We start from the raw sequence: 115343 nt of genomic DNA on the forward strand, positions 1-115343 counted from the left end.
CATCTTCGTTTAAGATGCTGCTATGACTTATATGAAGTGAGTCACTGTTATTTGAAAAGGTGCTTACATCTGAATTTTTTTTATAGAGAATGTTATAGAACAATATCGCTATATTTACAAAGAAATTTTGATCTTTGACTGACAATGAAAAATAATGGTCTCTTGTTCTTTTATAATTTGGAATAAAATTAAGGTTACTATCCGCTTTACTTGTAGAAAAATTTACATGTGTCAAGGGCCCAATAATAACAGTACCGTTCACCATATAATCGCTCTTTATGTGAATTAAAATAAAGTGCCCTAGATATTCGTGAGTTCTGAAGATGGGGGAATTATATGTATCATTTCTCTGAAAAAGCATATGTAACTGTTCTATTTTTGATGTATATAACGAATGTGAATCATTTTTGGATTTAAATTCTAAAAGAATATTTTTGTTACAATCTAAAAAACAAACTGGAATTTCGAAAGATTGAAAAAACATATTGCAAATGTACTCTATCTCAACTAGACTGAGTTTTTTAGTCATATTCTTCCTCCTTACAGTTATGCGTAATAGTTAAATAAACATATATTCCTTTTTCATAAGTAGATACGGAAAACCTTTATCAATAAAAAATATAAATAAAAGTTATAAACTTCTAAGAATAATACCATAATTTAACATGAATAGCACATATTATTTGAATATACAGGTAATAGTTTTGGACAGTAACGTAAAATATGAATCGTCACACTTATTTGTTGGTTATTACTTATATGTATCAAAAAATGATTAAGATTGGATTTTAAATAGGGATAGGAAGTGAGATATGAATAGATTGACAGTAAGTGACTAGTCGAAATTAGCAGTGAAAGCTATTATGTAACAAATGTAATGATTCTTGAAATAGGGATATACGTGTAATTTAGGGGAGAAAATTACATATATCATGCGGAGAGACAACGTAATAATAGAAGATAAGAAAAGTGAATAAGTGATTGTAAACAATGGATTGTTGGACGACTATGTTTTATGTTATTCGTTTAAATCTGATACTTGGCACACTATTGCTTTTAAGAAGGTAATAGTAATAAAGAAATTTTTAAAATGATAGAAGTAGTAAAGGGGATAAGAGAAATGAAAAAAATATTTAGTGTGCTTTTAGTGTTATTCTTAACATTTTCTACATGGTCTAGTGTATTAGTAAAGGCAGATTCACCATCTAAAGGTACTTTAACGATTCATAAGTATGAACAAGAAAAAGATGGAGCGCAGGGACTAGAAGGTGACGGTTCTGCAAATCAAGAGGTGCCAAAAGATGTGAAACCATTAAAAGGTGTAACGTTTGAAGTGAAAAGGGTTGCTTCTTTTGAAAAAATTTCAAACGATGGGAAAATCGTAAAAGAAGACGTGAAACCTGTAATGGGAGCCACTCCAAATCAAGTAGTAACAGATGATAACGGACAAGCTGTATTAAAAGATCTTCCGCTAGGACGTTATGAGGTGAAAGAAGTGGCAGGACCTCCACATGTTAATCTAAATCCCAATACGTATACAGTGGATATCCCATTAACGAATAAAGAGGGTAAGGTGCTAAACTATGATGTTCACATGTATCCCAAAAATGAGATTAAACGTGGTGCAGTGGATTTAATAAAAACTGGTGTAAATGAAAAAGCATTAGCAGGTGCAGTATTCTCTTTATTTAAAAAAGATGGTACAGAAGTGAAAAAAGAGTTAGTAACAGATGCTAATGGTCATATTCGCGTGCAAGGATTGGAGTATGGTGAATACTATTTCCAAGAAACAAAAGCTCCGAAAGGCTACGTAATAGATCCAACTAAACGTGAGTTTTTTGTTAAGAACTCCGGAACAATTAATGAAGATGGAACTATTACTTCTGGTACAGTAGTTAAAATAGAAGTGAAAAACAATGAAGAACCAACAATTGATAAAAAAATTAACGGAAAATTGGAAGCGTTACCAATAAATCCTTTAACTAATTATAATTATGATATTAAAACATTAATTCCAGAAGACATTAAGGAATACAAAAAATATGTGGTAACAGATACTTTGGATAATCGTTTAGTGATTCAAGGAAAGCCAATCGTGAAAATTGATGGAGCAGAAGTAAATGCAAACGTTGTTGAGGTAGCTATAGAAGGTCAAAAAGTAACAGCTACAGTAAAAGATTTCACAAAATTAGATGGTAAAAAAGAATTTCATTTGCAAATTAAATCCCAAGTAAAAGAAGGAGTACCATCTGGTTCGGAAATTTTAAATACAGCAAAAATACATTTTACAAATAAAAATGATGTAATTGGAGAAAAGGAATCTAAACCTGTAGTTGTTATTCCGACAACTGGAATAATTGAGTTAACAAAAATTGATAGTGCTAATAAGAATAAATTAAAAGGTGCAGAGTTTGTACTTAAAGATAATAATGGAAAAATAGTTGTCGTAGCAGGAAAAGAAGTAACAGGTGTATCAGATGAAAATGGTGTTATTAAATGGTCTAACATTCCATATGGAGACTATCAAATTTTTGAAACGAAAGCACCAACATATACAAAAGAAGATGGTACAAAAGCATCTTATCAATTATTAAAAGACCCCATTGATGTAAAGATTAGTGAAAATAATCAAACGGTTAAATTGACGATTGAAAATAATAAAAGTGGATGGATTCTTCCGGTAACGGGTGGCATAGGAACGACTCTTTTTACTGTAATAGGCCTTACGTTAATGCTTACAGCGGCATTTGTTTTCTTTAGAAAAAAGTTTGCTAGAAATTAAGATTTTAGGAACATGTAACTATGGGAAAAGGGGAGAAGCAAAATGCTTCCCTCTTTTCGATATTTAAGCATATACAGAGGTGGAAATATGAAACGAAATCTTGTTTTGGGAGGTATTTTTTTATTTGGATTAGGTATTTTTTTATATCCTACTATTAGTAATTGGTTGGCGACTCGTGCACATTATTCTGAGATTAGCTCTTACGATAAGAAGATTAAAGCATTACAAAAGAAAGAAGTCGAACGTAGGGAAAAAGAAGCAGCCGAATATAATAAACAAGTTCAAATTTCTGCGAAAACATTTACAGATCCATTTTCTGAAAAAAAAAGTAATCATCAAGCGTATGCTGATGTGTTAAATTTAGGAGATGTAATGGGGTATATTGAAATATCGAAAATTAATATAAAACTGCCAATCTATCAAGGGACCTCTGAGGAAGTATTGGGTCGCGGGATAGGTCATTTAGATTTTTCTTCGCTCCCGGTAGGTGGAGAAAGTACGCATACTATTTTAACAGGGCATCGTGGTTTACCATCAGCAAAATTATTTACAGATTTAGATAAGTTGAGTGAAGGAGATCTTTTTTATATTCATTCTTTAGACAAAGTTCTTGCTTATAAAGTAGATCAAATTAAAGTAGTGTTACCACACGAAACGGACGATCTACAAATTGTAGAAAATAAAGATTATACAACTTTAATTACGTGTACGCCTTATGGAATAAACACCAATAGATTGCTAGTTCGAGGTGAGCGCGTGGAGTTAAACGAGAAAGAAAAACAAAAAGTGAGTACAGAGATATTTATATTTAATAAGTGGACTGTAATAGTTCTAATCCTATTGTTATGTGTGTTTCTAGTCGTAATTTATAAGAAAAGGTTAACTAGATAGAATGTATTTATTTATTTATCCTGCATTAATGGACAGTGGGACCGGAAATTCAGAGATAAGTAAAGAAGGTATGTAGGGAATGAAGTAAATCCTCATTGATAAATATGTCATTTTATTCGACTATAGAAAAAATACGGTAAAGGTGGGAACAAAGGAATTGAGGCTACGATTCAAGCTGGTAAGTATTCATTTTATTGTTTTGTTAATGTTAAGTGTAAGTTTTGTCGTATATGTACCAAAAGAAGTATATGGATCCACGACAAACTTAGAAGGTCTAGGTGATATATCGCGTTATAATGCAGTTGTCTTTGGTAACCATAAAGCAATAGGTGGCGACATTGAAGGAGCAATTGCAGTTCAAGGTGATATGGATGCATCGGGGTATACGATTGTAGGTGCTGCAGCGGGAACATCTAATATAGTAGGTGAAAAATGGGTTGATGAGGGATATCCGTCCTTGTTATTGTCTGGAAAACTAAAAAAATCAAGAGAAGAATCTTTTATCATTCAAAACGGAATAGTCGTAATGACAAAAGAGAGTGATCCAGATCGCATCATACAATCCTCTTATGATCGTATCGTTTATAAAGAAAAACTAGAAATTGACGCGAAATTTAATGAATTTCGCAATATAGTGAACCAAGTCAGTAAAAATGCAGGTCAATATAAAACGAATACCCCAATTCCAAATATGAGTCATGGAATCGGAAAAGATATAAACAATCCTAATATTTATGTTTCATCAGAATTGACAGGGAAAATTAATTTAGATATAAGAGATGTATTTTTGCCCAATGCTAAGGACAAAGATTTTATTGTAATGTATTCAGATGCAATAGAGGTTACATTTAAAAATGGGTCTATTCTATATGACACGAACAATATTGGAAAGGCTACAGATATAGTTCCTACATCACAACCATATTCGCCTAATTCCCCGTTTACTGAGCTATATGGGAAAATGATTTGGGTTTTTCCAAATGCGAAAAAAATTACAACAGAGGGATATGGTGTAGTTGGGAGTGTGTTTGCTCCCAATGCTGTATTAGAAACAAAAGGCGGTTCGATTAATGGACAAGCATTTGTTGGTGCGGTACAACAAACTGGTGGATTTGAGTTTCACAATTTCAAATTTAACTGGAAACATTGGAACAAGCCTAGTACAGGAAAAGTAAAAATAAAAAAGGTTGATAGTAATAATGATAATAAAAAATTGGTGGGAGCAAAGTTTAAAATTGAAGATTTAAATGGGAAAATAGTTGGAGAACTAGTAACAAATGAAGAAGGAGAAGCGATATCAAAAGACTTACCAATAGGAAACTATACTTTAGTGGAAAAAGAAGCACCTAAAGGTTACGAATTATCAAAAGATAAAATAGCTGTAAAAGTAGAGAAAGATGTAGAAGTAGAAATTAAAATAGGAAATAAGAAATTGCCCGATCCAATGGGAAAAATGAAGCTTGTGAAAGTAGACATAAGTGATAAAAATAAAAAGCTAGCAGGAGCAAAGTTTAAAATTGAAGATTTAAATGGGAAAATAGTTGGAGAACTAGTAACAAATGAAAAAGGAGAAGTAATATCAAAAGACTTACCAATAGGAAACTATACCTTAGTGGAAATAGAGGCACCAAAAGGCTATGAATTATTAAAAGATAAAATAACTGTAAAAATAGAAAAAGATGCAGAAGTAGAAATTAAAATAGGAAATAAGAAATTGCCCGATCCAATGGGGAAAATGAAGCTTGTGAAAGTAGACATAAGTGATAAAAATAAAAAACTAGCAGGGGCAAAGTTTCATATAGAAGATGCAAAAGGAAAAGTAGTTGGAGAGTTAATAACAGATGAAAAAGGAGAAATGATATCAAAAGACTTACCAATAGGAAACTATACCCTAGTGGAAATAGAGGCACCTAAAGGCTATGAATTATTAAAAGATAAAATAGCTGTAAAAATAGAAAAAGATACAGTAGTAGAAATTAAAATAGAAAATAAGAAATTGCCAGATCCGACTGGGCAATTTGAAATTGAAAAAGTTGATGATAAGGATAGTGAATTAAAGCTAAAAGGCGCTGTATTTCAAGTGTTAGATAAAGAAGGGAAAGAAGTTAGTAGATTAATAACGAATGAAAAAGGAAAGGTAATTTCCAACCAATTAGCAATTGGAAAGTATACGATTAAAGAAATAAAAGCACCGAACGGATACATGTTACTTAGAGATCCAATAGAAATAGAAATTACAGAAGCAGTAAAGACACAAAAAATAACAGTGAAAAATGCGAAGAATAATTGGGTAATTCCTAATACTGGTGGGAGCGGAACAACAATTTTTTACGTAATTGGTATTATGCTAATGTTTGCTGTGCTATATTTCTGTAAGAAAAATCGTATATTATGAACTAATTTTATAGAGTTAGACAGATTGTTGCGTTAGAGAGTTTTTAGGGCATGAGTTCGGTATTGTACTGGACTCATGGTACTACATTTGTTGAAGGAGGAAGGATAATAGTAAACATAGAATATATTAATGAATTAAAATGTTTAAGAGGTGAACATGGTGGCAATAAAACAAGACGAAATTAAAGTAGTTGTCGGAGCTGGAGCGTTTAATAATAATTCAGGCTGGATTCAAACACAAGAAGATGAACTTAACTTACTAGATAAAGCTACGTGGGAAGAAAGATTTGAATACAACTCTATTTCAGCTATTTTAGCTGAGCATGTATGGGAACACCTTACTTTTGAAGAAGGTGTAAGAGCAGCTGAAATTTGTTATGAATTTTTAAAAGCATCTGGTCATATTCGATGCGGAGTCCCTGATGCATTCTTTCAGGATGAGGCATATCAAAATATAGTTCAAATAGGGGGACCCGGTCCGAAAGATCATCCAGCAGCAAGTCATAAAATCGTTCATAATTATAAAACATTAACGAAAATGTTTGAAACTGCTGGATTCGAGGTAGTTTTACTTGAATATTGTGATGAAAATGGTCAGTTTTATTACAACGAATGGGATGCAAACGACGGTGTTATTTTCCGTTCGAAAAGGTATGATTCTAGAAATAAAGGCGATAAACTTGGTTTTCCATCGCTAATTATCGATGCGATTAAGCGCTAATCATTTAACCAAAAAAGGAGTTAATCCCATGATTTCATAAGTCGCAAATGTGGCTTTTTTATTTGTACGTAAATCTATATTTAATTTTCAATACTATATAACTCGATTTAGAAAATATTTAAGTTTTTCTCAGCGTCATTCACTTTAAATTAACACTTCGTTGACATAAATATTTATTTTATATTTATATTCTTGTAAAATAAAATGAGAACATATATTCTATATGAGGAGGCAATCAAAATGATAGCTGAAATTGGGAAACTAACTGGTGGATATATAGTAAAATTTGAGCGCGAATTTCCATATACGGTAGAGGAAGTTTGGTCTGTATTAACAGAAAACAGTAAGCTGAAAAAATGGATGTCCAATTTACAGATTGAAAGCCTTAAAACTGGTGGAATAATAAAGTTCGACATGATGGACGGTTCATTCATAAACATTGATATTTTAGAGTGTCAACTAAACTCAGTACTTGAATTTACTTGGGATAAAGACCGTGTCCGATTTGAAATACATAAAGAGGAAAATAGTACTCTTTTATTCCTTAAAGAGTACATTCATGAATTAACAGATCATACACCGAGAGATATAGCTGGTTGGCATATTTGTTTAAATCTTTTTTCTTACGTTTTAGAAGGAGAAGAGAAAGAATTTTCTAAAGATGAATGGCAACAGTGGTTTGAAATATACAAGGATAAGATTCATGAAGTGAGAGGATAATTGCATAATAGGTAATATTCATTATGTAATTATTATATTGCAAATATGTTTTTAATGAGAAATAAGAATAGAGGTTCATATGAAGGTAAATCAATTGATTGCTAGTCGCGATCGAATCAATTAGTGAATTTTTATAACCTAAAGAAGGCAGAGGATATAAAAGTAAATAAAGAAATATAATTCAAACGTTATAAACAGTTGACTCTCACACAATGTCATTGTTTAAGATAAAGTTGAGCTTCAAAGTAGATGTAACTTATAGGAGGAAATCATGTTTAAAATAGGGGATTTTTCAAAACTATCTTCCATTAGTATACGAATGTTGAGACACTACGATAAAGTGGAATTACTACAACCAGTAAAAGTCGATGAGCAGAGTGGATATCGATTTTATTCAGCAGACCAATTAAAAAAAGTAAATCAAATTCAAACGTTAAAAGCTATGGGGTTTAATATTGCTACCATCAAAGAAATAATAGAATGCGATAATATAGATACCATAAAAGAGCAATTTTTAAATCGTAGTGCTCAAATTAAAGAAGACATGAATAACCTCCAAAAACAATTACGTCTCCTCGAAGACTCAATGAAAACGATGAGAGAGGATGTTGTTGAGATGAATTATCATGTTTCAATAAAAGAAATTCCAGAAAGAACTGTAGCTAGTGTTAGAAAGATTATTCCATCGTATAATTGCGAAGGTGATTTATGGAGTGTATTAATGCAAGAAATTCAAATGAAAAATATTAGTATTGCCCAACCGAATTATAGTATTGCGGTTTTCCATGATCGTGAATACAAAGAAAATGATGTGGATATAGAAATACAGCTAAGTATTCTTGGTAAGCACGAAAATACAAAAGACGTTACATTTAAAAATATGGAATCGACTAATGTAGCTTCTATAACAGTTAATGGAAGTTATGAACAGATGACAGCTGTAAATGAGGCTGCGGCAAAATGGATTGAGACAGAGGGTTACAAATTAGCAGGCCCGATGTTTAATATTTATCATGTGAGCCCAGCGATGGAATCCGATCCTAATAAGTGGGTTACAGAAGTTTGTTATCCAATAAACAAATAAGTAATAAAAAAAGGCATGTTTTATGCCTTTTTTATTTTATTAATATCTCAAAATATATAAATCTTCATCTTTGCAGTTTTCGTATCGGACTATATAAGGCAATAAAGACTTCAATTATTTTAGTAAAAGCAGCTAAAGCTAAATACAGGATTGTAGGCTGAAATAATTCCACCTACTAATGCCCCCAATGGCATAGATAATCGTGTAAGTACACGAGAAAAACCTAAAACACGTCCTTGCAAATTGGATGGAACAGTTTCCTGCCGAATTGATGTAACAATCGTATTCCATGTGATATTACATGTCATCGCGATTCCGAAAGCAATTCCGGGAGCAAGCCAATATGTACTCCACAAAGCAAATGTTAACCCAAGCGCTCCTAAAAATAGGAGTAAAGGAATAAGTACACCACGTCGAAATTTCTTTTCTAAAGGAACGGCAATTAAGCTTCCTAAAAGCCCACCTATTCCTATTAAAGTATAATTATAGCCACTTTGTGCGGAGGTAAGATTTAATGTCGATAATAAATAATACATAAGTACACCTAAAACAGCACTTGCTCCAAAGTTACCTACCATAGCTTGAAGTGACAAAGCTATATTTAACCGATCATTTTTGAGCCATTTAAAACCATCAAACAAATCATTTAGTACATTTTGCAATGTTTTTTTATTAGTATTCTTTTTATTTAAGTTTTTCATAGAAGGTAATATAATCACAGCAATTAATGTAGCAATAAATGAAAGAACATTAATCCAAAGTACTTGAAAGCCGCCAATAAAAGATATGAAAAGCCCAGCTATGATTGGACCAAACAAACTAGCCAATTGATTAACCATTTGATATAAAGAATTAGCCTTCGTTAATGATGCACCTGCGATGTGTGGAATGACTGTAACTGTTGTTACATCAAAAAGCATGGACATAACTGCTAAGATAAAAGTAATTACGTATAAATGCCAGACTTCTAATAGATGTAATGCATGTAAAATTGGTACGAGACTTACTAAAATAATATTGGTAATATCTGATATCAAAAGTAACTTTTTTCGATCATATCGATCAACTAGTACACCAACTAAAGGGCCAAATAAAACGATTGGCAATACGTTAACAGCAAATAAAGAACTCATAATTACAGCTGAACCAGTTAATTGATAGGCAATCCAAGGCAGTGCAAAAGTATATAGTGAATCCCCGATTCGTGAAATGAGTAAACCCAAAATAAAAATCTTGTATTCTTTTGAAAAAGTTGTCTTGACAGTTAATCTTTGTTCTTGTACAAATTTCACAATTGTATGACCTCCCTTTTTTATAGAGGAACTTGAAAATAATCCGTCCAATACGTATTAAATATAGAATTCTGTAAGAAGTTGTTGAATCCTACTTTATAATATTGATTTTATATAAAAGTGTAGGGAATAGAAATTAGGGCGGCTTTTATTGGATGAGGCGGAATAATTCGAGAACAAAAGGGGTTGCTGGATAAAGAGTTAATCTTATGACCTTTTCCGCAATTAGTGTTGTTAGCAGAACTAATAAAAGAGAATCCTATATTACTTCAGCGATGTTTAAATTAGCAACAAAAGCCACTGTAATAAGGGGCTTTTGTTGCTAATAATTTAATGATATGTGTACCCTCCATCTGGAAATAATACATTACCCGTAGTAAAACTATTTTGCATTAAATATAGAACAGTATGTGCAATTTCATTATTATGGCCAGGCCTTTTTACAAGATAAAGAGATTTATAAGATTCATAAGTATTATCAAGAAATACCACCTAAAGTAGAATATAGCTTAACTGAACATGGAAAAACAGTCAGTACTGTTTTGGATAGTATGTGTAGTTGGGGAAGAGGACATTTAGAACATATAGATAAAGGTGAACTATAAAATTGTTATGTAAACTTAGCGTCGTACGAAGTGAAATGGTGTTTTAATAATTTGTATTTTATAATATATAATTAAATAGTGTTGTAGGTTATTATACATATTTAATTCGTTTTTACAAAGGGGAGTTATAAGGTGAATGAATTAGAGTACAAAAGCTTTTATGATAAAGTAGGAAGATTAAATGGATGGGATTTTAGCAAAATAAAATGTGAAACTGTAGGAGATACATGGGACTTTTATAGTGAGGTAAAAGAAAGGTGTAAACCATCACATATTTTACTTGATGTTGGTACAGGTGGAGGAGAAAATGTACTTAACATAGCATCATCAGCTAAATTGTTAATTGGAATTGATAATTCTAACGGCATGATTGAAACGGCACATTCTAACTTGAAAAAATCAGGTGTACAAAATGTTGAGTTTCTTCAAATGGGTTCTGAAGCTTTAACATTTCCGAATGCCCATTTTGATATTGCTTCAAGTTGTCATGCTCCGTTTCTAGCATCTGAGTTAGCAAAAGTAATGAAAAAGGGTGCCTTTTTCTTAACACAACAAGTAAGTGAGAATGATAAATTAAAACTGAAAGAAGCATTTGGCAGAGGACAATGCTTAGGTGAACGAGATGGCACATTAAAAGAAAAGTATATGGATGAACTTATTAGTGCAGGATTTGATCTCGTGCAAGTACGTGAATATGATGTTACTGATTATTACAGTACGCCTGAAGATCTCATTTTCGTATTAAAACATACGCCTATTATTCCTAGATTTGGAGAAGAGGAAGAGGATTTTACTATTTTACAAAAGTTCATTGAAACGAATAGTTCTGAAAAAGGGATTCGTACGAATTCAAAAAGATTTATGATTATCGCTGTTAAATTATAATATATTTTAGTGTAAAAGCTGCTTTTCATTTAAAGAAAAGCAGCTTTTTGTGTGGAAAAGAATGCAGGAAATACTTGAAAATAATAGAAATAAATAAAGTGTAAATTGAAAAATCGAAATATAGAGGATGAGTGTTTTGAAACGTTACTATATTAACAATGAAAAATTAAACGTACATATTACTGAATGGGGGAATAAGGATAAACCTGTTATTTTTTGTTTACATGGATTAGGAAGTACGAGTTTAAGTTTTATAGAAATTGCTGAGGAATTAAAAGAAGAGTATAGATTTATCTCCGTTGATGCACCTGGACATGGTAAAACACCGCCCTTTGAAAGAACGGAAGATTATGAGATGCACAATTTAGCAAATTGGTTAAATGAATTAATAAATGGATTGAGAATCGAACACTTTTATTTTCTATCACATTCATGGGGAAGTTTTGTAGCGTTATTTTATTTGTTAAATCATCCAGAAAAAGTACAAGGAAGTATTCTTATTGATGGTGGATATCAAACAAAAAGGCTTCAAGAAGAAACATTGGAAGAAGAAATTGCTTATTATAAAAAGGACTTTGATGAATACGTTTTTAATAATTGGGACGAATTTTTCAAAAGTGAAAAAGAAGCTTATACTAGGTGGTCTTCATTGTTAGAAGTTGCTGTAAAGGACCTAGGGGTCGAAATGGATAATAAAGTATGGTGGCATGCCAGGGGGAATACAGCTAGTAATATAATAAGAGGTATGCACAAAGATGAAACGATAGATATATATGAGAAGCTGCCGGCTAATATTGTATTACTTCGAGCTACAGTTCCACAAGTTTGGGCGGATTATAGAGATAAGACAGTAAATGTTTTCAAAGAGAAAACTGACAGTATAGTAAAAGTAATTCCTGATACTACCCACATGTTGCACTGGGATAAACCAGAAATTGTTATAGCAGAAATAAAAAATAATTGGGGCTAACATATTCATACTAAAGTTGTAGTTTCTATATGAAAAATCCATCCTTCCGTTTGATTTTATCTATTTATAAGTGTAATACAATACAAATAGATAGTATGAAATAGGGGGATGTAAAATGATTACACATATTTCTGATATAAAACTACAAACGGTTTCCATAGAAGGGGTAAAACAAGTTTATAAGGACATATTATCTTTTCCAATAAAAATAGAAACAGCATCATTTATTCAATTTGAAGTAACACCTTATACAACAATTAGTTTTCAAGAAGTGTATGAACCAATTGCACCTGCACATTTTGCTTTTGAAATCTCATATTCAAAATTTCATGAAACAGCAAGATGGCTTGAGGAGTCTGGATTACTCATTGCGAAATGGAAAGATGGTCATATAATTGATGAAGAGGATGGTCGATTCAATTTATACTTTAAAGACGGAGATGGAAATCTACTCGAAATTATCGCACATAGATATGTTAAAGAAGATGTATTAGTACCGCAGTCACCTTTAAATATTTTATATGTAAGGGAAATTGGTCTTCCTGTTAAAAGTGTACCTATTTTTAGGGAATGGCTGAAATCAAATCTAAATATGAAAACGATGGAAGATGGGGATATTTTTAGCTTTGTAATAGGCTGCACTGCATACATTGTTGCAACGTGGTGGCAGCGACCATGGATTCCGATTGCGATGAAAGCTTTGCCACCGAAAGTACACGTTTCTTTCGGAACACCAGACGGCGCATTTTTACAGCGAATCCAAAATAACTTTAAGAAAAATAGTGTATCATTTGAATGTAAACGTAATGAAGTATCATTTATTGAGCAAGGATATACATTTTCAATTGTGCATACACCACATTTTCCTTCCGATATTCCTAGTAAATTAAACTTACCACTTTCTATTTAAGGATAGAAAGTGGTAAGTTTTTATATTTTCGTAGAGAAGGGTTTCCGCATAATTACACTGAATTTATATAGGAGTATAAGGTGTCAGCTTAATTTATAGTAAGGAGGGAAATGAATTGAATTTAGGAAATCCGATAGCTAATGGGAATACAGCAGAAATCTATCTCTATGATAGTAAGGTTGTAAAATTATTTAAAGAATATCTTCCAGATACAGAGTCTATAAATGAAGCAAAAAAACAAAAATATGCTTATTCATGCGGGGTACCAGTTCCAAACGTATTTGAAGTGACAAAGATAAAAAATAGACAGGCAATTATTATGGAATACGTAAAAGGAGATAGTATTGGTAATCTCCTGCTAAATAATTTAAATGAGGCAGAGCATTACATAAATATTTGTGTGAATGAACAAAAGAAGATTCATTCTATTCGTGTGAACACAGATGAAATAGAATCAATGAGAGAAAGGTTAGAGCGACAAATTAAATCTGTTTATAAATTGGATGAAAAACAAAAGAGAAATATATTGAATAAGTTACATTCAATCAAATTTGGACCTAGATTATGTCATGGGGATTTCCATCCGTTTAATCTAATTTTGAGTAATAAGAGCGTAAATATTATAGATTGGGTTGATGCTAGTTCAGGTGACATTCGCACAGATGTGTTTCGAACATACTTGTTGTACTCACAATCTTCGGTAGAATTAGCTGAAATGTATTTACATATTTATTGCAGAAATACTGGATTAACGAGAGATGAAATTTTTCAATGGGCACCTATTATTATTACGGCTAGAATATCTGAAAATGTAACGGCTACAAACATTGAATATTTAAATGATTTGGTAGCGCGGCATTGTAAGTAAAGAAAAGCTCTTCCTAAATTCATTTTTTATTATATCCGTTCTAACAATGCAATTGGATGAGTAAGGTTATTGAGATTTGTAATCGGATATTACATTTGTAAAGAAGGAGTCCATTTTATGAAAACTGATGAAGCAATTTCAATGCATACTGAATTTGAGCAAGTTGCTCCGGCACTACAGCTTTCGAAACTACATAAGCGTTTCGGAGAATTTATTGCAGTTAATCATATTGATTTAATTGTGCCAAGAGGATCTTTTTACGGAGTTGTTGGGCCTAATGGAGCAGGGAAAACTACATCTTTATCAATGACCGTTGGTTTGTTACGACCAGATAGTGGGAGCGCAAAAGTTTTTGGAATTGATGTTTGGAGTAATCCAAAACAAGCTAAAACGCTGATTGGAGTATTACCAGATGGGTTAGCTTTACCGGAAAGACTTACTGGTCGCGAATTATTAACATATATGGGATTGTTAAGAGGAATGAATGCCAAGGAAGTTGCTCAGCGAACAGAAGAATTACTTACAATTTTAGAGTTAAATAATACTGAAGGGACTCTAGTTATTAATTACTCTACTGGTATGCGTAAGAAAATCGGTCTTGCACTTGCACTTCTTCATGCGCCGAAATTACTTGTTCTCGATGAACCGTTTGAGGCGGTTGACCCTATTTCTGCAGCTACTATCAAAAAGATTTTACAGAAATTTGTTAGTTCGGGTGGTTCAGTAGTATTTTCAAGTCACGTCATGGCGTTAGTTGAAAAACTTTGTGATCACGTTGCAATTATATCAAAAGGAAGAGTGGTTTCTTCAGGAACAATGGGAGATGTTTGCGGTGAAGAAACTCTCGAAGACATTTTCGTTCAGTTAATAGGGATTCCTGCAGTTAAAGGAGAGGAACTGTCTTGGTTAGTGTTTTGATTCGAATGAAGTTATCTATCCTTAAAAATTCAATGAATAGTGGTAAAGCAGTTCTTTTCATTATTACAGGAATAGTTGGTTTATTGATTGCAATTGGAACCATGCTACTTTTTTCTTTTTATCCTACGGAACATAACGTTTCACATAGTATTCTTTACATTGCATTTGCTCTGTGGACAGTAGGGTGGGTTTTGGGTCCAATTATCGCTGGGGGAGATGGAATATTACGTCCTGAATATTTCGTGTTGCTTCCATTTACTCCTTATAAATTTGCTAGGGCGTTACTTGTTGTAGCTTTTATAGGATTAGGACCAATCGTTAGTTTAATAGCCTTCATAGGACTATTCATTTACGCAGCTAGGGTTAGCATATATGCAACTATAGTTGCAGTTCCAGCAATTATTTTACAATTAATATTTGTAGTATTGTTATCAAAAGTAGTAGTTAGTATTATTGGTGAGACGTTGAAATCAAGGATTGGCATGGAAGTGGGAGCAATGCTCTTTGGTTTCATTATAGCGTTTCTAAATGTGGGATGGTATGTACTTCCTGCTATTAATAAGATGACACTTAGTGATTCAACTTTACATTACATGTTTCCGTCTAGTTGGGCGATACTCGCTGTAGAGTATGCGATTCAATCCAATTGGCTATTAGCTTTTGTTTTTTTAATGCTTTTAACAATATTATGTGGATTTCTCTTTTTTATATGGACAACATTATTGATGAAAAGTACAGTGACTAAGAAAATCAAAGGAAGGATTATTACTAATAAACATAGAAAATCTTTACGTTTCTTTTCAGAAACGAAAATGGGAGCAACAATTACGAAAGAATTAAAAAGTTGGGGAAGAGATCCACAACGAGGCCGTTTCCTCCGGATGGGTATTTGGATAGGGGTATTTTATGGTATTTTAGTTACAAGCGCTAATATATCGTACTTAATGCCTTGGGCAGGGATAATTATGATTGTATTCACAAGTATGTTTTCCTGTAATATATATGGTTTCGAGGGGAGTGCATTATGGTTAACTTTGACGACACCTGACGCAGAACGAATTGATGTGCGTGGCCGTCAATTTGCATGGTTGCTAGCAGTTGGTCCAATTACAATTTTAACAACAATTATTTTCACGATTTCTAGCGGACTTACTTTCATTTATCCTTGGGTATTTACAGTAATACCAGCATTACTTGGTGGAGCTGCAGGTCTTATTATGTTATTTTCTGTATTTAACTTAGTACCAATAACTGATCCTCATCGCCGCGGGAGAGGGAGTGTTATCTCAGGTGATGATATGAATGCGAGTAAAATGTTTATAACAACGTGGTTAATGATGGTGATGGTACTAGCAACAACTATACCCGCTTTGTTAGTTGTATGGCTTGGGACATTACTACATGTACAGCTCTTACAATGGCTAGGTGTGTTGACTGGCATTTGTACAGGAATGTTTTTTGCTTGGTGGTTTGGGCGAATTGCTTACTTAAAACTTGAAAAAAGTGGATCTGAATTGCTATTTGAAATGAAGAATGGCATGAAAATATTGCGTGATGATAACAAAAAGAAAGATAACGGAAAAGCAGTTGAATTACCTAAGAAAAAACTAGCTATTGTTGTTCTTTTAGTATTTATGGGTATCTTTTTTTTGATTCATCAAAGTGTAGTCCCGTTAATTTTTGAGATATTTAGTGTAGATGATAAAGTTCGTCTTTTCTTTCTACCGCGCTATGTTCCACATATTGTTCGTATTCCTATAATCATCTTATTTGCTATATTAGGTATAGTATCTTTGTATAAAGCAATTGTAATTAAGAAAAAACATAGGAAGGAACATCAATTTATAAAAGATGAAATGTAGAATACCATTTAAAATAAATTAGTAATTATAGGATGTTGTTCAACTATCATTACCATGTAGTTGAACAACACTTATGTTAAATATTAATGAGAGAACGATTATTTTCAATCTTCATCCTATAAAGGTTCATTATCCGTATTTGTTCCTCAGTTAATTCCTCTTTATCCCAATACATATGCATTAAACTATATTCAAAAATCTCCTTTAATTTTATAAACAAAGGAAGTTTTTTTATCATTTCTGTAGATAGTTCATTTTCTTCTTGATATCCATCAAGTATCGCTTTTGTAATAGAATTTTTATAGTCAACAATATTCCCATTTCCAACAAATGAGTATTCTATCGCGCTATAGATTGGAACTGCTAAATCGAATATGTAAAAATGTTTTTCACAGTCTTGAAAATCAATCATTGTTAAGTTTGTATTGTTTTCAACTAAAATGTTTTCTAACCATAGATCCCCGTGAATTAATCCATAATTTGAAGTGGATTTTTGTAGCTCTTTTATAGAATTTAAAACGTCAGATGCAATATCCCTAATAATAGTTTCTTCTTTAGGGATATACTTAAGAAAATTATATTCTTCATTTTCATACCAATCGTTTATATGTTTAACCTGTGTAGTCTTTTCAAAGCTTTTAGAAATACGGTGTAATTTTCCGATTTGTTGACCAAGCTTTTTAAATATAGTAGAATTCCATTCGCACCTTGGTAAATGTATACCAGGAGCAGATTTATATAATACTGTAAAAAGCTCCTTGTCTAATGTTAATTTTTCTACAAGATTCCCTTGTAAAGAAGGGAGTATTGGTGGAACATCTAAGCCGTTTTGGTATAAAAAATTCGTATATGTAACTTCTTCTAATTGTTTTTCATATGTTTTATAGTTTGTAATTCTAATGAAGTAAGTACCTTGTTCTGTAAGACATTGATACATTTCATTTGTTATGGGTTTAATGGTAATAAAATGTAACGGATATTGTTCATTTATAAAGTGAAGTATTTCTGTTTCTAGCTTGTTCATTGTAACGTCCTTTCCAAATTTGAATTTTTTAACGAGAGGATTAAAGAATCATAATTTACAAAATTCTTGTTTAACTTTTGAAATCCTTTAAAATGAAATATCATGTAATTTATTTGTTAATAATTAGTAAGGTTTTGCCCAAATATTAGTTTACGGAAATTGAAAATTTAATAGAAGGATGACAAAATAAGATAGCTGAAAAAATATAAAATTAACACTTACATATAGAGTCTAAAGGTTTTAGTGAATGGCTCACGTTATAATACACAAGAAATATCAAAAGAAGGAAACGAATTTCTCCTATACTTTTAAATAGGGAGTGAAGGAAATGAATGAACATATACAGCAGATGATCGATTGGATTGAGGGCAATTTGAAAAAGGGATTTTCATTAGATAATTTATCCCGTTATATGGGGTATTCTCCGTATTACTGTTCTTTTAAATTTCACCAAGTAACAGGCATTAGTATTAGACGCTATATTCTTTTGAGCAGATTGTATTTATCTACGGAGGATTTGACGAATGATAGAAAGATTATAGATATTGCATTGGATTACGATTATTCTTCGCAAGAGGCTTACAGTAGAGCTTTTAAGAATGTTTTTGGAATGAATCCAAGAGAATTCCAGCTTAACAAAATGCCTATTCAATCATTTATTAAACTAAAAATAGAAGGAGAGTTTAAAATGAATATTTCTAGAAAAATAGAAGTTGAACAGTTACGAAATGAAAATAGTGAGTTGTTTGATAAAGATGTACTTAACATATTGAATGGCCAAATGATGTATGAAGAATTTAAAACTGAGAAGCTAATGGGTGAGTCTTATTATGCTCCATTTAACGAAGCGATGTGTGTGAATCCCGCTACTAAACATGTTTTTAATGAAGAGTTTATTAAAACAAGAGCAGAAGGTCATAACAGTTCAGTAGAAAGTTATAAAAAAAAGGTTATAGATCCGTTAGAAAAACTTTTTGCGAAAAAGTATAAATGTATTGTTTTATGGTTTGGTGAAGATATGTTTTGCCAAATGAATCTACTTGCTTTACTTTCATACCTTGAACAGTCTTGTTATGAAGGGAAAGTATACTTAAATAGTTTCAGGGAGGATGAATTTAAAGTAAATCAAATTGAACTTGAATTGGGTAATTATTCTACTATATACAATGAAGTATTAGTAAACCATAAAAAGACTTCTCATAAGGTACCACCTGTAATGTATCAGGCTATAGACTTATTTTTAGAAATGCTAAAAGAAGATAATATCGTAATGAAATTTATCTCTAAAAATCAAGGTTTATCAAATCAAGAATTATTAATAAAGTTGTTTCAACTTTTTCCAAAAATCGGATATGGTGATTCTCAGTACATAGAATTAATAAATAAAATAAAGAAGAAAGCTGAACCTAAAATATAGGAACAGCTACCTTCTTACAATTGTTCAAGTAACGCTAATTCGCCCTCTACAAATAACATTAGTTCTTTAATTGTTTCGCCAGAAAAATCAAAACGAATTCCAGCTGCTTCATATACTTCCGGTAAAGATTTAGAGCTACCTAATGATAAGGCTTTTTTATAATTTTCTAGTGCTTGTTTAGGATTTTCTTTATATTGCTTATACATTTGTAGCGCACCAAGTTGTGCAATTGCATATTCAATGTAATAGAATGGTATCTCGAATATGTGTAGTACAGGTAACCAGCCAGTTGCGATCCAATTTTCATAACCCTCAATATTTACGATGTTCGATTGGTAAGCGTTATGTAATTCTAAATATTTTTCATTTCTTTCTTTAGCGGTATGATTAGGGTTTTCATACATCCAATGCTGAAATTGATCAACGATAAGCATTTGTGGTAAATACTTAACAATATCTTTAAAGAAATCTAATTTTGCTTCTATAAATTCTGCTTTATTTTCATAAAAAATATCCCAATACTCCATCGAAAACAATTCCATTGTCATGCTAGCAAGTTCTGCTGATTCTGAAGGGATTTCTAAATATTTATGAAGCTCTAACTGCTTCATACAATCATTATGAATACTATGACCCATTTCATGGAGGAAAGTAGTAACATCATCATGTGTATGATTGAGATTCATAAAAATAAAAGATAATTGAGAAGCAGGCAAATATTCGCAAAATCCTCCTGGTCCTTTTCCTTTACGACTTTCTAAATCTAAGCAATTATTTTTATGCATACGGTCCAGTAATGTAGAAAATTCAGGATCTACTTTGTGTAAAATAAGAGAACTTTTTTCGAGTAAATCACTCGCGTCTTCGATAGGTTTTAATGCTTTTTGATTTGGTGCGGTTGCTTTTAAATCCCATGGACGAAGGGTATCTACTTGAAGTTCACATTTTTTCTCATTAAATATTTTATCAATAAGTGGTACTACGTATTTACGAATAGATTCAGCAAGCTCATAGCAGTCATCAGGCGTATAATCAAAACGTTCATGTTTTTTAAACATATAATCACGATAATTATCTAACTGAATGTTTTTTGCTTTTTGGTGACGAATTACGATTAATTCATTTAATATATGTTGTAATTTATCTTCAACAGATAAGAACTTTTCGGAAATAAGCGTTTTTGCTTTTTTTCGTATATCACGATCTGAATCTTGTAAGTAAGACTGTAGTTCAGTAATTGTTTTTTCTTCACCGTCCCATAGTGCAGTTAAACCACCTGTAATTTCGAAGTACTCTGTTACTAGTTTGTCTTCAGTTATCTCTAAATCAATGTTCTTTTCACAAAATAATGTTTGCGCATTCTTTATTTTTTTATTTAGTAAGCTATTCGTATTTAGATCAAGTTCCATTCGAAAAGGTGACTCTAAATATTTATTATCAAATGAATTTTGATAACGTTTCAAAAGAGGTCGTACATATTGTTGATCATATTCGTAAGTATCTTTAATTTTTTTATTATCTGTATTACATTGGAAAGCGATATAGTGCGATTTTAATTGTTCTTCAATTTCCCAAATGAAAGTAGATTGTTTTTTTAACCAGTTTTCAAGTTCTAGCTTGGAAGAAATCACTTCATTTAATAAAGTAGAAAGAGTATTTTCTAATTCTAGTACATTACTAATATCAATCGTATTTACACGTTGCAATATATATCCCTCACTTTTTATTTACTTAAGGAAGTATTCTTCTTCTTTACTACAATCCCTTTTTTTCCTAAGAAGTTTGTGCCCACTACTCCAAGAACAATCAAGATTGTTCCGATGATGTGATAGTATGCGATTTGTTCATGTAAGAATACAACACCCGCGATAATTGTAATAAGTGTAGATAAGTTGCTGAAAACACTTATTTTAGCTGCTTCAATATAAGATAACGAATAGTTTAATAACAATGCGGTTAGTAAAGAAGATAGCAAACCTAAATATAAAATGGAAATAAGAAATGTTCCGTTCATAAATGGTTTAAAGTATATAGTTAATGTCCCTTTGTTTATATGGCTGACGATAGCAATTAAATTAAAACTAATAAAGCCAATCGCTGTCATTGTGTAGGTTAAATCCATTAGCTTGAAATTATTCGCCATTTTTCGTGCTAATACATTATAGAAAGCAGATGATAATGCCGATAACAAAATAAGAATAACGCCGATGACGCTAGTTTCATAAGCCCCTAGACCATTCATTATAAATATATAAATGACACCGATGACGGAGATGAGTACAGAGATTTTTTGTGATGTATTCGTATACTCTTTCAAAAAATAGGAAGCTAACATCATCGTAAATATAGGGATCGCCGCTTGTATAATTCCCGCCTCAGATGAACTTGTATACACTAAGCCAAAAGCTTGAAAAGCAAAAAAAAGTGCTGGATAAAATATCGCAATTGGTAAAAGGGAAAGTATGTTTTTTAATGATATATTTAACTTTACGAATCCAAAAATAACCGGAATATTTGCTGCTATGAAAGCAACTGTAAAACGATGAGCCAGAGTATCAAGAGGGCTTGTAATGGTTAGTGTTAGTTTCACGAATAAAAAGGAAAATCCAATAATAAATGAATAGAGTAATGCTGATATATATGCTTTTGTTGTATTTTTCATAATTTCACCTCATAGTAGTTAATTTCTTACTGGCCAGTATACGTACATAGTAATCTTTTTGATCTAGTGCTACAATGTGAACAAATACAAACTGTACCGGTACAAAATAAACGTAAGAGGTGTCATAGTGTATAAGTATTTACATGTTTTAAATGATATAGAAAACATGATTCAACATGGAGTGATAAAAGAAGGAAAGAAATTACCGTCTATACGGTCACTCGTTACACAATATGAATGTAATAAAGCAACAGTTATACGAGCACTTCACGAATTAGAAAAGCGTCATATTATTTATTCCGTGCCTCAAAGTGGGTACTACGTTGTTAAAAAATCTGGAAATACCATAGAAAATAACGTGATAATTGATTTCGCTTCTTCAGCACCAGATCCAGATGTTTTCCCATATTTAGATTTTCAACATTGTATTAATAAGGCTATTGATACGTATAAAAATGATTTGTTTGTATATGGAACGCCGAAAGGGTTACCATCTTTAATACCAGTTATTCAAAAACAACTAGCAAATTATCAAGTCTTTACAAAAGAAGAAAATATTTTTATAACGTCAGGTGTTCAGCAGGCACTTGCTATATTAACTTCTATACCATTTCCGAATGGAAATGAAACTGTATTAATTGAACAACCAACATATCATCTATATATTGATTATCTAGAAATAAATAAAGTTCCTGTAATCGGTATTAAACGTACGAATGAAGGTATCGATTTGAATGAATTGGAGCAAATATTTCAAACCGGAAAAATAAAATTCTTCTATACGATACCGAGATATCATCATCCGCTTGGAACGTCTTATTCTAAAGATGAGAAAGAAAAAATCACACTATTGGCTAAGAAATACAATGTATTTATAGTGGAAGATGATTATTTAGCAGATTTAGAAACTGATTCAAAAGCAGATCCGTTATATAGCTTGGATAATTGTAGTCATGTCATATATTTGAAAAGTTATTCGAAGATTATTTTTCCAGGATTACGGGTTGGAGTTGCGGTCATCCCACGATCCATTGCAAATGCTTTCTATACATACAAAAAAATACTAGATATTGATAGTCCGATGATTTCTCAAGCGGCTTTAGAAATTTATATAAAGAGTGGTATGTTTGAACGTCATAAAAGTAAAATTAATTCTTCCTACTACAATAGATCAATAAAACTAGCAGAAACATTAGAAAAAGTGCAAAATGAAAATTCATCATTATTTACATATAATAGACAAAACACACTTGGAATACACACTTGTTTAGAAATGCAGAAAAACATAGTTACAGAAACACTTATACAAAAATTAGGTGACATTCAAATAAGTGTCGATACTATTGATAAGAATTATATGAGGGATTTTCCTAAAGAAAAACTATTAAAATTAAATGTTTCGAATGTAAAAGAAGATAAGATTGAAGAAGGTATTCGTAAAGTAATTGAGGAAATCAAGCAATCAAGACAGTTGGATTTTCAGTTTAGAAAGGAATAATTTGAATTAGGAGGTTTGTTGTGAGATTGTTTTACAATTAGTTACTCCAGATGGAGAAGCCTATATGAGGAAATATGATAGGAAGCATATACCAGAGGTTATAAAGCTGAATAAAATGAAACGATTACGGAGAAAAGTAGCAGTTGTGGCCGGAGCAACTATATATGTAACTGAATAACTATATGTTTTTTAAGAGCACTCTTAGCAAAAAGTGCTCTTTTTCATTAATGTAAATATTTACTTAGCATCTTTTTAAAATGATTTTTATCATAATTTACATATTGCGTAGCTGTATTTCGTATTGAATCTCCCGCGTAAAATCTTTCGTATAATTCGTGTCTTGATCCTAATGGGCTTCCAATAATATCCCAGGCTAACTTAAATAATTTTGTGCGTTGTTCGGCATCTATATTTGTTCCTTTAAAGTGCTTTTTCAATAAATCATCTATTGGACTCTGGAAGTCATTCGAGCTCGAAGGAAGTTGAATGAAACCACCTGCTCCAATTAATTGTAAAATTTCTATTGCACGGGGATAATATTTGGAACCAAGATTCCTTGCAGTTTCGATATATTTAAATTTCGGCAAATAAGTTTTTGTTTCATTTGTAGTACCTTCAACTTCTGCAGCAATTAAAAGTGCGCGAATTGTTTCGATTTGCATAATTAATTCTCCAAGCTTCTCTTGAACATGCAAATAAGTAGTAGCACCAATCGCTTCAGCAATTTCACAAGCAATTGCAGTTATAAATTCTAGCTTTACTACTAATCGTACAATTGCTTGGTGATAAGCTAAACTACTAGAAGCTATATCTGACTTTATTGCCCATAACGCTTCAGGGTTGTTATATAGTAAGACACGTTCCCATGGTACAAATACATTATCAAAGATTAATAGTGCATCCATTTCATCGTACTGTGAGCTAAGAGGGGAATCAACTGTAATTGAATGTGTATTCGCAAATGGTTCTCTACAAACCATATGTAATCCAGGAGAATTGGCTGCCACAATGAGAAAGTGAGCTAAATCTTTTTGAGTATCAGTCAGTTTTGCTAATGGATAGATTAATAAATCATTTGAATAAGGAGAAGCAGTACCGATCATTTTAGCACCACTTAAATAAATTCCGTCAGAAGTTTTCTTCGTAACTCTTAGTAATCCTAAGTCATTTGTATTCAACATTGATTCTGTAGATCGATTTATTTGTGGATCACGTTGAACTACGCTTAAGAACAAGTGATTATCTCTCGCTTCTTCATAATAAGATGTAATTTTATCTGGAAACTGTACATCGAATTTTTTATAAAAATATTTTGATACGTACCAGCCGGTAAGTCTCGATCTTGCGTAATCAGATAGTCTACTCATTACACCGTCTGTAGCATAACTCCACGTTTCAAAAGCGGTTCTCCTCATTAATAATTCGTTATAGGAATTCGGAATTAAAAAGGCTGTATGGACAAATTCTTTCGTTTTTGGGCTAACATATCCAATAGAATCTCTTCGTATTGGATCATCAAACAATGAAAATAAATTAGAAATGGTACTTAATGTTCCTGCAAAATGTTTGTCTGTAGTTACATCTACTTTTTGTCCATATAGCCAAACGTTACGACCATCTTGTAAGCTCTTTATATAGTAATCTTTCAAATTTTGCATATTTCCTCCTTCTAAAGACTATTCATATATTTGGACATCTTTTAATGGGGGGGAATATACGTGGAAAGTTATTACTGCCGAATCTGTAGCATTATACATTTTATGCACAGTATCTTTTTTTACTGTGAAAATATTTCCCTCTGTAAACTCTTCAATCCGCTCGCTATTATTTTCGTACGTTATATTTTGTAGCGTACCATTGACTATTAGTATACATCCTACAGATATTCCGTGATCGTGCACAAAAGTCTTTGCTTTGCTGGGGAAATTTAATACTAAAATCTCTACAAATTCAGACTGATAGATAACGTTCCGTCCGTATTCAAGATTAACTGGTGAAGTAATAAAAGGAGATATTTTATGAAGTGAAATATTTAATGATTGAATAGCGTGTATTAAATTGACCGTATCGTAGTTACATAGGTTATTAAACGTTTTTTGTATGTTATGAATCAATTGCATGTAAAACTTCCTCCTAAGCATGTACAGTAAAAGAAAACCTAATCTAATATTATATAGAGCGTATTGAATTACATAATATTGTATTGAAACATTTCCAAAAAGTTACTTCTTTTACTTAGGAAGTTCATTTAATTTGAAAATTGCGGTAATTATTTCCGTTAAAATGATATGCTTGAACTATATATTTTTTATCCCGTTAAATCCCGACTGGTGAGGGCTGATAATCAGTGGAGGATGAACAAACCCCCCACTGATTAAAGTTTCACTTTATTGGAAAGGTGATGAAATAAATGGCAGTTCTTTTAGTGGAAAATCTATATCAAATGTCTATTGTTTTACTGATTTTATGTTCATTTTGTTTTTATAGATATTTAAAGAAAATAAAAAAGGAAAGAAAGCTTACAGGTTTTGAAATTACGATGTATATCGTTACGCAACTTGCGTATTTCATTTGGGCGGCAACAACTTTTCTTAAAATGTTATCAGAATAGTAATCTTAAAGTGTTAGATGCTGAACAGTAATGTACAGGAGCAGTAACGGTATAAACGTGGGCAAGGGTAATTTCTCTAGTGGGTAAATAAATATAGTCGATAACTAGATGGATAACAATATTACTTATAACATCTTTATAAAAAGAGAGGATATAAATGGAACAATATAAATTAATTTTAAAAGGGCCTAAACAACTCAAGTGGGAAATAAATGAAATTAAGGACATACAGGACGATGAAATTATCGTTAAAACAATCGCAGGAGCGATAAGCATTGGGGCCGAGTTACCACAGTATAATGGATCCGATGTTACGGAAACGAATCCTTTTTATCCAAGAAAAACTGGATATGAAAGTTATGGTGAAGTGATTCAAGTTGGTAATAAAGTAACACATGTAAACGTAGGTGATAAAGTAGTTTCTTTTTATGGACATGAAACGATAGGGATAGTTAAGGGGCATAAAGTAATCCGAGTGCCTAGTTCTATACAACCTAAAGTTGCTTTATTATCTATTCTTTCGTGTGATGCCGCTAAAGGAGTATTGAAACTAAACCCGCGACAGGATGAAAAAGTACTTATAACTGGAATGGGAGTTATTGGTTTACTCGCTTGTAATTTCTTAAAATACTATGTAGGCATTGAGCACGTGGATGTTGTTGAGCCTAATAAAAATAGAAGAGATTTTGCAAAGAAGTTTGGTGCGAAAAACATATATGATTCAGAAGAGAAAATAATAGAAACATATAATTATGGTTTTGAATGTTCTGCTACAAATAGTGGGTTCCATACTTTGCAAAAAACTCTTAAAACTAATGGTGAAATATGTATACTGTCTGATGGTAATATAGAAGAACTAACATTAACTGCTAACTTTTATCAGAAAGAATTGCAAATCATTGGATCAAGTGATGGATCCGATTATCAAAAGCATGCAGATTGGTTTTTTGAAGAAATAGGAAAAACACCATTTATAGAAGAGATCTTTCAACATGAAATACATTATACTTCACTCATAGAATGCTTTGATGAATTGAGTTTAGGGATAATTAAACCATTAAAAGTATATGTTTCATATGAATAACGAAAAAAATGAGTAAATATTTGTCACATACCTCACAAATGTTTCGTCACATTTATGATTACTAAATGAGGAGGAACATATATGAAAATATTTGTAGCAGGTGCAACTGGTGTAATAGGACGTTCTTTATTACCACTGTTAATAAAAAATGGGCACACGGTGTTTGCGATGATCCGTAATACTTCGCAAGTAGAAGCAATGAAAAAGGTTGGTGCCATACCAGTAATAGCTGATGTATTTAATAGAGAGGCTGTATTTTCTGTATTAGAAGAAACAAATCCCGATATAGTTATTCATCAATTAACGTCATTGTCATCATGGAATTTTGAGGATAATGCAAAAATTAGAACAAAAGGCACTCGTAACCTTGTCGATGCAGCTAAAAATGTAGGGGTACAGAAAATAATCGCTCAAAGTATTTCATGGGCGTATGAACCAGGGGATACATTTGCGACTGAAAAAGATTCACTACATATTACTGCTTCCGCGCCTCGGCAAGTCACTGTTAATGGCATATTAAAATTAGAAGAAGCTGTTACTGAGTTACCTGAATCGGTTATACTTCGTTATGGCACATTATATGGCCCAGGAACATGGTATGCGGAAAACGGATTAATAGCAAATCAAGTTCGTAATAATGAGATTATCGCATCAGACGGGATAAGTTCGTTTATACATGTCGAAGATGCTGCAAGAGCTACTATGCTAGCTCTTAATTGGCCTTCAGGAATCGTGAATATTGTAGATAGTTATCCAGCAACTAGTAAAGAATGGTTACCAATATATGCAGCAGCGATAGGAGCACCTAAGCCTAAAGTTCAAGATGGGAAAAATAGTTGGGAAAGAGGAGCTTCCAATAATAAGGCACGTAAAGAGTATAGTTGGATACCTTTATTTCCAGCATGGTCTGAAGGATTTAACAACTTAATAGGTAAGTAAAACACAACTTTAATGGGAATGATAGTAAAATACACCATTAAAGGATTGGATTATTATGAATATAATTTGGGAAAGTATTATATTAACTTTTACTGGAATAATTGTTTTGAAAATGACAGGTAGTGCATCTGTCAGCCAAATGACAAGAGCTGAAATCATTATAGTTGTATCAATTGGCCGTATTATTGTAGAACCTGTATTAAGTAGAAAAGTAGTCCCATCTATATTCGCGGCCATCATATTTGCAAGCATACTACTTATCATTCATTTCTTTGAATTGAAATCAAGGAAGGTGGAACAACTTCTAAATGGAAGTAGCATTATAATTGTTGAAAACGGAGAGATTGTAAAAGAGAATTTGATTCAGGCAAAAATGTCGGAGCAACAACTATATATGCAATTAAGAGAAAAAGGGATCCATGATGTAACGAGTTTACAGCAAGTTACAGCGGAACCGAATGGGCGTATTGGTTATCGATTAATAAAAGAAGCAGAACCAATAACTTTAGAAATGTTAGAAAAAGTATTAGATCGGTACAATATAAAAAGATAATTTCTCGTGAGAAAAAGCCAATTTTTTAACGATAAAATGTAAGAGAGAACTATAATTAAAAGTTATTAAGAATTATTAAAGATGTTTATATATTGATTATGCACAAATAAAAAGGACAAGCATATAATAGAAGTACCTATTAACTTTAAGTAACCTTAACTTTCGTTAATAGGGTATCTCAAAATCCCCAAAAGAGCACTTGCGGAAACAAGTGCTCTTTTATTTTTTTGTTTCATAAATATTTATACTTGCAAATTTCGTTCAATAAAAATAAATCTGAGAGAAATAACCATATCTTTATTATACGATTATTTCTGAACTACAAACGTTATAGCATTTGTTTTTAATTGAATGTGTCTTTCATTACGAACCATATTATAAGCTAATTCTTTTATTTCAACTTTTACTTCTTTCCATCCTTTATAAATACTTTTTAATAGATGTATCATTTCATCAGTTGGGAGATTAATTTCAATTAAAGCTTCTAATTCTTCATTCGTTTTTAAAACAATTTCTTGTATGTTAGAGTTAATAATTAAACAATTAATACCGCCGTTTTTTGTCCCTTGTTTCATAGAATGGAGCACTTTTTTAAAATCTTCTTTTGATTTAACATGCTCTAAACTTGATACTGCAACGATATAATCATAAGCGTTAGAGTCAATATGATAGTTTTCAATTTCTGCTTGTTCTGTTTTTATAACCTCGAATACATCATGTTCTTTACTATAAATTTTTAGCTTTGTTAAAGCGGAATCAAGTAAATCAACACATGTAACAGTGCCATTATAATTTTTTATTATTTGTGCAATTGGAATGCTATTTCTACCGATGCCAGAGCCAAGATCAAGTACTTGCAAGTTGTTTTGTCCTTCAAAGTGATCCATCAAGTCCATAACTGTTTTAACCGGTTTGTACAGCCAAGAGCCAATTTCAAATAGTTTATATTGTTCATAGCAAAGGTCGTGATATTTCTTTTCTTCTTGTCTTATGTAATCGATACGGTTCACATTGTTTCAGCTCCAATATTTTTATTGCAAAATGAATAGGTGGGACAGCCTTTAACATTTGTTTGAATTCGAAAAATACCACCAGCATGTGGATACTCTTTTAATTCGTCATCAGTCATTCTTGTTCTGGCTGTTGTAATATATAAATCTGTTAAATTAGGCCCTCCAAATGTACATGATGTTACATATAAAGCTGGAATTGGAATGCTTAATATTTTTTCTCCAGTAGAGGGATTCCATCTAGTTATTTTTGAACCTCCCCAATGTGCAATCCATAAACAGCCGTCTTCGTCAATTGTCATACCATCAGGTAGACCATCATTTTCAGAGAAAATGATTACATCAATTGGATTATGAATGTCTCCAGTACGTATATTATATTGATAGCGAACCACTTTTTTAGTAGGTGTATCTATAAAGTAAAAGTATGTATGATCAGGTGACCAAGCAATTCCATTTGATGTATTTACATGTGAAACTTTTTTCTCTACACTTAAATTATGATGTAAACAATACAAGGAACCTGCAGCATTCATACCGTATGTATCTGTAGAACCTGCCCAGAAACGACCAGCTGGATCACATTTTCCATCATTGAAACGATTTTCTATTAAATGTGGTTCAGGGTCAAAAATATGTGTCAGTTTTTCTGTATTTACATTAATAGAATAAAAACCGTTTTCCATAGCTAAGAGTAGTGTATCCTCTAAATATGGAACAACGCAGCCGATTTGTTGATTGAGTGCAATTACTCGGTTCGTATTAGCGGTAGGATTGTATATGCATAATTTTCTCTCCGTAATATCAACCCAATATAAAAGTTGCTTTTTTTCATTCCAACATGGTCCTTCAGCTAAACTTGCTTTAGCATCTAAAACTAATTCTATATTACTGAACAAGATGTTCACCTCGCGTTATAAGATATTAATATAATTCGATAAGAATAGAGGTAAACCTTTTAGTCAAAGGATATTAAAATTTATGCTGTAGAAAAATGACCTTCTCACAAGTGATTAAAAAAGTGTATAAACAAGGAGAGGAAAATGCATATGATGTTTTATGAGATTGTTTGCTTTTCTTGTAAGAATATATTTCGTGTTTACGAAGGCAGTGAAAAATATAAGCGATTTAAAGAAAAACCAAACGGGGCATATTGTTGTGATGAGTGTAGTCATAAAATTCAATTAGAAGCGATAAAGAATTTTTTTAGGTAATTATATGTTTTTGATTCGGAAAAGTTTGACAATAAAAGTGTTATAAATTATCATATTAAAAAAACTAATATTTAAAATGGCATGGAAGAGAAGAGTAGTTAAGAAAGAATACGTACAGAGAGCTCTGGTAGCTGAGAAAGAGCGGTATACATCTTAACGAAAAAAGACTTGGAGCTGCGCAAGGAACTAATTTATTTAGGGATGGTGCGACGGGTTCTCCCGTTATAGAGATAGGGTATAAGCATATTTTGCCGTACCTGAAGAGGTTAATATGGTGACATATTAACAAACTGAGGTGGTACCGCGAAGCTAACAACTCTCGTCCTCAAGATGAATAATCTTGGGGGTGGGAGTTTTTTTATTGCATAAAACTGAGAATACGAAAACAAAAAATAATTGAGGTGAGCAATAAATGCATTGGGCGTATGAAGTAGCACATGAATTAATTAGGAAACATCCAAATAAAGAAACGTTTGTTTGTGCATCTGGAATTAGTCCTTCAGGTTCTGTTCATATTGGGAACTTTCGTGAAATCGTAACGACTTATTTCGTAGTAAGAGCACTTCAAGGTTTAGGGAAAAAGACTCGTTTTATATTTTCGTGGGATGATTATGATCGATTTAGAAAAGTTCCAAAAAATATTGATCCATCTTTTGCAAAGTATATTGGTATGCCATACTGTGATATTCCAGATCCGTATGGATGTCATAACTCGTATGCGGAGCATTTTGAAAAAGAGTTTGAAACATCGCTTCAAGCATTTGGAATTGAAGTAGAATTTATTTATCAACATGATGAATATAGAAGTGGAAGGTATAACAAAAATATTTTAGAGGCTTTGTATAAACGAAAAGAAATATATGATATTTTAATGGATTTTAAAACTGGAGAGTGTAGTGAAGAAGAGCGAAACAATTTTTATCCAGCTACATTATATTGTGAGAGGTGTGGAAAAGATACAACAACTATTACACATTTTGATGAAGTATTAAAAACAGTCCGGTATGAATGTGAATGCGGAAATGAAAAAGAATTATCCGTATTAAATACAAATAAAATGAAACTAAACTGGAAAATCGATTGGCCGATGAGATGGATGATAGAGGATGTTATTTTTGAACCGGGTGGAAGAGATCATTCATCAGAAACGGGTAGTTATAATGTATCAAAAGAAATTGCAAGGAAAATATTCAATCGTGAAGCGCCTCATTACGTTGCTTACGATTTCATTGGTATTAAAGGGAATCATGAAAAAATGTCTAGTTCTTCAGGGAATAGCATTACACCAAGCGATTTATTGAAAGTGTATATACCAGAAGTAATTCTCTTTATGTTTGCCAAATACAAACCAGGCGCTGCTTTTCATATTGGGTTGGATGAAGATGTGATTCGTAATTATACAGAGTATGAACGATTGAAAGATAGCTATGAAAATAAAACGCTCAAAAATGAAGATTTATTTGATGCAATTAAACTCTCTAAAGTTGATAGGCAGTTTAAAGAATATCCGAGATTTAATCAAGTAGCAGGAACGTTACCGCTATTAAATTTTGATTCATCTATTTTACAAGATACATTAGAAAAAATAGATAGAAGTTATACATTAGATGCTATGATAGCGATATGTAACCGCGCAGAGTATTGGATAAAAAACTTTCAATCTGAAAAATTAATTGCGGTAAATCGAGAGAGAAATACAGAGTTTTACAACACATTAGATGAAAGACAGAAAGAATGGTTAGTAAAAGTTTGCAATATACTTCGTTCTAACAAAGATTACTCTAACTTAATGGAGCAATTGTATTCGATTTGCCATCATGACAATAAAAAAATAATGAAAGAAAATCAAAAACAATTATTTATTATTATTTATAAGCTCATTATGAATCAGTCTAGTGGCCCACGTATATCGTTATTAATACATGTGGTGGGCATCGAAAAATTCATCTCATTACTAGATTTCTAAAATAAAGCTAAAAGAAACGCAAGTACTTAGACATCTAAGTACTTGCGTTTCAAATTTTGCTAGCGTGAATACATTTTTGGACATTCATCACCACTTGGTTCATAAAAACAATGGCTTTTAAACTGTCCTACAAATGGCTGATTATACCATTCAGGTGGACAAGCTCCAACTGGACGGAAATACCAAAGAGCCCATCGTGCAGGCCAGCGCCATTCACCTTGTAAAACTTTTCGTGCAATTTCTTTTTCTGATTCACGAGCGCGTTGATAAAAATATCCATATTGTACTGCTTCAAATCCGCCGGGGCTTTGATATACAGCGTCGCGTACGGTACGGAGTTGTTTAAAATCTAAGCAATCACAAAATACACGGTTTACTACAACGCATCCAACTAACTCCTCACCTTGGCGCCCTTCGCCTTCAGCTTCAGCACGAATTAAACGAGCTAGTAAATCAACATCACTTTCGTTGTATGGAATAAGGGGCATAGTGATACCACCTTTCTGTTATAGTAAAGAGTGTATGTTATAAAACAATCTGCGTGCTTTTTTACATAAAAATAACATTTAATTTTAAGAGGAGCTTGTATAAAAAGAGCTAATTAGTAATAGTAGATAAATATAAAAGGGAGAGGTATTATGTATCGAATTCATAAAGACCATATCATTTACTCAATGTCACCAGAAAATAAGCCTTGTATGGAAGTGGAAATTGGGAGCAGTCTTGTATTTGAAACATATGATTGCTTTGAAAATCAAATCGATTCTGAAGATGTTGTGTTTCAAGAATTAGATTGGAACCGAATTAATCCAGCGACTGGACCTGTATATGTTAAAGGAGCAGAACCTGGCGATATATTAGCCGTAACGATTGAAAAGATTAAAATTGCAGAGCAGGGCGTTTTAACTACAGGTGCAAACCTTGGTGTAATGGGTGATGAGTTAAATGAAAATACAGTGAAAATTGTCCCAATACATAATGAACATGTTTTGTTTTCAAGTGAACTACAAATCACGATTAATCCAATGATTGGGGTAATTGGTACTGCACCGAAAGAAGAGAGCATTTCATGTGGCACACCGCATGATCATGGCGGGAATATGGACTGTAAAGAAATTAAAGAAGGAACAACATTACTACTACCAGTTAATGTCCCAGGAGCACTATTAGCGTTAGGTGATTTACACGCAGCAATGGGTGATGGTGAAATTGGTGTTAGTGGTGTAGAGGTTGCTGGTGAGGTAACGGTAACAGTTCAAATTATAAAAGAAAAGAAATGGCCGTTACCAATGGCTATTCAAAAAGAAAAAATGATGACGATTGCTTCAGAGAAATTGTTAGATGATGCAGCAAGTCGTGCTGTACATAATATGGTGACATTTTTACATGAAGAATTAGCAATGTCTAAAGCTGATGCAACTCTTTTATTATCGGCAGCAGGTAATTTAAAAGTTTGCCAAGTTGTGGATCCGTTGAAAACGGCGCGTATGGAATTAGGGATGGATTATGTGGAGAAACTAGGATTTACTTTTAGTAAATTTCATATTAAATAGATAAGGGACGAAAAAGGATACTTTTGTATAAAAGCATCCTTTTTTAATTTACGGATTTTGTGAAAAGAGGTAGTATTTATTTTATATAAGTATATTTGAGATTGTGGATTAAAAAGGAGTTCAATAATGGTCAAAATTATGATTGTAGAAGACGATATGAAAATTGCAGAACTATTATCAAAACATGTTGCGAAATATGGTTATCAAGGAGTTATTGTATCGGACTTTCAAAATGTATTAGACATTTTTTTAGATGAACAACCAGAGTTAGTTTTATTAGATATTAATTTACCGAGTTTTGATGGGTACTTTTGGTGTCGTCAAATTCGCGGTGTTTCTACATGTCCGATACTATTCATTTCGGCCCGTGAAGGTACGATGGATCAAGTTATGGCGTTAGAAAATGGTGGCGATGATTTTATTCCGAAGCCTTTTCATTATGAAGTTGTAGTGGCGAAAATTCGTAGTCATTTAAGACGTGCATATGGAGATTATGCACCGAAACTAGAAGAGCGAATGATTGAGCAACAAGGCCTTTGTTTATATCCTGAAAGACTTGTATTGAAACTTAGAAACGAAGAGATTGATATAACGAGAAACGAAGCTATTTTATTAGAGACATTAATGAAAAATTATCCGCGTGTTGTGAGTAGGGAAGTGTTGTTAAATAAATTATGGGATAGCGAATCTTATGTTGATGATAATACATTAAGTGTAAATACAACACGTGTGCGTAAAAAGTTACAAACGTTACATATAGAAGGTGCGATTGAAACGATTCGTAGTGTTGGATATAGATTGCATATTACTTGGGATACTGGTATAGAAAAATGATAAGGTTGTTTATACGTGATCATATACCACTTATTTGCTTTACTATAATTCAACTACTAGCTATATTTCTCGTATATTGGTTTGATGGGCATAATCATATTACAACGGCGTTATATGCAATGTTTCTAGGGGCTTTCTTTATGGGAAGTTATTTAGTGTTTCGTTATTTTACACATCGTTCTTTTTATGAGCGCTTAGCAAACCCGATGCAATCTTTGGATGAATCTGTTCAAAAATCTGATTTTGCAGCTGTATCGGCTGCTCTTCAAGAACTACTTGAGGTGCAATATCGACATTATCAAAATCAGCTGCAAATGCAAGAGAGAAAAAATAATGACCATTTAACCTTTATGAATCAGTGGATTCATCAAATGAAAACACCTTTATCTGTAATAGAATTAATTACACAGGATGAAGTAGATTCACGTTTTGAAAGTATAAATGAGGAAACTGATCGATTAAAAAAGGGATTAGAAATGGCTCTGTATGTCGCACGTTTAGAAGCATTTACACAAGATTTTTATGTAGAAAGAGTACAACTACATAAAATAGTGAATGATTCGGTACATGAGCATAAACGGTTCTTTATCCGGAATTTTGTATATCCAGAGCTTGAAATTGATAAGGACATTACTGTAGAAAGTGATGCGAAATGGTTACAATTTTTAATTGGGCAAATACTATCGAATGCGATTAAATATTCATCAGGTAGTAGAGAAAAGATTAAAGTGAAAGCTTGTAAGGAAGGTAATACCGTTATACTTGAAATTGCTGATAATGGCGTAGGTATACCGAAGCAAGATTTACCAAGAGTCTTCAAACCTTTCTTTACAGGAGAAAACGGTAGAGATTTTAAAGAATCAACAGGAATGGGGCTATATCTCGTATATGAAATTACGAAGCAATTAGGACATAGTGTAGAAATCCATTCAGAAGTTGATAAAGGTACGGTAGTACGAGTAATATTTTTTAATGTGTAAAAAGTGATCAAGGCTAAAGAACGTTGGAGATAAGTTTTTTAGCCTTGTTTTGTATTTTTTAAAAGTTTTCATATGAATAAATGATACAAATTAGTAAAAATTAAAGATATGAGCACATGAAATTGTAAAAATAAACTTGAAGAAAAATAATTGCTTTTGAAGTACAAATAATAATATTTACGCATACAGTATTATCATGGTACAATATGGTTATTAATGACAGAAAGGAATGATGGGTGGACGATGATTAACTAATCTTATTTTTAAATGTTGAAATTCAATAAATTTCAATTTCTAAAAAATAGGATTAGTCTGCCCAATTTCCATAGAACGGTATTGCTATTTATGTTACGTAATAGCTTATTTGGGTGTAAATATTTTAACGACTAATCCTGCCAAATTTATTTGGGAGGATTTTTTTATTCTCCCTTAATGAAAGGGATCGGTATTATGAAAGAACTATTAAAATTAAATGATGTTTATGTTGAAATAAAAGAAAATATGTTGTTAGAGAAAATGAATGTGACAGTAAAACAAGGGGATGTTATCGGATTAATTGGTAAAAACGGTGCTGGTAAATCAACGTTACTTCAATTAATAAATGGAAAGATTGAGCCTTCAAAAGGGATTGTTGAATGGCAGCAAATGAATATGACAACCGCATATGTTGAGCAAGAAATAGAATCTTTTATTAGTAATGATGTAATTGCAAAAGAAGCAGAACTTCTTGCGAAATGGGGCGTGCCAACGAACGATTTTCATACTTTAAGTGGTGGTGAAAAGCTGAAAATTCGATTAGCAAAAGGATTTGCTGAAAATCCTAATGTCTTAATATTAGACGAACCGACAAATCATTTAGATGAGATCAGTACGGGATTTCTCATTAAACAAATAAAAAACATGAAAGGTACAGTTATCGTTGTATCGCATGATCGATATTTTTTAGATGTTGTCGCAACAAAAATATGGTCAATTGAGGACAAAAAATTAATTGAGCATAGTGGTAATTATACGAGCTACATGAAAGCACGTGAGCAAAAAAGAAAGTCGCAGCAGCGTGAATATGAAAAACAACAAAAAAAGATAGAACAAGTAGAAACACATATAAAAGAATTGAGTTCATGGTCACAAAAGGCACACGCGCAGTCTACAAAACAAGAAGGTGTGAAAGAATTCTATCGTGTAAAAGCGAAGCGAATGGATGCACAAGTGAAGTCAAAACGAAAACGACTTGAAAAAGAGCTGGAGAAAGTGAAAGTAGAACGTGTGAAAGAAGAGTATTCAGTTGAGTTTTCTATTCAAGCGAACAAAAAAGTAGGAAAACGTTTTTTAGAAGTGAAGCAATTAAAAAAAGACTTTCATGGGAAAGTATTATTTGAAAACGTTAATTTTACAATTCAGCACGGTGAGAAAGTTGCGATTGTTGGACCAAACGGTAGTGGGAAAACGACATTACTGAAGATGATTATGGGAACGGAAACTGCTGAAGGAGAAATATGGATTTCACCATCTGCAAACATCGGCTATTTAACACAAGAAGTTTTTGATTTACCGCTTGATAAAACACCAGAAAATTTATTTTTTAAAAAGACGTTTGAAGAAAGAGGAAAAGTCCAAAATTTAATGAAACATTTAGGGTTCCAAGCTTTTCAATGGAAAGAGCCGATTGAGCATATGAGTATGGGAGAAAGAGTAAAATGTAAGCTAATGGCTTATATTTTAGATGAAAAAGATGTACTCATTTTAGACGAACCGACGAATCACTTGGATCTACCTTCACGTGAACAACTTGAAAATACATTAGCTGAGTATAACGGAACATTAGTAATTGTATCTCACGATCGATATTTTCTGGAGAAAACAACTAACACAAAACTCGTGTTTTCAAACAATACGATACAAAAGCAGCTAGAAGAACCTACTAAAACAAGAGATGATATTGAAGAGCTACGTTTAACGTTAGAAACAGAGAGACAAGAAGTATTAGGGAAATTAAGCTTTTTAACTTCTAAAGACAAAGAATATAAAGCACTGGATGAACGGTTTATGGAACTTACGAAGCAGATTAAAGAGCTATAACGTAAGTAAGGGGGATTAACATGGGAGAAGAGAGATTCACTAAGTTATTTAAAATAGATTGTGGAGATATATACTTGCAAGAATTTACGGTCAAAGATGCAGAGAGTATTTATAAAATAGCAAATCAACCGGAAATAGCAAAATTTTTACCAGACTGGAAATCAACGAAAGAACAAAGGGTGGATTGGATTGCAGATTATGAAATACCAGCAAACAAAGCATTTCTTGATGCAGTGAAAACTACGAATAACATAGATAATCATACGTTAAAGCTAGGAATATTTAAGAAAGCTACAAATGAACTCATTGGATGGTGCTGCACAGGTATGAAAGAAGAACTCCCTTCACCAAACAGAGAGATAATGTATGCTATCTCAAATGAATATCAAAATCATGGCTATGCTACAAAAGCGACTAAAGGTTTAATTGACTATTTGTTTAAAGAAACAAATTTAAATGTCCTTAACGCAATTGCTTTAATTAACAATGTAGCATCAAATAAAGTTATTGAAAAATGCGGGTTTATTTATAAGAGCCAACAGAGGATAGAAAATCAAATATATAATCATTATATATTGAGAAAATCTGAGTGGATAAAAATATAACGTTTGGTAGTAAAAGACCGATAGCAATCGGTCTTTTCTCATTTATATAATAAAGATTTATTATACATTATATTTCCTACTACTATACAATTATTATAAGATAGTTATGCGTTAATTTTAGTTTGAAATAATTATGTTGTCAGTTTTTTTAGAAATCTTACAAGCGTGTAAGGTAAATGAAAGATGAATCAATATGAGCTGTAAGATAATTCATTTACACTCTATAGTGAGCAGTGGAAATGAAGGGAGAATATACATGGAAATTTTACAGGCTAAAAGTATTAGTAAAGTATATAAAGGGAAAGTACCTTATAAAGCATTAGTAGATATTGATTTATCAATTCAAGAAGGTGAATTTGTAGGAATTATGGGTCCATCAGGTAGCGGAAAAACAACGTTATTGAATATGGTATCTACTATTGATTCTCCATCATCGGGAGAAATATTTATTAATGGCACAAATCCTTTTCAATTATCATCAGAAGAATTAGCGTTATTCCGCAGAAAACAATTAGGATTTGTTTTTCAATCATTTAATCTTCTTAGCACACTTACTGTAAAAGAAAACATCGTATTGCCGATGACTTTAGATGGTGTTTCCGTGCAAGAAATGAACAAGCGATTGGAAGAGATTGCAGAGAAGTTAAATATTACAGATATATTGAATAAAAGAACGTTTGAAATATCAGGGGGACAAGCTCAAAGAACAGCAATCGCTCGTGCAATTGTTCATAAGCCGCAATTATTACTTGCAGATGAACCAACAGGGAACTTGGACTCTAAATCTTCAAATGATGTAATGGAGATGCTGGATACTCTAAATAAAGAAGAAAAAGCAACGATGATGTTAGTTACACATGATCCGTATGCAGCGAGCTTTTGCAGCCGAGTAATCTTTATTAAAGATGGTCAACTATATAACGAAATTTATTGTGGTGAAAGTAGGCAAACTTTTTATCAAAAGATTATGGATGTCCTTTCTTTGTTAGGAGGGAAAAGGCATGACTTTTCGTCAGTTCGCATTTAATAATATTTTTCGCAATAAGCGTACATATGCTGCCCATTTTTTAAGTAGTGCATTTTCTATTATGATTTTCTTTACGTATGCTCTTTTATTATTTCATCCTGATTTACAAGGTGAGTTGAAATCGACAAGTGCAACAATAAGTGCATTTGGTACATTGGGATTTTCAGTTTCGCAAGGATTGATTTTTGTATTTTCATTTTTCTTCATTTTATATTCAGTTAGTTCGTTTTTAAAAACGCGTAAGAAAGAATTTGGTATTTTAATGATGCAAGGTATGTCAATGAGACAGCTTAAGAAATTATTATTAATTGAAAATATGTTGATTGGACTTGGTTCAATTTGTATAGGGATTTTCATTGGACTCATATTTTCTAAACTAGTCTTATTGATAAGTGCAAGTGTATTAATGATTAATAATGGTTTACCTTTTTATATACCAGTGCGGGCTGTATTATTAACTGTTATCACATTTCTTTTCTTGTTTTTAATTGTTTCATTATTTACATTTAAAATGATAAAAGTAACGGAACTTGTGGAACTTATTCGAGCAGAGGAAAAGCCAAAACCTGAACCGAAATCTTCAGTTTTATTATCGCTACTTTCTTTAATTAGTATAGGGTATGGATATTTTTCAGTATTTCGCTTCATACCAAGTACCAATTTTATTACGCTTGGAATAGGTGTGCTCCTAGTAATTATAGGAACGTACTTTTTATATACACAGTGTAGCGTGTATATATTGCGCCTTGCTAAAAGGAGAGAATCTTTCTTTTTAAAGAGAACAAATATATTAACATTTTCTGAATTAATTTACCGTATGAAAGATAATGCAACGATGTTTTTTATAGTATCTATTGTTTCAGCAGTTGCATTTACAGCAATTGGTACAACAGCCGCAATTGGAAATAGGGATTTAGTAAGGATGACAAATCCCTATACATTTTTGTATGGAAGTCTTGAAAATGACAAAGTATTGAATAAAAATCTTTCTATTATAAAAAAGCACCTTTCTGATGCTAATATTCCGTATCGAATGGCTTCATCTTCATATATATACACAGAAAATGGCGTAAATGTAATGAAGTTAAGTGAATACAACGATCTTGCTAAAGCACTAGGCTATCAACAAGAAAAAATTGAAAAAGAAGATGAAATTTTATTAATTCCTGGAGTCGTATCACAAAAACAAGAATTTAAAAATGGCGAGTATAAAAAGAATATAGAAGTCATTCAAGGTGACTGGACAAAGACATTTTATGTGAAAAAAGCTGTAGAAAATTTAGTTTTACCACACGATTCTAGAACTATTTATATCGCTGTTCAAGATCAGGTATATGATGGAATGCCTCTTACTAGTGACCCAGTTAATAAAGAAATTCCATATCGTACTTACGGATTTGTTGTAGATGATTGGATAAAAACGAAAGAGATTTCCAATCAATTAAAGAGTATATTCGATAAAGATCTTAGGGACAGAGATTTCTACTTTGAAGCTTTAACATTAAACTTGTTGGAAGCAAAGCAAAAGAATGGTTTATTACTTATGGTAAGTATTTTAGTCGGAATCGTCTTCTTTACATTCGCTGCTAGTTTTATTTATTTCCGATTATATACAGATTTGGATCGCGATCAGCAGCAATATAAAATGATTTCGAAAATGGGATTAAGTAAAGGTGAGTTAAAAAAAGTTGTAACGAGACAGTTATTATTAATGTTCTTTTTACCAATTGTCGTTGCAGTGATTCATACTGTAGTCGCTTATATAGCATTACAGCAATTAGTCGATTTTTCTATCATAAATAGCTCTATCGTTATTTTAATTTCATTTATATGTATACAAGTTTTATATTTCTTTATAACCCGTTGGCGTTATCTGCAAAAGCTTTATAAGGTTATGGAGCAATAGAATTTATTAGCTTGTAAGACTACAATAAAGTATGTAGAAAAATGAACTGTATGATGAAAGGAAACGAGATGAAAAGAACTTTAACTATTTTTATGTTAACGATACTATTATTAATAAGTTTTAGTGCATGTTCTAAAAAGGAAAATCCATTTCCTGCAAACGGTGTATTAATTATTGGAGATGAAAATAATATTTCACCAATTATTAATCGTTATCAGGAAATTACGGAAGAAAATGAAGTGTTTTCTGTGAAAAAAGGGGAAGTTGGAAATGGAAATGTCTTAATTTTAAATGAATCTACAGCACAAGCATTGATTAAAGAAAAACTTTTTCGAAAACAAGATAATGGCTCCAATTATATTATAGATACGTTACCGAAATTCCCCAAAGAAGGGGCGCTATTATTTACAAGTGAAGACAATAAGACTATGAAAAGTATTAAAATAGGAGAGGAAGAGATTCCTGTTACATACGATAGTGATGCTTGGATAGGTAACAATCGTAAATATTCAACGGAATGGTATATGATTGTAGCAAAAAATAGTGTTTATAAAGAAATAAAGGCAAATGAAATGAAAATGCATCTTCTTCATTTGAAAAAATCACTAGGTGACGAAAAACCTAAAATGTCGACAGATAATACATTGGTTAATGAAAATGTCAAAGTAAAAAAGTTAATTAAAGGTTTGGAAGGAGAAGTATCTTTTCACTTTGTAACGATTGGCGAAAAACCTTAAAAAAGAGTTCGAAGTTGATAAAAATTTCATCAGCTTCGAACTCTTTTTAGTTTATAGACAAATCAATTATTATGCTTTACATTACTTCATTTAATCGAGTCTCACTCGTTTCTTCAATCGCATTTGAATTTTGAACTGAATTATTTTGTGCTTCTTTTTCTTTACGAGCCTTTTGTAGCATTTCAAGTATAATCCATAAAGGAACACCTTTATCCTTTAACATCTTCCATAAATCTAATTCATTAAATTTATGCTCAGGCTGTTTCATTTCTTTTTCAGATGAACGAATATCAAACTTGATAGGATCATTTATTTTCTTACTTTCAAGTTTAGTAGAAGAGATAGTATTATGCTCAAGAGTAGATGGAGTTATTTTAGTAGGTTGAGATAATGTATGAATATTTGATCCGATTTGCATGCTTTTTCCTCCTTTTCAAGCAATGAGATTAGTTTTCTTATGGTTTTTAAATCTTTTTAACATGAGGCAACTATATCTAATTATAAATTCAAATAAACAGATTTACAAGTTGTATTGTAAAAAGTAAATATTTACTTGAATTAATATTTATCAACATTTGTATATGTTTTCTATATATACAACGTATATAAAATACTTTACATTATGTTTAAGTTGTTAAAGTATTCTGTTAATTTTTTTAAAAAGAAAAATGTAAACGTTTTATTAGGGGGAGAAAGTATGGGGAAGTTATTTTTAAAAATATGTTTTTTCGCATTAGTGACCGTATGTTCATTCGCAGCGAAAATATCATACGCTGAAGAGAGGCAACAAAATAATTATCCAATCATATTGGTGAATGGATTTGCTGGATGGGGTAGAGAAGAAATGCTTGGCGTAAAATATTGGGGTGGTGTTCATGATATACAGGAAGATTTGAAACGCAATGGTTATACGGTACATACCGCAGCTGTTGGACCTGTTTCTAGTAACTGGGATCGTGCATGTGAATTGTATGCACAAATTAGCGGTGGGACAGTAGACTATGGTGCCGTACATGCTGAGAAACATGGACATAATCGTTTTGGCAGAACTTATAGTGGTTTTGCGCCGAATTGGAGTGAAACAAATAAAGTTCATTTAGTTGGACATAGCATGGGTGGACAAACGATTAGAACATTAGTACAGCTATTAAAAGAAGGCAGTTTTGAAGAAAAGAATTATGTGAAAAATCACCCAGACATCAAAATATCACCACTATTTGAAGGCGGAAAATCATATGTTCATAGTGTTACAACATTAGCAACCCCTCACAACGGTACAACACTTGCGGATGGTAGTCTTCTACTGCCGTTCGTTAAAGATTTACTCATTGCAGCTGCAAGCTTTGGAGGAAACAATAATTTATCATTATATGATTTTAAATTGGATCAATGGGGTATAAAGAAAAATGCTGGAGAGTCCTTTTTCCAATATAGTAATCGTATTCTAAATAGTTCACTTTGGAAAAATACAAAAGATATAAGTCAATGGGATTTAAGTACAGATGGTGCAAAGGAGTTAAATAATTGGGTAAAGACGCAACCAGATGTGTATTATTTATCCTATAGTGGACATGCATCACAAGCAGCACCTATAACAGGTTTACATTTACCGCATATTACGATGAATAAAGTGTTGATGGGGAATGCATTTTTCTTAGGTTCTTATGCGAGATATGAAGAAAACCGTCCGTTAGTTGATACTTCTTGGTGGCAAAATGATGGTGTAGTAAATACGAATTCTATGATTGCACCATCTTCTAATGTTGCTGTAAATAATAATGGGTCATTACAGATTGGAAAATGGAATCATATCGAAACGAAAGCGAATTGGGATCATCTCGATATGGTAGGATTAAGTGTTTCAGACTCATTAGGTTTTTCTAGCATTCAAGAGTTTTATAGAACAATTGCTGAAAAGCTATCACGTTTACCGAAATAGGTAATAATAAAGCGCTCTCGATGGAATTCGAGAGCGCTTTATATTATATTGAAAGAGGGATTTGGTAGAAAAATATGGGGGGATATTATGAAAATTCAAGTTGTATTATCAGGATACGGAACAGTAGGCAGAGAGTTTATAAAATTATTAAATGAAAAATATTCATATATATATGAAACATATGGGATTCAATTAGTTGTAAGTGGCGTATTAGGGAGAAATATTGCAATACATAATGAAGACGGCTTATCACTTCATCATTTATTGATGTATGGTGGCGGTACCGCTGCAATTGAAAAATATTTAGAGTATCATCCGAAGGAACGTGCAACAACTAGCATAAGTGGTACTGTATTGGTAGAATCAACAGTTACAAATCTTAAAGATGGAAATCCAGGGAAACAATATATGAAACAAGCGATTGAGAAACAGATGGATATAGTAGCAATTTCTAAAGGGGCGCTCGTTACAAACTGGAGAGAAATAAATGAAGCAGCAAGAGGCGCAAATGTACGAATTCGATATAGCGGTGCAACAGCCGCTGCATTACCGACCCTAGATATCGGACAATTTAGTTTAGCCGGTTGCAGTATTGAAAAAATAGAAGGAATATTAAATGGAACAACTAATTATATTCTTACGAAAATGTATGAGGAAGATATGACATTTGAAGAAGCATTGAAAGAAGCACAAGATAAAGGAATTGCTGAGACAAACCCTATATTAGATATAAGTGGTTCAGATAGTGCGTGTAAATTGTTACTTTTGACAAACAGCTTAATGGAAACAGAGAAAACACTTACTGATATACATATAAAAGGAATCGAGCACGTTACAAAACAGCAAATTAGAAATGCTAAGGAACAACATAAAATTATTAAATTAATAGCATCAACATATAAGGATGAGGGTGGCAATGTGAATTTAAATGTTGAACCGTGCGAAATAGAGAAAGATCATCCGTTAGCAAAAGTAAATGGGACCGAAAAAGGAATTACGTTCTTTACAGATACGATGGGACAAGTTACTACAATTGGTGGGGCTTCTAATCCACGAGGCGCTGCAGCTGCAGCTTTAAAAGATGTAATTAACTTATATCGAAAAGATTTGTAAGACCGTACCGCCCTTTATAAAAAATACATATGTCGTGGACCTTTTGAGAATGAAATAAATATGCAAAAATGATTGCAGGGGGTAAGGAATTGTTTAAGGATTTTAAAGTTGTTAAAGATCGTCCTGTTTATATTCAATTGAAAGATTATTTGAAGAAGATGATTATGAAAGGGCATTTGCTCGGGGATCAAAAAATCCCATCAACAAGGGAACTAAGTGAATTACTAAGTGTGAGTAGAAACACTGTACTCGCTGCTTATGCAGATTTAGAGCAAGAAGGACTCATTTATGCAGTTAAAGGAAAAGGGAACTTTGTTGCGAAGGTGGATATATCTAACACTTCATCTGTTGAAATAGATTGGAAAAATAAACTTAATACAGTGACCGCATTAGCGGATGAATTAGATTTAATGAAACATGGTGTTCGTTGGGAAAAGGGAATGATTGTTTTTAATAGTATAGCCCCAGATGAGAAGCTATTTGATGTTGAAAATTTCAAAAGAGCTTTTCTTACTCGTATGTCCATTGAAGGAGACATCGTATTGAACTACGGATATGCAAAGGGATATAGACCGTTAATGAATTATTTACTTCATTACATGGAAATGAAAGGTGTAGACATTTCGAATAAAGATATTCTAATTACAAATGGATTTACAGAAGGATTGGATATTGTACTCTCTTCTTTATCAAAAAAATCCGGTCGTGTCATTTGTGAGAATCCAACTCACCACGCTGCACTTAAGCTTTTCCGTTTACATGGACTTGAAGTTCATGGGATTGATATGCATGAGGATGGTATTGATACGAATGAAGTTGAAAAAAGTTTGCGTGAAAAAGATTTTGATTTTGCTTATTTAATTCCTTCTTATCATAATCCAACCGGTATTGTTACGAGTTCAGAGAAAAGAACGGAATTGATGAGGTTATTCTCAAAATACAACGTTCCTATTATAGAGGACGGATTTAATGAAGAATTACGTTATTCAGGTTCACATTTAGCTCCATTATTAACTTTTGCGGGAGCTGGCAATAATGTGATTTATATTAGTAGCTTTTCAAAGGTACTTTTCCCTGGTTTACGTGTAGGCTGGATTATTGCAGATAAAGAGCTGATTCATTATTTAGAAAGCGTAAAAAGAGCAAGAACGATTCACACATCTACGCTAGATCAAGCTGTTCTGTTTCAATATTTACATGAGGGATATTTTGAGAAATATTTAAAAAAGGCAAGATCTGTTTATAAGAAAAAATATGAGTTAGCTGTCGGGGCATGTAACCAGTACATTCATTTCAAAAGAATGACTGGAGATGGTGGACTTCATTTATTTATAGAACTAGAAGAGCATATGAATGCCCGCACACTTTTACAAAAGTGTTATGAGAAAGGCGTTACGTTTTCACCTGGAGATGTTTTTTACTCTGATGGAGAAGGAGCGAACACTTTCCGATTAGGGTTTTCGCGCTTGAAAGAAGAAGAAATAGTTCGGGGAATTAAAATAATTGGTGATACATTAAAAAATGAAATTTGGAGTTGAGAAAATGAAAATCGGTGTTATTATGGGCGGGGTATCGTCTGAAAAACAAGTTTCAATTATGACGGGGAATGAAATGATTGCTCATTTAGATAAAAATAAGTATGAAATAGTTCCAATTACATTAAATGAAAAAGTGGATTTAATTGAAAAAGCGAAAGACATTGATTTTGCGTTGCTCGCATTACACGGAAAATACGGAGAAGATGGGACAGTTCAAGGAACACTGGAGAGTTTAGGGATTCCTTATAGCGGAAGTAATATGTTATCTAGCAGTATATGTATGGATAAAAATATTTCGAAAAAGATTTTACGTTATGAAGGTGTAGAAACACCAGATTGGATTGAACTTACAAAAATGGAGGATCTAAATCTTGATGAGTTAGATAAGTTAGGATTTCCATTAGTAGTAAAACCAAACTCTGGCGGATCGAGTGTCGGAGTGAAAATCGTTTATAATAAAAATGAATTGATCTCAATGCTAGAAACTGTATTCGAATGGGATTCTGAAGTAGTAATTGAGAAGTATATAAAAGGTGATGAAATTACATGTTCAATTCTGGATGGAAAACAGTTACCTATAGTTTCAATTCGACATGCAGCCGAGTTCTTTGACTACAATGCAAAATATGATGATACTAGTACAGTTGAGGAAGTTATCGAACTTCCAGCAGAAATTAATGAACGTGTAAATAAAGCGTCACTTGCTTGTTATAAAGCATTAAAATGTAGTGTTTATGCAAGAGTTGATATGATGGTGAAGGACGGAATTCCATATGTAATGGAAATTAATACATTACCAGGGATGACACAATCAAGTTTATTGCCAAAAAGTGCAGAAGCGGCGGGAATTAGTTATAGCGAACTATTAGATATGATTATTGAAACATCATTAAAAGTTAGAAAAGAAGAAGGGTTTTAAGGGAATTATATAACTAATTTTTTGACAGTTTCACGAAGTATGCTATGATGAATACATTATAAAAACAAAATATTTATCCACTAGGGGGGCCTTTTATAGGCTGAGATCAAATGTGATTTTGAGACTCTTAGTACCTGATCTGGTTAATGCCAGCGTAGGGAAGTGGGAAAGACGTTGCTATTTAATGAGTAAATAAATACTGTCGATTTCACTTTCTTTACGCCTGTAAAGAAAGTTTTTTTATTTTACAGCTTTAATAATTGTGGATAAATACTTATATTTTATACATTATTGGAGGGATTTAAATGACTTTTTCACAATCGTTACGTAAAGAAGTAGATTCAATTTGGGAAGCGAGTTTTAACCATCCTTTTGTAAAAAAACTTGGTGAAGGAACGTTAGATTTAGCTAGTTTTCGCTATTATGTTCTTCAAGATTCATATTATTTGAGTCATTTTGCTAGAGTACAAACATTAGGAGCTGCAAAAGCTCTTGAATTAGAAACGACAGCTCGTATGGCACACCATGCCCAAAATACATATGAGGCGGAATTATCATTACATGAGAATTTTGCGAAGAAATTAGGGATAACAAAAGAAGAAAAAGATAATTTTATCCCTGCTCCAACTGCATACGCATATACTTCACATATGTATCGTGCTGCGTACGAAGGACATTTAGGCGATATCATTGCAGCAATTTTACCTTGCTATTGGTTGTATTATGAAATTGGCGAACGCTTAAAAGAGTGCCAGCCGGAAGAGCAAATTTATAACGAATGGATTTCTGCTTATGGATCTGATTGGTTCCGTACGCTAGTTGAAGAGCAAATTACACGTTTAGATACTATCGCTGAAAAAGTAACAGAGACAGACCGCAAGCGTATGAAACAGCATTTTATTATTAGCAGTCAATATGAATATTCATTTTGGGAAATGGCTTATACATTAGAAAAGTGGCCAGTGGATACAGACGTAAAAGACGTAATTGGATAAAGAATAGAAGTAATGTTATAGCTAGGTATGGATCATACCTAGCTATATATTTTTTCTTGTCAAATTTGCGTAAAGTCATTAGTGCTACGGATATGGCGAAATAGAATATCGATAATTTGGCTCATTTACTTGTCTACGCATTAACTGGATAAACTTCTGTCACATTTATTTTACAATCAAAGAACGTAAATGTTGGTGGTATGAAGTTAAATAAGAAAAGAAACCCGAGCTGTTAGCTGTAACGGAGTTGTTTTTTCTTTGCAGGAATTTCTAAATTATCATGGAGTGTTGTTAATGCGATATGCAAATATGCATATCGTATTTTTTTGAGTTCTTTATGTGTTAAAATTAGATATAGAGATATGGAAATGTAAAGAAGCAAAAGCAGGAATATCCAATGAATTTTGAGAGGTGTTATATGTTTACAAATAAGAAATTAATTCGATTTGGTTTATCGTTGTTTGTATTTTTAGGGATAATTAATTTTACAATCAGCTATTTCCAAACATATCTTGAAACAGCAGCAGATATTAAATGGGTAATTCCAGAAATTTGGAAAACTATTTTGCTAGATGTTCCTCAAGGTATACTTGTTCTTTTAGGCGCAATTGCTTTATATGATTTCACAAAAGAGGCATCACAAAAAGACGCATCAATCTAAGTGTGTCTTTTTTAATTAACAATTTCATAGAGAGCTTTGCTGGAGAAATAGAATGAAAAGCCCTAATTAGGGCTTTTTTTGTTGGAATTTCTTAACCGTCATAAAAACTGGTCACTTGGAGGTGTTATAGCGAAAGCCACTTACAGTACAGAAAAATCTAAGCAGCAGACGGAAATATATAGGATATGGATCATAATTATTGAGAAATTAATTGAACTTAGTAAGTATGAAGATATGACGCTAGAATTCATATTTTTTAATTTTTATTTATCTCGCTATTTGCCGGACAGTAAGCCCCCCACCTCAAAATTCAGCGGAAGCAAAGAAGTTAGGTAGGGGATGAACAAAACCCCACTGATTAAATTTTCACTTTATAAAAATGAGCCCATAGTAAAAATAGGTATATGAACAAGGTGCATCATCTAGTGATAAGTCATACTTTGTTGGTGTACGTATTGAACTTAGTTTATAGCGCTATTTCTACTTAGATGTAACGAACAGGAATATAGGGAAGTATCGATGAGGTTGTATTTTATAAACGGAGGTTATGAAAATGAATCAGTTTCAACAAGAACTACAAGCGTTAAGCCTTAATGATTACCGGTCTGGAAATATTGTCTATTGGGACCAGCAAAACCAATATCCATATTACTATATTGAAGATGCTGCTCGTCGCTGTGGCGGTTGTGGTCGTTGTGGCGGTTGTGGTGGAGGTCGTTGTGGCGGCTTCCGTTGTGGTGGCTTCCGTTGTATTGGTTGCTTCGGTTGTTTTGGTTGCGGAGGCTGTGGCGGTTGTGGCGGCTGTGGTGGTTGCTCTAACTGTTTTGATGGTTTTACTGATACTACCGGTACTATTGTAACGTATGAATATTGATAACATCTATCTTGCTAGTTGCGGGCAGTAACATCCCCAAAAAAATTCAGCGAGAGCAAAGAGAAGTTAGGTGGCGGACTGCCCATAAAAGCCCGATTGGTGAGAGCTGATTAAAGTTTCACTTTATCAATTAAAAAACATTAGTTATATGTACGTGCCGACAAAGAATATAGCCATTATTCATGGATATATTCAATCATTCAAGTGAAAGAGTAACAATAAGATATATAGATGTAATCAAGATGTGATGGATAAAGCAATGACTAGATTTAAAATCTAATCATTGTTTTTTTCTTATGGTTTTATCATTAAATATCTGTCTAGTTTGGGCATTGCTTCCTTCTAGCTAATGATTTTATTACAACCGTGTAAGGTTAATGTAATGTTAATCGATAGTAAAATAAGTTGCTTAAGTGTATTTTAAATAAGATTAAAAAGTACTGTTTATCTACAAAATAATAGGGTAAATACTATGTAATTAGGAAGTGTATGAATATGGTTGAACTAAAATCTATTTTCCATTCGTATAAACTAAAGAGAAAAATAGCTAAAGATTTATACGGAAAAAGAGATGAATTATCACTGTTATTAAATGAATTTAATAATATGAAATGTACAGTAACATCTGAAAAGAAGAAAAATAATATATTATCTCGTTTGCAACTAATTTATCAAAATATGAAATCGGATAAGCAGTACCCTCTAGCAGTTGCTTTTGATAGTAAATTATTGGAGCGATTAGAAAAAGAATCTGTACATACTATTGAGGATGGTGTAACATGTCTACATTTAATGTTAGATATGAATTATGAGAAGATAAAACAATATGGTTCGGGTACAAGTAGGTCATTCGTTCCATTATCGCAGTCTTCTATTTGTCTTGCTGATTGTATTTGTTTAACAGGATTTGTAGTAGGTTTACTAGGAACAATTTCATTTGGAGGATTACTGTTATCTATATGTTCAATTACATAACGCTTAATATTTGTAAAGAGAGCGCCGATTTAAGGTGTTCTTTTTTAGTTTTTTGTAAATTTTTTGTAAATGATAAGTACAATACATTATATAAATTGTATAATTTAAATGTATTAAAATATAAATATAATGAGGTGCTGTATATGATAATTACTTTTAATTGTTAAAAGAGTCGATTTGATAATGTTTTATTCAGATAAATAGTTTTTACTTTTCTTTTAAATACTTGATTTAAATGGATTAGATTAAGTAACTATTGTTCTAGCTTTTTGATAATCAAGACAACTGAAGAAAGGAAGGAATCATTTTATGAAAAAATTAAGGCTGCTAACATTTGAAAATATAGTAGAACCCCTTTTAAATGAAGAGGTATCATTTATATACTTTCCTATTGAATGGCTGGACATCGTAGAGATACATTATAAGACGTTTTTATTAACGAGTAAGTTGAAACGTTTGAATGAAAGATTATATGATATGTTTTCGGATATATTGTTTATTCAGCATAATCCGTACGTATTAAATGAAAATATACCATGGATTGTATCAAAAGAACCGATTAAACAAGAGCAACTCGATTATATTTTTCAAAGTTGGTATGAGATTATTCATGATTGGAAGCCAAATAGATTAGTAGAACCACCAAAATATGAATGGCAATCCGATTTGATTTCTAATTTGCCAGTACTACATGATAATGAAACGTATTCTAAGTGGGTACCCGCTTTAATCTCACATATTTTTTGTGAGCGTCCTATATATTTAGAAAATACAAATGAAGAAGAAATCTATTTTTCTCCTCTTAGATCACAAAATATTTGTGAGGCGATGTCAGAGCCGATAAAAGATGAAAAAACACAAGATTTTTTCTCCTATGTATATCGATTCCAATGTATAACCCGTGGTGGTGAGAACGCTCCATTATTAAATATTTCAATAGGGATTCGGAGATTTTATCAAGAATATAATCATCCAGATATTCCTTTACTTTTAAGACGGAAACGAGGCATGATATTGATTTCTACCTCAGAGTTTGCGGCAAATAATAAAAAAATACGGTTTGTAAAACTAAAAATACAACAAGCTACAACCGGTATGAAATGGATTAAAATATTTAGAAATTTAAAAGATGATTTTCAAATAGGGGGAGAGGTGGATTTAGACCATATTCTCCAATATCCGAAAGATTATATTGTAGGGGAAAATAAAAGGGTGTTATTTCCATACAATGAGAGAATTTATAAAGTTCAAGGTACTAAAATAGAACCGGGTATAAAAGTAAAGGAAAGAGAGTATTTATTTAAAGAATTTCAGCGTAAATTCTCTTATTTCACAATACTTCCAGAATGTAAAAAGATAGCAACAAATAACAAAAATGAATTATTTCCTTTATTTGCACCAAAAGGATTAGAGACATTAACATTAGAAGTTTGGTCTGAAAATATAGTGCTGGAAATAGAACAAGCATTACTTGAGAGTCAAATTGTTTTGACTAAAGTTGGTGAAAATTCTTATGTATTGAATACAGATTTTCCAGTGTTATTAAAGATTGTGAGATACAATATTGAAAAGGTGTTACAAAATCCATATAAAATGCAATATTGCCAAAAATATAAAACAAATCTTGTAGATGATGTTACGAAAGCTGTCTATGCTACCGCGGGCGAGCGCAGTGATGCGACATTAGCATTAATCGCATTGAAAAATTGTGATGGACGAGAAAAAATTGATCCAAAACAAATCATTAGAGAGGGATTTGCACGAGCAAACCGTATTTCAACATTTATTAATTTATTTATAGGCCAAAGTGTATCGCGTAAAACAATTGTAAATAGTGTTTTTAGTTTATTAGAGCAAAAAGGATTTTTGAAGCGTAGTTGGAATAAGATAAATTTACCTTGTATATATGTTAATTTATCAATTGAACGAATATCGAAATTTGATTTCTTACCTATTCTTTCAAAAATAAAAGGAAAAGAAATTTTATATAAATTATATGGGAATACAGAATGGCAAACGATTGATTACGTATTATTAAATATAAATAAACATAATGCATTTTTACCACAACCATCAAAGAGAAATGATATGGGAGCTCTTTTTAAACAATATGTTTCCGAAACATTAATGGAAATTGTAAAATATGCAAAAGAACAAAATGAACAAGTTTACTTCATTGTAGATGCAAATTTGAGAAGGTATTGGATAAAAAAGTTACAAAATAAAGAAATTAATACAGATATTTTACCTGATATTGTTCCAGAGGTGTTAAAGGTTCCAAATTTAAATATTATTAGAATAAATACAGGTTTTGATGTACCAAGTTACGGTGTAATAGAATGTGATGATGCTCTAGATAGCATTGGCTTATATGCAGATCAAAAAGGGATGTATTATAGCACTGGTGAATATTCACTTAATTGTAGTGGGATTTTTCAGCGATATATACTTGAAATTCTACCATTAGGTGTAAAACCTGTAGAAAGGGATTATATCGCTAAAATGATACATTACATGTGCTGTAATTCTAGTATGCTTTCGAAAAAGAATGTACACATGACATATTCCATGCATATGGAAAAGGTAATAAAGAGTTATATTACTGACATAGATGCAAGAGAGTTTAAAGAATTTGATGATGAATTGGATGTAGATGTAGTAAAAGTAGAAAAGAAAGATTCAATTATTCTACTTTAAATACTAGTAAACAAATCCTGCTCGTTATATCGATCAGGATTTGTCATTTTTTCATGTAAATAAGGATATCCTTTGTCAAGTATCTTTTCGTTTACATATTTACTTTATGTGCAGACAGGATTAATATGTTTTTTAGAAATACAAAAACTATTTCATATGGAAAAACGATTTTTATTAATTGAAAAAATTTGAAAGGAATGGGGAATTGTGAAGAAATTAGATGTGCTCTTAATGCTACTGAGCGGCCTCTTTCCAATTGCAGGACTTACAAAGCAAATCCCTCTAGAACAATCTATATATATTGGAGGGCTTTTATTTTTTACTAGTTTCGGTAGTTATTTTGCTAAAAAGATGTATTCACGTATATGCAGTTGGATAGCGTATGCGCCATTTATAACATTACTGTTAGTTATTTGGCATCAAGATATTTCAACAAGCTCAATCATAGCAAATGCGAAAATTGCTGCATGTGTCGCGTTAATTCCATGTTTATTCCGTTTTCGTACATATGGACTTACTTTGGGCTTATTCTCATTATGGGCCGCTTTACTATGGGATATAAAAGAAGTACAGTCGTTAGTCATACTTGAACGCATAACGAGTTTAATGACAAGCCATTATGTATATATATTACTATTAATTGGAGGACTTGTAATAGGAGGATTACTTGCGATGTTCATTCACCGCAAAGAGAAAGATAATAATAAAGAAAATATAAATCTACTTGGACCAAAAAAGAAACGCAAAAGATTATCATTTAAGATTCGTCTTCCAAGATTACCGAAATTAAAGATGAAACTATTTAAGTTTGGTGGGAAAGAATCTAAAAGTAAAATGCCAGAAAAAATCCATGAATATAAGTACGAAGAACCAGTTGCAACATATGAAATGACAGAGAAAATAGATCCATACAAAGAAAATGCAGTTCAAGGTCAAACAAGGATGGAACGCCGAAGAAATAGGTATAATGCATAATGAAGTTTAATAACCCCGTAATGACTTATCTTAATATTGATAAATCATTACGGTTTTTTTATGTAATGAAATGAAGGTTGCTATTGCGGAGGGGAATAGCATATTTTATAGATAGGAACTAAAATAAGGGGAGGATAAAATGCTTATCATTACATATATATCTGCTTGCATATTATTCTTAGTTAGCTTTTTACATGTATATTGGGCTTTCGGAGGTAATTGGGGGACAAATAGTGTTATTCCAACTAAATCAGGGGAAAAGGTGTTTACACCTCGCGCCCGAATGACATTGTTCATTGCATTATTATTAAGTATGGCAGCAATAATTTTGTTGCAACAAGCAAATATTGTTCATTTTGCAGTTCCTAATGTTATTATTCAAGTCGGTTCCTGGATTTGTATGATTGTCTTTTCTATTAGAGTGATTGGTGAGTTTAACTATTTTGGTATCTTTAAACGACAAAAAGATACGCACTTTGCAAGAATGGATACCGGTTTATATATTCCACTTTGTGCATTTTTATCTTTATCTTTCCTATTAGCGATAATTTTGTGAGTGAATAATAGTAGTTTCTTTTCTCAACATATATGTAAACGTAAGAAATCTAAGAGTAAATAAAAAGGATGTAAGCGCCTTCTTGTCGAAATGTAAATTATTATGAAAGGCGGTGACACTATGAAGTATGTAAAAGTTAGTATGAATGGTGGAAGTGAACATAAATTCTCAATGACTTTAGATCGGTTTAAAGAACTTATTACTACAGAGAATGGGATATTAGAAAATAAATTAGTATGTATTGAAAATGTAATGATTAATCCTACTAATATATCTTCTGTAGTTGAAAAAATTGGTGTACCGGCTAAGTTTATGGAAGCTTAAAATGTTAGATAAAAAACATCCATTAGGGATGTTTTTTAATTTATAAATATGATAATCGTACAGTAAATATTTGAGTAGATTTTATAGCAATGACTATGCATATATTAAGTACCTGAACATGGTTCTTAATACATGCACGAAATAATAAGTACAAGCATATATTATATAGTAGGACAAAATCTTCGTGTCCTACTTAATACTCAGAAAAAACCTCTAATCACATAAGAGCATCCAATTGCAGGGTGCTCTTATTTTTTATGAAAATCTACTACGAGTCTTATTTTATAGTAGGATGCAATAATAAAGGGCTATTTTGAAATAGTGTTCTTTAGCCTTTAATGTTAAATTTATCTTTAACGTTAATAAATATTAAAAATAATATGATAGCAGAAATTAAGTTAGATAAGTAGAAATTTTGATGAAACAGTAGTTCGAAGATGACATAGAAAGTAACGAATAAGGCAATAGCAGGTAGTATGCAAATAAATATAAATCTCCAATTTTTTAAGTAATGTTTATAATTAGTAAGTACTTTCTCCATAAATATAGCTCCTATATTTTTGTTTTTATATAATTATACATTTAGATACAAAGATTTTCAAAGTAAAATATTTAGCAATTCAAAAATATAAGGAGAGCTTTTGTTGAAAATCCAGATTGCTGTAGCAATCTGGATTTGACTTTAAAGAACTATACTAAAATGATACACTATAATCTACGTTATTTTTGAAATGAATAGAGGGATTTGTGTGATAGATAAAATTAAAAATGCTGTAGAGGATATGTACGAAGATGAGGCTAAAGATTTACTTCAAAGTATTCTCATACAGTTAAACTTATTAGAAGAAAACTACAGTGAAGATACAATTAAAAATTTGATGGATATTCCGAAACAATTAACGAGTAATCCTACTTATAAAAGGAATGTAAAAGAAAGTACGCACGTACATATTGCTTTTGATGATTCAACGGCTGGTTGCTTAAAATATATGTTAAGTCAAGAAGAATTATTTGAAGAGAGTGTTGTTGCTTTTTCGGAATTCTTTTCAATTGGACCGATATATAGGTTGCATACGAATGAGGGGCAACTAGCAAGACAGAAGTGGTTAATAAATAACTTAACTGCTTATGATAGTTATTTTGAAGAAGAATATTTATCAAGATTTATAGCAACTATAGAAGAACTACATACTATTCCTGTTGAAACGCCTATTACAATTTGGAAGGCTGATAATGCACATGAACATGTAGGCCTAAGTTTTGTAATGGCACAATTAAAGGATAAGAAAAACATTCGAGTTATTAATACGTCTGAAGCAAGTAGAGAAATATTAAAACAAGAGTATGATATTCGTGGAACGGGAGAATTACCACCTGAAAGTTTAGCTCTATTCCAAAAAAGTTTTATAAAGCTACCTTATTTAACTGAAGAGAAGCGCATGAAGTTTGAAAATGAGTGGGATAGATTATCGGAAAGCATAGAATGTTTAAGAGTTTGGAAAGAAAATGAAGTGCATTCTGTACAGGAAGATTATTTTGATCAATTTATAATTGAATGCGCGAAAAGTGTGGGTGCTGATCGAGAGTTCCTTAAAGCTCCTAGAGTAATTGGTGAAGCACTTGGTCTTGTTGAACAGTTAGTTGGAGATACTTTCTTAGAATATCGCTTGAAACAATTAATTAAACAAGAAGTATTTGAATTTGAAGGTTCGTTAGATGAAATGCGTTTTTATAGTGTGAAGTTAAGGAAATAATAAACACATTCTATTTTTGAAAGGCTCGTATTTTTAATAATACGAGCTTTTTAAGTTGAATTTGGGCTATACATAAGCTTCCCAGAGAGGGCATATCACATATGAATGGTAAAGGTAATGAATGAAAAGAAGGTGATTTGTTAATATGTATAACCAACAAAATTATCCATATGATCAAGCGATGTATTATAATCCACATGACTACGGGTATGAACCTACAAATGAAGTGAGAGATATTGAACAAGAAGATTACAGACCAGATGATGCAGAAGATGCTCCAACGTCACCACCTCCGTCACAAGCGCCGTCGTTACCGTCTACATTTGCTTCTCCAGCACAACCAGGTAATATGAAATCATGGATGTGTAACTGTCTAGGAAGATGGGGCTATTTACGTTTACATCGTCCTGGTCCTTTCGGAAGAGATTTATGGTTCTTCCCGACTGAAGTGAGAAGAAATGGAGTGTCAGGTTACACGTGGCAAGGTGGTCGTCGTCGTAAAGTAAGTTATCGCTATCAACAAATTAGTAATTTTATGTGCTTCGCATAAAGAGAAGTGGGAGAGTGAAACGATTTTACTCTCTCACTTTTTTATTTTTCAATATACGAAGTAAGATTTTGATTAAAAATTTACAATTTTCACGTTTTTATTAGAGTATAATGCATATGTTGGGTTGATTTTCAAAAACAAATGAGAGTGAGGGAATACAATGTCAATGAAAAACAAAGTTGGGTTAAGCATAGAGGATGGCATTAATTTAGCTTCAGCTCAGTTTAAAGAAGATGCGTATGAAATTTATAAAGAATCGCGAAAAAAACAACCTATATTATTTGTAAACCAAGTTGAAATCGGTAAAGAATGGCTCATTACTAGATATGAAGATGCTCTGCCACTTTTAAAAGATAATCGTTTAAAAAAAGATTGGACAAATGTGTTTTCTCAAGATATAAAGAACATGTATCTTTCCGTTGATAATAGTGACCACTTAACAACGCATATGCTAAATTCAGATCCACCTAACCACAGTCGTTTACGATCTTTAGTTCAAAAAGCTTTTACACCGAAGATGATTGCACAATTAGACAAAAGAATTGAGAGAATAGCAGATGATTTGATAAGTGATATAGAGCGAAAAGGTACATTAAATCTTGTGGATGATTATTCATTTCCATTACCGATTATTGTAATAAGTGAGATGCTCGGTATTCCAAAAGAAGATCAAGCGAAATTTAGAATTTGGTCTCATGCTGTTATTGCAACACCAGAAACACCTGAAGAAATAAAAGAGACCGAAAAACAACTATCTGAGTTTATTACATATCTTCAATATTTAGTTGATATTAAACGAAAAGAGCCAAAAGAAGACTTAGTGAGTGCTTTAATACTTGCAGAGAGTGAAGGGCATAAACTTAGCGCTCGGGAACTATATTCAATGATAATGCTATTAATTGTAGCAGGACACGAGACGACAGTGAATTTAATTACAAATACGGTATTAGCACTTCTTGAAAATCCAAATCAATTACAGTTATTAAAAGATAATCCAAAACTAATTGATTCGGCTATTGAGGAAGGATTGCGTTATTATTCTCCAGTTGAGGTTACAACTGCAAGATGGGCAGCGGAACCTTTTCAAATTCACGACCGAACAATCGAAAAAGGAGATATGGTTGTCATTGCCTTAGCTTCTGCAAATCGTGATGAAACTGTATTTGAAAACCCAGAAGTATTCGATATTACTCGGGAAAATAATCGTCATATTGCCTTTGGTCATGGTAGCCATTTCTGTTTAGGCGCTCCACTTGCGAGGTTAGAAGCAAAGATTGCTATTACTACTTTGTTTAATCGAATGCCTGAACTACAAATAAAAGGGAATCGTGAAGAAATTAAATGGCAAGGTAACTATTTAATGCGTTCTTTAGAGGAATTGCCTTTAACTTTCTAGAATAGTTAAAAGGAGACATGCATACATCGAAAATGATTTACATAGAGTATGTATGTGTTATTTAAATTCGAAACGGAAGGGTGAAAACATCCCAATGATCAACTAATTCTATTTGTAAGAGATCTTCGTTAAAAAACGAAATATTCTTCTGAATAGGGTTAGTCTGTACATTTATAGAAAAGGGATGTATTTCGCTCTGCGAATATATAGTCTTTTTATATGATTTGTGCTGCCTCCTGTTCAGAACATGAAATAGGAGGCTTTTTTATGTCGACAAATGTAGTAACGAAACAAAACAATGGGGTATCACAAGTATTAAAAAATCGGTTTGTTCAAGGGATTTTAGCATCAGCATTATTTTTACAAATAGGAATATGGGTTCGAAACTTTGCGGTATTACTATATGTAATGGAAATGACAAAAGGTGATGCTTTTGCTATTTCGATGATTTCAGTTGCTGAATTCGCTCCAATTTTTATTTTTTCATTTATTGGCGGTACTTTTGCTGATAGGTGGAAGCCAAAGAAGACAATGATATGGTGTGAAACGTTAAGTTCCATTTCAGTATTCGCTGTATTAATTACGCTTATGTTTGGAACGTGGAAAATTGTGTTTTTTGTGACACTCATCTCTGCAATCCTTTCACAGTTTTCACAACCATCTGGAATGAAGTTGTTTAAACAACATTTATCAACGGAACAAATTCAATTAGCAATGTCTATATATCAAACGATATTTGCAATATTTATGGTATTAGGACCAATACTAGGGACATTTATCTTTCATAGTTTTGGAATTTATATTTCAATCATCATAACAGGTATTTCGTTTTTACTTGCGGCAGTTGTATTGTTATTCCTTCCGAAAGATCTTGAAAACGACGTAGAAAAGAAAGGTATCACTCTGTTGCAGGAGATGAAGGATGGTATTAAGTATGTCAAAAAGAAAAAAGCATTAACTTTGCTAGGGCTTTGTTTTATGGCTGCAGGACTAGGTATAGGATTAATTCAGCCATTAGGTATATTTATTGTGACTGAGCAGTTAGGATTATCAAAAGAGAGTTTACAGTGGCTACTAACAGTAAATGGTGCGGGAATGATTGTTGGCGGAGCATTAGCAATGGTATTTGCGAAAAACGTTGCTCCGCAAAAGATGTTAATTATCGGTATGCTTGGTCAAGCAATTGGTATTGGCATTATAGGATATTCTACAAATTTATGGGTGACACTTACAGCGCAGCTTTTTAGTGGTTTAGCTCTTCCTTGTATCCAAATTGGTATTAATACGCTTATTATTCAAAATAGCGATACCGATTTTATAGGTCGTGTAAATGGTATTTTAAGTCCGCTTTTTACCGGTTCAATGGTAGTAACGATGAGTATAGCTGGCTCATTAAAAGAGATGTTTTCATTAAGTATGATGTATGAAGGGACGGCTTTACTTTTTATAATTGGATTATTGTTTATTTTACCTATATACAATTTAAAGCCAGTAATAGCGGTAGAAAGTGAAATAAGTGGTAAAGGAAGTGCTATACAAAATGAATCCTAATCCAAATGTTAAATACCCTATTGAAGGCAATCAAAACGTTCAATTTATAAAAAATATAATAACAAAACCTAATATACTTGTTGGTGACTATTCTTATTATGATGCGAAAGATGGAGAAACATTTGAAGATCGAGTATTACATCATTATGAATTTCTTGGAGATCGCCTTACTATTGGAAAGTTTTGTTGTATTGCATCTGGAGTTAACTTTATTATGAACGGAGCCAATCATCGGATGGATGGATTTTCGGCATATCCATTTAATATATTTGGAAATGGGTGGGAGAAGTATACACCTAGTTTGTCTGATTTACCTTATAAAGGTGATACAGTTATAGGAAATGACGTTTGGATTGGTATGGATACAACAATTATGCCCGGAATAAAAATAGGGGATGGTGCAATCATTGCAGCTAAATCTGTTGTGACTAGAGACGTCGCACCATATACAATTGTTGGTGGAAACCCTGCAAATAAAATAAAAGAGAGATTTTCAAATGAAATAATTCAAGAATTATTGCAAATTCAATGGTGGCATTTTGATATTGAAAAAATAACTGGAAATATTGATGCTATTGTACGCGGAGATATCGAACCATTAAGAAAGCTAAAAAGGGAATGGAAAATGGATGACAAATAGTATCATACCTCCGAATTTTGTTAATGATAATAGAACAAGGAGGTGTGATACTATGGCACAAGACGTTTTATGTGAAGTAAACAACTGTAAATTTTGGGCGAACGGTAATAAATGTAGTGCAGAGGCAATTTACGTAGTAAGTCATAAAGGTAAACATGCATCTACAACGGAAGAAACAGATTGCAAAACATTTGATCCAGAAGTGTAAATTCTTTAAGGGTAGCCAAATCGTGGTTGCCCTTTTATTAATGATAGTATTGATAATAAATATCATTTTCATTCATTAATTTTAGCTTTTTTTGTTATTTTTTCATATTTTCTTCATAAGTGATGTAATCCAACTCAATTCATGTTCAATTCGTGATTTACTAAATTCAATGACTTCAGTAATAAAGGCTGAGGTAACCTCTAGAGACTGAATAGCGGTAAGTTGACTATGTAGTACGTTTTGACGTACAGTCAAAATCTCTTTTCTAGCTTCATATTCAAGTTTTTCAAATAGCGCGATACGAACAAGAAATTCTGCATTATTTGTCGCAAGTTTTTCGGGAAACTCTCGTAACATTTCAGAAAAAATTTCTTCTCCTGTTTCTGTTATATCGTACATATTTCGGTTTGGTTTTCCAACTTGTTTATGTATTTTTTTCGTTATAGCACCCATATTTTCAAAGCGCCGAAGGGCAGGGTAAAGCATGTTGTGATTTAATTCAAAATTCTCACCTAAACGATTTTGAACATTTTTTTTGATTTCATATCCATGTTTTGGTCCGGTCGTTAATTCTGCTAGTAGTAAAATATCAACGTACATAAAAATCCCCCTTATATATTTCTCAAGTTCTTTAATGAAAAATCCCCTTTAGTATATGTTAAAATAACATATGATAGTTTATACAACTTTGAACTGCCGACCTATCACTTTTATTGTAAAAGAAAAGGGAGGAAAGAACTATGGCTTCACCTGAAAATGTTATTTTAGTTCATGAAATTTCAAAGCTGAAAACAAAAGAAGAATTATGGAATCCATATGAATGGTATCGTTTGATGAGGGATAATCACCCAGTTCATTATGATGAAGAGCAGGATGTATGGAATGTTTTTTTATATGATGATGTAAATCGTGTTTTATCAGATTATCGCTTATTTTCAAGTAGAAGGGAGCGCAGACAATTCTCAATCCCTCCTTTAGAAACTAGAATAAATATAAACTCTACAGATCCACCAGAACATCGCAATGTACGTTCCATTGTTTCTAAGGCATTTACTCCAAGAAGTTTAGAACAGTGGAAACCTCGAATACAGGCTATCGCAGATGAACTTGTACAACATATCGAAAAATGTAGTGAAGTTAATATCGTTGAACAGTTTGCTGCACCTTTACCTGTTACCGTTATTTCTGATTTATTAGGAGTCCCAACAACAGATCGTAAAAAAATTAAAGAATGGTCTGATATTTTATTTATGCCGTATAGTAAAGAAAAGTTTAATGATCTGGATGCTGAGAAAGGGATAGCATTAAATGAATTCAAAGCATACCTTCTACCGATTGTTCAGGAAAAGAGATATCATTTAACCGATGATATCATTTCTGATTTAATTCGAGCTGAATATGAAGACGAAAGATTAACCGATGAAGAAATTGTAACCTTTTCATTAGGTTTACTAGCAGCTGGGAATGAAACCACTACAAATTTAATTATTAATAGCTTTTATTGCTTTTTAGTAGATTCACCTGGAATTTATGAAGAGTTAAGAAAAGAACCTAACTTAATTTCAAAAGCGATTGAGGAAGTATTACGCTATCGCTTTCCTGTTACATTAGCCCGGAGGATTACAGAGGATACAAATATATTTGGTTCTTTAATGAAAAAGGATCAGATGATTGTTGCGTGGGTTAGTGCAGCGAATTTAGACGAGAAAAAATTTTCACAAGCCTCTCAATTTAATGTACATCGAACAGGAAATGAAAAGCATTTAACCTTTGGGAAAGGTCCTCACTTTTGCTTAGGAGCACCACTTGCACGTTTAGAGGCTGAGATTGCATTAACTACCTTTATAAATGCTTTTGAAAAAATAGAGCTATCTCCATCTTTCTGTTTAGAAAAATGTATATTGGAAAATGAACAAACATTAAAATACTTACCTATTCGATTGAAAGCTAAATAAAAATCTTAACAAGGTGCATACATTTGCATCTTGTTTTTTGTTTCTCAATTGTGAGTTTTCGGTAATCACCTTAATATGGAATTGTATAAAACGTAGAGGAGGATTCTTATGTTGACTTGTAATGGAAGTAAATCATTTCAAAAGTTTATTAAAGGTGTTACAGATCTTATGGAAAACGGTTTATTTGAAGAAGAAATAGTGTGTGGCATTGAAAAGTTACTAGAAGAACTTTTAGAAAAGAAAACATGGCTTCCGTTAGATAAACAGAAGGCCAATTTGACTCAATATGCACGACATTTATTGTATGAAGATCCGCTCAAACGTTTTGAAGTACTAGCTCTCGTATGGAAAGATGGACAATCTACACCTTTACATGATCATGACGGCACATGGGGAGTAGAAGGCGTTTTTTCAGGAAGGATTATGGTGCAGAACTTTATACAAACGAAACAACTTGGAAATTCACTTGTTTATTTAACACATACAGGAAATCTTTATTTGGGAGAAGGAGAAACAGATAAAGTAATTCCACCAGCGGATTGTCATATTCTTGAAATTAGCAAAAATGAAAGCGTTATTACGATTCATGTCTATGGAAAACGGTTAGAAAAGTTTAAAGTATATATCCCAACTGAAGAAAAAAATGTGTACATGTGTGAGACAAAATACATTAGTTATAATTCATAGTTTAAAATCCAAAGCTTTTTTAAAAAGAAAAGCTTTGGATTTTATTTTTAATTATTTCTTGACCTGAAACGCTTTTCATAAATTATAAATAAGAAGTACCTCACGAGGATTGTATGAAAACGATACCTAATAATTAATTAGAACTCGTGTATTTATAGAAAGTGGTGAAGAAATAATGAAATTAATCGCAATTGATTTAGATGGAACTCTTCTTTCGGGGAATAAAATGATAAGTAAAGAAAATGCAGAAGCAATTCGAACATGTCAAGAAGCTGGCCATGTTGTAGCAATTTGTACAGGACGTTCAATTGTTGACATTGAGCGATTATTGTTAGAAGTTGATTTAGAGTGTCCAATCATTGCAGAAAATGGTGCTCTTATATATAAAGATAAAAAAATGATGAAGAGATATCCAATTCAAAATATGCAGGCACTTGAAATTGTAGAATATCTTGAAGAGAATGGTTTATATTATCAGCTCTATACTGATAAAGGTGTGTATGTACCGGATTATGGAGTAGAGAGTGTACGTAATGAAATTGAGCATGTGAAGAATTCAAAAGAAAATTTCGACTTGAAAGAGTTAGAAACAATCGCAGCATTATATCTTGAGCATACAGCGTTTCATAGTGCGGAAAGTTGTAAACCAATTGTAGAAACAGATATACATGTGCATAAACTATTACCATTTTCTTATGAAATTGAGAAATTAAAAAAACTCAAAGAAACATTTCTTCATAATACAGATTTAGCAATTACATCTTCATATTGGCACAATTTAGAGATTAATCATCGAGATGCTCAAAAAGGGAATGGATTATATACTTTAGCAGAACATCTTAATATTCCGGTTGAAAACACTGTAGCGATAGGTGATGGGCTAAACGATGTTTCTATGATGGAAAAAGCGAACATATCAATTGCAATGGGGAATGCAGTAGAAGAAATAAAAGCAATGTGTAAATACGAAACGTTATCAAATGAAGAACATGGTGTGGCACATGCTTTATATAAATATGTAATGTAATTAAAAAAGAAAAAAGAATCCAAATGGATTCTTTTTTCTTTTTTATTAGGGGTAAGGTATTCTATGAGATTCATAGAAGCCTTATTACATTTTATTATATAGAATATATTGGAATAAATGTTTATATTTTTCATAAAAATTGTGAATATTTTATGAACTTTATACTTATTGCATGTTTATACCGCTATTAGTAACGTGTATGACTCTCAAGTGAAAATTCAGTGAATGTAAGGAGGAATTCAAGTTACTAGACAATAAGTGAGGAATCAACGAAATATATACTAATTAAAGGTATATTCAGTATATATATTCTTTTCTTATTTTAATTGAAAAATAAAATTTGTTCGAATAATTATTCTACAGCTATATACCTACACTAGCTTTCTTCGTATAATGGAGAAGTATGAATTTTAGATTTGTATTAATTTTACATATTGAGGTGAAAAAGGAATGAATTCGCGGCTAATGGAACTTATTGATGTGAGTACAATAGAAACCATGGCAGAACAATTTTATAAATTAACTAATATATCACATCAACTTCTTGATGCTGAAAAAGAATGTGTTTTTTCATTCGGAATGAATGAGATAAAAAAGAGTAAACTTCCAAAGATTGAAATCCCCATTTTCTTATACAATCAACATTTAGGATCTTTTGTTGTATGGTCCAAAAAAAGTGAAATTTTCAGTTGTCAAAAATACTTTGAAATGCTCTCAAGTTTAATTTTAGATGGCGCAATAAAAGTATTTCAAAGTAAAAGTACAACGTTGCTTTCTCGGAAAGAGGAGGAACTACATACGATTTTACAAAACATGCCTGTTATGGTCGATGCGCTTGATTATAATGGAGATTTTGTTTTGTGGAATCGAGAATGTGAAATTGTAACAGGTTATACCGCTGAAGAAATAATTGGAAATCCAAATGCACTGCAATTATTGTATCCTGATTATAATTATCGCCATCAAATACAAAAGAAATTTTTAACTTGTGGAAAAAATTTCAGAGATTGGGAAATGCACTTAACATGTAAAAATGGTGAAATCAAAACAATAATGTGGTCGAATATATCAGAACAGTTTCCTGTAACAGGATATAGTTATTGGGCTGTTGGTGTAGATATTACACATTTAAAAGCGATAGAAGAGCAGTTAAAACAACAAACATCTGAACTGGAATTAATTTTTAAAGCTTTACCAGATTTATGTTTCTTAACAGAAGATGATGGCACAATTATAGATTACAAGGCAGGATCTCCTACAAAGTTTTACGTACCTGCAGAAGCTTTTATGGGAAAAAAGTTTTACGAAGTATTACCATCTTCAGTAGCACAGCAGTTTCAGGAAGCCATTAATCAAGTGAAGGAAAAAGGAACGAATGTAATTGTAGAATATCCACTCACACTTAATGGAAGTATTGATTTCTTTGAGGCTAGGTGCTTACCATTATTACATGATAAAATTATGATTATTGTACGCGATATTACAGAGAGAAAAAAGACAGAAGAATTGCTAAATAAATCAGATACGCTTGCAGCAATTGGTCAATTAGCAGCTGGCGTGGCTCATGAAGTAAGAAATCCTTTAACTGTAATTAAAGGTTTTATACAGTTATTTCAAATTAATAAAGAAGATCAAGAAAAATATTTTGATCTTATGCTCTCTGAAATTGAAAGGATAGAAGCGATCCTGCAAGAATTTCTGGCAATTGCTAAAACAGATGAGATAAATACAGAAAAGAAAAATATTTATCAAATTTTTAAAAATGTCGTATCGTTAATGAATACAAAAGCAATTATGACAAATATTCAAGTTGAACTATTTACGGATGACAAAGATATAATTATTGAATGCTCAGAAAATCAATTGAAACAAGTATTTATTAATATTTTGCAAAATTCAATCGAAGCTATGCCAAATGGTGGGGAAATTTCAATTCACATAAAAGAAATAAATGATGATGGTGTCATCATTCATGTAATAGATGAAGGAATAGGAATACCTGAAGAAAGAATTAAGAGATTAGGTGAACCTTTTTATAGTACGAAAGAAAAAGGGACTGGTATTGGATTAATGTTAAGTTATAAAATTATTGAAAGTCATCAAGGGACAATTAGTATCATGAGCGAGGTTGGTGTCGGGACAACAGTAACTATTTACTTACCGAAAGTACTAAGTAAACAATCTCTTTCTAATTGTGACGACAAATGTATAGCAATACGCACTAGTAGTAATTCTTAAATCAATTAATACCCAATAACAAAGCGATTAGTGAAAACTAAGCTTTTTGTTATTGGGTATTTTTTATATTTAATTTAGTAAACTTTACCTTTTCTTTACCTTTGTTTTAATTTCTATTAAGTTTTAAACATTATATTAATATTTGTACAAAGCAATGTATAGAAATTGTACATTACTTTTAATATAGAAATGTGATTATTATTTGAAATATTGTAAGGAGGAGATTATGACAAGGTGAAAAAGCAAGAGAAGAAAAGTGGTAGAGTAGTACCTCTCCGGTTAAATATTTTATTCCTTTGTGTATTTTTATTATTCTCTGGCATTATTATTCAGTTAGGGAAAGTGCAAATTTTTGATGGAGAAACATATAAAAATGAATTAGAGAAGAGAGAAAATGCAACCGTGGGCCTTTCTGTACCACGTGGGAAAATATTTGATCGTGAAGGAAATCCAGTAGTTGATAATAAGTCTTTACGTACGATTACATATACAAAGGTGAAAGGTGTAAAACAAGAAGAAATATTAAAATCAGCAAGACAACTTGCAGATATTATTGAAATGCCACAAGAAGATATAGATAAGTTAACTGAGACTGATAAGAAAGACTTTTGGATGCAATTGAATCCAGAACTTGCTCAAGACTTAGTATCAAAAAAAGAAATAGATAAGTTCCGAGATAAGGATATTACCGGAAAAGAGCTAGACAAAAAAATAGAAGATTTAAAAAGAAAACGCGTTACAGATAAAAATCTTCAAGAACTAACGGCTAAAGATATAGAAGTGTTAGCTATTAAAAGTAAAATGACCTCAGGTTTTCAAATGGCACCTCAAATTATTAAAAAGGACGTTAGTGAACAGGAATATGCGGTGATTAGTGAAAATTTAGCGAACCTTCCAGGAGTAGACGCATCAGTTGATTGGGAGAGAATCTATGTAAATGATGGATTATTCCGTTCTGTCCTTGGTAACGTTTCAAATGCTGATGAAGGATTGCCACGTGAACGATTAGATTATTATTTAGTGCGTGATTATAGCCGAAATGATAGGGTCGGCAAAAGTTATATCGAACAGCAATACGAAGATGTACTTCATGGTACAAAAAAAGAAGTAAGAAGCATTGCTGATAAACAAGGAAATACTATTAGAACGGAAACGGTTTCGGAAGGAAAAAGCGGTAAAAATTTAACTTTAACCATAGATATGGAATTACAAAAAAAAGTAGAGGAGAGCATAGAAAAAATATTAAAACAATATAAAGGATCAGAATCAATGTTAGACCGTGCTTTCGTAGTGATGATGAATCCTAAAAATGGCCAAGTATTATCAATGGCTGGGAAAAGGCTTGTAGAAAAAGACGGGAAAACGGAAGTAGAAGATTATGCTTTAGGCACGCTGACAAGTTCATATGAGCTTGGATCAACGGTTAAAGGTGCGACAGTGTTAACAGGGTTTGAAACAAATGCAATAACTCCTGGAACACATTTTTATGATGCACCTATGAAGTTTAAAGGAACTAAGGAAAAGAAGTCTTGGAAAAATTTTGGTGATATAGACGATCTAAGAGCGTTACAAGTTTCTTCAAACGTTTATATGTTTAATATCGCATTAAAAATTGCTGGCGTGGATTATGTAAAAAATAGTTCACTAGATATTAAACAAGAATATTTTGATAAAATGAGGTATTATTTCAGGCAATTTGGACTAGGTGTACAAACTGGTATTGATTTACCAAATGAAACTGCAGGGCAAATTGGAAAAAAAGATAATCAGCCTGGTTTCTTATTAGATTATTCTATTGGGCAATATGATACGTATACACCACTTCAGCTTGCACAATATATTTCGACTATCGCAAATGGAGGATATCGAATGAAACCACAAATTGTTCAAGAGATTAGAGAACAAACAGTTCAAAAAGATGAGGTTGGTAAAGTAGTACAATCAATAGAACCCGTTGTTTTAAATAGAATCGATATGAAACAAGAATATATTAATCAAGTAAAAGAAGGATTTAGAAAAGTATTTCAAGAAGGAGATGGAACGGGAGTAAGAGCGTTCCAAAAAGCACCATATAAACCAGCTGGTAAAACAGGGACCGCACAAACTGTATATGGTGGAGAAAATGAAATTGGGCGAAATGCGAAAGGCGATCGTAGAAAATGTTATAACTTAACATTAGCTGGATATGCGCCATATGATGATCCAGAAGTAGCATTTTCTGTTGTAGTACCGTGGGTTGAAAATGATAAATCGGGCATTAACTCCGATATTGGAAAAGAAGTTTTAGATGCTTATTTTGATTTGAAAAATAAGCGGTTAACTGGTGAAGCGCCAAAAATAGATGCCTCTAAAGAGAATTAAAATGTACGAAACGTCTCTAGCATTCCTGTGAACTAGAGGCGTTTTTATCTGGGAATAGATTAGAAATGAGGTATATATGAAGCTGTTTATTCTAAAATATTGGAGGAACATATGTAGCTACATATTAATTATAATAGGGGTTATTTTTATTAATAAGTCCTTTTTATTTTGTATGGTAGAAGGAATTTCGATGCAACCTACTTTGAATGAAAAAGATTATATACTTGTTAATAAGGTAAACGTCTGTTTATCGTCTTTTCATCATGGAGATGTTGTCATTATAAAAAAAGAAGACGAGCCTACTTACTATGTGAAACGAATTATTGGATTATCGGGGGATAATATACAACTAAAAAAGGATGAGGTATTTATTAACGGTAAAAAGCGTGATGAGTCGTATATACATTTAGATATGTCACAAGTATCCAATCGTTTTTCAAATTTTAGAGAAATAAAAGTTCCTACGCATAAATTATTTGTGTTAGGTGATAATCGTAATCATAGTAAAGATAGTAGGAATACACTTGGACTTATTGATGAGTCAAATATAATAGGTAAAGTAGAAATGGTATTTTATCCATTTGATCATATAAAATGGATAAAATAATTCTATTAACTATTCACGTTTTATAAAATCAATCATATATTAATAGCATAGGACAAGCAGAAAAGCTTGTTCTAACCTCACAGAACACTCCTTATCACGGTTAGGCATCTACATAGGTAGATGCTTTTTTTATGTTGATGACTGAAAATTATTTATCAATATAATGTAGCAAGCATATTAGGACTATTAGGGGAAGATTACTTGTACAAATAACAGTATGCTTAATTAAAACAATGAAATGTAAGGAGTGAGGAATAAGTGCTAAATATTTTAGTGGTTAATTTTCCAGCAGAGGGACATGTAAACCCTACATTAAATTTAGTAAAAGCTTTTACTAAACGAGGGGATAACGTACATTATATTACAACGGCAAACTTTAAGGATAGAATTGAAGATTTAGGAGCTACTGTACATATTCATCCGGATCTATTAAAAGAGATTTCTATTGATGCTGAAACCTCATCTGGGTTAAATGCTTTCTTTCATGTGCATGTTCAAACTTCTTTATATATATTAGAAATTACGAAACAATTATGTGAAAGTATAAATTTTGATTTCGTAATTTATGATATATTTGGCGCAGGAGAGTTAGTAAAGGAGTATTTACAAGTTCCAGGTGTAGTGTCCTCACCTATATTTTTAATTCCGCCAGAATTTTTGAAGACATTACCTTTTCATCCAAATGCAGATATGCCATTCCAACCAGAGGAAATCTCTGAAAAATTACTAAATCAGATGGAACATAAATTTGGAGTAAAACCAAAGAATAATCTTCAATTTATGAATAATAAGGGTGATGTTTGTCTCGTATACACAAGTCGCTATTTCCAACCTAATAACGAATCGTTCGGAGAAAATAACATTTTTATTGGACCGAGTATTTCAAAGCGTAAAACAAATATAAAGTTTCCACTGGAATCACTTAAAGAAAAGAAAGTTATTTATATTTCAATGGGAACACTGCTTGAAGGACTCGAACCATTCTTTAATACTTGTATTGATACTTTTTCAGATTTTGATGGGATAGTTGTAATGGCAATTGGTGATAGAAATGATATTTCTAAAATTAAGAAAGCACCAGATAATTTTATAATTGCTCCATATGTACCTCAATCAGAAATATTAAATGAAGCAGATGTTTTTATTACACATGGCGGTATGAATAGCGTACACGATGCCATTCATTATAATGTCCCATTTGTAATAATACCGCATGATAAAGACCAGCCAATGATAGCGCAAAGATTAACTGAGCTTGAAGCGGCACATAGACTATTGAAAGAACATGTTAATGTGCACACTTTAAAAGAGGCCGTAACAGATGTTCTTTCAAATGAAAAGTATAAACATGGTATAAGAAAACTTAATGATAGCTTTTTAGAATGTGGTGGTTCAAAAGAAGCAATTGCAGTTATTGAATCTCTTTTAAATAAAGTAAAACTTTAATCGGTAGGGATTTTACTACCCATAAATAGCGGGATAAATAGTCGTAACTGTATACAAGCATAGAGGTTCTCACCTTTATGCTTGTATATTCTTATCCAGCAAATTGCACAGCAGTATTTGCGTGTAAAAAAGCAGTATCAAAAACGGGAACAGTAAGATCATTTTGGGAGATAAGTAAAGGTATTTCAGTACAGCCTAATAATATACCTTCAGCGCCGTTTTGAATTAATGATTTTGTAATTTGTAATAACTTTTCTTTAGATGTTTCTGAAATGATCCCTCTACTTAATTCATCTAATATGACATGGTGGATAAAGGTTCTTTCCTCTTCATTTGGGATAATTGTCTCAATGTTATATTTCGCTAATCGTGATTTATAGAAATCTTGCTCCATCGTTTGTTTTGTTCCTAATAGTCCGATACGTTTTATACTCTGTTCTACCATTTCTTTAGCACTTACATCACCAATGTGAAGAAGCGGGATAGATATTGCTTGTTCTACTTCCTCGGCAAATAGATGTACGGTATTTGAACACATTAATAAACATTCAGCCCCAGATTTTTCAACTTTCTTTGCAACTGTAACTAGTTCATTTTTCACTTCTTCATATTGATGATTTTGTAATAAAGTAGTTACTTCACCAAAGTCCATACTATATAAAACTAACTTTGCATTTTGATCGTATTGAGAGAGTGTAAGTGTATTAATATGTTTATAGTATAATGATGTAGATTCCCAACTTAATCCTCCAATCAAACCAATAACTTTCATAATGCATTCCTCCCGAAACGATTTTGAATTTATTATTTCATAATTCCGATAAGAATACAATGATTTAAATGATCTATTTAACAAAAAAATAAAAATAGTAAGAAAAGTGTTGAAATTTACATTCTTTAGTGCCATAATACGAATTACAAATTAATACTTATCCAGAGAGGTGGAGGGAACGGCCCTAAGAAACCTCAGCAACCCCTATGCAATTTTATAGGAAGGTGCTAATTCCGCAGAGGACACGATGTGTTTTTTGAAAGATAAGAGGATTCTTGAACGTGAAAGAAAATGACCTCTTATGTAAGAGGTCATTTTTTTGTTGTATAGAAAGGGAGTGTCGATGCATAATTCATTTTTAAATTAAATATAGAGTAATAAAAGTTGACTAATATGAGAGGGGAATTGTCATGAACAAATTATCAACAAAGTTAGTAGTAGCAATCGGTATTGGAGCAGCATTATACGGGATATTAGGACTTTGGGGATTTTCTATTGCACCGAATACATTTATTAAACCAGCATTAGCTATATTAACTGTTTTTGGAGCATTATTTGGTCCAGTGGCAGGACTGTTAATCGGACTTATCGGTCATACCGTAACAGATACGATTGCTGGCTGGGGTATTTGGTGGGGCTGGGTTATTAGTTCAGGTATTATTGGTTTTTCAATGGGGCTTATTCAAAAAAGAGTTGGTTTTAGTGTGAAAAACGGGTCATTTAACAAGGGGGATATTTCTTATTTAGCAATTACTGGGCTAGTTGGTATTGTCATTGCTATTATATTTGCTGGGGCATTCGATATTATTGTGATGGGAGAACCATTTGACAAAATTGTTATACAAGTATTAGGAGCAACAATTTCCGATGTCATCGTTTTCTTAGTACTTGGATTGCCACTTACAATTGGTTTGGCGAAATCCAATAAGAAACATACACATTTAAAAATTGAAAAGTAGGGATGTTAACATGCAACCAATTATTTCGTTTGAACAATTCACCTTTCAATATGGGCATGCTGTGCAGCCTACTTTAAGTGATATTACCTTTCATATATATCCTGGGGAAAAAGTGCTAATTGCTGGACGAAGTGGCTCAGGAAAGTCGACATTAGCTCATTGTATAAATGGGCTAATCCCATTTTCTTACGAAGGGAATAGTACAGGTAACGTTTTAATTGCCGGTAAAGATCCGAGGGAAGGAAGTATTTTTGAACAAAGTAAACAGGTAGGAACAATTTTGCAAGATCAAGATGCTCAATTTATTGGTCTGACAGTAGAAGAAGATGTAGCTTTTTATTTAGAAAATGAATGTGTAAAGCAAGATGACATGAAAAAGATTGTTTCGGACTCATTAAGAAAGGTGAAGATGCATACGTTTCATAAACAAAGTCCACATGAATTATCAGGAGGTCAAAAGCAAACAGTTTCTCTAGCGGGTTTATTAACAACAAATGCGGATATATTATTGTTCGATGAACCGTTAGCTAATTTAGATCCACTAAGCGCCTTACATACGATAAAACTTATGAAAGATATACATGAACAATATAATAAAACGATTGTTATTATCGAACATAGAATAGAAGAAATTTTAAACCTGGATTTAGACAAAGTTATATTAATTGATGAAGGTAAAGTCATTGCGATAGGAACACCAAAAGAAATCTTAGCGTCAAATATATTACCACGTATCGGCTTAAGAGAGCCTATTTACATCGAAGCATTAAAGAGATTACATTTTGATAGTAATAATGACGTAATATATCCAATGGAAAACCTTCAAAAAGAAAAGGTAAGCAACGTTATAAAAGAGTGGATGGAGAAACAAGTCATATTAAAAGGGAATACTAAAAACAAGGAATTACTTAAAGTGGAGAATTTATCATTTTCATACTCTAATAAACAAAAAGTATTAGAAAATGTAAACCTTTCAATATATGAAGGAGAAATTGTGGCACTGTTAGGACATAATGGAGCAGGGAAATCAACATTAGCTCATAGTCTTATAGGCATAAACAAAATGAAAAATGGGAAAATCTTGTTAAAAGGTGAAGATATTAGTTCTTGGTCTATTCGTAAACGTGGGGAAATCATATCTTACGTGATGCAAAATCCAAATCATATGATTACACAGCCTACTGTTTTTGAAGAAGTTTCATTTACATTAACATTACATAATTTTTCTAAGGAAGAAATTAAGAATAGAGTAGAAGGAACTTTAAAAATTTGTGGTTTATATCCATTTCGTAATTGGCCAATTCAAGCACTAAGCTATGGGCAAAAAAAGAGATTAACAATCGCATCTGTATTAACAACAAATCCTAAACTTATCATATTAGATGAACCGACAGCGGGACAAGATTATTATCACTATAAACAATTTATGTCTTTTATTAAAAACCTAGCTAAAAAGGGAATTTCATTTGTTTTTATCACTCACGATATGAATCTCGCGCTAGAATATACAGACCGTGCAGTAGTTCTACATGAAGGGAAAATTATTGCGGATAATACAGTGTTTGATGTATTAGGCGATCAAGAAACGTTACAAAGAGCCAACTTAAGAGAGAGTTCTTTAACCAAGCTTGTTAAATTTAGTGGGATTGCATGTCCAGAAAAATTTATGGAGCTTTATTTAGACAGTAATAGGAGGGAGGAAGGTGCATAGTACATATTTTCATCGTATGGATGGGGTAGTGAAATTGTTTTTATTTATTTTTTGTATGACGCTTACTTTTTTGTTTTTTGATTTTCGGGTGTTGCTAATATTATTTATTATTGGGTGTATCGGGCTCAGCATTGCTAAAATTCCATTTCGTAAAATTTTAATTGTTTTTAGTGTCATATTTACATTTAGTTTATTAAACTCTGTCATGATTTTATTGATTACACCAACTCATGGATCTGAATTAACTGAATCATATACCGCGTTTTTACATGTTGGATATGCAACGATTACATATGAAACATTATTTTATGCAGCTACACTTTCATTAAAGTATTTTACGTTATTACCATTTACACTTCTTTTTATTTACACGACAGATCCAAGTGAATTTGTAAGTAACTTAAGTAAACTTGGTATTCATTATAAGATTACTTATGCAATAAATATTGCACTACGTTATATTCCTGACATCCAGTCTGAGTATAAAATTATTAAACACGCGCAAGAAGCGAGAGGAGTGGCTTTTGAAAAAGGAGAAGCAAGTTTATGGGTTCGTATGAAGAACCGTGTTTTAATTTTCTGGCCACTAATCATTCATTCTCTAGAAAGAATAGATACGGTTTCAAATGCAATGGATTTAAGAGGATTTGGAAAGAAGGATAAACGTACATGGTTTTATACAAGTAAGGCGAAACGTGAAGATTTCATCGCTTTATTTGCCGGTATTTTCATATTTATTGTTGCGGTATATTTAAAATTAAACGTATTTCAAAACTTTTGGTATCCATTTAAAAGCACTCTTTAAACGAGTGCTTTTACTTATTTTTATGTAGACATGCTCAAAAAAGGGATATACACATAATGTATAATACGAACCAGTTAAAATGATCAACTACCTATTAGTTTTCAAACCAAAAGGAGGAGAAAATATGAGTTACGGTGGTTCTTGTGGTTTTGGTGGAGGTTTCGCTTTATTAGTTGTGTTATTCATTCTATTAATAATTGTAGGATGCAGCTGCTGGGGCGGAGGATACTAATTTTTAATTAGTCTTCACAAATGTAAACTAAAAAAACATTGAAGATACTTATGTATCGAAACAAATAAAAAAGGAGCGACTATGCTCCTTTTTTATTTGTTTTAATGCGTATTCTTACTATATTTCGGGAACGTAATCGTTAAAGTCGTTCCTTTACTAACGATACTTCTGATTTTTAAACTTCCATGCATCGTCTCAATAATCTTAACAGCAACCATTGTACCTAAACCGGTTCCTTTTGTTTTTGTACTAAAATACGGTTCACCGAATCGATGTATTTGCTCCTGTGACATTCCAACTCCGCTATCTTCAATTCGTATTTCAACTTTACTATTATTGATAGATGAGGAAATATTTAAGGTACCACCATTAGGCATTGCTTCAATACTGTTTTTGATTAAGTTTAAAAAACATTGTTGAAAGTGCTGTTTATTACCAACAATGGTTGCCTCAGAAAAATCCTGTGTAATATGTATCGTATTCATATTACACAATGGCAATATCATATTAATAACTCGATTTAACTCTTGTTTTACTGAAATTTGATCTAGTTTTTCTGGAGCAGGTTTGGCAAACGTTAAGTAATCATCGATAATTTCTTGGGCACGATTTAACTCTTCAAGTATATGTTTAATATATTCGTCTCTTGATTCAGGAGTTAAATTTTGTGTTTTTAAAAGCTGTGTAAATCCTTTTACAACCGTTAAGGGATTCCTTACTTCGTGCGATATACTTGCAGCGAGTTGGCTAACAATCTCCATTTTTTCCATTTTAATTAATTTTGAGCGCATTAATACAGCATCTTTAATAACTTCATTTATATAAACAATAAATAACATTAAAGTAGTCGGTAATACCATGAAATAAATAATATACAAATTATTCACTTCAAAATCTGATAAGGTTAATACAATGAAAGTTGTAAATATTGCTAGGAAAAAGGTTAAAAACATGGAAAAAGCTACTTTAAGTTTTCTATTATATGTATTAAATTTTGAAGATGCGAGTGCTGTAACGATGAACATTATTCAGTAAACAACAACTGTCAGCATGTTAAAGCCATAAAATAAAAATCTCGTAATTAATAAAATTGTAAACAATATGATACCGACAGGGAATCCACCATAAAGCGTACCTATTATGACCGGAATTTGTCTTAAATCATGAATACAACTTTCATCCATATAGATAGGATATCGCATACATAAAATAAGTGGGATACTAGAACAAAGGGTGATCAGTAGTATTTTATATTTCTTTAAATAGTGCCGGCTATCATATATGAAATAAAAAACAAATATACTACATAAAATGTATAGAAGATTATTTAATACGTTTTGATTAATATAAACAAAGTCCATAATATTTGCCTCGTTATTCTGAATTTACTTAACATATGTATTATACATAATAACATATGTTAAGGTGAATAAACCTTGTTAATACAAGATTAGTTTGGCTTTTTGTTATAAAATGCAAACATTCTACAAACGTTAGCTATCCAAAGATATTTTTACCAAAATTTTTTACTCCTTCTTCCTGCATGTTCGGTAAAACATGAGAATAAATCCTAAGAGTTAATGAGATGTCTGTATGACCTAATCTCTCACTGATAATTTTAGGATTAACTCCTTGTTTCAATAGTATAGTTGCGTGTGGATGTCTTAAATTACGAGTTTTAATTTTTTTCACTGCTGCATTTTTTATTTCCTTATAAAACTTTTCCCTGAAAGCATTTCTGCATAACCCCCCACCTGATTTATTACAATTAATTAAATCTAAATCTTGATAAGCAGAACTGATTGGTAATAAGAAACGTTTGCATGAGATTCTAAATAAATATAAAAATACTAAAGGAAAGTAAGGTATGAAAAAACAGGTGTTTCAAGAAAAGTGGACGAGCTAGGTCGTGTAGTAATTCCTGTAAGAGTTTATTTGGGAAGTGGCTTTTAAAACTGATGTTGTTGAGTACATGTGGTAGTAAAAGGTAGATGGACATATGAAAAAAGTAGAAATTGATGTTAGTAGCAACAAACTTTTAATAGTTTAGGACGAAAATGTAACAGTAGTCAATCCACCAATGAGCGGATTTGGTGAGCAAGTCGCGGTTTAGATAAAGGGTAAGGTTGATTGTGTAGATACTAAGTTTACTGAAAAGATAAAATGATTATTTTTAGAAAGATACCCAGACGGATTTAGTCGAGAAGCTAGTCAAAATCGCGTAGATGTGAAGTGAAAATCGTAAAAAAAGAGTCATGAGTGGAAAGGCTCATAGCTCTTTGTATAAGGGTAATGGTTTTATAGGTAAATATTATTATTAAATTCTAAAAAATTCAATGTTAGTAAATTAATTGGTATGTGATTTGGGTTTTATAGAAAGAGAGCAGCTAACAACAGCTAGCTGCTCTGCAGGTTCTGTAAGACAAAACAGAAAAGAATATTAACAGAATATAAAGGTTTATCCTGGTTGTTTGAACGTAGTTAAAGAAAGAATATCACATACTATCAATGTTAATAAAAACTATCTGTGGCTTTCACTTCTTTATTTTATTCACAAATAGTTCCAGTAGCTATTCCGGTTGGAGCGACACCTACTGGGACATTAGTGATAACAGTATTCGTAGCAATATCAATAACGGAAACAGTATTACTAGCTTGATTTGTAACATATGCTCGAGTGCCATCAGGTATGATGGTTACTTGATCAGGGGATAAACCAACAGAAATTGTATCAATCACAGTATTTGTCGCAACATTTATTACCGATACATTATTGCTAACCTTATTTACAACGTAAATAAGGTTTCCACCCGGTGTAATATCTATACCAACAGGTTCGGTACCTACGTTAATTGTATTAATAACTGCATTGGTAGCGGTGTTAATAACAGAAACTGTATTGCTGTTTTGATTCGTGACATACGCACGAGTACCATCTAGTGTAAACACGATTATTCTAGGACGAATGCCAACAGGGATGGTAGCAATAACTGTGTTGGTAGCAGTATTAATGACAGAAATTGTGTTGCTTAATTCGTTTGCAACATATGCAAAGGCACCATTTGGGGAAACAGTAATCCCTTGTGGAGCGATGCCAACAGGAATAGTATTAATAACTGTGTTTGTTGCCGCATTAATGACAGAAACCGTATTATTACCATGATTTCCAACATAAACAGTTGTGTTATTTGGAGAAACAGCTACACCTATTGGATTAGTTCCAACAGGAATGGTAGCGATAACAGTATTCGTAGCAGTATCAATAACGGAAACGGTATTAGAAAAAATATTAGTAACATAAGCACGAGCTCCATTTGGTGAAACTGTTACTTCAAGTGGTGCATTACCTACAGTAATTGTATCAACTACTATATTTGTTCCGGTGTTAATTACAGATACTGTATCATTTGTAGGGTCATCTATGAGTCCTGCATTTGTAGCATATACTAGGAAATTACATGCAGGTCCGGTTGGCCCGGTCGGTCCGGTCGGTCCAGTAGGTCCCGGTGGACAATCACAATCTCCAGTAGGTCCTGGTGGTCCTTCAGGTCCTTGAATACCTTGCACACCTTGAGGTCCAGTAGGTCCCGGTGGTCCTTCCGGCCCTTGAATACCTGACACACCTTGAGGTCCAGTGGTTCCCGGTGGTCCTTCCGGCCCTTGAATACCTGGCACACCCTGAGGTCCAGTGGATCCTTCCGGCCCTTCAGGTCCTTGAATTCCTTGTACACCTTGAGGTCCAGTGGGTCCCGGTGGTCCGGGAATTCCCATTCCGGTCCCTGAACCAGTAGGTCCCGGTGGTCCCGGAGGCCCTTGAATCCCTTGTACGCCTTGAAGTCCTTGAGGTCCCGGTGGTCCTTCCGGCCCCTGAATCCCTGGCACGCCTTGAGGTCCTTCCGGTCCTTCCGGCCCTTCCGGTCCCTGAATCCCTGGCACACCTTGAGGTCCTTCCGGTCCTTCTGGTCCTTCCGGCCCCTGAATTCCTTGCACACCTTGAGAACCCTGAGCGCCTCTAGGTCCAGGAAATCCTCTAGGTCCAGTGGCTCCAGTCGGCCCCGGTATTCCGATGTTACTTAATAGCGAACTATTTAAGATTCCTTGTAAAATTAAGTTGAATGTTTGCTGTAATAAGGGGTCCGATATATTTGAACAACTTATAAGTGAAGACAAGCTTTGGAATAGAAATTGGAATAATGCTGAGATTTGAGTGAGGGATGCGGTAGGTAAGGAATTAATTAATTGATTTATAGTTCTTATAACTAAATTTCTATTTGGTGTATTTGGTTGTACTGTTATTAATAAATCATTTAATGCCTGTAATGCTGATTGGAGTATTTGTATAGTTGTTGGATTTGGTGTTGTGAAAAAAGAAAGGATGGCTTGATTTAATTGATTTATTATTTGTAATAATTCTTGTTGTTGAGAATTCGAGAAAAAAACAGGTGTACAGCAATTACTTTGATCACAAGGGGATATAGAAATAAAACAGGGTTGCTGAAATTTATCACACGGATTTTTGGAATTTGATTTTCGATTATATCTCATAAATACCTCCTTTTAAAAATTGAATATTAAGTAATTTTTGGTGAATTATTAGCAACTGAGTTTGTAGGTATATGTTTAATGTGAAATGTTTTTTCCTTCAAAGTATATGCCAATAAAATAGAGGTGTTCATATGGGATATATAACCAATACTTGGTTGTTAGGAGGATGTTGTAATCATAGGAAAGAAAATGAAGGTTACAAAGTTTATAGGCAAGCGATTGTATTTTAAAAAAGCGTTATTGTAATAAAATTTGAAGTTTATTAAAAAGAAGGAATGAAGGAAGATGTAAAAGATTTTGAAAAATCCATAAAAAATTCAGTAAAACTCTGAATTCTTCTACACGTATTTTTATTTGTTAATCCATTTAGAAATAATAGGAATTTGTTGTGCCTATTAAAATATGTACTGTTGGTAATTATAACATGAAAATGGATTGTAATAGACTAATGCATAAAAAAGAACAAGTAATAAATTAAACAAAAGCTTTATTTTATTATAGATAAATAGGTGACTCAGCAATTGTGCTAGCCGAGTCACCTAGTACTATGGAACCAAATAATGTTCTTTTTCTATATGTAGTTATGTGGAGTTCTTAGAGGCTAGCCCAATAGACAGTTAAGGGATAAATAAAATCATTTTAGAGAGTTTTACATTTTATTATGTTAATGCTACAACAGCAAGAGTTAAGCCCAATGTATTTAATGTATTAGAATATGGTCCTACATTAACAGTAAGAGTACTTGTTATACCTAAAGGTGTAGTGAAAATAGCGGGTGCTGATACAGAAGTGAATCCTGCAGTATATCCCAGAGAAGTACCAGAGCCAATGATTGGATTATTATTAAGATACATAGTGATACCTGCCGAATTACCTCCTGGTTGAATGATAACTTGCACTTCATAGATTGCCAAATAGGTTCTTCCACCTTCAAGTAAAACAGTTGTTGGTGGTGTGAATGAGATTGCCGTACCATTAGAATTTACCACGGTATCTAGTGGAATCGCAGAATTTACCGAGACTATTGATGGGGTAGTTTGAACAACATTTAAACTGTTAGCCGTGGGGGATGGACAAGTGCAAGGTTTGTGAATGTTAGAGTTATTATCATTTTGGTAATGCACAAATAATCAAGCTCCTTTGCGTAAGATAATTTTTTATCCTATATAAAACGTAGCTTTTTTGTATCTAAGTGATTTTTAATAAGTTTTTAAAGATAAGTCGAATATTGTTGGTCAGTTAACTTTTAAAAGTATTTGATACTCTGGAATTTAAAAGTGCATCTGATAAATATATATGAATGTTTTTTAAGGACATTACTGTAAGTTAGGAAACATAATAAAATAGTTATTTTGTTAAATAAAAAAACATGCACAAAAATTGTGCATGTTTAAAAAAGTTATGTCTTGTCTATGTAAATATATGCTTAACTAATATATACCGTGTGTATGTTTGAACAAAATGGTTATTTATTAACAAATATAAAGAGCGCTTTTTAAGATGCTCCATGACCAAGATGTGTATCGATAAGGATACCAAAAGATTAATAATGAGATGATCATGATTATTGTATGTACATTTCTAATGAATGTGAAATCTTTAAATGCAATCAAAAAGAGCACGCATATAAACATGCTCTTGGACAAGAAAGGTAGATTTCTATGAGTGGATATCTCCATACAATACTATATGCTTGTCCAGTTAAAAGGTGAAAAGTTTTAATGAAATCTTTATTTTATTAATTTGTAGGTTGATACAGTTCCCCAAACGAAAAGAACCAAGTAAAAAAGTCTTTGTAGTAGACCTGCAGGTAAGGGGAAAAGAAAAACAAGTGAGATAATGATTGTTATTACTATTAAGTTTAGTAAGCAGAAATATGTCCATTTTCTAGTTTTTTTAAGATTCTTTGCAAAAATAAATAGTCCTGGAAATACAGTAAGCATACCTATCCAAACTAGAATAGAATGTCCAATTAGGTTTACATCTGCAGGAATTAATCCTGAGACTATAGTGGAAACTCCTATTATAATTATAAAAAATGTTGCTATTTTATTAATTTTTGTTTTTTCTAGATGTTGTGAAATATATAGTACTCCAATACAAAATGTTATTCCATTAAGAATAAAGAGTAAATTCATCCAAAAGTGATTAGGAGAGCATATTTCATAAGGAGCTATTTCGTAGGTGAATTCTCCACAGGTTGTTACACCTAGATCACTCATTGCATGATGCAAATAGTTATAAGATGCTGTAGAAGTGAACATAAAGAAAGGTTCAATTAAAAAGTATAGACAAGTTGCAATCCAGCTAAATAAGCCAATTTTATTTGATATATACATTAGATACCTCCTTTGAAAAAAGTATATTTCCATTATAGGTGGTTACATCATCAAAAGTGAAAATTTTCAAGTTGAGAGTCGATAACCATTTTTAATAATATAGGGTTTTCTAGACAAATGTGTTTAGCGGAAAGACGTGTGAAAAATGGATGGGGTATAACTTAACAAAATCGTTATTTGAGAAAAAGGGATTAGTTTAGTTTTGATTCTGCTAATCCTCAACCAATTATAAAAAGCAGGCCGAATATGAGAGGGTAAAAAATACACGAAATTATTATACTAGTTATAACGACTTTTTTTGATGTACCTTTTGGAGCGAAAATAATTAAAACCAGTGATACAAATATTAAATAAATTAAATTACTATCACTATAAAAGGTAAAAAATACGATAATAGTTAACAAATTTGAAATGAAACCGAATTATTTTCTCATTACTTTAGCCTTTCTTGGAAAAATAAATAATCCAGATTATACCATGAATGAATAAGGTTTAAGTAAAATTTTAACAAAAACGTTATTTGAATAAAAAGAAGTTAGATAAGGATGAAGAATAGTCATCTCTTATGCTGGGGAGCTTAACGGATATGTAAATGAATTAAGGATGAGTATATGTTGAAAAGAAAAGTGGTTAGTTTGTTTTTGGGAATTACTATGGTAGTTTTATTTTTAAATCCGTTAGATACCAAAGCGTTTAATATTGATAATCAAGAGTTTTATGATTCTTATAATACTTTATTAGCACCATATGCAAGTCAAGTTATCAGAAGGAAGCTTGGACCAGATCATCAGTATAGTTTGACGGACACAAAAATTATAAAAATTGAACGTTTCCCAGAAGAAAACTTTAATTTTATTGTTACAGTTCAATATAAAACTTATATAGGAGCTCATAACCCTCCGAATGGCATAGAAACTATTACTTTTAATATAAATCCAAGTGGAGTAAAGGTTATAAATTTTGTTCATAAAGATGCTTAAAGAAGAAGTAATATTATTCGTACATTGATGGAAAGGATATTTGAACTGAAAAATGTTATAAAAATTTCATTTTGTAGAAATAAAGAAACTAAAAAAGAGCACCATGCATCAGTGCCCTTTCAGATAGGAGGTAACACTTTGAGTTGGATACTTAAAAAGTATATGGTATAGAAGAGAAATACGACCTAAAATTTATTATCAACTCAATACAAAAGAGCAGTTAACGAAGGTTAACCGCTCAGTCCTCAGAGAAAGGAAAAAGAACATTACAGATGTCAATGTGAATTCAAGCTGTATCAGCCCATTTATAGTATCGGTGAAATATAGAATTTTATTCGTGTGAAACATAAAAAGAGCAGCTAGTAAAAACTAGCTACTCAGCCTTCGGGTATGAAGGGAAATCAGAAACTGTATATACATTATTAACGGAATATTGGGTTTTATTCAGGAGTTAGAGGGAAATGAATAAATTTAGACTGTTCCAACTTGGTTTTGGTCTGCAACATCAGAATCAAATGTGTTTGTTGCACTAACACCGTTAAATGTATTGAGAACAAAAGCAACGTTAGATGAACCTGAACCATTATAAGCTTTTGTATTTTCTTTTGGAGAAACGTTATAAAAATCACCTAAGTTGAAAGAACCGTTACTATTTTGCACAACCATATTTCCGACAATAGATGGCATAGCTTTCACCTTCTTTCCTAGGAAGCATTTAAATTAGTATATGGTGTATGCGTCTAGTGGTTCATCTGCAACTGAGAATTTTGAAATGAAGTTTGATTGAAAATCTAATAAAATAATCCTTTTGAAATTATATAGGTACAATTCACATTTGAGCCGCTTTTTGAATGTAAGAAGGTATTAAATTAATAAAAACGCCTAAAATGGAAAAAACTGTTTTATAAGAAGGAGTGAGAGGATTGGATAATTTAAAGAAAAAGAAACTAAAAAAAGCAATTGCTCGTCGGACAAAGGTTATACAAAAATATGAGAAAGACAGAATAGATAAAGCTTGGAGGAATCTTTTTATACAGACAAGTATAATGAAATAAATATAGTCCGGCTAGAAAACTAGAGGACACCAATTCATTAAAGCAGCAATTCAAGTTGTTTTAATGAATTGGTGTCCTTTTTATTTTGGAAGGGGGAGATAGGAAAATATGAGGGCACTACAAGACTAATTACGTGAGTGGAAAAAGCAATTGAATCAAACAAGAAAGAAAAAAAGATATAGAGTTCAAGTAGTTGTGAGATAAATTGAAAATAGAAATTGATAAGTAAAAAGATAAATAATTAAACATGCGGATGTATTGAATGCAAATGAAATAAAAATTAAATAGGTATATTTTTAATTTTTAAGTTAAGTATAGAGAAGAAATGAATTATCTAGATATTAAGAAAGGATGGATTTTTACAATGAGTTCAAATGAATCAAATTTCAGTTTTACCAGTAACAAAGATATTGTAAAGTACCTTAATGTAAGAAAAGACCCTGTTGATTTAAGAGACAAAATGTTTCGGAGTTACTTGTTTAGTAATGAGGCGGATTTGCCAACGCAAGTCGATCTTCGTCCTAAAATGTCAGGTATAGTAAATCAATGGAATATAGGTTCTTGTACGGCAAATGCAATTGTTTCAGGGTTACGAGAATATCTATTATTACAATCAGGTCGTCCATTTACTTGCTTATCTCGTTTGTTTTTATATTATCATGAACGAGAAATAGAAGGACATATTCAGGAAGATAGTGGAGCGAATGTTCGTGATGGTATGGGGGTTCTTAAAAATATTGGGGTATGCCCTGAAGAGGATTTTCCTTATACCGAGAATTTTAGAGATAAGCCATCACCAAAGGCTGAATCAGATGCTGCACTTTATAAAATTGGAACCTACCATCGTATTCAAGATTTATCGGGATTAAAGGCTGCACTTGCTCATGGATTAGTTGCTGTACTTGGATTTGCTGTACCAAAATCTTTTATGTCAGAAGAAGTGAAAAAGACTGGTATAGTTCCAGTATCAGGAACAGATGATGTAATTGTTGAAGATGGTCAACCAGCGGGACATGCTGTTTGTGCTGTTGGATATGACGATGATAAGCAAACGGTTATTATTCGCAACAGCTGGGGAGAAGACTGGGGAGATAAAGGATATTGTTATTTCCCATATGAATTATTTAAAAATGGAATTGTGCAAGATATGTGGACAGGTCGTTAATTAGAAAAGTGATGGAAGTATGGAAACTACAAAACACGTTATACGTGTTACGGGTAGCATAAAAGAGCTTGAAAAAGATGTAGAAATAAAAGGTGTAATGCATTATCATCTATTAATTAATGATATATCAGTTTTACATACAAGTGGTGCAGAGGTATCGTATAAAGATTATGTACAAGCTATGAAGCAGCATGTGATTTCTTTTGGTAACTATGCATTCTGTCGTTTCTGAAAATGATGCACGCGTAGAAGCCCGTGATTTCTGGAACTGTGGTGACAAGAGTGCAACAGTTTGGGTGGCTGATGTAGAAGTGAAAACAATGGATGATATGCGAGCAGGTACACAGGCTTTTATCGATGAATTATGTAAATTAGGTGCTAAGAAAGTCGGTTTATATGTTGATCATCATATGTATGCACCTTTTGGTTGTGAAATATTTAAACAAAAAAGTGTTAGCAAGTTTGCAAACGAACTTGCTAACACTCATACAAAATAGACATAAATTATCGCTGATATGTCTTCCTTAATAATAGCCATAATCAATTAGAACACACTAATATGAAATGCTCATAAAATCATTCTTGCTATACATGATAATAGTATAAACTCTATATTTCTTTTAATAATTTAGGGTTATATCTTTTCTGCATCAGCCGCTTTTAACCACGCTTCGTAGAATTCTGTAACTGATGCATACCGTTCTGCCCGATTGTCATTTACAGCACGATACGCTACCTTGTATAATTCCTTACTTGCTTCCCATTTTATAAAAGAACGATCTTTTTCACCGCCTAAGAGCGAGAAAGCCATTGCTCCCATATTAAATACATTTGTTCTTTCATCAATTATAGCGTTTAGTTCAAATTCCTCTGGTGACATAAAACGGGAGGAACCCCATAGCCGGCCCATTTTATTTATGTAAGGTTTCTTACTGTATAAATCTATATCACAAATTTTTGTTTCGTTTGTATTAAAATTATATAAAATACTACCGTCATAAAAATCTATCGCTACATAATTTTTCTTTTCTACATAAGTATGGAAAGAAAAAATGGAATGTAAAGAATGAATTCGTTCTATAACAGGTAAATGTCTAAATTTATAAAATGGAGAGTTTGGATTTTCATATTTCTCAGGAGGTGGGAAGCGCCAATGCGAATGAAGACATTCACCATCAAACCAATCGAAAATTAATACATATCCAGATTGAACTGGAAAATGATCAATTAATTTTATGAGCGATTCATGCTTTAAATCTTCATAAATAGTAACTGAATTTTTTAGCCTTTCAATAGCATCACCCGTTGTTCCTTTATATGCAATTGTTTGTGCTCCTGCGTATTTAATAAATTTCTTATGCCCATCCTTTTCTACACCAAAACTTATATTACCTGAATCTTGCTGGTCAAAAACTGCAAATACGGTCCCTAATTTAATAAGCCAATCAAAATTATGATATTCTTTTAATTGGAATGCTACACTATTTAACTGAATTTCGACGGAATTATCTTTCATAGATTACCTCACATTTAATATAATTAAGTTGTACATTCCACTATTCGACATATTTTATGGAAATCCTATGCTAACAATATAAAATTTTATAAATATAATGATAAACACTTATAAAGAGGTGAATACAATGGATCAACAAATTGTTATTAAACCGTATCAAAAAGACTGGGTTGAAGAGTATATAAAAGAAAAAGAGAAATTCTGTTCCTTGTTAGGACAAGAAATAATCGCTGTTGAACATATAGGAAGCACAGCAGTAGAAGGATTAGGAGCTAAACCTCTTATTGATATGATGATTGGCGTAACAGAATTGCAAATAACTGAAAAGTGGATTGAAGTTCTATCGGAAATTGGATATGAGTATGTTCCAAAAGATGCAACCAATTGGCGTTTTTTTAGAAAGGGAAAATGGAGAGCAGGTACTCATCATTTGCATGTTTATATTTATAATAGTGACGAATGGAGGAACAATATTTTATTTCGTGACTTTCTAATAAGCCATGAATGGGCACGTAAAGAATATAGAGAATTAAAAGAGATGCTTGCTATTACATATGCTTTTGATCGTGTTTCATATACAAAGGCAAAAGCACCGTTTATTCAAAACATAATAAAGTTAGCTGAAAAAAATCAATAATAATTGTCAGTGATATTGAAATTCTCATTTTATTTTAATCTTTCTCTCATGTTCTTTTCTTTTTTATTTGATAGACTGCTTGTTACAAAGCTTTTGTGAGTAAGGAGATTAAATAAAATGGAGAAGATATTAAGAAATAAATATTTTCGTGTGTGTGTTAAAATTATGGGCATTACTATTATTATTTGTAGTGTATTGATGCTATTTATTAATGTTATATACGGCAATGTTTTGAATGTAAAATGGTTAAATAAAAAATTAGGCTCTTTTGGTGAATATGGGGCTATTATCGCTGCTTCATTATGGTTTTTACGCCATATATGGGTGTTTTTAAAGAAGAAAAATATACAAGGATTTAAAAAAGTTAAAGAAGTGTATCTATTTGCAAAAAAGTTTCATGTATTAATTGGATACGCTATAATAGCTGTTGCAATTACTCATGGTGTTTACTTTTTTATAAAAGGGAGTCCTCATATTTTACTCATATACAGTGGCATATTTTCTCTATTAGCCTTAATCGCACTAGGGATTGTTGGGTTTTATTTACAGAAAATAAATAAGAAAGAAAAATTTATGATGTATAGAAAAGTGCATCAAATCATTGTAATTATATTTGGAATAGGATTATTTATTCATTTAATTGTCTAGGAGGAACTACCGTTGCAACACATTTTAATTATTGAGGATGAGGAAAGTTTAGCAGATTTTCTAGAATTAGAACTAAAATATGAAGGGTATAAAGTAGATATACAACTAGATGGAAGAAAAGGGTTAAGCGCAGCACTTGAAAAGAATTACGATCTCATTTTGCTTGATTTAATGCTGCCTGGATTAAATGGACTAGAGGTATGTCGTCGACTAAGAGCGACTAAAAATACACCTATTATTATGCTGACTGCTCGTGATAGTATTATGGACCGTGTGACAGGTTTAGATAGTGGAGCGGATGATTATCTTCCGAAACCATTTGCAATTGAAGAACTGTTAGCACGTATGAGAGTGATATTTAGAAGAGAAGAACATATTGAAAACAAGCAGGTTTCATTTCTTACATTCAAAGATTTGCAGCTTCAGATTGAATCTCGAACTATAACTAAAGGAAATGAAGAAATTGAACTTACAAATAAAGAATTTGAGTTATTGCTTATGTTTATGAAAAATATTAATCGCGTACTTACTCGTGATGTTTTACTGGATCAAGTATGGGGATATGATGCAATTGTTGAGACAAATATTGTTGATGTATATGTTCGTTATTTGCGAAATAAGTTACATAGTGTAGATAAGGAGGAGTATATCCAAACAGTGCGTGGTGCGGGATATATAATGAAATGATAAAAAATATTATGTTTCGAATTCGAAATCTACCTATAAAGTGGAAACTAACACTTTGGTCCACTACACTAGTATTTATTTTATTCATCTTATATAGTGCTTTGCAGTTTATTGTAATTAATAAGTGGACTATAGATTATGAACAGAAACAAATAAATAGGCAAGTTACGGAAATAGCGGCATATTTCCAAGATAAAAATGATACCCTTTCGAGTAAAACATTTAAAAACAGTAAAGATTTTCTAAACAATATGATTGATAAGCATCAAATGATTCGTATTATTGACATGGATGGGGAGCCGATTATTACTGTTTCACGAGATTTTAATGAAACGTGGATAAAGCCGAAACAGGTTATAAAAGATGAGTCATTTATAAAAAGGCATTTAGAAGATCGAATATTAGTTAAGCGCATACCAATTAAAACGAAAGAGTTTACTGGAACTATTGAACTTACGAAAAACCTAGAGACATTTGATTATTTATTAAAAGTTATTTTAGTGGTAATGCTTATTGCTGGAATATTTGGATTGATATTTAGTTTTTTAGGTGGGATTCTTATAACGAAGAAACTATTATCAAGTGTTCAAAATATAACAGATACGATGAAACGTATTAAAAAGAATGGACTAAATGAACGGGTTCCAGTACGAGAAAATAATGATGAGCTTGCAAAATTATCATTTCTCTTTAACGAGATGATGGATGAAGTAGAAACTTCTTTTACACAACAGAAACAGTTTGTCGAAGACGCATCTCATGAACTAAGAACACCGTTAACAATTATTCATGGTCACTTAGCGATGTTAAACCGATGGGGGAAGAATGATCCAGCAGTATTAGATAAATCTCTTCAATCTAGTTTAAAGGAAGTAGATCGTTTAAATAAATTAGTTTCAGAATTGCTAGAACTATCAAGAGCTGAATCTGAACAATTGCATCCAATAGCAGCTGAGCCAGTTCATGTAAATAGCGTATTAAAACATGTTACACAAAACTTTGTAGTACTCCAAAGTGATTTTCAATTTGATATGAAATTCGGGGATGACGAGGCTTATGTGTCAATGCCATCATCTTACTTAGAACAAATTATTATTATCATAATGGATAATGCAGTTAAGCATACAAAAGAGGTTAATAAATATATTTGCATAGAATCCAGTTTACAATCAGGGAAAGTTACAATTCGTGTAATAGATCATGGAGCGGGAATACCTGAATCCGATTTACCATTTGTTCTTAATCGGTTTTACCGAGTTGACAAAGCGAGAAGTCGAAAACAAGGTGGAAACGGACTAGGTTTGTCTATTGCAAAACGACTTGTAGAAAAATATAACGGAGCTATTAAAATAGAGAGTAAAGAAAATGAAGGAACAATCGTTACGATTACATTACCATGTATAATAAAATAAGCCTTCAAAGAAGGGGTGCGTTTTGCATTCCTTCTTTTTTTACGATCAAATCATTTTGTTTATTTCGAAATTTCTAGTACATTAAAATTATTAAGGGGGAATAATAATGAAAGCTATCGTACATCAATATAAAACTGGGTTTGACGGTGTAGAATATAAAATATCACCTGAGAGAGCACTTAATGATGGGGAAGTTAAAGTGAAATTAAAATCAGCAGGCTTAAATCATCGGGATTTATTTATTATGAATAATAGAAAAGAAATGCAATTACCTTTAATCTTAGGATCAGATGGTGCAGGTATTGTTACGGAAATTGGAAACGGTGTTTCTGATAACATATTACATACAGAAGTTATTATTAATCCTAGTATTGGATGGGAACATGCTACTGAAGTACCGGAGTTACCGGAAGTGCTAGGTGGGCCGAAAGATGGAACGTTTGCTGAATATGTAATTGTACCAGTTGAAAATGTTGTAGAAAAGCCGTCATATCTTACTTGGGAAGAATCAGGTGTTTTATCTTTATCCGCATTAACTGCATATAGAGCGCTTTTTACTAAAGGTAGATTGAAGCGCGGCGAACACGTTTTAATTCCGGGAATAGGCGGTGGTGTTGCTACATTTGCCATGTTATTCGCGAAAGCAATTGGCGCAAAAGTGAGTGTTACTTCAAGGGTAGAGAATAAAATGGAACTTGCTGCAAAATATGGTGCAGATATTTCTTTTCATAGTGCCGGAAATTGGGAAGAGAGCTTACAAGGTGAAAAAGTAGATTTAATAATAGATAGTATAGGTCCAGCAACTTTTTTGAAATATTTTGATGTATTAAAACCAAACGGAAGAATCGTGAATTTTGGTGCAAGCTCAGGAGATAAAATTGAATTACCATTACGCGCGCTATTTTACAATCAAATTGATATTATGGGAACATCCATGGGTAGCCGTGAGGAATTTAATGAGATGATAAAGTTTATAGAAAAACATCAAATTAAACCAATTATTGATAAAGTTTACTCGTTAGAAGAAGCAATTCGAGCACTAAGCCGTATGGAACATGGAGAACAATTTGGAAATATTGTACTTCAAATGAATTAAAAAATATGATTTTACAATTAGTATATTTAAATGAACATGTTATGTATTCCAAACATGAAAAAAATACGAATCGCCTTATTATAAAGGTTTACGAACTTTATACATAAATAGCGTATAAAATTTGTTTTATAATTGTCACATGAGTAATAGTAAAATGAGAATTAGATGAGAAAAGTTTAAGCCCATTTTCATAATGGTATTGTATACTGTGTAAATCAAGAACACTTGTAAGTAGGGAGAGCGTATTATGAATTACACAGTATTTCAGTGGTTTAATAATTTTGCTGATTCATCCAAACTATTAGATACGATAATGGTTGCAATTACAAATAGCGCTGCATACGTAGCCATTTTATTTATGCTTATCTTATGGTTTAATAATGGAAAGAAAGAGAATGCAATTAGAAAACAATATACAGTTTTATATACGACGCTTTCGGTTATTATTGCATTAGTAGTAAATGTTCTTATACATGCGGTATATTACCATCCGCGTCCGTTCGTATCACATGATGTACATCAATTAGTACCACATGCAGCAGATTCATCATTTGTTAGTGATCATTCTGTACTTGTATTTTCAATCGCCTTCGTATTTATTCTTAGAGGAGAAAAACTGAAATATATCGCGCTATTATGGGCAGTGTTAGTCGGTATATCACGTATGTATGTAGGTGTTCATTATCCTTTAGATATACTTGGTGCAGCTTTCATAACACTTGTTACGAGCGGTTTAGTAATGCAAAGTACACGTATGTTTGAACCAATAGCGAAATTCGTATTCAAAATGTATGCATTAGTAGCGAGACGAATTCCTTTCTTAGCAAAATATAACCATATCGCATAATTTTCTTATAAAAAGTTCCCCTTTGGAAATCCAGAGGGGAACTTTTTATAGTAAATAAGAAAAGAGTTTAGAGTGATATGCAATCAAGTTTTGGTGAAGTTAATATTCAGAAATTTCACGCACCGTACTTTAATTAAATAAAACAAAAACAAAAAATAACAATAGTTAGTTTCGTATTGTTTTAAAGGAATTAAAAAGAAAACTTCGAAACATATAGTATCGTAAACAAAAACTACAAATTATAAAACGCATCTTCGTACGAATCCATTCCAAAAGAGAGGAGATAAGTATGCAAAAACTTCAAACGAATAAAGGCGCTCGATATATGATGATTGCTTTTATTGTTTTGTTTCTTATTATGATTTTGCGTATAGTCTATATTCAGGCAGTAGGAGTCGTGCATAATGTAAATGTAAAGGACCTCGCGGATGAACAACATAATAAAAAAGGTGTTTTAGAAGCGAATCGTGGCACTATCTATGACCAAACGGGAAAGGTGTTAGTACAAGATTCTACAACATATCGAGTTGTTGTGAATTTAAAAGGAAAAGATAAAGTGAAAAATAAAGATGAAACCGCACAACAATTAGCCGATGTGCTTGAAATTGATAAAGAAGAAGTATTAAAAAACTTTCATGAAGGGCGTACGCAAGTTGAAATTGGGAAAATTGGTCGGAACTTATCTAGGGAAACGAAGGAAAAAATTAACGATTTAAAAATACCAGGTGTATCTTTTATGTCGGAAAAAGCAAGAGTGTATCCGAATGAAGATTTTGCATCCTATATACTGGGTTTTGCTAGACCAGATGATAAAGGGAATACGGAAGGAAAGTTTGGGCTTGAAAAGAGTTTGGATAAATATTTGCGCTCTACAAACGGGAATATAGAATATGTGGGTACACGAAGGGGGATTCCGCTTACAAATGATATAGGTAAAGTAGAACCTGCTAAAAATGGGAATAACGTGTATTTAACGCTTGATAAACAAATTAATAGCTTTTTAGAAGAAGCGATGAACAAAGCACAAGAGCATTATGATCCTTCTATGTTAATTGGAATTATTGCTGATCCAAAAACAGGAAAGGTTTTAGCGATGTCTAGTAAACCTAGTTACAATCCTAATGTAGGTGATATCGAATACTTTTTAAATGATCCGATTGCAAATGCATATGAACCAGGTTCAACTATGAAAGTTTTTACGTTAGCAGCTGCCATTAATGAAGGTGTATATAACGGAAAAGAATATTTTCAATCTGGAAAATATTCCGTTGGTTCCTCTGATATAAAAGATCATAATGGTGGATTTGGATGGGGGTCAATTACATTTGATGAAGGTTTTGAAAGATCATCAAACGTAGCTTTTTCTATTTTAGAAGATCAGTTACTGAAACCAAATAAATTTAAGCAATATATGAATAAATTTGGATTCAATCAAAAAACAGGAATAGATTTACCTGGAGAAAGTAAAAATACTTTATTATTAAATACGCAAATTCAACAGGTTACAACTTCTTTCGGTCAAGGTTCTACAGTAACTCCGATTCAATTAATCCAAGCAGCTACTGCTATAGCAAATGACGGGAAAATGATGCAACCATATATCGTTGATAAAGTTGTAAATCCAACAAATAAAGAAGTTATTATGGAAAATCAACCGAAAGAAATTGGGAATCCGATAAAAAAAGAAACAGCGGACAAGGTTAGAAGCTTAATGGAGCGTGTTATAACATCTTCAAAAGGAACTGGTACAATGTATAAAGTAGATGGTTATCCAATTGGAGGTAAGACAGGAACAGCACAAATCCCGAATCCTGAAAACGGCCGATATATGGAAGGGAAAGAGAATTACATTTTCTCCTTTTTAGGAATGGCTCCAATTGATGATCCGGAGTTAATCGTATACTTAGCTATTAAGCAGCCAAAGTTAAAAGGAGATGAGTATGGAGCTCAGCCTCTTGCTGAAATATTTAAACCTGTTATAAAAAACAGCCTTGAATATTTAAAGGTGAAACCGTATACAGAAAAACAAATAGCTGATGCAACGAAGCAATCTCAATTAAAAGTACAAAATTATGTAAATCAATCGATGGGTACAGCAGAGAAAAGTGTAGAAAAAGAGAAGCTACAGCCGGTAATTTTAGGAGAAGGAAAAATAATAAAACAATATCCACAGTCTGACGAGGTCATGAGTGAAGGTGATCGTATATTTTTATTAGGGAATAACGCACTAATGCCAAATGTAAAAGGTTGGTCCATGCGTGATGTTATGTATTTCTCTAAGCTTTTGAAATTAGATTTGAAAACTTCTGGTACAGGTTATGTAACGAGCCAAAGTATTGAAAAAGGACAAAATTTACAAGAAGGAGATACACTAGAACTAGAATTAGAACCGCCGTTACAACCGTTAACAGAGGCGAATACGAATTAATTCAGGGATTTGGAAGGAGCTAGATGCAAATGGCTCTTTCTTTAGAGCTGTAAGTAATTTCACGCACCGTAATTTTCAGGAAAAACAATGAATAAATGAATTAACAGAGACACATTATTAAATATCTGATTATTTTTTATTTACAGTTAAAAATGATTGTGATAATATGGAAAAAATCAAATGCAGTGAAGAGAAGAGTAAATAAAATGAATTTTTCACAGAGAGCTCCATTTAGCTGAAAAGGAGTAAAAATTCTTTATTGAACCAAGCCTCTGAGCAGCGCATCGGAACCTATTATTAGGGGATGGTGTGACGGGAGCTCCCGTTATAGAGCTATGGTATAAGCATGAGTTAGAATGCAGTACCTGATAAGGTTAATATGGTGACATATTAACAAACTAGGGTGGCACCGCGATGATAAATCTCGTCCCTAAGATTAAAAGTCTTGGGGGTGGGATTTTTTTATTGTTTTAAAACAATTTGGAAAGCGGGGGCCAAAAATGAAAAACTTTCTTAAAGATTGGAAATATCCTTTATTACTACTGTCCGGTGTTGGTATTGCGAATTTAGGGGCATGGATTTACTTAATAGCACTGAATGTACTTGTCTATAATATGGGTGGCTCAGCCTTAGCTGTTGCTGCTTTATATGTAATAAAACCATTAGCCACTTTATTTACAAACGCTTGGTCTGGGAGTATGATTGATCGTTTAAATAAACGGAAGTTAATGATTCACCTCGATATATATCGTGCGTTATTTATCGCTATTTTACCTTTACTTCCGTCAATTTGGATTGTTTATGTATTTGTATTCTTTATAAGTATGGCCAGTGCAATTTATGAGCCAACTGCTATGACGTATATGACGAAATTAATTCCAGTAGAACAAAGACAACGTTTCAACTCATTACGTAGTTTAATAGGATCTGGTGCATTTTTAATTGGTCCAGCGATAGCAGGGGTTTTATTAATTGCGAGTACACCAGAGATTGCTATATATATAAATGCTATAGCATTTCTCTTATCAGGATTCATTACATTACTTTTACCTAATCTTGATAAGAAAGAAGCTTTGGATACAACAAGTAATACATTATCTCTTACAGTATTAAAAAAAGATTGGAACACTGTTATAAATTTTAGTAGAAAACATGTGTATGTCGTATGCGTGTATTTCTTATTTCAAAGTATGTTCGTATTAGCAACTGCTACTGATTCACTTGAACTATCGTTTGCGAAAGAGGTATTACTACTAACAGATAGCGAATACGGTTTTCTAGTTAGTATAGCTGGTGCAGGAATTATTTTAGGTGCCATAACAAATACAATTTTATCAAAGAAATTAGCACCTTCATTTCTAATTGGAATAGGATCATTATTCATCGCAATTGGTTATTTAATTTATGCTTTTTCAAATGTATTTTTAATAGCTGCTATTGGATTCTTTATTTTATCTTTCTCTATGGCATATGCAAATACAGGATTTTATACATTTTACCAAAATAATATCCCTGTTCATATGATGGGACGGATCGGGAGTATATATGGACTTGTTATTGCGATAGTAACAATCTTTATTACAATATTATCTGGTGTTGCGACTCAGTTCATTTCTATACAACTTGTAGTTATTGTAGGTTCATTCATCATGTTATTTATTACTATCGTCTTGTGTGTGTTTACTTTATTCCCATCACAATCTAAGTTGTATTTTACTGAATCAATAAAGTGAAACTTTAATCAGGGGGCATCCCCCCCACTGATTATCAGCCCTCACCAAGCGGGCTTTTACGGGCAGCAGGGTCCCCACTTAACTTCTTTGCTTTCGCTGAATTTTGAGATGGGGGTCTTACTGCCCACAAATAGCGGGATAAATTCGAAATGAACTTTGTGTTCTCATTAACAATTTATCGTATTTAATAAAAGGGTTCTTTCCCCTTTATATGGAAAAATCAATAAGGGGAAAGAACAATACCGAAAGATAAGGGTGGTTGTCGTGATAAAAACAAAAGATGAAATTGATAAAATTATAAAAGAAATACAAAAGAAAATAGATTTCTCTGGAGTAGTTTTAGTAAAAAAAGAAAAAGACTTAGTCTATGAAAAAGCTTTGGGTTACGCAAACCAAAGTGAATGTATAAACAATACGATACAAACAAGTATACAAAATTACTTTTAACTCCTCACATTCAAGTAAATGATAAACAGTCCTACGGCTATGGAATATGGATTGAAACACGAGAGAACAAGGTATTCAAATATCATGTAATGGGATATGATTATGATCCAGGCGTCAGTTTTCGCGCGGCTATATATCCAGAATTAGGAATAACTTTAGTTATTACGTCGAATAAAGGGGCAGGACCTGAAAAATTAATAACAGAAATAGAAAGAGCTTTTTAATTATATGGATTTAAAAGAAGAGATACGAAAATAATTTAAACGGGTTCATGATTGTTTCTGTTTTGAAAAATATTTTAGTTAACGAGGAACCCTTTATTTATTAAATAAGTTTTTTTGTAATTCTGTACAATTATATATAATTATATGGATTTTTAAATTAGAAAACATTACTATATAGTTGTAAATTTTTATTATTAATTCATATGAAAGGATGTGTTAACAATTTGTATATGATTAACGGTAGTGTATTTATTATTTTAGGAGTTATTTGTTATTTAATTGTACGTGGAATATTAATTGGTACCAAAAATACAAAACATGTAATTTGGTGGAAAGAAATAATAAGTTTTTTATTTGTGATCTACATTTGTATGGTTGTTGCAGTAACTTTATTCCCTTTACCAATCGGTTTTCCTTTTAATATTGAAAATCTGAATCGCTCGGTCAATATAATACCATTCACATCAATTATTAAAGACATCAATCAAATTGGTAGTGCTTATGATGGAGATACCCTATTTATGATTGGTCTAATTGTAAGAAATGTAGGCGGGAATATTTTATTATTAATGCCTTTAGGATTTTTAGCACCAATCCTATGGGATAAATATAAGAAATTCAAAAATACAATTTTATTAGGATTTTCTATATCAGCTAGTATTGAATTGCTACAATTAATTGAGTCTTTATTTAGTGGAGTGGGACGTATTACTGATATTGATGATGTGATCTGTAATGTTATAGGTTCTATTGTTGGATATTGTATTTATATTATCTTTTTAAAAGCTATTAATAAATTTAACATTCGAGTGTTGGGTAAAGTTAATTCTAAAGGTGTGGAATTAGTTGATAAATAGGAGTTTAAACGAGTTATTAAAGGCGTACGAGTAAAAAGTACGTCTTTTTATTTTTATAAATAATGCTTAAGGCTGATGAGAAATCACATTTTCCATCTTACACTTGAAAGTAGCTATCGTATTTCAAGTATGGAATGAAAAGAGGAGAATATAATCTTTAAAGATAAACAAGTTTATAGGAGGATTCTAAATGGATATTTTACTTGTTATTCTTATTATTGTTTTGATGCAAAGTAAAGAACGAAAAGTGAAAATAAACCGTATTTGGCTCATTCCGGCTTTGTTGTGTTTTGTAACAGTTCAATCCATTATTCATATGGGACAAATAACTTTGCTGCAAGGACTACTGTTTGTTGTAATGCTTGGAATTGGCTTATGTCTTGGGATTATACGGGGAAGAGCTTTAACATTTCGATTAGATAGTGAAACAGGTCATGTACTACGAAAAGGAAATTGGGTAAGTACAATAATCCTTCTTGTTATTTTAGGAGCAAAAATTATGATTAAACAAAGTATGTTTTCGGGTAGTACGCACCAGACATTAATGGTTGTAACAAATGCCTTTTTATGTATTACATTAGGCACTGTGATTAGTAGACGTTATTATATTTGGAAAAAATATAATGAATTAACACAAAAAGCGTAAATACATTCATCCCTTGTTTAACATTGCTAAGAACGGTAATACTAATTAACATTGAACTTTTACAACAAGGGATGATAATATGATATACATTTACACAGATTTTGGTGGAACACATACTACCTCACTAGCTGCAGCGTATCATTTAAATAAATTACCAACGGATCGCAAGTTAACGAAAGAAGAAATTTTGAATGTAGATTACTTTAATAAATTGAAAACAGAAGATATGGGAAAAATTATTTTTCATGGCATAGATGAACATGGTCATCCTGTATATACGATTGGATGCGGCGCATCAAAAGTTGTTGTACCAGCGATGAAGCATTTAGGAGAAATCTTGCAAAAACATTATCAAAGTCATGAAAAGATTATTTTTTCTAATACATCACCAACCGTACCTTTACCAATGACTTTCGGTGGGCTGTTTTCTAGAAGGTTCCATATCGATTTTATTGGCGTACCGTTACTCGTATGGGGAGCAAAAATTTGCTGTGATAATATACAAAGGCTTGTTAGTTATACAAAAGAAGCTGGCCGATTAACGAATGATTATGTTGTAATTTTAGATAATGAAACTTTTAAATAGTATATGATAACAAGAAAATCGAGCAAATTCCTTGATTTTCTTTTTTATTTGTGAAATAGACAAGAAATAGTCACATTTAATATACATCTACTATAGCCAAAACAATAAAGTCCTGTTACTATTACAGGGATATTCTCTTTTCATAACATAAATATATAGAAAAATTAGAAAAGAGGAATTGAATTAAGGGAGGAACAACATGAAGCGTGTTGCTTGGATTACTGATAGTACAACTGCGAATTTTAAAACAGAAGGAGATAACTTTGTTATCCCAATCGAAGTTATTATTGATGGAATTTCGTACAAAGATTGTGAAGAAGGTGTACGTGAAAGGGTTTATAATGCGTTAAACGAAGGTAAAACAGTCACTACTTCACAACCTAATATTGGGGAAATGGTAGAGTTATTTACGAAATGCAAAGAAGAATATGAAGAAGGATTTGCAGTTGCTATTAGCGGAAAAGTAAGTGGAACCTATCAAAATATGAAGTTAGCTGCAGAAATGGCAGGTTTTCCATTAACGGTATTAGACAGTGAAACAACAAGTTATCCAATGGATGAACTAATTAGAAAAGCGAAATCGTTATACAATGATGGTATGACTTTACAAGATATACACAAAACATTAGTAGATGAAAAAAGAAGACCTTTTCATGTATTCCCAAAGAGTTTAAAAGGTCTATATGCAAGTGGCCGTGTAAAGGGCATGCAATTTTTACTTGGAAGTTTATTAAGTGTTAACTTAATATTAGAAGTAAAAGGTGGAGAGCTTTTACTTGAAAAGAAAGTTCGTAAAATCCAAAAATGTCGAGAATATATTAAAAATGAACTTGAAAAAGAATTACCAAAAGTACTTCACATGTTCCATGCTAACGATAAAGCTGGAGCTGAAGAATGGATTGCAGATATTAGACAAGCATTCCCTGAAATGGATTTCAAATTATATCCATTACCAATTTCATTTGCGGTTCATGCAGGTGAAGGAACAATAGCAATTAGTTATTAAGAAGAAAACCCGTGAATAATTCGCGGGTTTTTTTATTTATAAATGGTGCACACCACGCCACCATCAAGTTAAATTTTTATAGCACTCTAGAACGAAATTTGTGTTAACTCGAAACAAAAATCTTATTTTATCGTTTTTTGGGAGCAACCGCAATTTCTTGACTTGATTTGAGATTAAAAATATAAACCTTTTCCTACTGGCTGAACAGTTTCTAGTACAATATCAACCATTTCTTCATTAAGTAGGGTCCTTATAATCCAAGCTGATAGTTCTTGAGCAGCAAAACAACCCGCGGCAGTCGAGATATTTCCTTCGTTTACGAAACTTTGCTCAATAACGTCTACATCAAATTCTTTTAGCTGTTCTACTGCGGAGGGATATGTAGTAGCTTTTTTACCAGTTAGTAATTTTTTAGCTCCTAATAGTAGTGAACCAGAACACATAGATCCTATTAATTGTCTTTGAGGATCTACATGAATGCTATTAATATATTGTTGATTTTTATATAAATCCTTTACACCTTTACCACTTGCAAATATTACAGCGTCGGCAAAAGGGATATCAGATATGCTTCCTGTCATGGAAATACGCAAGCCAGACATAGATATATGAGTTTCTGCCGTTCCTAAAAGCTGGACATCCCAATCAGAAATACCACCGACTAAACGTACACGATTTAATAAATCCCATGGTAGAAAAACATCTATATCGGTAAAGTTATCGAAACAGACTATTGCAATTTTCATTTTCTAACCCTCCACTTATGTATATCATTTTATTAATAATATAAACATCTCTTTTTTATGTTCTATATGCAGTTATAAATCCCTGTATATTACACGTATATGAAGGAGGTGTAGTGATTTTTTAACTCCTCTAAACATAAAAAGATATAAAATCTTTTTCTTGGTTTCTATCGATTTTTTGTACAAAACCAAGATCTGTAACAATAACTCGTAAGGTATTGGGGATGAAAACCTTTAAAATTCTCAAGGAAATGGGTGTAATTTATTACACATACAAATAGAAATAAAAACGTCATCCTTTCTTATGAATTCTCAGATAGAAACACGTTTTTCGTTTTTTTTTTTTTGCATTTTTTCATTAGCTTGCTAATCTATATATAATATGATTTTTATAATTTCCCTAAAATAATTTTGACGTATTTATTTTTTCAATATAAAATAATATTCATCCAAATTTAACCAACAGCATATAAAAGATGTATCTTTTTATATGCATAGGTATAAATCTCTTTAGTTTTAAGGGAAAAGGTTAATATGAAAGTAAAGAAACTAGTTACGCTTGCAGTACCATTTATGCTATTATACGTGTCAGTTCAATTAACCAGAATTCTTCAAGGCCATTTCAGCAACTGAACGAAATCGGACTGGATATTAATTTCGAGAAAAATTTTCCATATAAACAAAGTATTGTAATAAATCCCGAAAAATGTTAGAAGGTATACAAGAAGGTGACATCATTTATGTTACGGACTTAACTCGAATTACTCGTAGTACAAAAGATTTATTTGAATTAATCGATAACATACGGAGTAAAAAGGCAAATTTAATATCCTTAAAAGATACATGGCTAGATTTATAAGAAGATAATCCCTACATCCAATTCTTAATTACTGTTATGGCGGGTGTAAACCGATTAGAACGTGATCTTATCCGTATGCGATAGCGTGAAGGCATTGAACTAGCTAAGAAATAAGGAAAGTTTAAAAGTCGGTCAAAGAAGTACCATAAAAATCATGCAGGAATGAATTATGCAGTAAAGCTTTATAGAGAGGGAGATATGACTGTAAATAAAAACTTATGAAATTACAAATGTGTCTAGGCCTCATTATATAGAAAGCTATCGGAAAGGAACAGTTGATGAGTTATACCAAATATCGGAAATATATAATAGAAAATAAGTTTCATATAGAGGTGAAATTATATGCCTAAAATTGACAATATGCTAGCAATTCTATGGATGCTACGTTCAGGTGAAAAAATTACTGCAAAACAGATTTCAGAAAAGTTAGAGATAAATATAAGAACTGTGTATCGTTATATTGATACAATTTCAACTAGTGGCGTACCTATAATTTCAGAACCAGGCCATAACGGTGGATACACTTTATTGAACAATTTTGTAGAGGCTCCTCTTTTTTTTGATTTTGAGGAGCAAACTTCACTATTTCACGCTGCTGTTTTTGCAGAAGAAGCCGGATATTATGGAGGTGAAGCGTTAAATAGGGCCATTTCAAAACTAAGTAAATACTCAAATCAAGAGCAGGAAACAAAAATAAACCAACATTTAACTAGTCTTGAAGTAATAAGTCGATTAAATTCACTCTCTGTAGAAACTTTTTTGAAGGAGTTGGAGCAGGCCGTAGCTGAAGGGTACTCAGTAAAAATTCTTTACCATAAAAGTGGCGAAAAGCAATTAAATTATAGATTGGTCGATCCATACAGAATTATCTATTGGAATAATAAATGGTATATGATTGGATTTTGTCATCTTAGGAATGATATACGTAGTTTTAGAGTAGATCGAATTGAAAGTTTAATGTTAACCGAAAATAAGTTTAACCAGCCAGAAAATTTTTCAGCACGTGACTTTTTTATAAAAAGTCTTCTTCCACCTATAGAAGATAAGGAAATTATTATTTCTTTGGTTATTAATGGGGATAAAAGTGTATTGGCTGATATTTGCCAACATTGGTTTTTAGGACATTATTTACAAGAACGGACTTCAAATCAAGCAGTGTTTCTTCTTGAAAAAGACATGATACACACATATGTACCTTATTTGCTTTTACCGTACAATAAATCTATTAAAGTTATTGAGCCAATAAGTCTTAAGAATAGAATTATTGAAGTTCTGTCTGAATTAATAAAATTTCATCAAGCATGATAACTTCCCTGACGTTAACTGTCAGGGAAGTTATATTATAATAGCTATATAAATTGTGATTGGAGTGTTATTAGATGCAAACAAAAAAAGCTTTTTTATATGTATTTAATACAATGTCGGACTGGGAATATGGATATTTAATTGCTGAACTAAACTCAGGAAGATATTTCAAAAAAGATTTAGCACCTTTAAAAGTAATTACAGTAGGAGCTAATAAAGAAATGATTACTACTATGGGAGGACTGAGCATAAAACCAGATATTTCCCTTGATGAATGTACTCTTGAGAGTAAAGATCTTTTAATTTTACCCGGAGGGACTACTTGGAGTGAAGAAATTCATCAACCTATCTTGGAAAGAATTGGCCAAGCTTTAAAGATTGGCACTATTGTTGCTGCAATTTGTGGTGCAACTGATGCCCTCGCGAATATGGGATACTTGGATACTAGAAAGCATACAAGTAATAACTTAGAATATACTAAAATGGTATGTCCTAACTATAAAGGAGAAAAGTTCTATGAGTTGGAATCTGCGGTATCTGATGTGAATTTAGTTACTGCATCAGGAATAGCTCCTCTGGAATTTGCAATGGAGGTACTTAAAAAAATAGATGTATTTACACCAGATGCATTACATTCATGGTATAACCTAAATAAGACTTATAAACCTGAATACTTCTTCCAGTTAATGAATTCAATAAAGAAATGAAATAACTAAAAAGCTCAATTTCTCTATTTTGATTTGCAGAGAAGTTGGGCTTTTTAATTTTGAATTCCCTTATCGTTGTAAATTGGCATTTTCCTGATGCTATCCCTATGTAACCTTCTATAGTAATCCTACTCCAATAGTTCAATAAATCGATGCTATAATGTCCGTTTATAGGTACATTTCATTAAGTAGAAAGTAATAAATTTATTGAGGTTTAATAATTTTAATACTGATAATTTGACATACATAAAACCAAAAGTTGCATGTTATATTATTAGGCACAACAATATAAATAATGTTGATAAAAAAGGTGAAAGGATTTTTAAAGATAAAAATAGAAATCTATATAAAAAAATATCTAAATGGTAGGGATATTATGAAAATCGGTAAGTTTGGAGAAGTAAATAACATAAGTATTGATACAATTAGACATTATATGGATCTCAGTCTCATTATTCCTGAAAAAAAAGGAGGACACTATTTTTTTGATGAGTATTGTCAAACAGATTTAGAACTTATATTACATTACAAAGATTTAGGATTTAGCTTGAATGAAATTAAAGAACTATTTTTTTATAAAAATTTAGCAAAATCTATGAATTACGAAAAAAATACCTTTTACCAATCTTTATTTAAACTAAAATATGACAAAATGGAACAGGAAATAGAACTTTTGGAGAAGAAACGGGATAAATTAAAGGGAGTATTACATGATTTATTATTAATAAATGAAACTTCTAATTCAATTATAGGGATAGATTTAAGTGTACTACATTTACTCGCATGTTCTAAGTGTAGCAAAAAATTAATTCTTCACGATGGAATTATTACTAACAATCAAATTACAGAGGGGAAGTTAATTTGTAATTGTGGTGAAGAATACATGATTACTTCAGGAATTGTAATTGCTGGTAAATTATTTAAAGCAAATGAGCGGACGTCACTTGATGATACTATTGCGGATTATATTCATGAAACTGATAATGCTTATTTGGAAAATATGCATAGAGAAGGGGAATGGGCGAAAAAGAAACTATTACATTTAGATTTAAATAACAAATTAATACTAGATATAGGATCGGGACTCGGATTCTTTTTGAGAAATATTTGTGAAGAACTACCAGAAGATTGCCTATACATTGCAGTGGATCGAGATTTAGATAAACTTTTATTTTTAAAAGATGTATTAGCGAGAAAAAATCCTAAAAGAAACATTCTCTTTATTTGTGCTGATTTTTTGAACATCCCTATTCAAAATCAGTCTGTTGATATTGTAATTGATCACTCTGGTACGAGCAATTATAGTTTTGAGCATGAGAATTTTTTACTTCACGAATTAAATCCACTTTTTAAATCTGATTGTTATTTATTAAGTTTATTTATTTTATTTAAAAATTTCAGCTCAAATAGTCAAATTACAAATAACTTTCGAGCAAATTTTTCACTTTCAAAAGTAACGAAAGAAATCCAAAATCTACAGTTTCAATCGATTGATGAAAGTACTTCAAATTATTTGATACGAGGGGGAAAGTACGAGGATTTCTTTGTTCAAGGAGAAGAAATTTATACATATTCATTTTTCGGAAAAAGATGGGGTTAACCCCGTCATAAAAAGTCCGTTTTTATAACGGGACTATTTATGACGATTCCTATCTATACTTTTTACGATGAAAAGAAAAAGAGAATGTTAATCTAAATGTTTAGCACTCACTGGACAGTCTCTTGTCGGTGTATGTCTAGTAAGAGAAAAGATAGCCAAACCTAAAGATAATAAAACTAAAGATCCACCAACCCAGGCCATATTGGCGACATTATGTACTTGTTTTAAAGCTATACCTCCAACTGCAGAGCCGAGTGAAATTCCTATTTGTAGGGCTGAATTATTAAAACTTTGCTGTATATCTGACGTATCCGGGGCAGTTTGGATTAAATAACTTTGTTGAGGTGGTGCAAGCCCCCAACTCAATGCAGCCCAAACTATCATAACAGGAATAAATAGGATAATAGAAACTGCAGTAAACGGTAATATAAATAAGATTAGAGCAAATAGAGTAATAACTATCAAAATACTTTTTTGAGCGCCTATTTTATCTGATAATACACCGCCAAACGCACCGCCACTTACTGCAGCTATACCAAACACTAAATAAAATATGCTAATCCAATAAGGGCTTAGGTGAAACTTATTTTCTAAAAAAGGAGTAAAATAAGCATATAGAGTATAGTGTCCTGCTAACATAAACATGGTAGCTAGATGGGCAGATCCTAGTTTAAGACTACAAACGGCCTTTAATTGGATAGATAAAGGAGTTCGGTTTTCCTCTCCAGGTATTTTATCTAAAAATACTGAAATTAAGATAATAGACCCCAATGATAAAATAGCTATACATAAAAAAATAATTCTCCAGCCAAATGTGTTTGAAATTAATATGCCTAGTGGTACTCCTAGTACAAGTGAAGAGCTAATACCCATATAAATTAATCCTAATGCTTTTGCTCGATAAGCGGGATTAACAATTTTAGCTGCAATTGTTAGGGAAAGTACTACAACTAAAGCAGTACTCATAGCAGTTAAAATTCTTGCTATCATCATAAAAGTAAAGTTCGGACTAAAATAAGTAAGTAGATTACCAATTAGAAAAATGTAAAGTGAAATAATATATAATTTTTTTCTTTCCACTTTACTTGTGAAAATCAATAATACAGGACCTGCTATTGCATAAGTAAAGGCGAAAATTGTAATTAATTGACCAGCAGAACTTAATGAAACATTAAAATCTTTAGCGATGTCTGGCAATATTCCTCCAACGATAAGCTCTACAAGACCTACCGCTATCGTTGCTAAAGCTAATATAAATACTTTGAAATTCATTTTTTATATTCCCTTCTCTGCATTATTTACCGTAGAACAAAAAAACTCCTGACTACAAACGCTAAAAGACGCATTTTGTAGTCAGGAGTTGTTGGTTCCTGGTAGAGACCCCCAAGCCATATTCTTGGAGTTATACATGATTCTCATATGTAATTAATCAACGTAATAGAAGATACCATATTATTTTTTAGATTTCAATAAAAAATTTGCATTTGTACATGTGATCTTATTAATCATTTTATTTTTTATCGTTGTAGGAGGCACTAATATCTTCAGTTGATGTGCACGGGGTTAACCCCATCTTTTTTCATTTCTTTGTAGTAATTTTTAAACACAGTGTATTGATATTGGGTTAACCCGAGAATTTACACTTTATGTAATACAAAGAAAAGTGGGGGAAAAGTGATGGGAAGTTTACGATTACATATAGAAAATAAAAAAAGAAACCAAGAACTAAGAAATATTTGTTTATATTCAATTGCAAAAACAGTATCACTATTCGGTAGCTCAATTTATAGTTTTGCATTAGGATTGTATGTTTTACAAATAACCGGATCTGCGTTACATTTTGCGATTACGCTCATATTAGGAACGATTCCAATGATTGTTATGAATCCATTTGCTGGTGTCATTGCTGATAAGGTTGATAAAAAGAAACTCGTCGTTTGCATGGATGTACTAAGCGGGTGCTTATTAATAACTGTTTATATATTAAGCAACTATTATGGATTAAACTTATTCATTATTTATACTACTACCTTTCTTATGACAGTATTTACAACGTTTTTTGGAATAGGATTAGAGGCCGTAAAACCGAATATGGTTACTAAAGAACGGTTAATGAGTATTAATTCTATAAGTAAAATTATCGATTCTATATCTTTAATTTTAGGGCCTATGTTAGGGGGGATTGTTTTTGCAGTCTTTGATATTAAAATTTTTATAATTATAAATGGTATTTCATTTATCCTTTCGGCTATTTCTATATTGTTTATTAACTTTAAATTGTTTGAGCAAAACATAAATGAGGAATGTTCAATTAGAGAAATTAATTTTATTGAAGATATAAAGGAGGGATACTCTTACTTATTGGAGCGGAAAAGCTTAAAAAATACTTTTAGTATTTTAATTTCACTTAATTTCTTTTTAGGCTTTGCTGTAACTGTTCCATTGCCATACATTATTAACACAGTTCTCAATCTTAGTTCTAAGCAATTTGGTATGATTCAAGGTACTTTTCCGATAGGTATGATAGTTGGTGCAATATTAGTAAAAAAGATAACTGATTGTTTTTCTTATTCTTATCTATTGAAGAAAATAAGTTTTATGTTGGCAATTTTTATGATAGTTTCAGGAATACCTGTTTTATTTAAATCTATTGTAGTAAATAATTTGGTATATGTTACTACGTATTGCATGATTATGTTCTTTTTAGGATTTATGATAGCACAAATTGATATTCCTTTAATGTATTTCATGCAAAATGAGATTCCTGAAGAATATAGAGGAAGAGTTCTTAGTATTGGATTAAGCTTAGGTAAAATAATGCAGCCAATAGCACTTGCAATATCAGGACTGTTATTAAATTTCATTCCAGCCTACACGCTTCCCATTGCAGGAGGGATTGTATTTTTTACTTTGAATAAAATTTTAGCAAATAAGTTAAATTTAGAAATTCATTCAAAAGATTATAGTGTTTAACGTAACTTAAAAAGCGCAGGATCAGCATCCTGCGCTTTTCTATCGTAATTCAGCTGTTTTTCTAATAACAATCTTATCAATATCATCTTCTTCATCACCAATAAATAACCCGCGCTCTTTTAAATACGCTTCAAAATATAAATCTGCTTCTGCACGTTCATCATACGGTTTTACAGATAAAACGAAACCTAATTTGTTTTGTTCCTCTAGATGAGAAGTGGAAATGTATGCCGGTACATTATGGCGTAAAAAGAGTTCTTTAACCGGAATAATCATATCTTTCATTAATTTCGTTAGCATACCCATTTCAAACTCGAAATTAAAGCGATCTATACTAGATAAATCAGCGAATGCTACACCGATAAAACCTGTATTAAATACTTCTTGATATTCTACATCTTCGTCATGGCCGCCGTAAAAATTCTTTTCGATTAAATAATTGACAAAATAAGCAACGCCATCACTTTGTTCAAATGGTTTCGTTGAAAGAACAAAGCCAATTTTCTTTTGTTTATGTAAATACACACATGACATGTATGCTGAAATGTTATGTTCTTTAAATAAAGCACTTGTTGCTCCAGAGAGACCATCTAATACGTGATGAACAATTTGAAGTTTTTTACGAGCGAAATAATAGGATTTCTTTTGTAACTCCAATGTATCAATAAAGACAGAGCCGATAAAGCCTGTATTTGAAATAATAGGTGCTTGCTTTTTTCTTCCTCTGCGCTTTAATGGAGCCATTGTTAAAATCATCCCTTCATGTACGTTTAAAATAAAAAGAACGTTTGTTCGTATGTTTATATTTTACTATTAAAACGCTATAAAGTAAAGGGTTTTTGACGAAAAAAACAACAAAAAAGACACCTGTAAAGGGTGCCTTAAACGCTGTAGGGAAGAGGGTTCATCCCTACAATTTATATTATGATACAGAAACAATCTCTTCTGTATCTTCTACATCTAAATGACAGTCCATAGTACGAACATCTTGATCTTCATGACTTCCGAAATAAATAGTAATTTTCATATGTATCGCTCCTTTATTCTAGGAATACCTAAAATAATTACTAGTAATGTTAATATTTATTATATACCACTTTTTTCATTCCGACAACGTTATATCATTTTTAATTATTTTAAACTATAGAGCACAATTTAAAGAGGTACTTTTTATAGAAAAAGGTAAATTTCTAATATGTTATATTTAATATAGAAGAATTCGAGGAGTACTTTTTATGAAAAGGAGAACTATTGATGAATTATAAACAACTACTAATAGATAACTTTGCATTTAAAACTTCATATGTTGCGCAATTTGTGCCCGGAATGAGTATAAAAGAAACGCAAGATTATATTGCTGTTGATTGCGGATTACCTGCAGATACATTCAATGTCATTACTCTACTAAACAATAATTTAACGGTAGGGATAGAGAAATTATATAAGGAGGTAGACTACTATAATCAAAAGAAATTTCCAATGAGTGTTTGGTTATGGGATGAAGAGCAAGAGCGGGATATAAAAAGCAAGTTAAATAAAATCGGTTTAAAAGAAGCGGAACAGAATATTGCGATGGTAGCAGGCTTAAAAACAATTTCTCCAATAATAAACATGCCAGTAAGTTTTACAATTCGACAGGCATCTTCACCTGCACAAATAAAAAAATTTGGAGAAATGTTAGCTAATCTATTCGGCACATCAGAAGAAGGTATACATGTACAAGCATTCTATAATCAAATTTCTAATCTTGATTTATGGAACAGTGAAAATATGAAACTATTTTTAGGATTTTATGAAGGGGAAGTCGTAACTGTTGGTTCATTGATATGTTCAAAAGATAGTATTGGTATTTATGACATCGCAACTAAAGAGGAAATGAGAGGACGAGGATTCGGATCTACTATGTTCAATTTCCTTCTGCAAGAAGCACAAAAATTAAAAAATATGTATTGTGTGTTACAAGCTTCACCCGATGGAATCAACATTTATAAAAAATCGGGATTTCAAGCTATTGGCAAAATGACTGTATTGGAAAATCGACATTTAATTGAGTAAATCATTCAAGTTAAATCGTCTTTATATAGGAGCTTATAAATCGTTATGAAAAAGATATATCTCGTTACAATAATTTTTATAGTAATAAGTATCTTTGTTTTTCAGAAAATAAATGAACATAAGTATACTAAAGCTATTAATCAATCAAATCATATAAAAAATATCGCACATAGAGGTGCTTCTGCGTATGCACCTGAACATACAATAGCAGCATATCAATTAGGCCAACAAATGAATGGAGATTATATAGAAATTGATCTTCAAATGACAAAAGATGGACATTTAGTGGCTATGCATGATGAAATATTAAACCGTACAACGAATGGTACTGGGCTGGTAAAAGAGCATACATTAGAAGAAATAAAGCAACTAAATGCTGGCTCTCTTTTCAATGAAAAATATCCGAACTTAGCAAAGAAAGAATTTGAAAATGCAAAAGTCCCAACATTAACAGAAATTATTGAAACGTTTGGGCATAACGCGAACTATTATATTGAAACAAAAACACCTGATGAATATCCAGGAATGGAAGAAAAATTATTAGAAATTATTAATCACTACGAAATACAGGATAAAGTTATTATTCAATCGTTTAGTGAAGAAAGTCTACAAAAGATTCATAGCTTAAATAGTAATATATCCATAGTACAATTATTACCTTATAAAAAAGCAGTTCAATTAACAAAATTAGAGATAGAAAAGTATAAAATGTACTGCATAGGTCTTGGCATGAATTACAAATATATTGATTCAGATTATGTAAATAAAATAAAGAAAAACGGATTAGAAGTTCATCCATTTACAGTAGATAATGAAAAAGATATGAAAAAGTTACTTTCATGGGGAGTCGATGGGATGTTTACTAATGATCCGGATCGTTTACATTCAATATTATTGGATTTGAAAAGTCATGAATAAGAAGTGTTATTCATAAAGGGAAAATTTACACAACCTGTATATTAGGATTATCAATGCAAGAAGGCATGTAGCATATAAAAAGAAAATACCAAAAACCGCAACTGGAAGACTTAGGTTGTGGTTTTTTTATTGCTTCGATTTCAACTTACAAAGTTTGAAGCTAGAAGTGAAAACCTTTTTAGCTGAATTGGCTTCCTATGTATTTGTACTTCGTATCGTTGTAGGTATATGTACAACCCGTGAGAAGAGTTTTGCATAGGATAATAGAAAAGGAGATGTTGCATATTGAAATACCACAATAGAAATGTAAGTAATCTGAATAAATTAGCGGATAATACGAAAGCTGCAGCTTTTAAGTGGTATCAGTACTGTATCGACAATGGAATTGAAGTATTAATTTATGAAACAATCCGAACGGTCGAGCAACAACGTGAATATGTTCGTAAAGGAGCATCACAAACGATGCGCTCATATCACTTAGTAGGACAGGCATTAGATTTTGTTCCAATTCAGTCGAATGGTACAGAAGATTGGAATGGCTATAATAAAGAACCGTGGGCATCAGCAATTCGTTATGCTAAACAAATTGGTTTTGAATGGGGCGGTGACTGGAAAGGATTTGTGGATAGCCCGCATTTGCAATATAACTACAAAGGATATGGAACGGATACTTTTGGAAAAGGTGCTCAAAACGTAGTGGCTCCTCCCACGTCGAATGATAGTGTAGGGATTGCTTATATTAACGGTAGTAATGTAAATTTACGAAAAGGACCTGGTACTGGATATGGCGTTATTCGTCAATTAGGGAAAGGAGAGTCCTACAAAGTATTTGGGCAATCAAATGGCTGGTTAAATCTCGGTGGCGATCAGTGGATTTTTAACGATCCATCATATATTCGTTATACGGGAGGAAATGTGCCAACACCTTCACAATCATCAAATGAGGGTATAGGTGTAGTTACTATAATCGCTGATGTATTACGTGTTCGTACCGGCCCAGGAACAAATTACGGCATTGTGAAAAACGTGTATCAAGGTGAAAAATATCAATCATTTGGATATAAAGATGGTTGGTATAATGTTGGTGGAAATCAATGGGTTTCTGGTGAATATGTTACGTTTGTAAAGTAAAAATAAGAGCCGTCCTGTTGGGCGGCATTTTATTTTAAATATTCATAGGGCGAGCACTCATGATATCATTCGTGATACATAGATTATAATTTTTCATTCTAATAATCAGAAAGTAATCAAAATGTAATTAATTTCAACTACGCTTTTTATATTTTTTTGATACACTGGCTACGAGGGGGATACCAATTAAGGTGGGTAAAAACCAAAACCATATTGGCGGAAGTAAATTTATAATGGGAATATGGATGCCGACATTTACTAAAAGTGCGGTGACTGCACCTATATAAGAACCTAACATACCTCTAATGTGGTGATGGAGCCAATTTTTCCAACGTTTTTTTCGTGCGAGGTATCCATAAATCGCAAATGAATAAGAGAAAATTGCTACATAAAATAAATATGCGATTTTATCCCAGTTTATAATGGATAATATAATGGCAGTAACGGTGATAACGACATAGGATGCGTGATATATTTCACCCCATTCCGTATGTTTACCTTTCTTCTTTTGAGCAACCATCGCTATTATCCCAGTTATTAAACATATCGTTCCAAATAATATGTGGATGGTTAAAAGAATGTTGAAAATGCTCATCATAATTCCTCCCTTTTTATTTTTATAGTATTGCAGCATAGGAGAAAAGTTGAAACATATTGTTTATTCACTTTAATATATTGAAGTAAAGGTACTTCAAGAACAAGTTTAAACGGACAAATTTTTCTTGAGTTTAGTGAGACACGTATTACGTGAAATGAAGGAGAGACTTCCATGTTTACATCTATTACATATTTACAATCGGGCAATGACAAGCAACAAAAAATATATGATGTTTTGAATAGCCTAAACATAATGGAGGATTTAGCTTTATATAATCCCGTTCTTTGCGGGACAATCCCGATAAGAATTGATACTCCTCAATCTGACTTAGATATTGTAATGGAAGTATATAACTTTGATGTTTTTGAGCAAGAAATGAGATCTTTATATGGTTCTTATAGAGGGTTCAACATAAAAAAGAAAAAAATGAAAGGTACTGAATCGATAAAGGTGAATTTTGAATTCGAAGGTTTTGAATTTGAATTATTTGCTCAACCTAAGCCAGTGCGTAATCAAAATGCATATAGACAT

102 protein-coding genes, 12 pseudogenes, 3 riboswitches and 2 other annotated features (2 of these 119 only partly in view) are annotated in these 115343 nt (G+C 32.1%); of the genes and pseudogenes, 88 read left to right on the forward strand and 26 right to left on the reverse strand.

Going from position 1 to position 115343, the window contains the following annotated elements; translation table 11 throughout:
• Positions 1 to 529, reverse strand: partial view of an AraC family transcriptional regulator gene (locus BHV55_RS12705; protein ID WP_016110034.1) — the 5' end (the start) only. Its footprint begins 698 nt before the window's first position; the window shows 529 of its 1227 coding nt (coding positions 1-529); the start codon lies at positions 527 to 529; the stop codon falls past the left edge of the window.
• 591 nt (positions 530 to 1120) lie between these two features.
• Here BHV55_RS12705 and BHV55_RS12710 point away from each other — a divergent pair.
• The 6 genes from BHV55_RS12710 (at position 1121) to BHV55_RS12735 (ending at position 8592) form a co-directional block, all read left to right on the forward strand.
• On the forward strand, positions 1121 to 2782 hold the full coding sequence (locus BHV55_RS12710) for an LPXTG cell wall anchor domain-containing protein (RefSeq protein ID WP_000719305.1): 1662 nt from the start codon (positions 1121 to 1123) through the stop codon (positions 2780 to 2782).
• Between the two features lie 87 nt (positions 2783 to 2869).
• Positions 2870 to 3673, forward strand: a complete 804-nt coding sequence (locus tag BHV55_RS12715; RefSeq protein ID WP_083320243.1) for a class C sortase — start codon at positions 2870 to 2872, stop codon at positions 3671 to 3673.
• A 157-nt stretch (positions 3674 to 3830) separates the two neighbouring features.
• Entirely contained in the window at positions 3831 to 6068 is a 2238-nt protein-coding gene (locus BHV55_RS12720; RefSeq protein WP_070758154.1) for a SpaA isopeptide-forming pilin-related protein, read from the forward strand.
• A 156-nt stretch (positions 6069 to 6224) separates the two neighbouring features.
• Positions 6225 to 6788 carry a class I SAM-dependent methyltransferase gene (locus BHV55_RS12725; protein WP_139147431.1) on the forward strand — a complete coding sequence of 188 codons (564 nt, stop codon included), beginning with the start codon at positions 6225 to 6227 and terminating at the stop codon, positions 6786 to 6788.
• A 240-nt stretch (positions 6789 to 7028) separates the two neighbouring features.
• A complete protein-coding gene (locus BHV55_RS12730) occupies positions 7029 to 7508 on the forward strand; it encodes an SRPBCC family protein (RefSeq protein ID WP_070758156.1) in 480 nt (159 codons plus the stop codon).
• 271 nt (positions 7509 to 7779) lie between these two features.
• Positions 7780 to 8592 carry a MerR family transcriptional regulator gene (locus BHV55_RS12735; protein WP_070758158.1) on the forward strand — a complete coding sequence of 271 codons (813 nt, stop codon included), beginning with the start codon at positions 7780 to 7782 and terminating at the stop codon, positions 8590 to 8592.
• Between the two features lie 64 nt (positions 8593 to 8656).
• Here the strand turns inward: BHV55_RS12735 and BHV55_RS12740 are convergent.
• Positions 8657 to 9884 (reverse strand): annotated as a pseudogene (locus BHV55_RS12740) (MFS transporter).
• A gap of 180 nt (positions 9885 to 10064) precedes the next feature.
• On the opposite strand from BHV55_RS12740, the pseudogene BHV55_RS27895 reads away from it, so the two are divergent.
• Positions 10065 to 10172 (forward strand): annotated as a pseudogene (locus BHV55_RS27895) (NUDIX hydrolase); the annotation flags it as partial.
• A gap of 42 nt (positions 10173 to 10214) precedes the next feature.
• Here BHV55_RS27895 and BHV55_RS12745 read toward each other — a convergent pair.
• Positions 10215 to 10355: pseudogene (locus BHV55_RS12745) on the reverse strand (SDR family oxidoreductase); the annotation flags it as partial.
• On the opposite strand from BHV55_RS12745, the pseudogene BHV55_RS12750 reads away from it, so the two are divergent.
• From BHV55_RS12750 to BHV55_RS12780, 7 genes and pseudogenes are all read left to right on the forward strand, one after another.
• Positions 10355 to 10489 (forward strand): annotated as a pseudogene (locus BHV55_RS12750) (winged helix-turn-helix transcriptional regulator); the annotation flags it as partial. The pseudogenes BHV55_RS12745 and BHV55_RS12750 overlap by 1 nt on opposite strands.
• A gap of 132 nt (positions 10490 to 10621) precedes the next feature.
• Complete coding sequence (locus BHV55_RS12755; protein ID WP_001003876.1) at positions 10622 to 11374, forward strand: class I SAM-dependent methyltransferase; 753 nt, start codon at positions 10622 to 10624, stop codon at positions 11372 to 11374.
• 136 nt (positions 11375 to 11510) lie between these two features.
• A complete protein-coding gene (locus tag BHV55_RS12760) occupies positions 11511 to 12344 on the forward strand; it encodes an alpha/beta fold hydrolase (RefSeq protein ID WP_000833438.1) in 834 nt (277 codons plus the stop codon).
• Between the two features lie 115 nt (positions 12345 to 12459).
• A complete protein-coding gene (locus BHV55_RS12765; protein ID WP_000627917.1) occupies positions 12460 to 13254 on the forward strand; it encodes a VOC family protein in 795 nt (264 codons plus the stop codon).
• A 115-nt stretch (positions 13255 to 13369) separates the two neighbouring features.
• The gene (locus BHV55_RS12770) at positions 13370 to 14122 is read left to right on the forward strand and encodes a phosphotransferase family protein (RefSeq protein WP_070758160.1); all 753 of its coding nucleotides are present in this window, start codon (positions 13370 to 13372) and stop codon (positions 14120 to 14122) included.
• A 117-nt stretch (positions 14123 to 14239) separates the two neighbouring features.
• Positions 14240 to 15040 carry an ABC transporter ATP-binding protein gene (locus tag BHV55_RS12775; RefSeq protein WP_070758162.1) on the forward strand — a complete coding sequence of 267 codons (801 nt, stop codon included), beginning with the start codon at positions 14240 to 14242 and terminating at the stop codon, positions 15038 to 15040.
• The gene (locus tag BHV55_RS12780; protein WP_000255380.1) at positions 15025 to 16902 is read left to right on the forward strand and encodes a hypothetical protein; all 1878 of its coding nucleotides are present in this window, start codon (positions 15025 to 15027) and stop codon (positions 16900 to 16902) included. Before BHV55_RS12775 ends, BHV55_RS12780 begins: the two co-directional genes overlap by 16 nt.
• Positions 16903 to 16978: 76 nt before the next feature.
• Here BHV55_RS12780 and BHV55_RS12785 read toward each other — a convergent pair whose 3' ends face one another.
• Positions 16979 to 17926: a phosphotransferase enzyme family protein gene (locus tag BHV55_RS12785; protein ID WP_001037136.1), complete on the reverse strand. Its 948-nt coding sequence runs from the start codon at positions 17924 to 17926 to the stop codon at positions 16979 to 16981.
• A gap of 328 nt (positions 17927 to 18254) precedes the next feature.
• Between BHV55_RS12785 and BHV55_RS12790 the strand changes: the two genes are divergently transcribed.
• Entirely contained in the window at positions 18255 to 19343 is a 1089-nt protein-coding gene (locus BHV55_RS12790; protein ID WP_001002090.1) for a helix-turn-helix domain-containing protein, read from the forward strand.
• A 14-nt stretch (positions 19344 to 19357) separates the two neighbouring features.
• Here BHV55_RS12790 and BHV55_RS12795 read toward each other — a convergent pair whose 3' ends face one another.
• Entirely contained in the window at positions 19358 to 21049 is a 1692-nt protein-coding gene (locus BHV55_RS12795; RefSeq protein WP_048568109.1) for a M3 family oligoendopeptidase, read from the reverse strand.
• 17 nt (positions 21050 to 21066) lie between these two features.
• Positions 21067 to 22005, reverse strand: a complete 939-nt coding sequence (locus tag BHV55_RS12800; protein ID WP_000799577.1) for a DMT family transporter — start codon at positions 22003 to 22005, stop codon at positions 21067 to 21069.
• Positions 22006 to 22132: 127 nt separating this feature from the next.
• Here BHV55_RS12800 and BHV55_RS12805 point away from each other — a divergent pair, with 127 nt between their 5' ends.
• Complete coding sequence (locus BHV55_RS12805) at positions 22133 to 23503, forward strand: aminotransferase-like domain-containing protein (protein ID WP_048568108.1); 1371 nt, start codon at positions 22133 to 22135, stop codon at positions 23501 to 23503.
• A 224-nt stretch (positions 23504 to 23727) separates the two neighbouring features.
• On the opposite strand, the gene BHV55_RS12810 is transcribed toward BHV55_RS12805, so the two are convergent.
• Positions 23728 to 25161 carry a 4-hydroxyphenylacetate 3-hydroxylase family protein gene (locus tag BHV55_RS12810; protein ID WP_001180375.1) on the reverse strand — a complete coding sequence of 478 codons (1434 nt, stop codon included), beginning with the start codon at positions 25159 to 25161 and terminating at the stop codon, positions 23728 to 23730.
• Positions 25162 to 25179: 18 nt separating this feature from the next.
• A complete protein-coding gene (locus BHV55_RS12815) occupies positions 25180 to 25623 on the reverse strand; it encodes a cysteine dioxygenase (RefSeq protein ID WP_001176004.1) in 444 nt (147 codons plus the stop codon).
• 290 nt (positions 25624 to 25913) lie between these two features.
• Between BHV55_RS12815 and BHV55_RS12820 the strand changes: the two genes are divergently transcribed.
• From BHV55_RS12820 to BHV55_RS12835, 4 genes are all read left to right on the forward strand, one after another.
• Positions 25914 to 26114 carry a hypothetical protein gene (locus BHV55_RS12820; protein ID WP_000279694.1) on the forward strand — a complete coding sequence of 67 codons (201 nt, stop codon included), beginning with the start codon at positions 25914 to 25916 and terminating at the stop codon, positions 26112 to 26114.
• A 157-nt stretch (positions 26115 to 26271) separates the two neighbouring features.
• Positions 26272 to 27198 carry a zinc-dependent alcohol dehydrogenase gene (locus BHV55_RS12825; RefSeq protein WP_000438841.1) on the forward strand — a complete coding sequence of 309 codons (927 nt, stop codon included), beginning with the start codon at positions 26272 to 26274 and terminating at the stop codon, positions 27196 to 27198.
• 81 nt (positions 27199 to 27279) lie between these two features.
• Positions 27280 to 28137: an NAD-dependent epimerase/dehydratase family protein gene (locus BHV55_RS12830; RefSeq protein ID WP_070758164.1), complete on the forward strand. Its 858-nt coding sequence runs from the start codon at positions 27280 to 27282 to the stop codon at positions 28135 to 28137.
• A gap of 55 nt (positions 28138 to 28192) precedes the next feature.
• Entirely contained in the window at positions 28193 to 28690 is a 498-nt protein-coding gene (locus tag BHV55_RS12835) for a DUF421 domain-containing protein (RefSeq protein ID WP_070758166.1), read from the forward strand.
• Positions 28691 to 28998: 308 nt separating this feature from the next.
• Here the strand turns inward: BHV55_RS12835 and BHV55_RS12840 are convergent, their stop codons facing one another.
• Positions 28999 to 29700 carry a class I SAM-dependent methyltransferase gene (locus tag BHV55_RS12840; protein ID WP_070758168.1) on the reverse strand — a complete coding sequence of 234 codons (702 nt, stop codon included), beginning with the start codon at positions 29698 to 29700 and terminating at the stop codon, positions 28999 to 29001.
• Positions 29697 to 30599: an SMP-30/gluconolactonase/LRE family protein gene (locus BHV55_RS12845; RefSeq protein WP_070183878.1), complete on the reverse strand. Its 903-nt coding sequence runs from the start codon at positions 30597 to 30599 to the stop codon at positions 29697 to 29699. The genes BHV55_RS12840 and BHV55_RS12845 overlap by 4 nt, the downstream gene beginning before the upstream one ends.
• 144 nt (positions 30600 to 30743) lie before the next feature.
• Between BHV55_RS12845 and BHV55_RS12850 the strand changes: the two genes are divergently transcribed.
• Both BHV55_RS12850 and lysS read left to right on the forward strand, forming a co-directional pair.
• The gene (locus tag BHV55_RS12850; protein ID WP_000551047.1) at positions 30744 to 30914 is read left to right on the forward strand and encodes a DUF2197 domain-containing protein; all 171 of its coding nucleotides are present in this window, start codon (positions 30744 to 30746) and stop codon (positions 30912 to 30914) included.
• 73 nt (positions 30915 to 30987) lie between these two features.
• Positions 30988 to 31244 (forward strand) — a binding site (T-box leader).
• Positions 31245 to 31326: 82 nt separating this feature from the next.
• On the forward strand, positions 31327 to 32880 hold the full coding sequence (gene lysS, locus BHV55_RS12855; protein ID WP_000558626.1) for a lysine--tRNA ligase: 1554 nt from the start codon (positions 31327 to 31329) through the stop codon (positions 32878 to 32880).
• Positions 32881 to 32939: 59 nt separating this feature from the next.
• Here lysS and BHV55_RS12860 read toward each other — a convergent pair whose 3' ends face one another.
• Positions 32940 to 33368, reverse strand: a complete 429-nt coding sequence (locus BHV55_RS12860; protein ID WP_001128398.1) for a cell wall hydrolase — start codon at positions 33366 to 33368, stop codon at positions 32940 to 32942.
• Between the two features lie 150 nt (positions 33369 to 33518).
• Between BHV55_RS12860 and BHV55_RS12865 the strand changes: the two genes are divergently transcribed.
• From BHV55_RS12865 to BHV55_RS12900, 8 genes are all read left to right on the forward strand, one after another.
• Entirely contained in the window at positions 33519 to 34433 is a 915-nt protein-coding gene (locus BHV55_RS12865; protein WP_070758170.1) for an acetamidase/formamidase family protein, read from the forward strand.
• Between the two features lie 126 nt (positions 34434 to 34559).
• Positions 34560 to 35267: a response regulator transcription factor gene (locus tag BHV55_RS12870; protein WP_000238969.1), complete on the forward strand. Its 708-nt coding sequence runs from the start codon at positions 34560 to 34562 to the stop codon at positions 35265 to 35267.
• Positions 35264 to 36247, forward strand: coding sequence for a sensor histidine kinase (locus BHV55_RS12875; RefSeq protein WP_002103134.1), 984 nt, complete (start codon positions 35264 to 35266; stop codon positions 36245 to 36247). Before BHV55_RS12870 ends, BHV55_RS12875 begins: the two co-directional genes overlap by 4 nt.
• A gap of 450 nt (positions 36248 to 36697) precedes the next feature.
• On the forward strand, positions 36698 to 38326 hold the full coding sequence (gene abc-f / locus BHV55_RS12880) for a ribosomal protection-like ABC-F family protein (protein ID WP_033667554.1): 1629 nt from the start codon (positions 36698 to 36700) through the stop codon (positions 38324 to 38326).
• Positions 38327 to 38346: 20 nt separating this feature from the next.
• Positions 38347 to 38931 (forward strand): GNAT family N-acetyltransferase, encoded by a 585-nt coding sequence (locus tag BHV55_RS12885; RefSeq protein ID WP_000503529.1) that lies wholly within the window; start codon positions 38347 to 38349, stop codon positions 38929 to 38931.
• 256 nt (positions 38932 to 39187) lie between these two features.
• A complete protein-coding gene (locus tag BHV55_RS12890) occupies positions 39188 to 39958 on the forward strand; it encodes an ABC transporter ATP-binding protein (RefSeq protein WP_000404440.1) in 771 nt (256 codons plus the stop codon).
• Positions 39933 to 41864: an ABC transporter permease gene (locus BHV55_RS12895; RefSeq protein WP_070758172.1), complete on the forward strand. Its 1932-nt coding sequence runs from the start codon at positions 39933 to 39935 to the stop codon at positions 41862 to 41864. Before BHV55_RS12890 ends, BHV55_RS12895 begins: the two co-directional genes overlap by 26 nt.
• A gap of 50 nt (positions 41865 to 41914) precedes the next feature.
• Positions 41915 to 42601, forward strand: coding sequence for a lipoprotein BA_5634 family protein (locus tag BHV55_RS12900; protein ID WP_000975419.1), 687 nt, complete (start codon positions 41915 to 41917; stop codon positions 42599 to 42601).
• Between the two features lie 76 nt (positions 42602 to 42677).
• Here BHV55_RS12900 and BHV55_RS12905 read toward each other — a convergent pair whose 3' ends face one another.
• Entirely contained in the window at positions 42678 to 43019 is a 342-nt protein-coding gene (locus tag BHV55_RS12905) for a DUF3914 domain-containing protein (protein WP_001165515.1), read from the reverse strand.
• Positions 43020 to 43298: 279 nt separating this feature from the next.
• Between BHV55_RS12905 and BHV55_RS12910 the strand changes: the two genes are divergently transcribed.
• From BHV55_RS12910 to BHV55_RS12970, 13 genes and pseudogenes are all read left to right on the forward strand, one after another.
• Positions 43299 to 44540: an esterase/lipase family protein gene (locus tag BHV55_RS12910; protein ID WP_065704076.1), complete on the forward strand. Its 1242-nt coding sequence runs from the start codon at positions 43299 to 43301 to the stop codon at positions 44538 to 44540.
• Positions 44541 to 44627: 87 nt separating this feature from the next.
• On the forward strand, positions 44628 to 45653 hold the full coding sequence (locus BHV55_RS12915) for a homoserine dehydrogenase (RefSeq protein ID WP_000701762.1): 1026 nt from the start codon (positions 44628 to 44630) through the stop codon (positions 45651 to 45653).
• Positions 45654 to 45742: 89 nt separating this feature from the next.
• Positions 45743 to 47191, forward strand: a complete 1449-nt coding sequence (gene pdxR, locus BHV55_RS12920) for a MocR-like pyridoxine biosynthesis transcription factor PdxR (protein WP_000471610.1) — start codon at positions 45743 to 45745, stop codon at positions 47189 to 47191.
• A 4-nt stretch (positions 47192 to 47195) separates the two neighbouring features.
• Positions 47196 to 48110 carry a D-alanine--D-alanine ligase gene (locus tag BHV55_RS12925; RefSeq protein ID WP_002063153.1) on the forward strand — a complete coding sequence of 305 codons (915 nt, stop codon included), beginning with the start codon at positions 47196 to 47198 and terminating at the stop codon, positions 48108 to 48110.
• Positions 48111 to 48182: 72 nt separating this feature from the next.
• Positions 48183 to 48288, forward strand: a riboswitch (TPP riboswitch).
• Between the two features lie 127 nt (positions 48289 to 48415).
• Positions 48416 to 49105 (forward strand): thiaminase II, encoded by a 690-nt coding sequence (tenA, locus tag BHV55_RS12930; protein ID WP_000144514.1) that lies wholly within the window; start codon positions 48416 to 48418, stop codon positions 49103 to 49105.
• Positions 49106 to 49502: 397 nt separating this feature from the next.
• Positions 49503 to 49766: a DUF3937 domain-containing protein gene (locus BHV55_RS12935; protein WP_002082716.1), complete on the forward strand. Its 264-nt coding sequence runs from the start codon at positions 49503 to 49505 to the stop codon at positions 49764 to 49766.
• Between the two features lie 553 nt (positions 49767 to 50319).
• A complete protein-coding gene (locus BHV55_RS12940; protein WP_001071364.1) occupies positions 50320 to 50640 on the forward strand; it encodes a heterocycloanthracin/sonorensin family bacteriocin in 321 nt (106 codons plus the stop codon).
• Positions 50641 to 50785: 145 nt separating this feature from the next.
• Positions 50786 to 50920, forward strand: a pseudogene (locus BHV55_RS12945) (site-specific integrase); the annotation flags it as partial.
• A gap of 209 nt (positions 50921 to 51129) precedes the next feature.
• Complete coding sequence (locus tag BHV55_RS12950) at positions 51130 to 51615, forward strand: hypothetical protein (protein WP_002063155.1); 486 nt, start codon at positions 51130 to 51132, stop codon at positions 51613 to 51615.
• Positions 51616 to 51924: 309 nt separating this feature from the next.
• On the forward strand, positions 51925 to 54312 hold the full coding sequence (locus tag BHV55_RS12955) for an RNaseH domain-containing protein (RefSeq protein ID WP_063245450.1): 2388 nt from the start codon (positions 51925 to 51927) through the stop codon (positions 54310 to 54312).
• 207 nt (positions 54313 to 54519) lie between these two features.
• Complete coding sequence (locus tag BHV55_RS12960) at positions 54520 to 55287, forward strand: DUF3959 family protein (RefSeq protein WP_000732183.1); 768 nt, start codon at positions 54520 to 54522, stop codon at positions 55285 to 55287.
• 139 nt (positions 55288 to 55426) lie between these two features.
• Positions 55427 to 55843, forward strand: coding sequence for a DUF3995 domain-containing protein (locus BHV55_RS12965; protein WP_048567667.1), 417 nt, complete (start codon positions 55427 to 55429; stop codon positions 55841 to 55843).
• A gap of 120 nt (positions 55844 to 55963) precedes the next feature.
• A complete protein-coding gene (locus BHV55_RS12970) occupies positions 55964 to 56167 on the forward strand; it encodes a hypothetical protein (protein WP_000878372.1) in 204 nt (67 codons plus the stop codon).
• A 328-nt stretch (positions 56168 to 56495) separates the two neighbouring features.
• Here the strand turns inward: BHV55_RS12970 and BHV55_RS12975 are convergent, their stop codons facing one another.
• A complete protein-coding gene (locus BHV55_RS12975) occupies positions 56496 to 56708 on the reverse strand; it encodes a hypothetical protein (protein ID WP_000416828.1) in 213 nt (70 codons plus the stop codon).
• A gap of 208 nt (positions 56709 to 56916) precedes the next feature.
• On the opposite strand from BHV55_RS12975, the gene BHV55_RS12980 reads away from it, so the two are divergent.
• The 6 genes from BHV55_RS12980 (at position 56917) to BHV55_RS13005 (ending at position 62266) form a co-directional block, all read left to right on the forward strand.
• Positions 56917 to 57921, forward strand: coding sequence for a DUF1835 domain-containing protein (locus BHV55_RS12980; protein WP_000565689.1), 1005 nt, complete (start codon positions 56917 to 56919; stop codon positions 57919 to 57921).
• Positions 57922 to 58066: 145 nt separating this feature from the next.
• The gene (locus BHV55_RS12985) at positions 58067 to 58471 is read left to right on the forward strand and encodes a hypothetical protein (protein ID WP_000282680.1); all 405 of its coding nucleotides are present in this window, start codon (positions 58067 to 58069) and stop codon (positions 58469 to 58471) included.
• A gap of 160 nt (positions 58472 to 58631) precedes the next feature.
• Positions 58632 to 59867: a cytochrome P450 family protein gene (locus BHV55_RS12990; RefSeq protein WP_048567666.1), complete on the forward strand. Its 1236-nt coding sequence runs from the start codon at positions 58632 to 58634 to the stop codon at positions 59865 to 59867.
• Between the two features lie 267 nt (positions 59868 to 60134).
• Positions 60135 to 61418 carry an MFS transporter gene (locus BHV55_RS12995; RefSeq protein ID WP_048567665.1) on the forward strand — a complete coding sequence of 428 codons (1284 nt, stop codon included), beginning with the start codon at positions 60135 to 60137 and terminating at the stop codon, positions 61416 to 61418.
• On the forward strand, positions 61408 to 62058 hold the full coding sequence (locus BHV55_RS13000; protein WP_048567664.1) for a Vat family streptogramin A O-acetyltransferase: 651 nt from the start codon (positions 61408 to 61410) through the stop codon (positions 62056 to 62058). The genes BHV55_RS12995 and BHV55_RS13000 overlap by 11 nt, the downstream gene beginning before the upstream one ends.
• Positions 62059 to 62110: 52 nt before the next feature.
• Positions 62111 to 62266: a DUF1540 domain-containing protein gene (locus BHV55_RS13005; RefSeq protein ID WP_000046095.1), complete on the forward strand. Its 156-nt coding sequence runs from the start codon at positions 62111 to 62113 to the stop codon at positions 62264 to 62266.
• Positions 62267 to 62368: 102 nt separating this feature from the next.
• On the opposite strand, the gene BHV55_RS13010 is transcribed toward BHV55_RS13005, so the two are convergent.
• Positions 62369 to 62866 carry a PadR family transcriptional regulator gene (locus BHV55_RS13010; RefSeq protein WP_000289122.1) on the reverse strand — a complete coding sequence of 166 codons (498 nt, stop codon included), beginning with the start codon at positions 62864 to 62866 and terminating at the stop codon, positions 62369 to 62371.
• Positions 62867 to 63006: 140 nt separating this feature from the next.
• Between BHV55_RS13010 and BHV55_RS13015 the strand changes: the two genes are divergently transcribed.
• From BHV55_RS13015 to BHV55_RS13045, 7 genes are all read left to right on the forward strand, one after another.
• The gene (locus tag BHV55_RS13015; RefSeq protein ID WP_000168011.1) at positions 63007 to 64221 is read left to right on the forward strand and encodes a cytochrome P450; all 1215 of its coding nucleotides are present in this window, start codon (positions 63007 to 63009) and stop codon (positions 64219 to 64221) included.
• 108 nt (positions 64222 to 64329) lie between these two features.
• Positions 64330 to 64908, forward strand: a complete 579-nt coding sequence (locus BHV55_RS13020; protein WP_000954437.1) for a cysteine dioxygenase family protein — start codon at positions 64330 to 64332, stop codon at positions 64906 to 64908.
• 175 nt (positions 64909 to 65083) lie between these two features.
• Positions 65084 to 65935 (forward strand): Cof-type HAD-IIB family hydrolase, encoded by an 852-nt coding sequence (locus BHV55_RS13025; RefSeq protein WP_000766385.1) that lies wholly within the window; start codon positions 65084 to 65086, stop codon positions 65933 to 65935.
• A 450-nt stretch (positions 65936 to 66385) separates the two neighbouring features.
• The gene (locus tag BHV55_RS13030) at positions 66386 to 68173 is read left to right on the forward strand and encodes a PAS domain-containing sensor histidine kinase (protein WP_016110062.1); all 1788 of its coding nucleotides are present in this window, start codon (positions 66386 to 66388) and stop codon (positions 68171 to 68173) included.
• A 234-nt stretch (positions 68174 to 68407) separates the two neighbouring features.
• On the forward strand, positions 68408 to 70534 hold the full coding sequence (locus tag BHV55_RS13035) for a peptidoglycan D,D-transpeptidase FtsI family protein (RefSeq protein ID WP_070757797.1): 2127 nt from the start codon (positions 68408 to 68410) through the stop codon (positions 70532 to 70534).
• 76 nt (positions 70535 to 70610) lie between these two features.
• Positions 70611 to 71141: a signal peptidase I gene (gene lepB / locus BHV55_RS13040; protein WP_000765192.1), complete on the forward strand. Its 531-nt coding sequence runs from the start codon at positions 70611 to 70613 to the stop codon at positions 71139 to 71141.
• A 258-nt stretch (positions 71142 to 71399) separates the two neighbouring features.
• Positions 71400 to 72587 (forward strand): macrolide family glycosyltransferase, encoded by a 1188-nt coding sequence (locus BHV55_RS13045; protein WP_000932165.1) that lies wholly within the window; start codon positions 71400 to 71402, stop codon positions 72585 to 72587.
• Between the two features lie 91 nt (positions 72588 to 72678).
• On the opposite strand, the gene BHV55_RS13050 is transcribed toward BHV55_RS13045, so the two are convergent.
• Positions 72679 to 73359, reverse strand: coding sequence for an aspartate/glutamate racemase family protein (locus tag BHV55_RS13050; RefSeq protein WP_000864399.1), 681 nt, complete (start codon positions 73357 to 73359; stop codon positions 72679 to 72681).
• Positions 73360 to 73513: 154 nt separating this feature from the next.
• Positions 73514 to 73629, forward strand: a riboswitch (SAM riboswitch).
• A 140-nt stretch (positions 73630 to 73769) separates the two neighbouring features.
• Here BHV55_RS13050 and BHV55_RS13055 point away from each other — a divergent pair.
• From BHV55_RS13055 to BHV55_RS13070, 4 genes are all read left to right on the forward strand, one after another.
• The gene (locus BHV55_RS13055) at positions 73770 to 74318 is read left to right on the forward strand and encodes an ECF-type riboflavin transporter substrate-binding protein (protein WP_001038210.1); all 549 of its coding nucleotides are present in this window, start codon (positions 73770 to 73772) and stop codon (positions 74316 to 74318) included.
• A 10-nt stretch (positions 74319 to 74328) separates the two neighbouring features.
• Positions 74329 to 76029 (forward strand): ABC transporter ATP-binding protein, encoded by a 1701-nt coding sequence (locus BHV55_RS13060; RefSeq protein ID WP_053513675.1) that lies wholly within the window; start codon positions 74329 to 74331, stop codon positions 76027 to 76029.
• A complete protein-coding gene (locus BHV55_RS13065; protein ID WP_070757799.1) occupies positions 76022 to 76834 on the forward strand; it encodes an energy-coupling factor transporter transmembrane component T family protein in 813 nt (270 codons plus the stop codon). The genes BHV55_RS13060 and BHV55_RS13065 overlap by 8 nt, the downstream gene beginning before the upstream one ends.
• Before the next feature lie 124 nt (positions 76835 to 76958).
• Entirely contained in the window at positions 76959 to 77066 is a 108-nt protein-coding gene (locus BHV55_RS13070; RefSeq protein WP_000120182.1) for a YjcZ family sporulation protein, read from the forward strand.
• 101 nt (positions 77067 to 77167) lie between these two features.
• On the opposite strand, the pseudogene BHV55_RS13075 reads toward BHV55_RS13070, so the two are convergent.
• Both BHV55_RS13075 and BHV55_RS13080 read right to left on the reverse strand, forming a co-directional pair.
• Positions 77168 to 78427: pseudogene (locus BHV55_RS13075) on the reverse strand (LytS/YhcK type 5TM receptor domain-containing protein).
• A 136-nt stretch (positions 78428 to 78563) separates the two neighbouring features.
• Positions 78564 to 78869: pseudogene (locus tag BHV55_RS13080) on the reverse strand (tyrosine-type recombinase/integrase); the annotation flags it as partial.
• 196 nt (positions 78870 to 79065) lie between these two features.
• On the opposite strand from BHV55_RS13080, the pseudogene BHV55_RS13085 reads away from it, so the two are divergent.
• A pseudogene (locus BHV55_RS13085) lies at positions 79066 to 79179 on the forward strand (DUF3954 domain-containing protein).
• Positions 79180 to 79613: 434 nt separating this feature from the next.
• Here BHV55_RS13085 and BHV55_RS13090 read toward each other — a convergent pair.
• The 3 genes from BHV55_RS13090 to BHV55_RS13100 form a co-directional block, all read right to left on the reverse strand.
• Positions 79614 to 81611, reverse strand: coding sequence for a YVTN family beta-propeller repeat protein (locus BHV55_RS13090; protein WP_070757801.1), 1998 nt, complete (start codon positions 81609 to 81611; stop codon positions 79614 to 79616).
• Positions 81612 to 82270: 659 nt separating this feature from the next.
• Positions 82271 to 82735 carry a hypothetical protein gene (locus tag BHV55_RS13095; RefSeq protein WP_033667150.1) on the reverse strand — a complete coding sequence of 155 codons (465 nt, stop codon included), beginning with the start codon at positions 82733 to 82735 and terminating at the stop codon, positions 82271 to 82273.
• 606 nt (positions 82736 to 83341) lie between these two features.
• On the reverse strand, positions 83342 to 83950 hold the full coding sequence (locus BHV55_RS13100) for a DUF998 domain-containing protein (protein WP_070757803.1): 609 nt from the start codon (positions 83948 to 83950) through the stop codon (positions 83342 to 83344).
• 611 nt (positions 83951 to 84561) lie between these two features.
• Here BHV55_RS13100 and BHV55_RS13105 point away from each other — a divergent pair.
• Positions 84562 to 84930 (forward strand): DUF3888 domain-containing protein, encoded by a 369-nt coding sequence (locus BHV55_RS13105; protein ID WP_000919725.1) that lies wholly within the window; start codon positions 84562 to 84564, stop codon positions 84928 to 84930.
• Positions 84931 to 85401: 471 nt separating this feature from the next.
• Here BHV55_RS13105 and BHV55_RS13110 read toward each other — a convergent pair whose 3' ends face one another.
• Positions 85402 to 85617, reverse strand: coding sequence for a spore germination protein (locus tag BHV55_RS13110; RefSeq protein ID WP_001139345.1), 216 nt, complete (start codon positions 85615 to 85617; stop codon positions 85402 to 85404).
• A gap of 236 nt (positions 85618 to 85853) precedes the next feature.
• On the opposite strand from BHV55_RS13110, the gene BHV55_RS13115 reads away from it, so the two are divergent.
• The 3 genes and pseudogenes from BHV55_RS13115 to BHV55_RS27465 all read left to right on the forward strand — a co-directional run.
• Complete coding sequence (locus tag BHV55_RS13115) at positions 85854 to 85985, forward strand: DUF3983 domain-containing protein (RefSeq protein ID WP_000369348.1); 132 nt, start codon at positions 85854 to 85856, stop codon at positions 85983 to 85985.
• Between the two features lie 364 nt (positions 85986 to 86349).
• Positions 86350 to 87150 (forward strand): C1 family peptidase, encoded by an 801-nt coding sequence (locus tag BHV55_RS13120; protein WP_000097509.1) that lies wholly within the window; start codon positions 86350 to 86352, stop codon positions 87148 to 87150.
• A gap of 160 nt (positions 87151 to 87310) precedes the next feature.
• Positions 87311 to 87578 (forward strand): annotated as a pseudogene (locus BHV55_RS27465) (glycoside hydrolase family 25 domain-containing protein); the annotation flags it as partial.
• Positions 87579 to 87784: 206 nt separating this feature from the next.
• Here the strand turns inward: BHV55_RS27465 and BHV55_RS13135 are convergent.
• Positions 87785 to 88666 carry a protein kinase domain-containing protein gene (locus tag BHV55_RS13135; protein ID WP_070757805.1) on the reverse strand — a complete coding sequence of 294 codons (882 nt, stop codon included), beginning with the start codon at positions 88664 to 88666 and terminating at the stop codon, positions 87785 to 87787.
• A gap of 127 nt (positions 88667 to 88793) precedes the next feature.
• Here BHV55_RS13135 and BHV55_RS13140 point away from each other — a divergent pair, with 127 nt between their 5' ends.
• The 14 genes and pseudogenes from BHV55_RS13140 to BHV55_RS13200 all read left to right on the forward strand — a co-directional run bounded on the left by BHV55_RS13140 (position 88794) and on the right by BHV55_RS13200 (position 101920).
• On the forward strand, positions 88794 to 89303 hold the full coding sequence (locus BHV55_RS13140) for a GrpB family protein (protein WP_000372690.1): 510 nt from the start codon (positions 88794 to 88796) through the stop codon (positions 89301 to 89303).
• Between the two features lie 117 nt (positions 89304 to 89420).
• Positions 89421 to 89951 carry a hypothetical protein gene (locus tag BHV55_RS13145; RefSeq protein ID WP_000411452.1) on the forward strand — a complete coding sequence of 177 codons (531 nt, stop codon included), beginning with the start codon at positions 89421 to 89423 and terminating at the stop codon, positions 89949 to 89951.
• Positions 89952 to 89963: 12 nt separating this feature from the next.
• A complete protein-coding gene (locus tag BHV55_RS13150; RefSeq protein WP_001163828.1) occupies positions 89964 to 90638 on the forward strand; it encodes a response regulator transcription factor in 675 nt (224 codons plus the stop codon).
• Entirely contained in the window at positions 90635 to 92050 is a 1416-nt protein-coding gene (locus tag BHV55_RS13155; RefSeq protein ID WP_058839783.1) for a HAMP domain-containing sensor histidine kinase, read from the forward strand. Before BHV55_RS13150 ends, BHV55_RS13155 begins: the two co-directional genes overlap by 4 nt.
• Positions 92051 to 92156: 106 nt before the next feature.
• Positions 92157 to 93146 carry a zinc-binding dehydrogenase gene (locus tag BHV55_RS13160; RefSeq protein WP_000644550.1) on the forward strand — a complete coding sequence of 330 codons (990 nt, stop codon included), beginning with the start codon at positions 92157 to 92159 and terminating at the stop codon, positions 93144 to 93146.
• Positions 93147 to 93393: 247 nt separating this feature from the next.
• Positions 93394 to 93993 carry an undecaprenyl-diphosphatase gene (locus BHV55_RS13165; RefSeq protein ID WP_001110118.1) on the forward strand — a complete coding sequence of 200 codons (600 nt, stop codon included), beginning with the start codon at positions 93394 to 93396 and terminating at the stop codon, positions 93991 to 93993.
• A gap of 289 nt (positions 93994 to 94282) precedes the next feature.
• Complete coding sequence (locus BHV55_RS13170) at positions 94283 to 96421, forward strand: penicillin-binding protein (RefSeq protein WP_048567654.1); 2139 nt, start codon at positions 94283 to 94285, stop codon at positions 96419 to 96421.
• A 176-nt stretch (positions 96422 to 96597) separates the two neighbouring features.
• Positions 96598 to 96856, forward strand: a binding site (T-box leader).
• Positions 96857 to 96921: 65 nt separating this feature from the next.
• Positions 96922 to 98154 carry an MFS transporter gene (locus BHV55_RS13175; protein WP_070757807.1) on the forward strand — a complete coding sequence of 411 codons (1233 nt, stop codon included), beginning with the start codon at positions 96922 to 96924 and terminating at the stop codon, positions 98152 to 98154.
• A gap of 264 nt (positions 98155 to 98418) precedes the next feature.
• A pseudogene (locus BHV55_RS13180) lies at positions 98419 to 98825 on the forward strand (hypothetical protein).
• Positions 98826 to 98838: 13 nt separating this feature from the next.
• Positions 98839 to 98907: pseudogene (locus BHV55_RS27760) on the forward strand (GNAT family N-acetyltransferase); the annotation flags it as partial.
• A 142-nt stretch (positions 98908 to 99049) separates the two neighbouring features.
• Positions 99050 to 99682, forward strand: a complete 633-nt coding sequence (locus tag BHV55_RS13185) for a VanZ family protein (protein ID WP_048567652.1) — start codon at positions 99050 to 99052, stop codon at positions 99680 to 99682.
• Between the two features lie 190 nt (positions 99683 to 99872).
• Positions 99873 to 100328 carry a CcdC protein domain-containing protein gene (locus BHV55_RS13190; RefSeq protein ID WP_000353706.1) on the forward strand — a complete coding sequence of 152 codons (456 nt, stop codon included), beginning with the start codon at positions 99873 to 99875 and terminating at the stop codon, positions 100326 to 100328.
• A gap of 79 nt (positions 100329 to 100407) precedes the next feature.
• Complete coding sequence (locus BHV55_RS13195) at positions 100408 to 100914, forward strand: DUF3189 family protein (protein ID WP_000639421.1); 507 nt, start codon at positions 100408 to 100410, stop codon at positions 100912 to 100914.
• Positions 100915 to 101113: 199 nt separating this feature from the next.
• Positions 101114 to 101920 (forward strand): DegV family protein, encoded by an 807-nt coding sequence (locus BHV55_RS13200; RefSeq protein ID WP_000831921.1) that lies wholly within the window; start codon positions 101114 to 101116, stop codon positions 101918 to 101920.
• Between the two features lie 173 nt (positions 101921 to 102093).
• On the opposite strand, the gene BHV55_RS13205 is transcribed toward BHV55_RS13200, so the two are convergent.
• Positions 102094 to 102666, reverse strand: a complete 573-nt coding sequence (locus tag BHV55_RS13205) for a DJ-1/PfpI family protein (RefSeq protein ID WP_048567651.1) — start codon at positions 102664 to 102666, stop codon at positions 102094 to 102096.
• Positions 102667 to 103235: 569 nt separating this feature from the next.
• Between BHV55_RS13205 and BHV55_RS27470 the strand changes: the two are divergent.
• The 4 genes and pseudogenes from BHV55_RS27470 (at position 103236) to BHV55_RS13225 (ending at position 107137) form a co-directional block, all read left to right on the forward strand.
• Positions 103236 to 103804 (forward strand): annotated as a pseudogene (locus BHV55_RS27470) (recombinase family protein).
• A 63-nt stretch (positions 103805 to 103867) separates the two neighbouring features.
• Entirely contained in the window at positions 103868 to 104830 is a 963-nt protein-coding gene (locus tag BHV55_RS13215) for a helix-turn-helix transcriptional regulator (protein WP_070757813.1), read from the forward strand.
• Positions 104831 to 104904: 74 nt separating this feature from the next.
• Entirely contained in the window at positions 104905 to 105537 is a 633-nt protein-coding gene (locus tag BHV55_RS13220) for a type 1 glutamine amidotransferase family protein (RefSeq protein WP_048567649.1), read from the forward strand.
• Positions 105538 to 105913: 376 nt separating this feature from the next.
• Complete coding sequence (locus BHV55_RS13225; RefSeq protein ID WP_070757815.1) at positions 105914 to 107137, forward strand: methyltransferase domain-containing protein; 1224 nt, start codon at positions 105914 to 105916, stop codon at positions 107135 to 107137.
• Positions 107138 to 107224: 87 nt separating this feature from the next.
• On the opposite strand, the gene BHV55_RS13230 is transcribed toward BHV55_RS13225, so the two are convergent.
• The gene (locus BHV55_RS13230; RefSeq protein ID WP_001009821.1) at positions 107225 to 108409 is read right to left on the reverse strand and encodes an MFS transporter; all 1185 of its coding nucleotides are present in this window, start codon (positions 108407 to 108409) and stop codon (positions 107225 to 107227) included.
• Positions 108410 to 108467: 58 nt separating this feature from the next.
• Positions 108468 to 108567: riboswitch (purine riboswitch) on the reverse strand.
• Positions 108568 to 108814: 247 nt separating this feature from the next.
• On the opposite strand from BHV55_RS13230, the gene BHV55_RS13235 reads away from it, so the two are divergent.
• On the forward strand, positions 108815 to 110110 hold the full coding sequence (locus BHV55_RS13235) for an MFS transporter (RefSeq protein ID WP_048567647.1): 1296 nt from the start codon (positions 108815 to 108817) through the stop codon (positions 110108 to 110110).
• Between the two features lie 39 nt (positions 110111 to 110149).
• Here the strand turns inward: BHV55_RS13235 and BHV55_RS13240 are convergent, their stop codons facing one another.
• Positions 110150 to 110854, reverse strand: coding sequence for a hypothetical protein (locus BHV55_RS13240; protein ID WP_070757817.1), 705 nt, complete (start codon positions 110852 to 110854; stop codon positions 110150 to 110152).
• Between the two features lie 510 nt (positions 110855 to 111364).
• Here BHV55_RS13240 and BHV55_RS13245 point away from each other — a divergent pair.
• The 3 genes from BHV55_RS13245 to BHV55_RS13255 all read left to right on the forward strand — a co-directional run bounded on the left by BHV55_RS13245 (position 111365) and on the right by BHV55_RS13255 (position 114214).
• A complete protein-coding gene (locus BHV55_RS13245) occupies positions 111365 to 112165 on the forward strand; it encodes a GNAT family N-acetyltransferase (RefSeq protein WP_070757819.1) in 801 nt (266 codons plus the stop codon).
• Positions 112166 to 112210: 45 nt separating this feature from the next.
• Positions 112211 to 113083, forward strand: coding sequence for a glycerophosphodiester phosphodiesterase (locus BHV55_RS13250; RefSeq protein ID WP_048567645.1), 873 nt, complete (start codon positions 112211 to 112213; stop codon positions 113081 to 113083).
• A 285-nt stretch (positions 113084 to 113368) separates the two neighbouring features.
• The gene (locus tag BHV55_RS13255; RefSeq protein ID WP_000873734.1) at positions 113369 to 114214 is read left to right on the forward strand and encodes an SH3 domain-containing protein; all 846 of its coding nucleotides are present in this window, start codon (positions 113369 to 113371) and stop codon (positions 114212 to 114214) included.
• A gap of 133 nt (positions 114215 to 114347) precedes the next feature.
• Here the strand turns inward: BHV55_RS13255 and BHV55_RS13260 are convergent, their stop codons facing one another.
• Complete coding sequence (locus tag BHV55_RS13260) at positions 114348 to 114809, reverse strand: DUF2306 domain-containing protein (RefSeq protein WP_000021727.1); 462 nt, start codon at positions 114807 to 114809, stop codon at positions 114348 to 114350.
• Positions 114810 to 114983: 174 nt separating this feature from the next.
• Here BHV55_RS13260 and BHV55_RS13265 point away from each other — a divergent pair, with 174 nt between their 5' ends.
• A protein-coding gene (locus BHV55_RS13265) for a DUF4269 domain-containing protein (protein WP_000495169.1) crosses the window boundary here: on the forward strand, positions 114984 to 115343 show its 5' portion. Its footprint extends 171 nt past the window's final position; only the first 360 of its 531 coding nucleotides appear in the window; the start codon lies at positions 114984 to 114986; its stop codon lies off the right edge, out of view.

It is taken from the genome of Bacillus sp. RZ2MS9 (genome assembly GCF_001816185.2).
GTDB classification, from domain to species: Bacteria; Bacillota; Bacilli; order Bacillales; family Bacillaceae_G; genus Bacillus_A; species Bacillus_A cereus.

Coding starts and splice junctions, on each gene's coding strand:
- BHV55_RS13090 (WP_070757801.1), bottom strand. CDS start 81,611: ATGAGATATAATCGAAAATCAAATTCCAAAAATCCGTGTGATAAATTT.
- BHV55_RS12965 (WP_048567667.1), top strand. CDS start 55,427: ATGCTTATCATTACATATATATCTGCTTGCATATTATTCTTAGTTAGC.
- BHV55_RS12865 (WP_070758170.1), top strand. CDS start 33,519: ATGTATCGAATTCATAAAGACCATATCATTTACTCAATGTCACCAGAA.
- BHV55_RS13240 (WP_070757817.1), bottom strand. CDS start 110,854: ATGGCTCCATTAAAGCGCAGAGGAAGAAAAAAGCAAGCACCTATTATT.
- BHV55_RS12975 (WP_000416828.1), bottom strand. CDS start 56,708: ATGGAGAAAGTACTTACTAATTATAAACATTACTTAAAAAATTGGAGA.
- BHV55_RS13230 (WP_001009821.1), bottom strand. CDS start 108,409: ATGAATTTCAAAGTATTTATATTAGCTTTAGCAACGATAGCGGTAGGT.
- BHV55_RS13015 (WP_000168011.1), top strand. CDS start 63,007: ATGGCTTCACCTGAAAATGTTATTTTAGTTCATGAAATTTCAAAGCTG.
- BHV55_RS12885 (WP_000503529.1), top strand. CDS start 38,347: ATGGGAGAAGAGAGATTCACTAAGTTATTTAAAATAGATTGTGGAGAT.
- BHV55_RS13025 (WP_000766385.1), top strand. CDS start 65,084: ATGAAATTAATCGCAATTGATTTAGATGGAACTCTTCTTTCGGGGAAT.
- BHV55_RS13100 (WP_070757803.1), bottom strand. CDS start 83,950: ATGTATATATCAAATAAAATTGGCTTATTTAGCTGGATTGCAACTTGT.
- BHV55_RS12730 (WP_070758156.1), top strand. CDS start 7,029: ATGATAGCTGAAATTGGGAAACTAACTGGTGGATATATAGTAAAATTT.
- BHV55_RS12815 (WP_001176004.1), bottom strand. CDS start 25,623: ATGCAATTGATTCATAACATACAAAAAACGTTTAATAACCTATGTAAC.
- BHV55_RS12850 (WP_000551047.1), top strand. CDS start 30,744: ATGCATATGATGTTTTATGAGATTGTTTGCTTTTCTTGTAAGAATATA.
- BHV55_RS13155 (WP_058839783.1), top strand. CDS start 90,635: ATGATAAAAAATATTATGTTTCGAATTCGAAATCTACCTATAAAGTGG.
- BHV55_RS13005 (WP_000046095.1), top strand. CDS start 62,111: ATGGCACAAGACGTTTTATGTGAAGTAAACAACTGTAAATTTTGGGCG.
- BHV55_RS12725 (WP_139147431.1), top strand. CDS start 6,225: ATGGTGGCAATAAAACAAGACGAAATTAAAGTAGTTGTCGGAGCTGGA.
- BHV55_RS12905 (WP_001165515.1), bottom strand. CDS start 43,019: ATGCAAATCGGATCAAATATTCATACATTATCTCAACCTACTAAAATA.
- BHV55_RS13195 (WP_000639421.1), top strand. CDS start 100,408: ATGATATACATTTACACAGATTTTGGTGGAACACATACTACCTCACTA.
- BHV55_RS13220 (WP_048567649.1), top strand. CDS start 104,905: ATGCAAACAAAAAAAGCTTTTTTATATGTATTTAATACAATGTCGGAC.
- BHV55_RS12935 (WP_002082716.1), top strand. CDS start 49,503: ATGAATTTTGAGAGGTGTTATATGTTTACAAATAAGAAATTAATTCGA.
- BHV55_RS13215 (WP_070757813.1), top strand. CDS start 103,868: ATGCCTAAAATTGACAATATGCTAGCAATTCTATGGATGCTACGTTCA.
- BHV55_RS12775 (WP_070758162.1), top strand. CDS start 14,240: ATGAAAACTGATGAAGCAATTTCAATGCATACTGAATTTGAGCAAGTT.
- tenA (WP_000144514.1), top strand. CDS start 48,416: ATGACTTTTTCACAATCGTTACGTAAAGAAGTAGATTCAATTTGGGAA.
- BHV55_RS13170 (WP_048567654.1), top strand. CDS start 94,283: ATGCAAAAACTTCAAACGAATAAAGGCGCTCGATATATGATGATTGCT.
- BHV55_RS12830 (WP_070758164.1), top strand. CDS start 27,280: ATGAAAATATTTGTAGCAGGTGCAACTGGTGTAATAGGACGTTCTTTA.
- BHV55_RS13030 (WP_016110062.1), top strand. CDS start 66,386: ATGAATTCGCGGCTAATGGAACTTATTGATGTGAGTACAATAGAAACC.
- BHV55_RS12940 (WP_001071364.1), top strand. CDS start 50,320: ATGAATCAGTTTCAACAAGAACTACAAGCGTTAAGCCTTAATGATTAC.
- BHV55_RS12715 (WP_083320243.1), top strand. CDS start 2,870: ATGAAACGAAATCTTGTTTTGGGAGGTATTTTTTTATTTGGATTAGGT.
- BHV55_RS13250 (WP_048567645.1), top strand. CDS start 112,211: ATGAAAAAGATATATCTCGTTACAATAATTTTTATAGTAATAAGTATC.
- BHV55_RS12970 (WP_000878372.1), top strand. CDS start 55,964: ATGAAGTATGTAAAAGTTAGTATGAATGGTGGAAGTGAACATAAATTC.
- BHV55_RS13145 (WP_000411452.1), top strand. CDS start 89,421: ATGGAGAAGATATTAAGAAATAAATATTTTCGTGTGTGTGTTAAAATT.
- BHV55_RS13190 (WP_000353706.1), top strand. CDS start 99,873: ATGGATATTTTACTTGTTATTCTTATTATTGTTTTGATGCAAAGTAAA.
- BHV55_RS12955 (WP_063245450.1), top strand. CDS start 51,925: ATGAAAAAATTAAGGCTGCTAACATTTGAAAATATAGTAGAACCCCTT.
- BHV55_RS12790 (WP_001002090.1), top strand. CDS start 18,255: ATGAATGAACATATACAGCAGATGATCGATTGGATTGAGGGCAATTTG.
- BHV55_RS13010 (WP_000289122.1), bottom strand. CDS start 62,866: ATGTACGTTGATATTTTACTACTAGCAGAATTAACGACCGGACCAAAA.
- BHV55_RS13165 (WP_001110118.1), top strand. CDS start 93,394: ATGAATTACACAGTATTTCAGTGGTTTAATAATTTTGCTGATTCATCC.
- BHV55_RS13060 (WP_053513675.1), top strand. CDS start 74,329: ATGCAACCAATTATTTCGTTTGAACAATTCACCTTTCAATATGGGCAT.
- BHV55_RS12910 (WP_065704076.1), top strand. CDS start 43,299: ATGGGGAAGTTATTTTTAAAAATATGTTTTTTCGCATTAGTGACCGTA.
- BHV55_RS13175 (WP_070757807.1), top strand. CDS start 96,922: ATGAAAAACTTTCTTAAAGATTGGAAATATCCTTTATTACTACTGTCC.
- BHV55_RS13225 (WP_070757815.1), top strand. CDS start 105,914: ATGAAAATCGGTAAGTTTGGAGAAGTAAATAACATAAGTATTGATACA.
- BHV55_RS13000 (WP_048567664.1), top strand. CDS start 61,408: ATGAATCCTAATCCAAATGTTAAATACCCTATTGAAGGCAATCAAAAC.
- BHV55_RS12785 (WP_001037136.1), bottom strand. CDS start 17,926: ATGAACAAGCTAGAAACAGAAATACTTCACTTTATAAATGAACAATAT.
- lysS (WP_000558626.1), top strand. CDS start 31,327: ATGCATTGGGCGTATGAAGTAGCACATGAATTAATTAGGAAACATCCA.
- BHV55_RS12925 (WP_002063153.1), top strand. CDS start 47,196: ATGAAAATCGGTGTTATTATGGGCGGGGTATCGTCTGAAAAACAAGTT.
- BHV55_RS12735 (WP_070758158.1), top strand. CDS start 7,780: ATGTTTAAAATAGGGGATTTTTCAAAACTATCTTCCATTAGTATACGA.
- BHV55_RS12990 (WP_048567666.1), top strand. CDS start 58,632: ATGTCAATGAAAAACAAAGTTGGGTTAAGCATAGAGGATGGCATTAAT.
- BHV55_RS12995 (WP_048567665.1), top strand. CDS start 60,135: ATGTCGACAAATGTAGTAACGAAACAAAACAATGGGGTATCACAAGTA.
- BHV55_RS13245 (WP_070757819.1), top strand. CDS start 111,365: ATGAATTATAAACAACTACTAATAGATAACTTTGCATTTAAAACTTCA.
- BHV55_RS12800 (WP_000799577.1), bottom strand. CDS start 22,005: ATGAAAAATACAACAAAAGCATATATATCAGCATTACTCTATTCATTT.
- BHV55_RS13205 (WP_048567651.1), bottom strand. CDS start 102,666: ATGAAAATTGCAATAGTCTGTTTCGATAACTTTACCGATATAGATGTT.
- abc-f (WP_033667554.1), top strand. CDS start 36,698: ATGAAAGAACTATTAAAATTAAATGATGTTTATGTTGAAATAAAAGAA.
- BHV55_RS12950 (WP_002063155.1), top strand. CDS start 51,130: ATGAATATGGTTGAACTAAAATCTATTTTCCATTCGTATAAACTAAAG.
- BHV55_RS12875 (WP_002103134.1), top strand. CDS start 35,264: ATGATAAGGTTGTTTATACGTGATCATATACCACTTATTTGCTTTACT.
- BHV55_RS13235 (WP_048567647.1), top strand. CDS start 108,815: ATGGGAAGTTTACGATTACATATAGAAAATAAAAAAAGAAACCAAGAA.
- BHV55_RS13110 (WP_001139345.1), bottom strand. CDS start 85,617: ATGCCATCTATTGTCGGAAATATGGTTGTGCAAAATAGTAACGGTTCT.
- BHV55_RS13135 (WP_070757805.1), bottom strand. CDS start 88,666: ATGAAAGATAATTCCGTCGAAATTCAGTTAAATAGTGTAGCATTCCAA.
- BHV55_RS12860 (WP_001128398.1), bottom strand. CDS start 33,368: ATGCCCCTTATTCCATACAACGAAAGTGATGTTGATTTACTAGCTCGT.
- BHV55_RS13160 (WP_000644550.1), top strand. CDS start 92,157: ATGAAAGCTATCGTACATCAATATAAAACTGGGTTTGACGGTGTAGAA.
- BHV55_RS12985 (WP_000282680.1), top strand. CDS start 58,067: ATGTATAACCAACAAAATTATCCATATGATCAAGCGATGTATTATAAT.
- BHV55_RS12825 (WP_000438841.1), top strand. CDS start 26,272: ATGGAACAATATAAATTAATTTTAAAAGGGCCTAAACAACTCAAGTGG.
- BHV55_RS12895 (WP_070758172.1), top strand. CDS start 39,933: ATGACTTTTCGTCAGTTCGCATTTAATAATATTTTTCGCAATAAGCGT.
- BHV55_RS13120 (WP_000097509.1), top strand. CDS start 86,350: ATGAGTTCAAATGAATCAAATTTCAGTTTTACCAGTAACAAAGATATT.
- BHV55_RS13070 (WP_000120182.1), top strand. CDS start 76,959: ATGAGTTACGGTGGTTCTTGTGGTTTTGGTGGAGGTTTCGCTTTATTA.
- BHV55_RS13020 (WP_000954437.1), top strand. CDS start 64,330: ATGTTGACTTGTAATGGAAGTAAATCATTTCAAAAGTTTATTAAAGGT.
- BHV55_RS12820 (WP_000279694.1), top strand. CDS start 25,914: ATGGCAGTTCTTTTAGTGGAAAATCTATATCAAATGTCTATTGTTTTA.
- BHV55_RS12765 (WP_000627917.1), top strand. CDS start 12,460: ATGATTACACATATTTCTGATATAAAACTACAAACGGTTTCCATAGAA.
- BHV55_RS13105 (WP_000919725.1), top strand. CDS start 84,562: ATGTTGAAAAGAAAAGTGGTTAGTTTGTTTTTGGGAATTACTATGGTA.
- BHV55_RS12870 (WP_000238969.1), top strand. CDS start 34,560: ATGGTCAAAATTATGATTGTAGAAGACGATATGAAAATTGCAGAACTA.
- BHV55_RS13055 (WP_001038210.1), top strand. CDS start 73,770: ATGAACAAATTATCAACAAAGTTAGTAGTAGCAATCGGTATTGGAGCA.
- BHV55_RS12810 (WP_001180375.1), bottom strand. CDS start 25,161: ATGCAAAATTTGAAAGATTACTATATAAAGAGCTTACAAGATGGTCGT.
- BHV55_RS12835 (WP_070758166.1), top strand. CDS start 28,193: ATGAATATAATTTGGGAAAGTATTATATTAACTTTTACTGGAATAATT.
- lepB (WP_000765192.1), top strand. CDS start 70,611: ATGAAGCTGTTTATTCTAAAATATTGGAGGAACATATGTAGCTACATA.
- BHV55_RS13200 (WP_000831921.1), top strand. CDS start 101,114: ATGAAGCGTGTTGCTTGGATTACTGATAGTACAACTGCGAATTTTAAA.
- BHV55_RS13140 (WP_000372690.1), top strand. CDS start 88,794: ATGGATCAACAAATTGTTATTAAACCGTATCAAAAAGACTGGGTTGAA.
- BHV55_RS13260 (WP_000021727.1), bottom strand. CDS start 114,809: ATGAGCATTTTCAACATTCTTTTAACCATCCACATATTATTTGGAACG.
- BHV55_RS12915 (WP_000701762.1), top strand. CDS start 44,628: ATGAAAATTCAAGTTGTATTATCAGGATACGGAACAGTAGGCAGAGAG.
- BHV55_RS12890 (WP_000404440.1), top strand. CDS start 39,188: ATGGAAATTTTACAGGCTAAAAGTATTAGTAAAGTATATAAAGGGAAA.
- BHV55_RS13050 (WP_000864399.1), bottom strand. CDS start 73,359: ATGAAAGTTATTGGTTTGATTGGAGGATTAAGTTGGGAATCTACATCA.
- BHV55_RS12710 (WP_000719305.1), top strand. CDS start 1,121: ATGAAAAAAATATTTAGTGTGCTTTTAGTGTTATTCTTAACATTTTCT.
- BHV55_RS12900 (WP_000975419.1), top strand. CDS start 41,915: ATGATGAAAGGAAACGAGATGAAAAGAACTTTAACTATTTTTATGTTA.